An 82,707-nucleotide genomic window follows, 5' to 3' on the forward strand; every position below is an offset into this window, starting at 1 on the left:
TCTGCTCCGTGCCGGCCGCAGGTGTGAGTCAATCCGCCCGGACGAGCGTCTCGGCCAGCGTCCCCAGCCCCGCGCGGTCCACCCCGTCGGGCAGCAGCGGCAACTCGGTCAGGGGCAGCCCCAGCTCCACCAGGTCACCCCGGAGGGAGTCCTCCAGCTCACGGCGTACCCGCTGGTCGCGCGCCTCCTCGGCGAGGCCCGACACGGTCCGGGCGTCGGTGGGCAGGCCGGCGGCGGCCAACCCCCGCTTCAGCTCGGCCGCGGTCACCGCGCGACCGGCCGGCACCGGCGGGCGGACGCCGTTGACGATCACCCGCCCGGCCGGGAACCCGAGCTGGGCCAGCTCGGCGACCGCGTCGAGCGTCTCCTGGACCGGCATCTCCTCCAGCAGCGTCACCACGTGCACGGCCGTCATCGGCGAGCGGAGCAGCGCGGAGACCCCCTCGCTCTGGGTCTTGATCGGGCCGACCTTGGCCAGCCGGGCGGTCTCCGCCGTGACGTTGAGGAAGCGGGCGATCCGCCCCGTCGGTGGGGCGTCCAGCACCACCGCGTCGTACGTCCGGCGCGATCCGCTGGTGCGCGTGGTCGCCTCCTTCACCTTGCCGGTGAGCAGCACGTCCCGCAGGCCCGGGGCGATCGTGGTGGCGAAGTCGATCGCACCGAGCTTGCGCAGCGCCCGGCCGGCCGCGCCGAGCTTGTAGAACATGTCCAGGTATTCGAGGAGCGCCTCCTCGGCGTCGACCGCCAGCGCCCGCACCTCACCGCCGCCGGGGGCGTCGGCGAGGTGCCGCTCCTCGTACGGCAGCGGGTCGGTGTCGAAGAGCTGCGCGATGCCCTGCCGGCCCTCCACCTCGACCAGCAGGGTGCGCCGGCCGCCGGTGGCCAGCCCGAGGGCCAGCGCGGCGGCCACGCTCGTCTTTCCCGTGCCGCCCTTGCCGGTCACCACGTGCAGGCGGGCCGGCCATCTGCCGGCGGACTCGGCCGGCTGCTCACTCGCTGCCNGTCTTCCGCACCACGGTGAAACGCAGCTCCTGGTCGGCGACCTTCTCGTCGGCGGTGGTCATGGTGACCCTGGTGGAGACCGTGGCCCGGTCCCCGGTCTGGTTGTCGACCGTCGGGTTGGTCCAGCGGAACCGGGGGTTCTGGTACTGCCCGGCGTACTTCTGCACCTCGGTCACCTTGGCGGCGATCTTCTCCTCGTCGCGGGCCGCGGAGCAGACGAACGTGGCCGCCTTCTCGACGTTCCGCTCCTGGTAGACGGCCTTGAGGAAGCCGTCCACCGCGACCTGGGGCTCCTTCGCGCCCCGGCCGTCCTCGCTGTTGCGCAGGGCGAGGAACGCGGCCGTGCCGCCGCCACCGCAAAGCAGGACGGCCGCGGCCAGCACGATCGAGGCGATCAGCAGGGTGGGACGCTTACGTGGCAGCCCTCCGGGCGGGTACGGCGGATGGCCGGGCGGCGGCGTCGCCCCCGGCGGCTGGACGGCCCCGGGCGGCTGGACGGGACCGGACGGCGGCATGGCCATGCCGGGTGCCGGGTGCGGGTTCGGGTCGCCGGGCATGCCGGTGGCGCCACCGGCGGGCGGTTGGGTCATCTGTGTCCCCCGGGTTGCGGCGTACCCGTCGCCGCCCCAGGCGACGGACACGGGGTCGAGGTGGCGGGCGAGCGACGACGCGCACCCAGTCCGGAAGGGTATCGGTCGGCGGGCCGGTTGCCAGCCCCGCACGGACGGGTACCGAGCGCAAAACCGCCGTCGCCTTCCGGACCAGTCTTGTGTCAAATATGTGACTCAACGTAACCAGTCGTGCGCGTCCCGTTGTCGGAACGGGTGCCGAATCCTTACGTTCGTCGCGACGCGGTGGCCGGACCGGGGGATCCCGAGCCGCACGACGGTGTTTGTGAGCAGGTACGACGCCCGGAGGCAGCGGATGCGCGACGCGGAGAACATTCCCCGAGCTCAATTTCCCCCCGGCGACCGGGTCAGACGGCCCGGCGACGCCGACGGTCCCGGCGCCGGCACGCCGTTCAACGAGCGGTCGTACCGGCCGGCGGCCGAGGTGGTCCGCACACTGGTCCGGCCCGGCGGTCGGGGCCGGGACGACGACGAACCCGGCTACGTCATCCACCTGCCGGTGCGGGTGCCCGACCTGGCGGCGGCCGTGGCGCTCGCCGGCATCGTGGCCACGTCGCTGGGCTTCCTGGCCGAACTGGACGCGGGCGAGACGACGGTCTCCACCGCCGACGACCAGAACAACCGGCACCGCGTCTTCTGCGACCTGCTGCTGCCCGACCGCAGTCGCTGCCCGCAGCGCTACGAGCACCAGGGGGCGTGCGGCGAGCCGCCCGCGCCGGAGCAGCGTCCCGCGTCCGGCTGAGGGCGGCGGACCGTAGGCTGTGCCTGACCGAAGTCCAAGTCAGGCAAGGGAGCCCTCCTCCGATGCAGAAGTGGGAATACGCCACGGTGCCGCTGCTGGTCCACGCGACCAAGCAGATCCTCGACAACTGGGGCGAGGACGGTTGGGAGCTGGTCTCCGTGGTGCCCGGCCCCAACCCGGAGCAGCTCGTCGCGTACCTGAAGCGCCCGAAGGGCTGACCTTATGAGCAACGGACCGCACGCGAAGCTCGCCGAACTCGGTCTCGAACTGCCCGAGGTGGTGCCGCCGGTGGCCAGCTACGTGCCGGCCGTCCAGTCGGGGCAGCACGTCTACGTCTCCGGTCAGCTCCCGATGGCCGACGGCAAGCTGCTCGCCACCGGCAAGGTCGGCAGCGGTGTCTCCGCCGAGCAGGCCAAGGACCTGGCGCAACGGTGCGCGTTGAACGCGCTCGCCGCGATCGACGCGCTGGTCGGGCTGGAGAACGTGGTCAAGATCGTGAAGCTGACCGGCTTCGTGGCCAGCGCACCGGGCTTCACCGGTCAGCCCGGCGTGATCAACGGTGCCTCCGACCTGTTCGGCACCGTGTTCGGGGAGGCCGGTCGGCACGCCCGCAGCGCCGTCGGCGTCGCCGAGCTCCCCCTCGACGCCCCCGTCGAGGTCGAGGTCATCGCCGAGGTCGCCTGACGCTCCGTTGCCGCGATCTTGCAGATTCCGCCCCGGCACAAGCCCCGAACGAGGACAAACCCGGGGCCGGAACTGCAAGATCGCGGGGAGTGGGGCGGGGGGTCGTACGATCGCTGCCATGGGTGGGCGTGTGGGCGGGGTCGCGGGGGCGCTCGCGGAGGGACTGCCGGGGTGGGTTTCGGTGCTGCTTGCGCCCAACCCGGGGGTGATGACGCTCGACGGAACGAATACCTGGGTGCTGCGGGCCGGGCCGGACGCGCCGGCCGTGGTGGTCGACCCGGGGCCGGCCGACGAGGGGCACCTGGCCGCGATCACCGCCCACGGGCCGGTCGGGCTGGTGCTGATCACGCACGGGCACCCGGACCACACCGAGGGCGCGCCCCGACTGCGGGAGCTGCTCGGCGGCACGCCGGTGCTCGCCGCCGACCCGGCGCACACCGCCGGCGGCGCGCCGCTCACCGCCGACAGCGCGTTCGACGTGGGCCTCGACATCCGGCTGCTGCCCACCCCCGGGCACACCGCCGACTCGGTCTGCTTCCTCGTCGAGCACGACGACGAGCGGGTCGTGCTGACCGGCGACACCATCCTCGGCCGGGGCACCACGGTGGTCGCCCACCCGGACGGGCACCTCGGGGACTACCTGTCGAGCCTGGAACTGCTCTCGACGTACCGTGGGGTCCGGGCGCTGCCGGGACACGGCCCGGCGCTGGCCGACTGCGGTGTGGCGGCGGAGTCCTACCTGGCCCACCGGCGGGCCCGGCTCGACCAGGTGCGCGCCGCGGTGGCCGCGGGCGCCACCACCGCGCCCGAGGTGGTCGCCGTGGTCTACGCCGACGTGGACCGGTCGCTGTGGTGGGCCGCCGAATGGTCGGTGCGCGCCCAACTCGAATACCTCGGGGTGGAGCAGCCGTGACCTGCCCGGTGTGCGGGACCGTCGCCGTGCCCGGCGCGCGGTTCTGCCACAACTGCGGCGCGGCGCTGCCGGCCGCCGCCACGCTGCCCGCCGCCGAACGCCGGGTCGTCACCGTGCTCTTCGGCGACCTGTCCGACTTCACCTCCTGGTCGGAGGACCTGGACCCGGAACGGGTCGGCGCGGTCACCGACCGGGTGCTGGCCGCCCTTGCCGGCGCGGTCAAGACGTTCGGCGGGCACGTCGACAAGCTCACCGGCGACGGGATCATGGCGGTCTTCGGTGCGCCGGTGGCGCACGAGGACGACGCCGAACGGGCGGTCCGGGCGGCGCTGTCCATGCAGCGGGCCGTCCGCCGGGTGCTCGACGACGAGCGGGGCGGCGGAGCGCCACTGGGACTGCGGGTCGGGCTCAACACCGGCGACGTCATCGCCGGCATCCAGGCGGCGATCGAATACACCGTCATCGGCGACACGGTGAACACCGCGGCCCGGTTCTCCGACGCCGCCGCCGTCGGTGCCGTCTACGCGGGCGCCCGGACCTCCGCCGCGACCCGGCACGTAGCCTCCTGGCGGGCGCTGCGACCACTGCGGCTCAAGGGCAAGCGCGAGCCGGTCGAGGCGTACGAGCTGCTGGGTCTGCTGGACGCGCCGGGCACCCGGTCGGGTCTCGGCGACGAGGCGCCCTTCGTGGGCCGGGAGACCGAGATCGGGCGGGTCGCCGGTCGGCTCGCCGAGGTGATCGACCGGGGTGAGCCCCGGGTGCTGCTGATGACCGCCGAGGCGGGCATCGGCAAGTCCCGGTTCGCCGCCGAGGTGGAACGCCTCGCCGCCGGCTACGACGTCGGCCCCGGCCGGTACGCGGCGCACACCGGTGCCCGGGTGCTCTCGGTCCGCTGCGCCGCGTTCGGCGAGCGGCGCCGGCTGGCCCCCCTGGCCGACCTGGTCCGGGCGGCGGTCGGCCTGCCCGGCGACGCGGCGACCGCGCTCACCCGGCCGGCCGTCGAGGAGCGGCTGCGCCGGCTCGGCCAGCGCCTCGCCCGGCTGCCCGGCGACCCGCCCCCGATTGCCGTCGACCAGCTCCTGGCCCTGCTCGGGTACGCCGAGCTGCCGCCCACCACGGAGAGCGGCGAGTGGAGCGCGGCCACCGGCCCGCCGGACGCCGATGCCGTGCCGAACGCGGTCGCGGACCTGCTCAGCGCGCTCGCCGGCGAGGCGCCGCTGGTGATCGTGGTGGACGACCTGCACGACGCCACCGCCGAGACGGTCAAGGCGCTCGCGCTGACCCTCAACCGGCTCGTCGGGCCGGTGCTGGTGCTGCTGCTCGGCCGCCCCGAACTGGTCCGGACCGCCGGCGCGCTGACCCGGCTCGCGGACGCCGAGGTGCACGCGTTGCCGCCGCTGCGCGGCGCGGACGCCTCCCGGCTGCTCACCAGCTACCTGGCCGGTGGCCGCCTGCCGCAGGCCGACGCGGACCGGTTGCTCGCCACCGCCCAGGGCAACGCGTTCTACCTGGCCGAACTCGTCACCCTGCTGATGGAGCGCGGGGCACTCACCGCCGGGCCGGGGCGCGACGCGGACGTCGGGTGGCGGCTCGCCCCCGGCTCGCTGGGCAGCCGGCTGCTCTCCCGGGACCTGGCCGCGGTGCTCGCGGCGCGCATCGACGCGCTGCCGCCGGACGCCCGCTCCGTGCTGCGCGACGCCGCGGTGGTCGGCGACACCGTGCCCGAGGGCGCGCTGGAGGCGCTGCGCGAACAGCGGGTCGGGCGGGACGGCCGGCCCGCCGCGGTGGCCGCGGTCGAGTGGGACAGGGCCGTCGAGGAACTGCTGCAACGCCGCATGCTGCACCGCACCCGCACCGGGTTCGCCTTCGCCACGCCGCTGATGCGCGAGGCCGCGTACGCCGGGGTGAGCAAGGCCGAACTGGCCGATCGGCACGCCGCGCTGGCCCGCTGGGCCGCGCCGGAGAGCGTCGGCGGGACGGGCACCCCGAGGGGCGCGTTCACCGAGGCGGCCCGGGACGACTTCGTCGCCGGGCACGTCGAGTGGGCGACCCGGCTCGCCGACGCGGTGAAGCTCCGTCCGGACGCGCCGGCCCGGGCGGTCGCCGGCCTGGGCGTGGCCGCGCTGGGCCGGGCCGCCCGCCGCTCGCTGCGCCTCGGGGAGCCGGCGCTGGCCGTCGAGTACGCCGAACGCATCGCCGACCTGGCCCGGGACGGGGTGCCCCCGGCCGACCGGGTGGTGCACGCCCGGGCGCTGCTCCAGATCGGCCGCCCGGCCGACGCGCTCGCCTCCGCCGAGAAGATCGCCGCGAACGCCGGCGAACCGGCCACCCGGATCGCCGCGCTGCTGCTGGCCGGGCAGGCCCAGCAGACCTTGGGCGACGTCGAGCGGGCCGAGCGCAGCTACTCCGAGGCGTTGCAGGTGGCCACCGACGCCGGTCTGCCGACCCTGCGGGGCTCGGCCATGCGCCGGCTCGGCATGGCCGACTTCGTCGCCGGCCGACTCGGGCAGGCGAGCAGCCGGCTGGCCGCCTCCTACCAGGTCAGCCTGGCCGCGAAGGATCCGCGCGGGCAGGCGTGGTCGTTGCAGAACCTGGCCTGGGTCACCACCACCCGGGGTGACTTCGCCGGCACCGATGCGGTGCTCGGCCGGGCCGCCCGGCTCTTCGCCGAACTGAAGGACCCGTACGGCCGGGCCTGGTTGCGCGGCACCACCGCGTTCGCCCGGCTGCTCGCCGGCCGGTTACGGGAGGCGCGCCGACTGGCCCGGATCTTCCTGCCGTTCGGGGAGCGGGTCGGCGAGGCGTGGGCGGTGGGCACGCTGCGCGCGGTCGAGGCGTACGCCGCCGCCGAACTGGGTGACCTGGCCGAGGCGGACCGGGCGGCGCGTCGGGCGTACCGGGACTTCGCCGAGGTGGGAGACGACTGGGGGCAGGGCTTCGCGCTGGTGGTACGCGGCGTGGTGGCGCGCGGGCTGGGCGAGCCGGAACACGCCGCCGACCTGTTCGGCGACGCGCTCGCGTACGCCGCCCGCACCACGCACCCGCTGCTCACCGGCATGGCCGGCACGCTGCGCGGCTTCGTCGCGCTGGACATGGGCGACTGCGAGACCGCCGAACGGGAGGCCCGGTCGGTGCTGACCACCGTGGAACCGCACAACCCGCAGGCGCCCGCCCAGGTCGCGCCGCGGGTGCTGCTCGCCATGGCCCGGGTCGCCGCCGGCGACCCGGGGACCGCGGTGGGGCTGCTCGCCCCGGTGGCCACCGGCGCGGCCGACGCGCCGTCGCTGCTGTTCTCCCGCCGGCAGACGATGGCCCGGTACGCCGGCGCGCTGCTCGCCCACGGCCAGCGTGAACAGGCGTTGGACTGGGCGCAGCGGGCGCTCGCCGCCCCGGCCGAGGACGTCCGCAGCCAGGTGGTGTCGCGGCTGGTGCTGGCCGAGGCGCTGGCCGCCGGTGGCCGCCCGGCGGAGGCGCTGAGCAGCGCCGAGGAGGCGGTACGCCTCGCGTACGCCACCGAGCAGCGCAGCGAGCGGGCCGCCGCGGACGCGCTGCGGGTGCGGCTCGCCGCCGGCTGATCACCCCTGTTCTGCCGGTTTCGGGGATGTGCTCCGCCGTTGGGCCGGTTAGCGTGGTGCGGCCGGCGCGTATCGCCGGAGGAGCTTCCTGGGGAGGAACGATGAGGCTGCCGCGCTCCGGCGCCGGCTGGACGATCGCGGTCTTCGGGCTCCTGGCGTTGCTGCTCGGCGCACTGGGTCTGATCTGGCCGGAGACGCAGCTACGCCTGCTCGGCTTCGAGGTGCCGGCCGAGCGCGCCCCGGGCGACTACACCGGCACGTTCCTCACCGCCTCCTCGATGGCCTCGTTCAACATGGGGGTCTACTACCTGCTCGCCGTCGCCACCGAGTGGCGGCCGTTCTACCGGTTCACGGTCTGGTTCCGGCTGGTCACGTTCACCGTGTTCACCATCGCGGTGCTCTCCGACGTGGCACCGGACCGGTTCTTCGCAGTCGCCGTGTGGGAGGGCCTCGGTGCGGTCGCGACCGCCGCCGGCCTGTGGTGGGACGCCCGCCGAGCTGCGCAACCGACCGGGTCGGACGGGTCCGTCCCGGTGCCGGCCTCCGACGCGGCGCGCTGACCGCCCGGCACCGTTGGGTATTTTCGAGCCGTGACCGACACCCCGCCCGGCGCCGTCCGGCTGCCCATCGTGCCCGGTCTGACCGATCTGGAGGTCTTCGCCCGGGGTGGTTACGCCACCGTCTACCGGGCCACCCAGATCTCGGTCGGCCGCGAGGTGGCGGTCAAGGTCGAGAACCGGACGCTGGACAGCGAACGCGACCAGGCCCGTTTCCTGCGTGAGGCCCGCGCGGCCGGGCGGATGTCGTCACACCCGCACGTGGTCGACCTCTTCGACGTCGGGGTCACCGTCGACCAGCACCCCTACCTCATCATGGAGCTCTGCGACGGCTCGTACGCGGAGCGGATGCGCACCTCGCCGTTGGACGCGCTGGAGACCCGCGACCTCGGCGTGAAGATCGCCGACGCGTTGGCACACTCGCACGCGGCCGGCGTCCTGCACCGCGACGTCAAACCGGCCAACATCCTGCACTCCGAGTTCAACTCGGCGGTCCTGGCCGACTTCGGCCTGGCGGTGCTGGCGGAGGCGCGCGACGCCTCCGTCACGCTGGAGGTGCTCACCCCCGCGTACGCGCCACCGGAGATGTTCAGCCACAGCCCGCCCAGCCCGGCCGTCGACGTCTACGCGCTCTGCGCCACCCTCTACGCGGTGATGCACGGCCGCCCGCCGCGCTGGCAGTCCGAGCGCAATCCGAGCCTGGTCACCGTGCTGGAGATGTTCCAAAAGCCGATCCCCGGCCTGCCCGGGGTGCCCGACGAGTTGATCGACGTACTCCGCCTGGGCATGTCCAACGACCCGGGCGAGCGACCCTCCGCGGTCGAGCTGCGTGGCCTGCTCGCCGCGCTCCCGCTCGACCCCGGCGCCCCGGTGGGCGGCATGCCGTTCGTGCCTCCGGTCGGCGGCCCGGGCGGCACCGGCCGCACCGGCGGGCCGAGCCCGCGGCCGCCCNGGAGCCGCCGGTGGCCGAGGCGCTGGTTCCTCGGCGGGGCCGGGGTGCTCGCGCTGGCCGCCTCGGCCGCCGGTGGCGCCTGGATGGCCGGTGGTCAGCCGCCACCGGTGTCCCCGACCACGGTGGCCACCGGCACGGTCGAGGCCGGGGCGACACCGCAGCCCGGGTGCGCGTCCGCCGACGTCCGGCTCCCGGCCGGTGCCCGCTGCGCGCCCGAGTTGGAGTGCTACGGCCCGGTACGCCTGCGCCGCGAGCGCGCCGAGGCGAGCCGGGTGCCGTGCGACGGCCAGCACACCTGGGAGACCTACGCCGCGGGTGACCTGCCGGCCGGGCTCACCGGTGCGCGGCACGACGCCGTCGCGGTCGACCCGGCCGTCCGTAAGGTCTGCAACGTCGCCACGTTCCGGCTGGTCAGCGGCGTCACCTCGGCGAGCGGGTGGAACCTGGAGGTGCTGCCGCCGGGCGCCGCCGAGCCGGGCGGCACCTACCGCTGCCTGGCCGGGCGGGGCGTGAACGGGCTCGCCAGCCCCACCCTCACCGGTCACTGACCCCGTTCACCGGGCCCCGCTGCCGCACCGCCCTCGGGTCGAGCGTGTCCAACGTGTCGGCGTCCACCACGCCGGCCGGGCGCAGGTCGCGCACCGCCCGGGGGTCGAGTGCCTCCAACGTGTCCGCGTCGACCGGATGACCTCCCGGGGCGCGCAGGTTCCGCACCGCCCGCGGGTCGATGGTCGCCAGCGTGTCGGCGTCCGCTCCGTACCCGGGAGCGGGGACCGGCCAGTCCTCGGCCGGCGCGGGGGCGCCGCCGACGGACTGCCGGGCGGCGGTGACCGTCACCGCGGCGATCATGCCGAGCACGACGCAGACCATGACCAGCACGACCGACAGGATGCCGGGCGGTCGCCACATCGCCAGCGTCGCCACCGCCGCCACCGTCGCCACGCACGCGACGACGGCCTTCGCCCGCGCATCGGGCTTCCGGAACGAACTCACCCGACAAGCATGGCCCAGCGCGTCGGCCTGTCAACCGTCGGCCCGGGACGGTTTCCCGTCAACCGGTCTCCACATCGGAGATCCGAAAAGTGTCGATCGAGAAAACTTCGTTACATCACCGGATCTTTTCACCTTTGCCGGCTCCCTCGGCCGTCGCCGATCCCTAGAGTGGGTCGGCACGCCGACGGACCCCCCGGGGNGCCGACCGCTACCCTGGGTGCTCCGCCGTCGTGTCCACGAACGAGGTGCCCGATGTCCGAGGTGTTCTCCCGTCGCCGGCTCCGTTCCCTCGCCACCACGCTGGCCGTGGCGCTGATGCTGACGCTGGCCGCCGCGGCCGGCTGTGACAACCACCGGGAACCCCCGCTGCCCTCGGTCCTCGACAAGCTGCACGAGTCCCACGTCGACGGCCAGGCGAAACTCAAGATCGGGGTGTCCGAGACCGAGCCGCTGATGGGCGAGCTGCGCAACGGCGTGCACGTCGGCTTCGACGTCGAGATCGCCCGCTACATCGCCACGTCGCTCGGCTTCGGAGGCGAGCAGCGCATCCAGTGGGTCGCGCTCGCCACCGAGGAACGCATCCCCGCGCTCCAGAGCGGCACCGTCGACATGGTGGTGTCCAGCTTCTCCATGACCGAGGAACGCGAGAAGCTCGTCCGGTTCGCCGGGCCGTACCTCGTGACGCAGCAGGAGGCGATGGTGCCGACGCGGCTGCGCGACCAGGTCCGCACCATCGAGGACCTGCGCCGGCCGGGACTGAAGGTCTGCACCAGCGGCGGCTCCACCACCGAGGCGGAACTGGAGAAGCACCAGGTCCAGACGTACGTGGTGAAGACGGTGGGCGACTGCGTGCAGGGCATCCGCAAGGGGCGCTACGACGTGGTCAGCTCCGACGAGACCATCCTGGCCGGCTACCGCTCCCAGTACCCGACCGAGTTCGAGATCGTCGACCTGCCGTTCGGCACCAGCGAACTGCTCGGCGTCGGGGTGCCGATCGGTGACCCGGCGCTGCGCGACCTCGTCGCGTTCTTCCTGCAGAAGAGTTACCTGGAGGGGCGGGCCCGGGGCAGCAGCCCCTGGCTGAGCGCGTACAACCGGACGATCGGGCCGTGGCTCAAGCCGGACCCGGACAAGTCCCAGCCCCAGCCGCTGGACGTGCCGAAGCTGGTCGACTTCGACGACAAGGCACCCCGGTGACGACCGCACCGGCGGCCCCGCCGGACAGCACCCCGGCGGGCAGCACCCCGGCGGTCCGGACCGGGCCGCCGCCGGCCGACCCGGCCGAGCGCCGGGCGCGGGCCACCCAGTCCTTCTGGACCGCGGTGGTCGGCGTGCCGGCGGTCTTCTCGGTGCTCCGGCTCGGCGTCGAGGCGGGCGGCGAGTTGCAGACCACGCTGCTGCTGGTGTCCAACGTGGGCACGGTGAACCTGCTCGCCGGTTTCCTGACCACCGCCGCCGCGCTGCTCTCCACCGCCCTGGTCGCGGTCTTCGCACTCGGCGCGGTGCTGCGGGTCAGCGTGGAGCGGATGCCACCGGGAATCCGCCGGCCGCTCTTCGCCCGCTGGGTGGACATCACACCCGCCTGGTTCGCCGTGGCCAGCTTCCTGCTCGCGCTGGTCACCTGGCGGCTGCTCTACCTGCCGCTGCTGCTGCCGGCGTTCGTGGCCGCGTTCCAGCTCGACCCGGGCCGGCTGCACGAGAAACGGGTGCCGCGCATCCTGCTGCTCGCCGTCGGCTTCGCCGGATACCTCTGGCTGCTCGGTCCCACCGTGCTCGACGCCGGCCGGCAGGGGGAGGTGCTCGCCGTGGTGCTGCTGGTCGTACCCCCGGTGCTGGCCCTGTTCGTGACCGGGCCGCTGCCGGCGGCGGTGACCCGACCGCTCGCCTCGGTCACCGAGGCGGCGGTGCTGGCCATGCTGGTCTGGGCCGCGCTGCCGGTGATCAGCACGCCGGTGCTGCCGCTGACCGTGACCACCGTCGAGTCGGCGCCCGGCGTCACCGAGGACATCCGCGGCCACGTCGTCACGGTGGACGACGTCAGCATGGTGCTGCTCCAGGAACGCGGCGGCGTCCGCTACGTGCCGGTCGACCAGGTACGCGCGCAGGTGCTCTGCCCGAGCGAGGAGGAGCTGCCCCGGCGGCAGCTACGGGTGCGCGACTTCCACGTCGAGGACTCGTTGCTGGAGGGGCTCGGCCGCCGGGTCCGCCCGGTCTACCGCATCGACGCCGCCTGCCGCACCGTCACCTGACTCACGCGAGGCCGGCGGCTCAGTAGGACTTGTCCTGGTGCAGGACATGTTGGGCGACGAAGTTGAGGATCATCTCGCGGCTGACCGGGGCGATCCGGCCGGCCCGCACCGCGCCGAGCAGCGTCGCCACGCCGTACTCGGTGGTCATGCCGGCACCCCCGAGCGCCTGGACGGCGGTGTCGACGGCGAGCGCGGCGGCCTCGCCGGCCGCGTACTTGGCCATGTTGCCGGAGACGCCCGCCTCCAGGTCGCGTCCGGCGTCGTAGAGCGTGGCCGCCTTGTAGATCATCAGTCGGGCCAGCTCCACCTGCACGGCCGCGTGCGCGAGCGGGTGCGCCACGCCCTGGTGCGAGCCGATCGACCGCCCGCCCCACACCTTGCGGGTGGCGGTGTAGGCGGACGCCTTCTCGATCGCGTACCGGCCGGTGCCGGCACTCATCGCGGCGACCGTGATGCGCTCCGGGTTGAGCCCGGCGAACAGCGCCGGCAGCCCGGCGTCGAGCGACTGGCCGACCAGCGCGTCGGCGGGCAGGCGGACGTCGTCGAGGTAGAGCAGGAACTGGTTCTCCGGGGACACGATCTCCATTTCCAGTCTGGATTTCTCCAGGCCGGGCGCGTCGGTCGGCACGATGAACAACGCCGGCTTCAGCTTCCCGGTGTCCTCGGTCCGGGCCACCACCAGGATGTGCCCGGCCTCGTCCACGCCGGAGATGTAGACCTTGCGGCCGGTGAGCAGCCAGTCGTCGCCGTCGCGGCGGGCCACCGTGCCGAGGCGGTGGAAGTTCGAGCCCGCGTCCGGCTCGGTGATCGCGAAGACGATCTTCTGGGAGCCGTCGGCGAGGCCGGGCAGGTGCCGTTTGCGCTGCTCCTCCGTACCGTGCTTGTTGATCACCGTGGCGGCGATGGCGGGGGAGACCACGAGCAGCAGCAGCGGGCAGCCCGCCGCGGCCAGTTCCTCGCAGACCAGCGCCAGTTCGGTGATGCCGCCGCCCCCGCCGCCGTACTCGGTGGGGATGTTGACGCCGAGGTAGCCCAGCCGGCCGGCCTCGTGCCACAGCTCGGTGGTGTGCTCTCCGGCCTTGGCCTTGCGCACGAAGTAGTCGTGGCCGTACTTGCGGCCCAACGCGCGTACGGCGTCGCGGAGCTGGTCCTGCTCTTCGGTGAGGTCGACGTTCATCGCGGGTCCTCCTCGGGGTCCACCACGGCCAGCACGGCACCCGTCTCCACCTGACCGCCGGGCGCGACCGGCAGCTTCGCCACCACGCCGTCGGCCGGGGCGAGCACGGGGTGTTCGAGCTTCATCGCTTCCAGCGTCAGCAGCAGGTCACCGGCGGCGACCCGCTGACCGACCTCGACATGCACCCGGGTCACCGCGCCGGGCAGCGGCGCGAGCAGCGACCCGGCCGCCGGCTCCACCGTGGGCAGGGGCAGCCGCGGCAGCTCGGTGAGGCTCGCCGCCCCGTCCGGGCCGTCCACGAAGACCGACGACCCCACCCGGTGTACGCGGAACGCGCGCCGCACCCCGTCGACGTCGAGCACCACCCGATCCGGCGCGGCGCTCACCAGCTCCACCGGTGGGGTGTCGGTGTTAAGCGGGGCCCCCGCCTCTACCGAATCCGTTAAGCGGGGCCCCCGCCTTTCCCACTCGGCGAGTGCGCCGGTGCGGGTGAGGCGGTAGCGGATCTCGATGTCGGTGAAGCGGGTGACCTGCGGGACGGCGGGCACGTTGCGCCAGCCGGACGGCAGCCCGGCCAGCACCGGCGCGGCGGCCCGGCGCGCGGCCGCACCCGCCAGCGCCGCCGCGAGCGCGACCACCGGGAGCTGGTCGGCGGGCAGCAGTGGGGTGAAGACCTCGGGGTGCCGGTCCAGGAAGCCGGTGTCCACGTCGGCGGCGGCGAACTCCGGGCTGCGCAACACCCGGACCAGCAGGTCCCGGTTGGTGGCCACGCCGTGCAGCTCGGCCCGGGCCAGCGCGCCGGCCAGGGCGCGGGCCGCCTCGGCACGGGTGGGCGCCCAGGTCACCAGCTTGGCCAGCATCGAGTCGTAGTGCACGCTCACCGTCGAGCCGTCCACCACGCCGGAGTCCAGGCGCAGCCCGCGCGTCGGCCCGAACTCGGCGTCGACGCCGGGGATCGCGAACCGGTGCAGCGTGCCGGTGGCCGGACGGAAGCCCTCGGCCGGTTCCTCGGCGCAGAGGCGCACCTCGATGGCGTGCCCGTCGGCGGGCGGTGTGGTGGTGACCGGCAGCGGCTCGCCCTCGGCGACCAGCAGTTGCAGCCGGACCAGGTCCAGGCCGGTGGTCAGCTCGGTGACCGGGTGTTCCACCTGGAGGCGGGTGTTCATCTCCAGGAAGTGGACCTGCCCGTCCGGTGCGAGCAGGAACTCCACCGTGCCGGCGCCCACGTAGTCGACCGCCCGCCCGGCCGCCACCGCCGCCTCGTGCAGCCGCATCCGCACCCCGTCGGGGAGCACGCCGGGCGCCTCCTCGACGATCTTCTGGTGGCGGCGCTGGATCGAGCAGTCACGCACCCCGAGCGCCACCACCGTGCCGTGGGTGTCACCGAAGATCTGCACCTCGACGTGCCGACCGCGCTCGACGTACCGCTCGATGAAGACCGTGCCGTCACCGAACGCCGCCGCCGCCTCGCGGCGCGCGCCCGCGACGGCCTCGGCCAGCCCGGCCGCGTCGCGGACGACCCGCATGCCCCGGCCGCCGCCGCCCGCGGCGGCCTTCACCAGCACCGGGAAGTCGGTGACCTGGTCGGCGTCGGTCCAGGTCGGCAGCATCGGCACGCCCGCGTCGGCGAGCAGCGCCTTGGCGGCCATCTTGTCGCCCATCGCGGCGATCGCCTTGGCCGGCGGCCCGACCCAGGTCAGACCGGCGTCGGTCACCGCGGCGGCGAACTCGGCGTTCTCGGCGAGGAAGCCGTAGCCGGGGTGGACGGCGTCCGCGCCGGAGCGCCGGGCCGCGTCGAGGATCGCCCCGATGCGCAGGTACGTCTCGGCCGGCGCGTTCCCCGGCAGCCGGACCGCCCGGTCGGCCTCGGCCACGAACGGCGCGTCGGCGTCCGCGTCGGAGTGCACGGCCACGGTCTGCACGCCGAGCGCCCGGCAGGTGGCGAAGACCCGGCGGGCGATCTCCCCCCGGTTGGCCACGAGAAGCGTGTTGATCATAGCCCTGCCCTCACATCCGGAAGACGCCGAAACCGTCGGCGCCCTTCACCGGTCCGTTGTGGATCGCCGACAGGCACAGCCCGAGGACGGTACGGGTGTCGCGGGGGTCGATCACCCCGTCGTCGTAGAGCCTCCCGGAGAGGAACAGCGCCCCGGACTGCGACTCGATCTGCTGCTCGACCATCATCCGCATGGCGGCGTCGGAGTCCTCGTCGTAGTCCCGTCCCCGGGCGGCGGCCGCCTGCCGGGCCACGATCGACAGCACACCGGCGAGCTGCGCCGGCCCCATCACCGCCGACTTCGCGTTCGGCCAGGTGAACAGGAACCTCGGCTCGTACGCCCGGCCGCACATGCCGTAGTTGCCGGCGCCGTAGGAGGCGCCCAGGTTCACCGTCAGGTGCGGCACGGTCGAGTTCGACACCGCGTTGATCATCAGCGCGCCGTGCTTGATGATGCCGCGCTGCTCGTACTCGGTGCCGACCATGTAACCGGTGGTGTTCTGGAGGAAGACCAGCGGCGTGTCGGCCGCGTTGGCGAGCTGGATGAACTGGGTCGCCTTCTGCGCCTCCTCGCTGAACAGCACCCCCCGGGCGTTCGCCAGCACGCCCACCGGCCAGCCGTGCAGCTCGCCCCAACCGGTGACCAGGGCGGTGCCGTAGGCGGGCTTGAACTCGTCGAACGCGCTGTCGTCCAACACCCGGACCAGCACCTCGCGCGGGTCGAACGGCACCTTCAGGTCGGCGCTGGCGATGCCGAGCAGCTCCTCCGGGTCGTACCGGGGTGGTCGGGGGGACCGGGTGCGCGGTGGCGGGCCCTGCTTGCGCCAGTTGAGCCGGCGGACGCACTGCCGGGCCAGCCGGATGCCGTCCCGCTCGTCCTCGGCGAGGAAGTCGGCGAGACCCGACGTCGAGGCGTGCATCGCCGCCCCGCCCAGCGACTCGTCGTCGGTGACCTCGCCGGTCGCCATCCGCACCAGCGGCGGCCCGGCCAGGTAGACCTGCGACCGGTCCCGGATCATGATGGTGAAGTTCGACATGCCGGGCACGTACGCGCCGCCGGCGGTGGCGTTGCCGAACACCACGCTGACCGTGGGGATCTTCGCCGCGGAGAGCCGGGTCAGGTCGCGGAACACCCGCCCGCCGGGAATGAAGATCTCCGCCTGGCTGGGCAGGTCCGCGCCGGCGGACTCGACCAGGTTCACCATCGGCAGCCGGTTGGCCAACGCGATCTCGCCTGCCCGGCGGGTCTTCGCCAGCGACCACGGGTTGACCGCGCCGCCCCGTACCGTCGGGTCGTTCGCCACGACCAGGCACTCCACGCCCTCGACCACGCCGATGCCGGTCACGGTGCTCGCACCCACCGGGAAGTCCGTGCCGTACGCGGCCACCGGCGACAGCTCCAGGAACGGGCTGTCCGGGTCCAGCAGCAGCTCGATGCGTTCCCGGGGGAGCAGCTTGCCGCGCCCGTGGTGCCGGGTCACGTACTTCTCGCCGCCGCCGGCCCGCGCCTGGTCCAGCGCCGCCTCCAGCTCGGCAAGGCGCTCCAGCAGCGCCTCCCGGTTGGCCTGGAACACGGCGGAGGTGGTGTCGAGGGTGCTCTGGAGGACAGTCACAGGCCCATGCCCTTCGCGATGATCTCGTTCATGATCTCGGTGGTGCCGCCGCCGATGCCGAGGATGCGGGCGTCCCGGTAGTGCCGCTCCACCTCGGCGTCGCGCAGGTAGCCGAAGCCGCCGTGCAGTTGCAGCGCGGCGTCGACGACGTGGTCGCAGGCGGCCACCGCCACGTTCTTCGCCATCGCCACCTCGGTCACCACCGGCTGCTTCGCGGCCACCCGCTCGGCCACCTCGTGCACGTACACGCGGGCCGCCTCGGCGCGGGTGTGCATCTCGGCCAGCCGGTGCCGGACGAGCTGCCGACCGGCGAGCGGGCGGCCGAACGTGGACCGGTCCCGGCACCACCGCACCGCCAGGTCGACACAGCGCTGGGCGGTCGCGTACGCCTGCGTGGCCAGCGACAGCCGCTCGGTGGCGAACTGCTGCATGATGGCGAGGAACGCGGTGTCCTCCGGGCCGACCCGGTTCGCCACCGGCACCCGGACGTCGGTGAAGGACAGCTCGGCGGTGTCCGAGCAGTGCCAGCCCAGTTTCTCCAGCCGCCGGCCCACGGTGAACCCGGGCGTGCCCTTGTCGATCACCAGCAGGCTCAGCGAGCCCGAGCCGGGGAAGTCGGTGCAGACCGCGGTGGTCACGAAGTCCGCCCGGACGCCGCTGGTGACGTACGTCTTCGAGCCGTTCACCACGTAGTGGTCGCCGTCGCGTACCGCGCAGGTGCGGATGGCGGCCACGTCGGAGCCGCCGTCCGGTTCGGTGATCGCCAGCGCGCCGATCATGGTCCCGGCCAGGGTCGNGCGATGCCGTGCGTGAACAGCGCCGCGACCAGCCCGGACGAGCCGCCCGAGCGGATGATCTCCTCGGTGACCACGATCGAGTCGAGCAGGTCGCCCCCGCTGCCGCCGACCGACTCGGGGAAGCCGATGCCGAGCAGGCCGAGCTTCGCGGCGGTCCCGTGCAGCGACCGGGGGACCTCGCCGGCCCGCTCCCAGTCGGCCAGGTGCGGCAGCACCTCCCGGGTGACGAAGGCGCGGGTCAGCTCGCGGAGCTGCCGGCGCTCGGGGGTGTCGACGATGGTCATGCGGGCACCTCCGCCGGCAGGTCGACCACCCGCGCGCGGAGCAGCTCGCCGAGCGCCTTGGCCTGCGGGTCGAACCGGGTGGACGCGGCCACACCCGGCCCGAGCAGCCCTCGGATCACGAAGTTGACCGCGCGCAGGTTCGGCAGCTCGTGGCGCTCCACGGTCAACGTCGCGGTCTCCGGCAGCAGGTCCGCCAGTCGTTCGACGGTGAGCCAGGTGCGCAGCCAGGGCCAGGTGGCGTCCGTACGGGCCCAGACGCCCAGGTTGGCGTCGCCGCCCTTGTCGCCCGAGCGCGCCCCCACCACCTCACCCAGCGCCCCCCGCCGGGTGGGATGCAAGGCGGGGCCCCCGCTTAACGCATTCGGTAGAGGCGGGGGCCCCGCCAATCGCCTCGTGACGGGCGGCGGCGGGATCGGTACGCGCTCGCCGGAGGGGAGCACCGCCGTGTGCGACACCGCGTCCTGCGGGACGGTGTCGGCGGTGAACACGCCGTACGGCGTCGCGTCGCCGGGCAGCGTGGTCAACGTGCAGCCCGGGTAGGAGGCGAGCGCCAGCTCCACCGCGGCGGCCGAGAACGCGCGCCCGGCCCGCGCCTTGTCGCCGTCACGCAGGTGTACGTGCAGCAGCGCGCTCGCCGCCTCGGTGTCGCCGACGTCCGGGTGGTCGGTGCGGGCCAGCGTGAACTCCAGCCCCGCCGGGCCGACTGCCGCCTCGACCTGGCCCCGGACCAGGGCTGCCTTGGCCGGGATGTCCAGCCCGCACAGCACGAACGTCATCGAGTTGCGGAAGCCGCCCAGGTTGTTGACGCCCACCTTGAGCGTGGCCGGCGGCGGCGTGCCGCGCACCCCGGACACCCGGACCCGGTCCGGACCGGCCTGCTCCAGCCGTACCGTGTCCAGCCGGGCCACCACGTCCGGCCCGAGGTAGTCCGGCCCACCGACCTCGTACAGCAGTTGCGCGGTGACCGTCTCGACGGTGACCGCGCCGCCGGTGCCGGGGTGCTTGGTGAGCACGGACGAGCCGTCCGGGTGCAGCTCGGCGATCGGGAAGCCGGGCCGGTGGCCGCCGTCGGGCAGTTCGGTGAAGAAGCTGAAGTTGCCGCCGGTGACCTGCGCCCCGCACTCGATCAGGTGCCCGGCCACCGTCGCCCCGGCCAGCGCGTCGAGGTCGTCCCGGGTCCAGCCGAAGCGGGCGATCGCCGGCCCGACCGTCAGCGACGCGTCGGTGACCCGCCCGGTGACCACCACGTCCGCGCCCGCGTCGAGGCAGGCGGCGATCCCGAACGCACCCAGGTACGCGTTCGCGGTCAGCGCGTCCGGCCGCGGGAGCGCGTCGCCCTCGACGTACCCGACCCGCACGTCGAGGCCGAGCCGCGCGGCGAGTGACCGGACGGCGTCGGCCAGGCCGGCCGGGTTCAGGCCGCCGGCGTTGGTGACCAGCGTGACCCCGCGCTCCAGCGCGGTGCCGAGCACGCCCTCCAGTTGCCGCAGGAACGTCTTCGCGTAGCCGAGTGAAGGGTCGCGCATCCGGTCCCGACCGAGGATCAGCATGGTCAGCTCGGCCAGGTAGTCGCCGGTCAGCACGTCCAGCTCACCGCCGTCGAGCATCTCCCGCCAGGCGACGAAGCGGTCGCCGTAGAAGCCGGACGCGTTGCCGACCCGCAGCGCGCTCATGCCGGCCCGCCGCGTCCGGCCGGCTCCCGCTTGCCGCCGGGCGGCCCGGCGAACGCCTGGGCCACGTCCAGCCACTCGTCGGCGACCGGCCCGGCGGCGACCAGGGCCAGGTCGGACCGGTGCCGGCGCTGCGTCACCAACAGGCAGAAGTCGAGCGCCGGGCCGGTCACCCGGTCGGCCGCTTCCGCCGGCCCGAAGCCCCAGACGTCACCGCCCGTGGGCGCGGTCAGCTCCACCCGCACCGGCGCCGTGGGCACCGCACGGCCGTGGGCCGCGAAGCCGTGCCCGAGGGTACGGAAGCCGAGGTGCGCGACGTGCCGCAGCCGCCCGGTCGGGGTACGCCGGACGTCGAGCGCCTCGGCCACGTCCTCCCCGTGCGCCCAGGTCTCCATGAGCCGGGCGGTGGCCATCGAGGCGGGCGACATGCTCGTGCCGTACCAGGGCATCTTCCGCCCGGGCGGGACGGCGGCGAGCGCCCCGGCGAGCGCCGACCGGCCGGCCCNGGAAGGCCCGGGTGCCGTCCTCGACCAGGCGGGACGGGTCCGGCGCGGCGGTGATCGAGGCGAAGAACGCCGACTCGTCGGTGGCCGCCAGGTGCGCGACGTGGTCGGTCCAGGCCAGGTGCGCGATCTGGTGGGCGACCGTCCAGCCCTCGGCCGGTGTCGGCCGGTCCCATTCCGCCGGTGGCAGCTCCGTGACGAGCGCGTCGAGCTGCTCAGACTCGGCGGCCAGGTCCGCGAGCAGTGCTGTCAGGTCGACCATGGTGCCTCCGGGCGGGGGATCAGTGCCGTGCGCCCTCCGGCGAGAGCAGCGCGGCGAGCTGGCGCTTCCAGGTGTGCAGCAGGGCGACGCGGCGGGTCGAGTCGTCGCTGAGCAGGTTGGCCACTCCGAGGCCGCGCAGCAGGTCGAGCGTGGCCTGCACGGCCTCGCGTACGCCGGGTCGGCGCTCGTCCACGCCGAGCAGCTCGACCGTGAGCCGGTGCATCTCACGGCCGACCCGGGCCTCCAGCGGGACCAGCGCGTCGCGCAGTTCGGCGTCGGTGCGGGCGGCCACCCACAGCTCCAACGCGGCGACGAAGAGCGGGCCGGTGAACGCGGCGGCGAGCAGGTCGACGACCCCGTCGAGCCGGTCCGGCCCGGCGGGCAGGGCCGCCGCCTCGGTGCGCAGCTCCGCCGCCCGGCGCTCGGTCAGGTGGGTGACGGCGGCGGTGACCAGCGCCGCCCTGGTCGGGTAGTGGTGCAGTTGGGCGCCCCGGGAGACGCCGGCCCGGGTCGCCACCACCGTCGTGGTGGTGCCGGACCAGCCGTGCTCGACCAGGCACTCGACGGTCGCCTCCAGCAGCCGGGCCTGGGTGGCGCGGCTGCGTTGCTGCTGGGGGACGCGCACCGACCCAGCCTGCCGCCCCCAAAACAAACAGTCAAGCCTGACTTTTTGTAAGGAGGGGGACCTGCTTAACGCATTCGGTAGAGGAAGGGGCCCCGCTTAACACCCGTCAGCGTCAGCGGCCGTCGCGGGGCGCGAAGACGGTCAGCGCGTCGACGTCGGAGTGGCGGGAGCGGACGTACTCGTCGGCCCAGGCCGCCGCGTCGGGGAAGGCGGACCCGGCGGCGATCCGGGCGCACGCGACGTCCACGTCGAACGCCGTCCGGCGCAATTGCACGCCCGGACCGAGCAGGGCCCACCAGGCGCCCGCGCCCCCGTACGGCATGCCGACGCTGCCCGGGTTGACCACCAGGCGGCGGTCGACCAGCCGGGCGAACGGCATGTGGGTGTGCCCGCAGACGACGGTGGCGACCTCGGCGGGGAGGCCGGCGAAGACCTCGGCCCAGCGGTCCAGCCGCGAGTCGACCAGCACGACCTCCTCGTCGTCGCGGGGCGTCGCGTGGCAGAACAGCACCTGGCCGAGACCGGCGACCCGCAGCGTGACGTGTGGCGGCAGCGCGGCCAGTCGGGCCACCTGGTCGTCGCGGAGCTGCCCGGCGGCCCAGTTCGAGACCTCGATCGGCGACGGCTTTCCGGCCCGCGCCTCGACCAGCTCCCGGTCGGCGTTCCCGCCGACCCAGCGGGCGCGGTCACCGAGCGCGGCCAACCGGTCCAGCACCTCGACCGGCTGCGGGCCGGCCGCGAGGTCACCGGTGAGCACGATCAGGTCGGCGGCGGCCACGTCCGGCTCGGCCAGGACGGCCTCCAGCGCCGGCAGCACACCGTGGATGTCGGAGAGGACGGCGACACGTTCGAGCATCGCCCCAGCCTGCGCGGCCCGCGCCGCCGGTGCCAGGAATTCTGCGCTCGGCAGACGGCAGCCCGCTGGTCGGCCCGAGGACTGCGGGGCGGTACCGGAACGGACCGGCCCGGCCGCACAGGGGCGGTCCGGGCCGGGACGGATCGGTGCCGGGAAAAGCCCGGCGAGAGGTCGTCAGACGCGCGCGCGGCGGGCCAGGCGCTCCGGGTCGAGGATGATGATGCTCTTGCCGTCCAGTCGCAGCCAGCCGCGCGAGGCGAAGTCGGCGAGCGCCTTGTTGACGGTCTCCCGGGAGGCGCCGACGAGCTGCGCGATCTCCTCCTGGGTGAGGTCGTGGGTCACCCGCAGCACGCCGCCGTCGCGGGTGCCGAACCGGCCGGCCATCTGGAGCAGGTTCTTGGCGACCCGGCCCGGGACGTCGGTGAAGATCAGGTCGGCCAGCGAGTCGTTGGTCCGGCGCAGCCGGCGGGCCAGCACCCGCAGCAACTGCTCGGCGATCTCGGGACGGTTGTTCAGCCACGGGCGCAGGGCCTGCTTGCGCAGCCGGACCAGTCGGGTGTCGGTGACCGCCGTGGCCGTCGCCGTACGCGGGCCGGGGTCGAAGAGGGACAGCTCGCCCACCATGTCCGACGGGCCCATCACGGCGATCAGGTTCTGCCGGCCGTCCGCCGCGCGGCGACCCACCTTGATCTTGCCGGACAGCAGGATGTAGAGGCTGTCGCCGGGCTCGCCCTCGTTGAAGACGACCTCGCCCTTGCGGACCTCGATCGTCTCCATCTCCTTGGCGAGCGCCTCGGCAGCCTCCGGGTCGACCCCCTGGAAGATCCCGCTGCGGGCCAGTACCTCGTCCATCGCGCACCTCCGCCTGCGCGTGCCGTCCGTCGGCCCGGGTCCGCCGTCCGCTGATCCCTCGCGCGCCGCCAGTCTAGGCGCACATGAGCAGGAATCAGAGGTGCACCCCTGGATCCCGCCCTCCGGCCCGCACCGACGTCACCCCCTCCCACCTGTGATCGTAGGGTGACCGGCGTGCTGGGTGAGCCGTTCCTGACCAGCCGGCGGGAGGCCGGTTGGGACATTCCGCTGCTGATCTGGCGGGCCGAAGTGCCGCTGCTGGCGGTCGGCTCCGCCCCGCTCGGCGGGGGGATCGGCGTGCGCCGGTGGGTGGTGAACGCGACCGTGCCGATGTCGTACGACCGGGACGACCCCGCCGCCCACCTGGCCGAACTGGCCCGCGACCATGACCTGGACGGTCCCGGGGTCGGGCTGTTGACCGGCGTGGACGTGACCGAGGTGGTGCGCCGGGCCGACGGTGGCGTCCGGGTCTGGGCGACCGTCGGGCTGGGCACCCCGGTGTGGGCCGCCGCGCCCGCGCCCGAGGTGCCGGCCCAGCGCGTCGGCACGGTCAACATCGTCGGGTACGTGCCCGCCCGGCTCTCCGACGCCGCCCTGGTCAACGCGGTGGCCACGGCCACCGAGGCGAAGGCGCAGGCGATCTGGGAGCTGGGGTTGCCGGCCACCGGCACCGCCACCGACGCGGTGACCGTGCTCTGCCCGGCCGACGGCGAGCCGGCCCCCTACGGCGGCCCCCGCTCCACCTGGGGCGCCCCGCTGGCCCGGGCCGTGCACGCCGCCGTGCGGGCCGGTGGCGTCGACACCGTCGTACCCTGGTCCGACCGGCGGGCGGGCTGACGTGGGCCGCCGGGTATTCCGACCGATCGGCCCTCGTCGCGACGATCGCCGGACGGTAGCGTCGCCGACGATGTACGCTCCCGCCCCCTCTGTGCCCCGTTCCCGCCGCACCGCCGGTCCCGCGCCGCGCCGCGCCGTCCGCGGCCCGCGACTCGCCGCGCTCGCCGCGCTCGCCGCCGTCCTGTTCGCCGCCGGTTGCGGGGACTCCGGCGGCGGCGACGGCCCGCTCTGGCAGTCCGGGCAGGGTGGCGGAGCGACCAGCTCGGCGGAGCCCCCTACGGGCGAGCAGCCGTCAGGGTCCGGTGACGCGACCGGGCCGTCGATCTCGCTGACCGCGACCGGTGACGTGATCATGGGGAACGCCCCGGACCGGCTGCCCCCCAACGGCGGCAAGGGCTTCTTCGACGACGTCAAGTCGGCGCTCAAGGGCGACCTGGTGATGGGCAACCTGGAGGAACCGCTCACCGACGACACGGGCGCCGGCAAGTGCGGCCCGGCGCCGAAGAACTGCTACCAGTTCCGGGCGCCGCCCGCTTACGCGGCACACCTGCGCTCGGCCGGGTTCCAGCTGCTCAACCAGGCCAACAACCATGGCAACGACTACGGTCAGCAGGGCTACGAGAACACGCAGTCCGCGCTGGAGGCGCACGGGCTCAAGCACACGGGTGCGCCGGGCGAGATCACCGTGCTCGACGTCAAGGGCGTCAAGGTCGCTGTGGTGGGCTTCTCGTCGTACCCCTGGTCGAACAGCCTCATCGACACCGACGCCGCCAAGCAGGTCATCGAGATGGCCAAGGGGCAGGCCCAGCTCGTGGTGGTGCAGGTGCACATGGGCGCCGAGGGGGCCGACCGCACCCGGGTGAAGCCGGGCACCGAGATGTACGTCGGCGAGAACCGGGGCGACCCGATGCGCTTCTCCCGGGCGGTCATCGACGCCGGCGCCGACCTGGTGATCGGGCACGGCCCGCATGTGCTGCGGGGGATGGAGTTCTACCAGGGCCGGCTGATCGCCTACAGCCTGGGCAACTTCGCCGGTGGCGGCAAGTCGCTGAACAGCGCCGGCCGGCTCGGGTGGGGCGGCGTGCTCAAGGTGTCGCTCACCGCCGAGGGTCGCTTCGTCGGCGGCACGTTCACCTCGACCGTCATGAACGGCGTCGGCCGGCCGTCGGTCGACCAGCAGGACCGTGGTCTCGGGCTGGTCCGCGAGGTGACCGGCGCGGACTTCCCGAAGACCGGCGCGAAGATCGACGCGGCTGGCAAGATCAGCGCGCCGGCGGGTGGCTGAGCACACGCCGCCCGCGTCGACCCGTCGCAGCGTCGGCCCCGCGACGTAGGCTGGCCGGCGTGACCACGCGCTCCCCCGAGACCGATCTCGGCCGTACGCGTCGCGCCCGCCGCATCGGCCGGGTGCTGACCGAGACCCACCCCGACGCGCACTGTGAGCTCGACCATGCCAACGCCCTGGAGCTGGCCGTCGCCACGATCCTGTCCGCCCAGTGCACCGACAAGAAGGTCAACGAGGTCACACCGAAGCTCTTCGCCCGCTACCGCAGCGCCGCCGACTACGCCGGGGCGGACCGCGCCGAGCTGGAGGAGCTGATCCGGCCGACCGGGTTCTACCGCAACAAGACCAGCTCACTGATCAACCTGGGCCGGGCGCTCTGCGAGCGGTACGACGGCGAGGTGCCCGGCAAGCTGGCCGACCTGGTCACCCTGCCGGGGATCGGGCGCAAGACGGCGAACGTCATCCTCGGCAACGCGTTCGACGTCCCCGGCATCACCGTCGACACCCACTTCCAGCGGCTGGTGCAGCGGTGGCAGCTGACCACCGAGACCGACCCGGTCAAGATCGAGCACGCGATCGGCGCGCTCTTCCCCCGGCGCGACTGGACCATGCTGTCGCACCGGATCATCTTCCACGGCCGTCGGGTCTGCCACGCCCGCAAGCCGGCCTGCGGCGCGTGCACGCTGGCGAAGCTCTGCCCCGCCTACGGCACCGGGCCGACCGAGCCGGCCGCCGCGGCCAAACTGCTGAAGGGCCCCCGCGCACGGGACCTGGCGGCGGCCGTCGGCCTCGACCCCGACCTGGTGCCGCAGCAGGCGACCGTGGCGGACGTGCCGTGACCCGCCGGCTCGCGTACCTGCTCGTTCCGCTGCTGCTGGCGGCGGCGGGGTGCACCGCGGCCACCGAGGAGCCGCCCGGCCCGCCACCGGCCACCCGGGCCGAACGCCCGTCGCCGTTCGCCGACTGCGCCCCGCTGACCGTCGCGCCGGCCTCGGCCGCGCCCGCACCCGGCGACACCACCGGCGACCCGCTGCCCGACCTGGCGCTCAACTGCTTCACCGGCGGCGCGCCGGTGAAGCTGCGCGACGTCAGGGGCCCGGCCGTGATCAACGTGTGGGCGTCCTGGTGCGGGCCGTGCCGCAAGGAGCTGCCCGCCTTCCAGCGGCTCAGCGAGCGGGCCGACGGCCGGTTCCAGGTGATCGGCGTGAACAGCCGGGACAGCCGCGGCGGCGCGCAGTCCCTCGGCGAGGACTTCGGCGTCGGCTTTCCGATGCTGGTCGACCAGGGCAACGCGTTCGAACGCGCGCTCGAACGCAACGCGTTCCCGCTGACCGTGCTGGTCGACTCCGACGGCCGGATCCGGCACGTCGAGGGCACCGGCGCGCTGGACGACGCCCGCCTCGCGGCGCTCGTCCGAGCCCACCTCGGGGTTCGGGTATGACCCGACGGCCACCGGCATGGCTCGACCCGCTGCTGGGCCGGCTCGGCACCGCGCGGGCGGAGGACTTCACCCGCCTCACNGGCCGGGAGAGCGCGGTGCTGGTGCTGCTCGGCGAGGACCCCGGCGTCGGGCCGGACATGCTGGTCCTCCAGCGCGCCGCCACGCTGCGCAACCACGCCGGTCAGCCGGCCTTTCCCGGCGGCGCCGCCGATCCGGAGGACGCCGACGCCCGCGCCACCGCGCTGCGCGAGGCGAACGAGGAGGTCGGCCTCGACCCGGGCAGCGTCACCGTGCTCGCCGAGCTGCCCCGGCTCTGGATCCCGGTCAGCGACTTCGTGGTCACCCCGGTGCTCGCCTGGTGGCACGACCCGCACCCGGTGCACCCCCGCGAGCCGGCCGAGGTCGCGCACGTCGCCCGGCTGCCGGTCGCCGAGCTGGTCGACCCGGAGAACCGCATGCGGGTACGCCATCCCAGCGGCTGGACCGGCCCGGCCTTCTCGGTGCGCGGCATGCTGGTGTGGGGCTTCACGGCCGGCGTGATCGACCGGCTGCTGGAGCTGGGCGGCTGGGCCCGGCCCTGGCCGCGCTCCCGGGTGGTGGAGCTGCCGCCGGTCGGCGCCGCACCCGCCCCGTCGGCCGGCACCGACGCCGCCGACGAGAGCCCGGTGCGCTGATCACCCGGGCGCATTCTCAGGTCACGTTCAGCGAGCGCTGAGCCGCCCGTGAGCGCGCTGCCCGTACCCTTGGGGCGTGTCCGCCGTGGATCTCGTACTGCTCCTGCTCATGCTCGTGTTCGCGATCAGCGGATACCGCCAGGGCTTCGTCATCGGCGCGCTGTCGTTCTCCGGCTTCTTCCTGGGCGCGTTGCTCGGCCTCCAGGTCGGCCCGCTGATCGCCCAGCAGTTCGTGTCGAGCGGCACCCGGGTGCTGATCTCCCTGGTGGCGATCTTCGGGCTCGCCGTGCTGGGGCAGGCGTTGGCCGGCTGGCTCGGCTCCAACCTGCGCGCGGCCATCACCGGCCCGGCCGGCAAGAAGATCGACGACGTGGGCGGCGCGTTCATCTCGGTCATCGCGGTCATGCTGGTGGCCTGGCTGGTCGCGGTGCCGCTCGGCTCCTCGTCGGTGCCCTGGCTGGCCGCCTCCGTCAAGAACAGCGCGCTGCTCACCGTGGTGGACCGGGTGCTGCCCGACCGGGCCCAGGAACTCTCCACCGCCCTGCGGGACACCGTCGACACCAACGGGTTCCCCGACGTGTTCAACGGGCTGAACCGCACGACCGCCCGGCAGGTGTCCCCGCCCGACCCGGCGCTGGCCAACTCGCAGGTGGTGCAGAACAGCAGGCGGTCCGTGGTGAAGGTGCTCGGCTCCGCGCCGAGCTGCTCCCGCCGCATCGAGGGCTCCGGCTTCGTCTACGCCGACGACCGGGTGATGACCAACGCGCACGTGGTGGCCGGCACCCGCTCGGTCGCGGTGGAGCTGCGCGGCGAACGCTACGACGGCGAGGTGGTGGTCTACGACCCGGCACGGGACCTGGCCGTGCTGTACGTCCCCGGGCTGCCCGGGCCGTCACTGCGCTTCGCCGCCGGGGCCGCCGCCAGCGGCGCCGACGCGATCGTGCTCGGCTTCCCCCTGGACGGCCCGTACGATGCCCGCCCGGCCCGGGTGCGTGACGTCGACCGGATCACCGGGCCGGACATCTACTCGGCCGGTGACGTGACGCGGGAGATCTACACCATCCGGGCGCTGGTGCGCAGCGGCAACTCCGGCGGCCCGCTGGTCTCCTCGAACGGGCTGGTGCTCGGCGTGATCTTCGCGGCGGCCGCGGACGACCCGAACACCGGTTTCGCGGTGACCGCGGCCGAGGCGCGGTCGACGGCGCTGGCCGGCGCGGAGCGTACCCGGGGAGTGGCCACCGGCGACTGCACCTGAGCCGGCCGACGCCGGCCGCCCGGCGCGGCGGTCAGCCGCCCGCCGGAGCGGCCGCCGGCGCCACGTCGTCGCCCGGTCGGCTCAGCGGTAGCTTCGTCCGGCCCCAGGTGAGCGTGCGGTCGAGCACCGCCCGCGCCATGATCGCCACGCAGGTGCAGCCGTTGAGGAACGAGGCCACCACGTCGCTCGGGTGGTGCATGCCCCGGTACATCCGGGTCAGCGCCACGCCCAGCGGCACCAGCACCAGCAACGCCCACCAGGTGGCCTTGGCCGGGGTGCTGCGCGCCCGCAGCGCCAGCAGCAGGGCGAGACCGACGTAGAGCGCGGTCGCCGCCGACGTGTGCCCGGAGGGGAAACTCGACGTCGGCGGGGAGGCGTCCATACGCTCCACCATCGGGCGGTTCCGGTCGATCACCATGGTGGTGAAGAGGAAGATCAGCGCCTGCGCGCTGACCGCCGCGCAGAGGAAGAGCGGCTCCCGCCAGCGGTGCAGCACCAGCCGCAGCACGAGCGCCGCCAGCACGGTCACCACGACGATCATCTGGGTGCTGGCCAACGTGCTGAAGACCAGCGACACGTCGTTCCACCCCGCCGTCCGGTCGCCCGCCAGCTCGCGGTTGACCGCGTCCTCCACGGTGAACGGCCAGGTGTGCGCGAGCACGCGGGTGACCAGGAGACCCAGCCCCACCATGAGGGCGAAGAGAAGGACCAGCGGCAGCAGTACGCGCCGGGCGATCCGGACCACGACATCGGACATGAACCGCCCTTTACCCCGTCGGGCACGGCGTTACGCGCGTCTATCCATCCACCCCGGATCGGCCACCTCGGGCTCGACCCCCTCCCGCAGCGGGTTGGCCGGTCGGCGGCCGGTTCCGGTCCGCCAGGTGGCGAAACCGGCCGCGGTGGCCGCGACCACGGCACCGCCGAGCACCCATCCGCCCACTACGTCGCTGGTCCAGTGCACGCCCAGCGCGACCCGGCTGAGCCCGGTCACCACCGTGATCAGCGCCGCGGCGGTCCACAGTGCGACCCGTCGCGGGCGACTGTCCCGGGCGAACGGCAGGAAGACCAGCAGCAGCACCCCCGAGGCCAGTGCCGCGGTCAGCGCGTGCCCGGACGGGAAGGAGTAACCGGCCGCCCGTGCCACCGGTTCGAGCAGGTCCGGCCGGTCCCGGCCGACCAGCAGCTTGAGCAGCGCGCCGAGCAGTCCGCCGACCACCATCGTGGTGACCACCCAGATCGCCAGTCGCGGCGCACCACGCCGCACCAGCCAGACCACCACGACCGCGGCGGCCACCCGCAGCGGGCCGGGCCCCAGGACGTGGGTCCAGACGGTCATCACGTCGACCCAGGCCGGGTGGGCCAGGGCGTAGCCGTGGAACGCATCCGTGACCGACGCGTCCAGCCGCAGCAACGGTGGCCAGGCACCCAGCACCAGCAACGCGAGCAGGGCGAACGGCACCAGCACCAGGAAGGCCGCGGCGGCGGCCAGGGTGAGCCGGAGACCCAGCGAACGGTCGGGGTCGAGGCGGCGGCTCCGCCAGGACCGCTCGCGTTCGGCTGTCGTATCCGTGACGTTCATGTGTCGTTCACTACCCAGGTCGTGGCGTGGGCAGACCGGTCCCGTGACGGGCCCGGGTCGTCGCCGGTCAGTGGCGGGACCGCCGGAAGCGGCGCACCATCAGCGCGGTGCCGGTGACCAGGGCGACGAGCAGCGCCAGCCCCGTCCACAGCCGCTCGGGCGCGGAGACGTCGGCCTGGCCAGCCGGCCGAGCCGACCACCCGGTCGACTGCGGACGGCCGAACGCGTCGCCGCCCTGCCGCGCCGCCGCGGCCCGGGTGTCCCGCTCCGCGCCGGGTGCGGGCCCGAAGCCCACCACCCCGGGAGCGGTGTTGTCGTCGAGCGGGTTGCGCCCCACCGGTGCCACGTCGGCGGTGAGCGCCGCCACCGGATCGACCATGCCGTAGCCGAACCGGTCGTCCCGGCCGGTCGGGCCCAGATCGCGGGCGGTGCTGATCAGCCGGTTGACCACGTCGCCGGCCGGCATCCGCGGGTAGCGGGCCCGGACCAGGGCCGCCGTCGCCGCGACCAGCGGCGCGGCGAAGCTCGTCCCCTGCACCCGCCAGTAGCCACCCGGGGAGCGGGCCCCGTACAGCGCGGTGGCCGGCGCGCTGAGGATGGTCTCGTGGCCGGTGATCGAACCGGACCACAGGTTCTCGCTGTTGCGTTCCAGCCCGGTGACCGCCAGCACGCCCGGCTCCCGGGCCGGGTACCAGACGTCGGTGGTGGTCGAGGTGGCCAGGTTGCCGGTGCAGGCGACCACCACCACGTCCCGCGCGAAGGCGTAGTCGAGGGCCGCGGCCAGGGCCGGGCTGTCGCCACTGCCGCCCAGGGACAGGTTGACCACCCGGGCGCCGTTGTCGACCGCCCAACGCACGGCCTTCGCGATGATCAGGGCGTCGTCGTACCGGTTCTCCGCGTCCAGCACCCGGACCGGGAGGATCTTCGCGTCCGGGGCCAGCCCCACCACGCCACGCCCGTCGTCCGCCCGTCCGGCGATCAGCCCGGCGACCGTGGTGCCGTGACCGACCGGGTCCGGCTCGCGCGCCCCACCCGGCTCGACCAGATCGAGGCCGGGCAACACCTGCCCGGCGAGGTCGGGATGGGACGCGTCCACCCCGGAGTCGATCACCGCGACCACCACGCCGCGCCCGGTCGAGGTCCGCCAAGCGGTCTTCGCCCGCAGTTCCTTCAACTGCCACTGCTCGTCGCGGACCAGGTCGACGCGGAACGTGCCCGTCGGAGCCGACCAGAACGGTTCCCGGGCGGCGACGGAGGCGGCCCGCGCCGGCGGCGCCAGCGGACCGGCGGTGACGGCCAGCGCCGCCGCGGCGGCGAGCACCGCCCGCCCGGCGAGACGCCGGGACGGCACACCGGGAAGACCCCGCCGATCCCTGGTCACATTCCCCAGCCATTCCGTCGCGTCAGACACATGCTGCTCGGAGATTACCGGTTGTCCCGTCCGTCACGGGGCAACTCGACGAGTGTGGTCACCCGGGCGGAAGATGAGCCAACTGCACCAGCCGGACGCCCTCGCGGCGGGTGACCAGGCGGGCCCGGCCGGCGGGCAGCGGACCGGCCTTCACCTGACCGACGAGCGGCCCCTCCTCCGGGCCGCCCGACATCACCAGCCCGGCCGTCGACAACTCCCGCAACCGCTGGATGATCGGCTCGTACGCGGTCCGGCCCGCGCCGCCGGAGCGCCGGGCCAGCACCAGGTGCAGCCCGACGTCCCGGGCGTGCGGGAGGTGCTCCTCCAACGCGCGCAACGGGTTGGTCGGCCCACCGGCCACCAGGTCGTAGTCGTCCACCAGCACGAACAGCTCCGGCCCGGTCCACCACGACCGGGTACGCAACTCGGCCGGGGTCACCTCCGGGCCGGGCTGCCGCCCCTGGAGATAACCGGCCGCCGACTCGATCAACTCGGTGGTGTGCGGCGCGGCCGTGCCGTACCCGATCAGGTGTGCGCTCTCGATCGTGCCCATCAGGCTGCGCCGGTAGTCGACCAGGATCACCCGGGCCTGCTCCGGGGTGAACCGGCGGACGATCGAGGTGGCCAACGCGCGAAGGAACGAGGACTTGCCGCACTCCGCGTCGCCGAAGACCACGAAGTNATCGGAAACGCCAGCCCACTGGTCGCGGTCTGGTCCACCTCGGCGTACGGCAGCACCGGCGGGAGCAGCCGCACCCGGGGCGCCACCGGACCCGCCCAGCCGCCGGCCACCGCCTTGACCAGGTCGCCGGTCTCCGTGCCCACGGTGGAGAACCGGGGCTCGGCGGTGAGGAAGTGCAACCCACCGGCGGTGATCCCGCGCCCCGGCCGCTCCTCCGGCACGGTCGCCGCCAGCGCCCGCTTCACCACCACCGAGTCGGCCGGGTCGCCGAGGCGCAACTCCAGTCGGGAACCGAACAGGTCGCGGATCGCCGGCCGGAAGTCCGACCAGCGCAGCGCGCTCGCCACCACGTGCACCCCGTACGCCAGCCCCCGGGTGGCCAACTCGGTGACCAGCGGCTCCAGGTCCTCGTACTCGCCGCGCAGCGTGTTCCAACCGTCGACCACCAGGAACACGTCGCCGAACGGATCGGCGTCGGCGGGGCCGGCCGCCGGTGTCGCGGCCCGNCACCCCCGACTCGGCGAAGCGCCGCTCCCGCTCGGCGAGTAGGCCGGCGACCTCGCCGACGGTACGGCGCACGGCGGTGCCGTCGGTCCGACCGCTGACGCCGCCGACGTGCGGCAGGTCCCGCAGCGCGCCGAGCGTCCCGCCACCGAAGTCGAGGCAGTAGACCTGCACCTCGACCGGGGTGTGGGTGAGCGCCAGCGCGCAGACCAGCGTGCGCAGCAGGCCGGACCGGCCGCTGCGGGTGGTGCCGACCACCGCGACGTGCCCGGCCGCGCCGTCCAGGGCCAGCCAGAGCAGGTCCCGCCGCTGCTCGAACGGCTTGTCCACCACCGCCACCGGCACCTGCAACGCGCCGTGCAGCTCCGGGTTGGCCACGGTCAGCCCACGCGCCGCATCGGCGCCGACCGGGCCGAGCAGCTCGTCCAGGGCGGGCGAGACGTCCAGCGGGGGCAGCCACACCTGGTGCGCCGGCGGGCCCTGCCCGGCCAGCCGGTCGACCAGCAGGTCGAGCAGCGTCTCACCGCTCTCCTCGTCGGCCGGAAGGGCGGCCGGCGCGGCCGGCACGGGCACCCGGTGGGTGGAGAACGCGAGCACGCGCGGGTTGCCGCCGCCGGACGCGCCCGCTCGGCCGGACCGGCGACGGACCGCCCCGGACACGTACGCGGCCTTGAACCGGACCAGCGGGTCGGTGCCGGAACGCAGGTAGCCGTGCCCGGGGGAGCGGGGCAGCTCGTGCGCGTCCGGCACGCCGAGCACGGTGCGGGACTCCAGCGCCGAGAACGTGCGCAACCCGATCCGGTACGACAGGTGCGTGTCCAGTCCGCGCAGCCGACCCTCCTCCAGCCGCTGGCTGGCCAGCAGCAGGTGCACCCCCAGCGACCGGCCCAGCCGGCCGATCTGCACGAAGAGGTCGATGAAGTCGGGCTTGGCGGAGAGCAGCTCGGAGAACTCGTCGCAGATCAGCAGCAGCGACGGCAGCGGGGCCAGCGGACTGCCGGCCGCGCGGGCCCGCTCGTAGTCGCGCACGCTGGCGAAGGTGCCGGCCCGACGCAGCAGCTCCTGGCGGCGCATCAGCTCCCCGTTGATCGCGTCGACCATCCGGTCGACCAGGGACAGCGCGTCGGCCAGGTTGGTGATCACGGCGGCGGTGTGCGGCAGCCGCGCGAACGGCGCGAAGGTGGCCCCGCCCTTGAAGTCGACCAGCACGAAGTTGAGCTGCTCCGAGCTGTGCGTGGCGGCCAGACCGAGCACCAGCGTACGGAGCAGCTCCGACTTGCCCGAGCCGGTGGCGCCGATCAGCAGCCCGTGCGGGCCCATGCCGTCCAGCACCGACTCCTTCAGGTCGAGGTCGACCGCTCCGCCGTCGGCGCCCACCCCGATCGGCACCCGCAGCCGGTCCCGGGCGGCGCGGGGCGCCCAGCCCTGCTCCGCGGTGAAACCCGCCGGGTCGCCGAGACCGAGCAGCTCCGGCAGGCCCGGCTCGGCGCCGGGCGGCGCGTCCGGCCCGCGTACCGGGCCGGCCANCCGACGCCAGCGCGTCGGCGGTGCCCACCTCGGCGGGCCCCTCGACGGAGTGCGAGTGCAGCCGGCCGTCGACCAGGTCGAGCAGCAGGGCGTACCGGTCGAGCAGCCGGGGCGGCGGAGTGTCCAGGTCGAGCAGGGTGACCGCGTCGATGCCGCCGTCGCCGGCCAGGTCGGCGGCCCCGGTCAGGTCGCCCCCGTCGAGCACCACCACCACATGCGGCCCGTCGGTGGCCGCGCCGTGCGGACTGAACCGGGACCGGCTGCCGAGCACGTCGTCGAGGAGTCGTTCCAGGTCGGCGGCGGAGCTGGTGACCAGGCGCACCGGGCCGAGCGCGTCGGTGCGCGTCGGATGGTGGGCGTGCGGCAGCCACTTCACCCATTCCCACCGCTCCCGGCGCTCCGGCCCGGCGCAGACCGCGATCAGCAGTTCGTCCGGCGCGTGGAAGACGGCGAGCTGGATGAGCACCGCCCGGGCCAGCGCCTGGGCGGCGGGCGAGCCGGTGCCGCGTACCGCGCCGGCCGGGCCGCGGACGAAGACCCGGGCAAAGCTGCGCAACGACAGCGCCACCGGCAGGTCCGGCACCACCGAGTACGCGTCCAGGAAGCGCCGCAGCGCCCCGGCGGTCATCGGCTCCAGCTCCTCCAGCGGCCGGGTGAGCGGCGGGACCAGCGGGGTGGCGAGTGTCTGCGGCCCGACGCCGACCCGGACCACGGCGAAGTCCGGGTCGCCGGGTCGGCGCTCCCAGACCCGGTGGCTGTCCACCGTGGACCAGAGCCGGGCCGGTTCCGGGTGGCGGTAGGAGAGCCCGGACCGCTGGGCGGCGGCGGTCTGCCGGACCCGGCGGCGCAGCGTGGCCAGGTGCCGCAGATATTCCCGACGGGCGGCCATCAACTCGGACTTCTTCGGGCCGGCGGTGCCCCAGGTCGTCACCAGCATCGCCAGCGAGGAGAGCCCGAACATGCCCCCCACCGCGTACGAGTAGGGCCCGCCGCCCCGGCCGAACGACATCGCCATGGCCACCGTCCCGCCGACCATCGGCAGCACCAGCAGCGCCTGCTGCCAGCGCCCGCCGGCCGCGGTGGGGATCTCCGGCGGCGCCTCGACGGGCAGCTCGCCGGCCGGGATCTCCGGGGCCGGTCGGCGCGGCGGCCGCTTGATGACGACAGTGGACACGACCCGCCTCCCATGGCTCTCGGTAACCCGAGCCTGGCTCATCGTAGGTAAAGTCCTCTCGTCCGTCAGCCCACCGTTATGGAGATACGTCGATGACAAGCGGGCTCGCCCGGGTCACGATCAGCGCGCCCCGGCGACGGGTCGACGTGGCCCTGCCGGAGCAGGTCCCCCTGGCCGAGCTGCTGCCCGAGGTGCTCCGGCACGCCGGCGAAGGGCTGGCCGACGACGGCGAACGGCACGGCGGGTGGGTGCTGCGGCGCACCGACGGCGCGGTCCTGGCCACCGCCCAGGCGCTGCTGCCGCAGGGGGTCCGCGACGGTGAGGTGCTGCACCTCGTGCCGGCCCGCGCCGAGTGGCCCGAGCTGGAGTACGACGACGTGGTCGAGGCGATCGTCGACGGGGCCCGTCGCCGGGGCGCCGCCTGGTCGGCCGGGGCGACCCGGGTCGCCGCGTTGGCCGGCGCCGGCGTGCCGCTGGCCGTCGGGCTGGTCGCCGTCCTGTCCGCCGGCCCCGGGCAACGCGCGTGGCCGGTCGCCGCGGCGGTCGCCGTGATCCTGGTGCTCGCCGCAACCGCGGCCTCCCGGGCGTACGGGGACGGGCCGGTCGGCGCCACCCTCGGCGGGTACGCGCTGCCCTGGGCGGCGGCGGCCGGCGCGCTCGCGGTCGGCTCCGGCGATCCGGTCGGCCCGATCGCCGGCCTGCGGTGGGTCGGCGCCCCCGAACTCCTCGTCGGCTCGCTGGCGTTGCTGCTGGCGGCGGTGCTCGGCCTGCTCGGCGTGGCCAGCCGGTCCCGGGTCTTCGTGGCCGGCGTGACCGTCGGCCTGACCGGCGCGGCGGCCGCACTCGGCGCGTGGCCGCTGGACCCGGCCGGTACGGCGGCCCTGCTGCTCGCCGTCGGCGTGTTCGCGCTCGGTGGGCTGCCGTTGCTGGCCATCCGGGCCGGCCGGCTGCCGCTGCCGCCGCTCGCCCTGCCCACCCCCGCCGGGCTCCGGGACCTGCCCGACCGGGGGCGGGTGCACGCGGCCGTGGCCCGCGCCGAGGAGGCGCTGACCGGCATGCTGCTCGGGCACGCGGTGCTGGCCGCCGGTGCCGCCACGGTGCTCGTCGTCGCCGGTGGGGCCGCCGGACGGCTGCTGGTGGCCGTCGTCTCCGGGGTGCTGCTGCTGCGCTCCCGGCTCTTCGTGGCGGTACGGCACCGGGTGCCGGCGGTCACCGCTGGGCTGGCCGGGTTCGCCCTGCTCGGCGTGGTGCTCGCGGACCGGGCCGGGTCGGGCGGGCGGCTCGCGCTGGCCGTCGGCGGGCTCGGGCTGGCCCTGACGGCGGTCACCGCCGGTGCCACGTACGCCCGCCGGCCGGTCTCCCCGTACCTCGGACGGCTGGCCGACCTGACCGACACCGCGCTGGTGGTCGCGGTGGTCCCGGTGGCCTGCGCGGTGCTCGGCCTCTACGACCGGGCCCGCGACCTGCTCACCTGAACACGGCGAGGCCCGGGTCGCGTCGGCGACCCGGGCCCGGACGTCTCACCGTCAGTGCAGCGTCTCGCCGCGCTCCGCGGCCTCCTTGGCCCGACGGTACGACGCGACGATCTCCGCCTCCGCCTCGACCCGGCCCACCCAGGTGGCGCCCTCGACCGACTTGCCCGGCTCCAGGTCCTTGTAGACCTCGAAGAAGTGCTGGATCTCCAGTCGGTCGAATTCGCCCAGGTGGTGGATGTCGCGCAGGTGCTCCTGGCGCGGGTCCTCGTAGGGGACGCAGAGGACCTTGTCGTCGCCGCCCTTCTCGTCGGTCATCCGGAACATGCCGATGGTGCGGCAGCGGATCAGGCAGCCCGGGAACGTGGGCTCGGGCACCAGCACCAGCGCGTCCAGCGGGTCGCCGTCCTCGCCCAGGGTGCCCTCGATGAAGCCGTAGTCGGCCGGATACTGCGTGGAGGTGAAGAGGGTGCGGTCCAGCCGGATCCGGCCGGTCGCGTGGTCCACCTCGTACTTGTTGCGGTGACCCTTGGGGATCTCAACCGTGACGTCGAAATCCATGTTCCACGCTCCCTCGTCTGCCCACGCTGGCCAACGGAAACCAGCGGTCCGCCGCCCGCACGGGAGGAACGCCCCCCGCCGGCTCCGACCGCCGCATAGTGTTCGGACCGAAGTAGTGTCGCCCAGAGTGATTTCGAGCGGGGAGGAGGGGGCCGTGGGGAGGGAAGATTCACACTACCGCCCCGGGAGGGTTGACGGTCGTCCGTCCGCCGGATCCGGTTCCGGTTCCGGCGGTGCCACCGGGCGGGTGTCGGTCCCCGGTGCCAACCTCACCCACCGCCCGGGCATCGGCTCGGCCCCGCCCGGCCACACCGACGGCCGGGCGGCCCCGGGGAACTGGCCCGCCCCGATCCCGGTGAGCCCGCCGATGCCGCCGGCCGGCGTGACCCAGCCGCCGGCCTCCCCGCCGCCCCCCGCCCCGCCGCGTCGCCGGGGCCGGCTGCTCGCCGCGCTCGCCGGCGTGCTGGTGCTGGCCCTGGCCGTGGCCGGGCTGGCGGTGCTCCGTCCCGGCCCGGTCGCCGGCTGGCTGGGCAGCGAGGGCAGCAATCCCGGTGCCGCCGCCGCGCCGCCCGAGCCCGACCCGCCGGCGGTGCTCGCCGGCCCGGACGGCAACGCCCCGCTGCCGACCGAAGCCGGGATCCGCGCCGTCCTGGATCCGCTGGTGCGCGCCGCCGCGCTCGGCGACCGGGTGCACATGTCGGTGGCGGACGTGGCCACCGGCCAGGCGCTCTACGGCAGCGGGCCGGACACGCCCACCGTGCCCGCCTCGGTGACCAAGCTGGCCACCGGCGTCGCCGTGCTCGCGGCGCGCGGCCCGGCGTACCGGATTCCCACCCGGGCGGTGGCCGGCGCGAACCCGGGCGAGGTGGTCCTCGTCGGCGGCGGCGATCCCACCCTCGCCGTCGGCAAGGACGGCTTCTACCCGGGCGCGGCCCGGCTGGACGACCTGGCCGCCCAGGTACGCGGCGCGCTCGGTGGCACCGCACCGACCCGGGTGATCGTCGACTCGTCGCTGTTCAGCGGGCCGGCCTTCGAGCCGGGTTGGGACGCCGACATCCCCACCGGTGGGTTCGGCGCGGCGATCACCGCGCTGATGACCGACGGCGCCCGGAAGAACCCGGCCCAGGCGCGGCGTACCGCCGAGGAGACCAACCACGCCGCCGAGCGGGTCCCCCAGCCCGACCTCACCGCGGGCCGGCAGTTCGCGAAGCTCCTCGGGCTCACCGGGAGCGCCGCCCAGGTGACGAGGGGTGCCGCGCCGGCCGCCGGCGCGTCCGGGGCCGGTGCCTCCACGCCCGGCACCGAGCTGGGCAAGGTCGAGTCGCTACCGGTGATCCGGCTGGTCGACATCATGATCAGCGACAGCGACAACGTGATCGCCGAGGCGATGGCCCGCCAGGTGGCGCTGGCCAAGGGCAAGCCCGGGTCCTTCGCCGGTGGCGCGGCGGCCACCGACGAGGTGCTCGCCGGGCTCGGGCTGCCGGCCGAGGAGATCAGCCTCGCCGACGGCAGCGGCCTGTCCCGCACCAACCGGATCAGCCCGTCGCTGCTCACCGACCTGGTCACGCTCGCCGGGAACGGCAGCCACCCCGAGTTGGCCGCGATCTTCGGCGGCCTGCCGGTCGGCGGCTGGTCCGGCACGCTGGACGAGCGTTACCGCGTGGCGGCGACCCGGGCCGGCGCCGGTGTGGTCCGCGCCAAGACCGGCACGCTGAGCGGGGTGAACGCCATCGCCGGCACGGTGACCACCGCCGACGGCCGGCTGCTCACGTTCGCCGTGCTGACCGACCGGACCCAGGGCTCGCTGGACGACACCCGGCAGGCGCTCGACCGGATCACCTCCGCGCTGGCCGGCTGCGGCTGCCGCTGACCGACCGACGTCGATCGCCGGCGCGAGCCCGGGTAGGGGTGTCGCGGCGCGGGTACGGTGGGTTCATGGCGCAGTTCGTGGATTGGGATCTGGCCACCGCGACGGCGGGGGCGTTGAGCAAGTCGGGCCCCCGGGTGTCGTACGCCGAAGCCACCGAGGTGGTGAGCGACCTGCGCCGGCTGACCGAGGAGGCGGCCGGCCACGTCGCCGACTACACCGGTCTGCGGCCCCAGGTGGCCTACCCGCCGGTCCGCGTGGTCGACCGTCGCGACTGGGCGGCGGCCAACATCGCCGGGCTGCGTGAGGTCGTCAGCCCGCTGGTCGAGCGCCTCTCCGGGGACAAGCGGCCGGGCGCCCTCACCGAGGCGATCGGCTCGCGGCTCACCGGTGTGCAGNCGCCGGCGACCCCGGGCAACTGCTGCTGGTGGCCCCGAACATCGTCGAGGTCGAACGGAAGCTCGGCGCCGACCCGCGTGACTTCCGGATCTGGGTGTGCCTGCACGAGGTCACCCACCGGACCCAGTTCACCGCCGTGCCGTGGATGCGGGCGTACTTCCTCGGTGAGGTGCAGGCGTTCGTGGACGCCTCGCAGGGCGGCGAGCACCTGCTGGAGCGGCTGCGCCGCGGCGTGGCCACGCTCTCCGACGCGGTCAAGGACCCGGAGAGCCGGGCCAGCGTGCTCGACATCGTGCAGACCCCCGCGCAGCGCGCCGTGCTGGACCGGCTGACCGCGCTGATGACCCTGCTGGAGGGGCACGCCGAGTTCGTGATGGACGGCGTCGGCCCGCAGGTCGTCCCCAGCGTCGGGTCGATCCGGGCGGCGTTCAACCGCCGCCGGGAGTCCGGCAACCCGGTGGAGAAGGCGATCCGGCGGTTGCTCGGCGTCGAGGTCAAGATGCGCCAGTACGCCGAGGGCCGCAAGTTCGTGCACGGTGTGGTGGACCGGGTGGGCATGGCCGGCTTCAACAAGATCTTCTCCAGCCCGCTCACCCTGCCCCGGCTCGACGAGCTGGGCGACCCGGACGCCTGGGTGTCCCGCGTGCACGGGCCGGCCGGTGCCACCCCGGCCGCCGGCTGACCCGCCCGCGCCGGCCGTAGGGGCTGGTCGGGCCGCGGCGTCGACCAGCGGTCCGGCGCCGTCCGTCGCCGCCATCCGGCTCGCCGTACGCCGGCTGCTGACCGACCTGCCCACGGGCGGGCCGGTGCTGGTGGCCTGCTCCGGCGGGGCCGACTCGCTGGCGCTCGCCGCCGCCACCGCCTTCGTGGCACCCCGGCTCGGCCGCCCCGCCGGACTGGTGACCGTCGACCACGGCCTGCAACCCGGTTCGGCCGAGCGGGCCGACGGGGTCGCCGGCTGGGCCCGGCTGGCCGGGCTCGACCCGGTCGAGGTGGTTCCGGTCCGGGTGCACGGACGGCCCGGCGGCCCCGAGTCGGCCGCCCGTCAGGCCCGCTACGAGGCGTTGGTGGCGGTCGCCCGGCGGCACGACGCGGCCGGGGTGCTGCTCGGGCACACCCGGGACGACCAGGCCGAGACCGTGCTGCTCGCGCTCGCCCGGGGCGCCGGCCCGCGTGGCCTGTCCGGCATGCCGCAGCGGCGCGACCTGGACGGGGTGCCGCTGCTGCGCCCGCTGCTCGACGTCGGGCGGGCGGACACCCGGGCCGCGTGCGAGGCGCTCGGCCTCGACCCGTGGGCGGACCCGCACAACACCGACCCCGCGTACGCCCGCGCCCGGGTCCGGGCCGAGGCGCTGCCGGCGCTGGTCGAGGCGCTCGGGCCGGGCGTGGTGGCGAACCTGGCCCGGACCGCCCGCCTGCTCGCGGCCGACACCGCCGCGCTCGACGCGTCGGCCGACGCCGCGCTCGCCGAGGTGCGGGCGACCGGCGGTGGGCTCTCGGTCGACGGGCTGGCCGCGCTGCCGACCGCGGTGCGCACCCGGGTGCTGCACGCCTGGGCGCGCGAGCTGGGCGCCGCGCCGGCCGCCCTGTCCCACCGGCATGTGGCGGCCCTGGACGCCCTGGTCACCGCCTGGCACGGGCAGGGGCCGGTGCACCTGCCCGGCGGTCGTCCGGTACGCCGGTCAGCCGACCGCCTGGTCGGCTGACCGGAGCGGGCGCCTGGCTTCGCCAGGTCGGTGACGTGGTCGGGTCCGGGCTGTGTTGATCACACCCTTTCGGCGAGCTGGCGGGAGGGTGGCGCTCGGTCAGGCGTCGGCGCGTTCGCGGAAGGTGGCCCGGTAGGCCTGCGGCGTGGTGCCGACCCGGCGGGTGAAGTGGTGCCGCAGCGCCGCCGCGTCACCGAAGCCGGCCTGGTCGGCGACGCTCTCGACGGTGAGCCGGGTGTCCTCCAGCAACCGCCGGGCCAGCAGCACCCGCTGGTTGGTCAGCCAGTCGTGCGGCGTGGTGCCGGTCTCGGCCCGGAACCGGCGGGCGAACGTGCGGGAGGCCATGCCGGCCCGGGCGGCCAACTCGTCCACCGTGACGGTGCGGCCTAGATGACCCATCATCCACTCCAGCACCGGTTCGAGCGTGGGCGCCTCCGGGGCCCGGGGGATCGGCGCCTCGATGTACTGGGCCTGGCCGCCGTCCCGGTGCGGCGGTACCACCATCCGCCGGGCCAGCCGGGTGGCCACCGCCGAGCCGTGCTCCTGGCGTACCAGGTGCAGGCAGGCATCGATGCCGGCGGCGGTGCCGGCGCTGGTGAGCAGCCGGCCGTCCTGGACATAGAGCGAGTTGCACCGGACCCGGGCCGCCGGGTGGCGCTGCTGGAGGTCGTCGACGTACCGCCAGTGGGTGGTGCAGTCGCGCCCGTCGAGCAGCCCCGCCTCGCCCAGCACGAACGCGCCGGCGCAGACGCTGAGCACCCAGGCACCCCGGTCGGCGGCGCGGCGTAGCGCGGCCAGCACCGGCTCGGGCACCGGGGCTCCGTCGGCGTGCGCGGGCACCGCCACCAAATCGACGTCCGCCAGCGGAGCCAGGTCGGCGGTCGGGGTGACCAGGAAGCCGGAGCGGCTGCGTACCGGGCCGCCGTCGACGGTGCAGAGGTCGAACCGGTAGCTGGGGAAGCCGTCGGCGGTGCGGTCGGTGCCGAACACCTCGGCGAGCACACCGAGTTCGAACGCGGCGACCTCGGGCAGGGCGATGACGGCGACCGAGCGGAGCATGTGACGAGGGTAACCCGAGAACTGGCAGGAAATCGATGACCGGTGGCAATCCTGCCACTGTCCGGACCGGACGGCGGGCCGCAGACTTGGTGGTGTCCGGTGCGCACCGGCGGCGAAAACCCTCCGAACCAGGTGAAAGCGAGCGCCGCCATGACCGTTCTGTTGTTCCTGCTCTTCCTGCTCCTCCTCGTCGGCTCCAGCGCCCTCGGGCTCACCGCCGACACCCGCGACTCGGCCGACTGGAAGCCGACCGACGGCGGGCGTCGCTGGCACTCCCGTCCCTGCTGAGGTGATTCGTTCCGTTCGCGCCGTAGATTTCCGGCGGGACCGCGCCAAAAAGGGGCGGCCCCGCCGACGTCGGCCATCCGGCGTACGGCAGGCTAGGAGCATGGCTGACGGCTCCTGGTACGACGCCGACATCGACCACGTGATCATTTCCGAGGCGCAGATCCGCGAGAAGACCGCGGAACTGGCCAAGCAGGTCTCCGCGGACTACGCCCACGTCGACGACGGTCTGCTGCTCGTCTGCGTGCTCAAGGGCGCGGTCATGTTCATGGCCGACTTCGCCCGGGCGCTGGGCCGCCAGGGCCCGCCCGCCGAGCTGGACTTCATGGCCATCTCCTCGTACGGCCAGGGCACCACCTCCTCCGGCGTGGTCCGCATCCTCAAGGACCTGGACCGGGACATCGCCGGCCGGCACGTGGTGGTCGTCGAGGACATCGTCGACTCCGGCCTGACCCTCTCCTGGCTGCTGCGCTACCTGGAGTCGCGCTCCGCGGCCAGCGTCGAGGTGGTGGCGCTGTTCCGCAAGCCGGACGCGGTGAAGGTGCAGGTCCCGGTCAAGTACGTCGGCTTCGACATCCCGACCGAGTTCGTGGTGGGCTACGGTCTCGACTTCGGCGAGCGCTACCGCGAGCTGCCCTACGTCGGGGTGCTCAAGCCCGAGGTCTACGCGCGCGCCTGAGGCCCCGCGGGGTCGCCCGTCAGCGTACGTTCAGCGGGCTCTCAGCCTTTCGGTCTACGGTAGGGGCCGGTGACGTGGAGGCACCCTCCGCGCCGACCCTTCGAGCCGCCTGACCGTGCGGCCCGCGGGGTGGGTGACGGAGCTCCCCGGCCACGCCGGTGCAAGACCCTGGTTCGCCGTACGCGTAGGTGTGGGACCCGAAAGCTCCGACGTCGAATGTGCGCGACTGCGGGGCTCGCAAGCTCACTCCTCGCGCGCATCGAGAAGTCGAATGTGCGCGACTGCGGGGCTCGCAAGCTCACTCCTCGCGCGCACGGTGTACCGTCGAATGACCGTGGGTACGGTAGTTCGCGTACCCCGGGGGTCGGGCCGGCCCGCACGGCGGCCCCGGCCGCCGCCCGAGGCGGCGACACCATTCAGACGGTCAGGACGTCGATCAGGAGGATGCGGGCGTCTCGGCGCCCGACGACAGCATGGAACGTACGCGTTTCTTCCGCCGACCGGTGGTCTGGATCATCCTGGTCATCCTCGGCGCCGTTGTGCTCAGTCAACTGTTCACCGCTGGTCCCAGCTACCACCGGGTGGACACGTCCGTGGCGCTCGATCAGCTCAACAAGGGTGGCGTCGAGAAGGTCGTCTTCCAGGACAAGGAGCAGACGCTCCAGCTCGACCTGAGGGACAAGGCCAAGTTCGGCGACACCAACACCGACAAGATCGAGGCGCAGTTCCCCTACGAGGTCGGCGGCCAGGTCTGGAACCAGGTACGCGAGGCCGAGGCGGCGGACCGGATCACCGGCCCGGTCGACACCGAGGTGTCGTCGGACAGCATCTGGGTCAGCCTGCTGGTCAACCTGCTCCCCATCGCGCTGCTCGTGCTCCTGCTGCTGTTCTTCATGTCGCAGATGCAGGGTGGCGGCTCGCGGGTGCTCAACTTCGGCAAGTCCAAGGCGAAGATGATCACCAAGGACACGCCGAAGACCACCTTCGCGGACGTGGCGGGGGCGGACGAGGCCGTCGAGGAACTGCACGAGATCAAGGACTTCCTGCAGAACCCGGCGAAGTACCAGGCCCTGGGCGCCAAGATCCCGAAGGGCGTGCTGCTGTTCGGCCCGCCCGGTACCGGTAAGACGCTGCTGGCCCGCGCCGTGGCCGGCGAGGCCGGCGTGCCGTTCTACTCGATCTCGGGTTCCGACTTCGTGGAGATGTTCGTCGGTGTCGGCGCCAGCCGGGTCCGTGACCTCTTCGAGCAGGCCAAGTCGAACGCGCCGGCGATCGTCTTCGTGGACGAGATCGACGCGGTCGGCCGGCACCGTGGCGCCGGCATGGGCGGCGGCCACGACGAGCGGGAGCAGACGCTCAACCAGCTCCTGGTCGAGATGGACGGCTTCGACACCAAGGGCGGCGTCATCCTGATCGCCGCCACCAACCGGCCGGACATTCTCGACCCCGCGCTGCTGCGTCCGGGCCGGTTCGACCGGCAGATCCCGGTCGACGCCCCCGACATGGAGGGCCGCAAGGCCATCCTGCGGGTGCACGCCAAGGGCAAGCCGTTCACGCCCGACGTCGACCTCGACGCAGTCGCCCGGCGTACCCCCGGTTTCTCCGGCGCCGACCTGGCCAACGTGATCAACGAGTCCGCTCTGCTCACCGCGCGCAAGGAGCAGCGGGCGATCAGCAACGACTCGCTCGAGGAGTCGATCGACCGGGTCATCGCCGGGCCGCAGCGTCGGACCCGGGTGATGAGCGACCAGGAGAAGAAGATCACCGCGTACCACGAGGGTGGGCACGCGCTGGTCGCCTGGGCGCTGCCGCACGCCGCGCCGGTGCACAAGGTGACCATCCTGTCCCGTGGCCGCTCGCTGGGGCACACGCTGGTCCTCCCCACCGAGGACAAGTACACCCAGACCCGCGCCGAGATGATCGACACGCTGGCGTACGCGCTGGGCGGCCGGGCGGCCGAGGAACTCGTGTTCCACGAGCCGACCACCGGCGCCGGCAACGACATCGAGAAGGCCACCCAGCTGGCCCGCGCGATGATCACCCAGTACGGCATGAGCTCCAAGCTCGGCGCGATCAAGTACGGCACCAGCGGTGACGAGCCGTTCCTCGGCCGCAACATGGGGCACGAGCGGGACTACTCCGACACCGTCGCCGCCGAGATCGACGGCGAGATGCGCGCCTTGATCGAGCTGGCGCACGACGAGGCCTGGGAGATCCTGGTGGAGTACCGGGACGTCCTGGACAACATGGTCCTGGAGCTGATGGAGAAGGAAACTCTCTCCACCGCCGACATGGCCCGCATCTGCGCCCGGGTGGTCAAGCGCCCGCCGATGGCGCCGTACCACGGCTTCGGCAAGCGCCAGCCCTCGACCGAGCCGCCCGTGCTCACGCCGGCCGAGAAGGACGCGCTGCAGAAGCAGGCCACGGCCGACGGCATCTCGGTCGGCGGGGCCAGCAACAACTCGGACGGTACGCACTGAGCAGCGACCCGACGGCCGGCTCCCCTGACCGGGAGCCGGCCGTTTCCGCGACCGAGCCCGACGGTGACGACGCGCTCGACTACGTGGCCGCGCGCCTGATCAGTGGCAAGCTGACCGGCGGCCCGGTGGAGGAGAGCGTCGACCTACCCCGGATCGAGAAGGCGGTCCGGGAGATCCTCATCGCGGTCGGCGAGAACCCCGACCGGGACGGCCTGCGGGAGACACCGGCCCGGGTCGCCCGTGCCTACGCCGAACTCTTCGCCGGTCTGCGGGTCGACCCGGCGCAGGTGCTGCGCACCACGTTCGAGGCCAACCACGAGGAACTGGTGCTCGTCCGGGACATCGACGTGATGAGCCTCTGCGAACACCACCTGCTGCCGTTCCGGGGCAGCGCGCACATCGGTTACATCCCCGGGCCGGACGGCCGGATCACCGGCCTGTCCAAGCTGGCCCGGCTGGTCGAGGTGTTCGCCCGGCGACCGCAGGTGCAGGAGCGGCTCACCTCGCAGATCGCCGACCTGCTGATGTCCAGCCTCGTCCCGCGCGGCGTCATCGTGGTGCTCGAATGCGAGCACATGTGCATGGCGATGCGCGGCATTCAGAAGTCCGGCGCCAAGACCATCACCTCGGCGGTCCGCGGCGGCCTCCAGAACGACGCCAAGTCCCGGGCCGAGGCGATGGCTCTGATCATGGCCCGCTGACCGCAATCCTCCCCGCCCGGAAGGCGCGGTACCCGACCTCAGCCGGACAGCATGGCCAGCAGCAGGCCGGCGGCGGTGAGGACCGCCGGGATCAGGCAGACCAACGCGCCGAACCGAGGCGTACGGTCCACCCGGTCGGCGGGGCGCGGACGGAAGAACCGCCCCACCGCGAGCCAGCCCAGCATGAACGCGACCGCCGGCAGCGGCAGCCCCACCACCAGCGCCAGCATGGTCACCGGACCGGCCCCGGCGACGGCGTGCAGGCCGAGTTGCAGCAGCGGCACCACGAGCGCCAGCGGCCCGTACACCAGCAGGTTGCGCGGCCGGGCCGGCCACCGGGCGAGCTGGGGCAGGCCCCGCGCGGCCAGGGTGTCGTCCGCCGCGTCCGCCCAGGCCCCGGCGGAGCGCAGGGCCGCCAGCACGGCCGTGGGTCCGCCCGCCATCGACCGGGCCGCCTCGGTCACCTCCGGCGGCGTCGGCGCCAGGGCGATGGCCGGTACGCCCAACTCGCGTAGCCGGGACTGCTGGGGCGCCAGCCGCTCACGTACCGCGGTCAGCTCCTCCCGGGCCGCCGCGACCGAACGGGCCTGCTCCCCGGCGGCGGTCGCCGCCGACCGGCGTACCCCGTCGAGCTGTCGCGCGGCCGCCACGTACTCCGCCCAGGCCGACTCGGCGGGGTCCACCAGGACGGTCGAATCGGCCGCCCGGGGGCCGGGCACCGACGTGCCGGTCTCGCTCATCCCGTGGCCTCCCGGTCATCGCCGAACGGCACGAACACCGTGCCCTGCTCCTCCGGGCCGTCCCAGAGCACCGCGCGGCCGGGCCGCGGCCGCCACCACACCGGCCGGTCGAACAGCCGCTCCAACCGGCCGCCCGGCACGTCGGTGACCGCCACGGCGGTGAGCTTGTCCAGCTCGCCCTCCGGGCCGGGCAGCCCGGCCAGCGGAGCCGACGTACGCCACCAGCCGAGCAGATGCCGACCGGCGGGCGGCCCCTCCATCAGTGCCGACCGCAGCAGTTCGGGCGGCAACTCGCCGGCGTCCGGCACGTCCAACCCGAACACCACCAGGTAGCCCGGATCGTCCGACTCCATGGCCGCCCGCAACCCGGCGGCGTCGACAATCTCCACCCGGTGCCGCCCGGCCAGCTCGGCGGCGAGCACACCGGCCAGCTCGGCCGACCCGTTCGCCAGCGGCGCCAGCACGAACCGTCCCGGGCCCGGATGCGCCGCCGCCGCGCTGCGGACCGCGGTGACCAGCAGCCGCTCGGCCTCCTCGTCCCGGCCCAGCACGGCCAGGTTGCGTCCGGCGGCCGGCCCGAGCGGCACGGCCACCGTGGTGCGGCCGACGTCCACCGCCCGGCCGAGCAACGCGGCCGGAGCGTGGGCCCGGCCGGCGAGCGCAGCCCGGTACCGCGGGTCGTNGGCCGCGCGGACCAGAGCCGCCGCCGCAGGTCGGCGAGGACCTGCGGATCCTCGTACGGGTCCGGGAAGCGGATCATCCGCTCGTGCCCCCGGGTCGCGCCACGCGGGCCGCCCAGCCCGCCGGCCGTGTTCACCACCGCGCTGCCCACCGGCAGGCCGGCCGCCGAGTCGTTGGTCGGCTCCAGCACCGCGGAACCGCCGGGCAACGCCACCCGGACCGGGAACTGGCCGAGCAACGGGTCACGGGGGCCGCCGATGCCCAGGTCGCCCTCGCCGGCCAGCACCAGGTGGATCCCGTACGACCGGGCGGTGCGGGCCAGCGCGTCCAGCCGGGCCAGCAGGTCGGTGGCGAGCCGGTCCTGGTCGCGCAGCAGCAGCGGAAAGTTGTCGATCACGCAGACGATCCGGGGCAGCCGCTGATGCTGGCGCAACTCGGCGTAGCGCTGCCCGCCGGCCCGCCGGGACGCCTCCTCGCGGCGGCGCAACTCCGTCTCCAGCTCGCCGAAGAGGGCCGCCACGTACTCCCGGTCGGCGGCCATCGCGGCGGCGCGGACCTGCGGCACCCAGCACCGGTCCCGTTCGGTCTGCAGGAACTCCACGAAGGACTCGCCGTCGCCGAGGTCGGCCAGGTAGAGCGCCAGCTCGTCCGGGCCGTACCGGGCGGCCAGCCCGAACAGCGCATCGGTGAGGAACGCCGACCGGCCGGCCCGGGACCGGCCGCTGACCAGCCAGTGCGGGGTCAGCTCGGCGAAGCCCAGGCTGACCGGGCGGCCGGCGGCGTCGCCGACCGTGGTGCTGAGCCCGTCGGCCGAGCCGGCCGTCCAGAGCCCCTCGGACGGCAGCAGGTCACCCAGGGCGAGCCGGGAACCGTCCTCGACCTGCCGGGCCAGCCGCCGGCACACCTCGGCCACCAACTCGACGGGCGGGTCGTCGTCCAGGAACACCGGCGAGTTCAACCCGCCCGGCGGTTCCGCGCCCGGGCTGCTGAACCCCGCTGCCGGCGGGTCACCGACCAACGCGTACGCGGTGCGAACCACCAGCGGGGTGGCCCGGGGCAGCGGGTCGACGCCCGGCCAGCCGGCCACCACCAGGTGCAGCCCGGCCCGCGGCCCCCGGTCGGCCAGGTCGGTGAGCCGGCCCAGGTCGGCCGGGGTCGTGCCGTCGGGCAGCGCGGCCACCACGAGCAGCAGCGTACGGTCGTGCCCGCGCTGCCGGGCCGCCCCGGCGGCCACCCACTGCTCCGCCTCCGCCAGCACCGTCCGCAGCCCGGCGACGTCCGTGGTGGGCGGCGGCAGCAGACCGGCGTCGGCGAGCGCCGCATACCCGGCGAAGGTGTCGCCCGGCCCGCCGTCGACCACCCGGGCCAGCAGCGCACCCGCCGGCGTCGCCGCGAAGAGACGCAGCAGCAGGGCCCGCAGCAACCCGGCCACCCGGGGATCCGCCGCGTCGGCGTCGACGCTGAGGTGACCGGTGCCGAACAGCGGCACCAGCGCGGGAAAGCGGGCGTCGTCCAATGGCGAGGCGGCACCGACCCGGACCCGGGCCGGCGGCCCGTCACCCGGAGGCGTTTCCGCCGCCAGCTCCTCCAGCGCCGCGCCGGCCCAACCGGGCGCCGCCCGCTCGGCCGCCGCCCGCAGGCGCTCGGCCAACTCGTACTGCCGGTGGTGGTCGGCGGGCGCGGGCCGGATCTCGTCCAGGATGCCCGCCGCCGCGGTCGCCGCGGCCTCGGCCCGGCGGTGCAGCGCGGCAGCCCGGCCGGCGCGTGCCTTCGGAGTCGCCACCGCGTCCACCTCTCTTCCCGAGGCCGACATCTTCCCCCCGAGCTGTGACGGTAACCCAGCCGGCAGCCCTCCACCGGGATGTCGGTCGGCGCGGTGAGCGGCACGCCGGTGAGCAGCCTCACCGAACCGCCGGTCGGCATCCGCCCGGCGGTTCGCCACGATCCGCCAGTTCTGAGGCATTGGGTACGCGGCCCGCAGCCGCTAGCCTCAGGAGGTGGAATCAGTGCAGCCCCCCGCCGGTTCCCAGGTCTCCCGCGTACCGGCGCAGCGGACCCCGCCGGAGCAGGTGGCGCCCCCCGCGCCGGCTCCGGTTCCGGCACGACCTCGACGTCCGCTGCGCACCGCGCTCACGATCGTCGCGGGGGTGCTGGCGTTGCTCTGCACCGGGGGCGCGGTGGTCGGGTTCGTGGTGTACGACCGGGCGACAGCCCCAGACCGCAGCGCCCCGGACGTCGTGGTGGACAACTACCTCCGGGCTCTCCTTGTGGACCGCAACGACACAAGGGCGCAGGAATTCACCTGTGCGTCCGAGGCTGATCTCGACGCGATCCGTAGGCTTCGTGCCGAAGTGGAGCAACGCGAGGCCAACTTCGACGNTCGGTGACTACGACATTGACTATTTCGAGCACAGCAGATGGACGGGCTCGAAGCAGTCGCCGAGAAGACTGGCAGTTCCGTGTGGTTGAGCGGGATAGCTGGCGAGTTTGCGGTAGCAACAAGATCAGTTAGTGGCGGTCACTCCAGCCAGAGCAGGTGGACCGGCACTTCCAGGGTGGTCGGGGCCTGACCGCGCCACGCCCAGCGGTACCACTCCAGCTCAGGGGCCACCCGAACGCAGATGTCGCCCTCCGCGCCTGAGTAGGTCTCGGTGACCGCGCGCAGGTCGCGCCGCTCGGCGCCGCCGTCCACATGCACCACGCGTCGTCCGGTCACCGCGTCCGCCTCGAACACGGGCGTGGGCGGCCGGCGGGTGGGTACGTCGAGCGAGACCAGCCGGATGCCCGACCCGGACGGACCGGCGGACGGCCGGCGATCGCCGACGGTCTCCACCCAGACCCGTTCCACCGGCACCAGCGGCGCGAACACCTCCACCTGCTCGGACTCGGCCCGATACCACTCGTGTTCCGGGATCACCGGCACATAGGTTCGGCTGCCCTGCACCACCCGCTCGTCGGCCCGCAGGTCGCCGCGCCAGCCGAGCCCGGGCAGGCCGACCAGCACCCGGCGACCGCGCAGCTCGGCGCCGGCGGTGGCGGCGACGATCTCGACCGGCCGAGGCGGCAGCGGGGCCCAGTCGGGGCGGTCCGCGAACGGGTCGGGCAACGGATTGCTCATGCGCGAGGCCTCACCCGGTCTCACCGAGGGGCGCGCCCCGCTCGCGCATGAACGGCACCGGGTTCGTGGCGCCGCTGCTGTACCGGTCGCCGTTGCGGTGCACCTCGAAGTGCAGGTGCGGGCCGGACGAGTTGCCGCTGGTGCCGGAGAGCCCGATCACCTCACCGGCCGTGACCTCCTGGCCCGGCCGGACGCGGGGGCGCTCGATCATGTGGCAGTACCGGGTGATGAACCCACCGGCGTGCAGGATGTCAACGAACCAGCCGCAACCGCCCTTGTTCGGCCAGCCGTCCCGGTCGCAGTCCCGCCGGCCCGCGAAGTCAGGGTCGCAGCGGGCGACCAGCACCCGGCCCGCCGACGCCGCGTGGATCGGGGTGCGCTTCTCCGCGGCCAGGTCCACGCCCTGGTGGCTCCTGCGGGCCGCGGTGCGGAATCCGGAGACCACCCCGCCGGGCAGCGGCGCGGTCCACCCGGAAGCGGCGATCCGGGCCCCGGCGGCGGCGTCGCAGACGGCCTTGCCGGCGATCTCCACGGTCCGGGCGGCTCCGCCGGCGAGGGCGTCGACGATCCGTCCGGCCAACTCCTCGTGCTTGGCGTAGGCGTCGGGGAACGCGCTGACCTGGACCCGTTGCGCCACCACCGTGAGCGGCCGCCGCTGCCAGTTCGGCACCTTGGCCATCTTCTGGTAGAACTTGCGAGCCGCGTACGAGGGCGTCATCCGCTGCTGGACGCTGCCCCAGCCGGGCCGCTGCTGGAACAGGCCCAGCGAATCGTGGTCCGCACCGACCCCTTCGTGCGGCAGGGCCAGCGACGCCGGCACGGTGCTGTTCGCCAGGTTGCGCAGCGCGGACTCCTGCATCGCCGTGGCCAGCGCGATCACCCAGCCGCGGGCGGGCAGCTTCATCTCCTGGCCGGTCTTGATGATGGCGGCGGCGTTGCGGAGTTGGCCCTCGCCGTACTCGGCGAAGTGCGGCAGGTCGCCGGTGAGCTCCACCCGGTAGGTGGGGTCGCAGCTCAGGCTGGCGAGCTTCGGGTCCTTCGGGTCGTCGTCCAGTTCGGCGAGGAGAAAAGCGCCGGCGCCGCCGACGCAGCAGAACAGGGTGAGTACGACGGTGACCGCGGTGGCCAGCACGCCCACCCGCAGCTTACGCCGGACCGCTCCGGGTCCCTCCGGCCCGGCGCTCACGGCCGCTCCCAGTCGACCGCGTCCACCAACCACGGTCCATCCGCCGCGACCAGGTCGAGCCGGAGTGTGCCGTTGTCCAGCGGCACCCGCGCCTCCACGTAGGACTCGGTGCGCGGGCGGAGCGCGGGCGGCCCGGTCGACCGCCGCGCGGGCACGGTCTCCGGGTCCGCGCCGGTCATCTTCTCCACCAGCGCGGGGGTGGAGAGCGGACGCAGCCGCGCCTGCCAGGCGTCGCCGGTGCTGCCCGGCCCGGTCAGCCACGCCGTGGTGAACCGGCCGGCGACCTGCTCCGGGGTGGGCTCGCCCGGTCGGACCCTCGGCGCGACCGCGGTCGGTGGGCTGGCCAGCACCCCGTCGTCCCCGGCCTCCGGATCGACCGAGGCGATCGGCTGGGTGGGACGGGTGGTCACGGCGGTGGTCGGTTCGGTGGGCCCGGAGACCAGCCGGGCCCCGCCGATCACCCCGAAGACCAGGACGGCGATCACCAACGCGACACCGAGTCGGGACCGCAGCACCCGGGTGAAGAGGAACTCCAACGCCCGCCGCACGGATGTCACCTGGCCTCGGAGCGGACCCGCGGCGCAGGTCGGGCCGGTGCGGCTGGGCGGTCCGCGGAGTCCGGCCGGTAGACCGCGTAGGAGGGGACCTCCTCCGGCACGTCCGGCTCGGTCCAGGTGGACGGTGCGCGGCGTGGCCGGGGCGCGGTGGTGGGATGGCTGTTGCGACGCTCGACCGGGGGTGCCTCGTCCGACCGTTCCCGTCCGTCCGGCCGTTCCCGCTCGATCGCGGTGGCGGTGTGCGCCGGATCCTCGTGTCGGGCCTCGGGCCGGAGGCTGCGCTGCTCGGCCGCGACGACGCGCCGCCGGCCGAGCGCCGGCTCGTTGGTGCCACCTGGCTCGGCGACGTCGAGCCGGGCGGCGACCCGCATGTCCCGGAAGAACCGCCGGTGCCAGGAGCCGGCCGAACTGACCGCCTCGCTGCTGTCCTTGCCGCCGAGCTGGGTGATCCGCCGGTACGGGCGGAGCAGGAGCCAGCCCACCACCCCGCAGAGCCAGACCAGGACCACCTGGAGCCAGCCGGGCAGGCTGGTCGTGTTCATGATCAGGTCGACGGCGAAGAGGTAGATGGCCGCGCCGGTGCCGAAGATGGCGACGTTGAACACGGCCGCCACGACGGCGTTCCCCAGCCGCCGGAGCCCGGCGCTGGCCGGGCGCAGCAGGCCCACCGTGCCGAGGATCGGCGCCGCGATCACCGCCCAGCGGAAGATCAGGAAGCCGAGGAGCACCAGCAGCGACGCGGTCAGGTCGAACATGGCGAAGAGGAGCGAGGCCAGCACCGCGATGAAGCCGGCCCCGACGCGGTCCATGTCCCGGACGCCCTGGAGGTACTCGTACGCCTCCGGGTCCTCCGACTTGATCTGGTCGGCCACCCGGGCCCACTGCTGCTGCTTGCCCTTGATCGTTGCCTCGCGGGTCGCCGGGTTCTGGCGGAGCTTCTCCGCCTCTTCCCAGGTCAGCGCCTTGGCGTCGTAGAGTGCCGGGCCGTACTTCTTGGCCGTCTCGCTGTCCGCCGAGCCGAGCACACCGCGTAGCCAGTTGCGGTAGAGCATGGTCTCGGTGGCGGTGTCGCTGGCTCGTACGGCGGGCGGGCGATGATCCTTGCAGGCCTCCGGATTCGGGTCGTCGCATTGGCCGGGAGGGGTGTCCTTTGCGGCGGGGCCGACCGCGTCGTGCACCACGCCCAGCGTGGTGATCAGGGTGCTGTCGGCGATGTTCGCGGACTTGACCGGCCAGGCGGCCAGTGCGGTCACCGCCACCATCACCAGGACCGCCCAGCCGGCCGTGGTCAGCGCGTTGCTCATGTCCGACTGGCGGGAGCGCCAGAGCAGGTAGAGACCGACCACGCAGATCGTGATGATGCCGAAGACGCTGAACACCTTCTGGTAGACCGCCTTGGTGGCCTGCTCCACCAGCGGATCGGCCCAGCGCCACATGGTCTGCGGGTCCCAGGCGCGCTCGCGCAGCGCGTTGGACGCCCCGATGATCGAGTCGGCGACCATGAACTCGACGTTGGCCATCATCGTGGTGACGCGATAGTCCGGGTGCAGCACCGAGGAGGCGCACCCACCGTCCACGTCGTACGTGACGTAGCTGTAGCCGGCGTACCCGTAGTCGCTGTACAGGCCCTTCGGACCGGGCTCCTTGGCGGAGTCGGGCCGGGACGCGAACCAACCGGCCAGGCCCGAGTCCGGCGCCGCCGGCACCGGTGGCTTGCGGCACTCGATCTGGTCCTCGCTGACCGCCTGGAGCCGGCCCACGCAGGCCCGGAAGTCGGCCTGCCACTCCTTGGTGCTGCACAGCTCGGCCCGCGCCTGCGTGACCGGAGCGGCCGCGTACGCGGGTGTGCCGCCCCCGATCACCGGCCAGGAGATCGTGGCCCCGGCCAGTACGCCGAGCGCGAGCAGGAGCGCTGCGATTCGTGCCCGGGCCCTCGCCATGTCACGCCTCCAGATCAGCCAGGACGGTCGGCAGTATCCCGGCGGCCTGGGCGACCGCGGCGGGGGTGGTGTCCAGGTGTTCCAGCAGCCCGTCGACGTACGACACGTCGACGCGGACCTTCTGCACGCGGCCGTCGACGTCGCGCATGACGAACTCGCGGAAGCCGAGCCGGGAGGCCGACCCGCTGTCGGCCTGGGAGAGCGAGGCGAGGGTGGCCTCGTATCCGTCGTCGACCGGCACGCGCAGCAGGCGTAACGCCTCGGAGGCGATCTCGCTGTCCTCGGCGATGCGGCCGACGAAGACGGTGGAGACCAGGTTCTGCACGTCGAGGCCGAGGATGTCCTTCGGGTTCTGCGAGGCGACCAGCGCGGCCAGGTTCCACTTCCGGGAGTCGCGGGCGAGCCGGACCAGGAACGACCGGCCGGAGCGCCACCCCTCCATGAAGTGCGCCTCGTCCAGGCCGACGAGCTTCCGGGAGGCCATCGAGCCGCCGTAGCAGCGGCGGACCGCCAGCCGGTGCGCGGTGTGCAGCATCGGCAGGGCCAGCGCCTCCTCGGCGGACCAGTACTCGCGCTCGATCTTGAGGTCGGGCAGCCGTAGCCCGGCCATGGTGATCACGGTGAGCGCGGCGTCGGCGCCGAGCAGCCCTTCCGGTGGCCGGCCGAAGAAGAGCATGGCCAGTGGCATCTCGGCGGTGTCGAGCAGCAGGTTCGCCAGCTCACGGCCGGAGTCGTCGTCGAGCCCCTGAAGGCAGGTGACCACGTCGTCCAGGGTGGAGGTCTCCTCGGCCGGCACCTGGCGCACCGCGTGCCGGAACAGCGTGGCGGTGGACGCTTCCCGGGCCACCTGCGGCGGCACCAGCATCATGCAGATGTCCTGCACCAGCATCCGGCGTTCGGCCCGGGCGTTGGAGACGGCGATCTCGAACTCCCGGTCGCCGGCCGCCCCGGCGCCGAACTCGCTGCGCAGCGGCGTGGGGATCAGCGCGTACGGCGCCAGGGTGCCCTGCTCGGAGCCGGTCAGGTTGAGCACCCGCGAGTACGGCGCCAGCTCGGGCATGGCGCAGAGCCGGGCCAGCGGGCCGGACGGGTCGAGCAGCGTCACCTGCACGCCGCGTCGCGCGGCCAGGTAGCCGAGCGCGCCGAGCAGCGTGGACTTGCCGCCGCCCGGCTCGGCGACGAAGACGGCGAGGCCGGAGCGCTCGCGTACCTCCATCGGGAAGTGCAGGTCGAGGAAGACCGGGCGGCGGCAGGTGCCGGCGGTCCGGCCGATCAGGTCGCCGCGCCGGTCGCCGACGGTGGACGCGGCCTGGGGCAGCGCGGCGGCGAGCAGGTTGACCGGCATCCGCCGGACGTAGCCGGTGTTGGCGATCGGTTCGCCGGGGATGAACTCGCGGGCCAGCCAGTCCTGGTTCTTCGGGTGCTGGAGCGAGATCCGCAGTTCCCGGGAGTAGAGCTGGATGAGCCGGCGGGCCCGTTCCAGGCACTCCTCGCGGGTGCGGCCACCGACGGCGATCCGGTGCCAGCCGTGCGCGCGGGCCGAGTCGACCGGCAGCCCGGTGGTCATCTCGTCGCCGATCACCAGCGCCCGCTTGGCCAGGCGTTCCAGTTCGGGCGGCGCGTCGATGCCGTGCTCGGCGTAGTCGAGCTGTTGGGAGCGGATCATCCGGAGTCGGTGTTCGAGGTTCCGGAAGGAGTCGTTGGGGCCGAGGATGTCGACCCGGGTGGACAGCTCCATCGGCCACGGCAGCCGCTCGTGGAAGTGCAGCCAGGGTTCGTGCCGCTCGGGGATCTCCAGCGGTTCCATCCGGCCGACCGCGAGCACGGCGACGTGCCGTTCCTCGCCGGTCATCCGGTTGACCAGCTTGACCGTCGAGCCGTACGGCGTGCGGTAGCGCTCGACCTGTTCGGTCATGGCGAGCAGGTCGCCGCGTTCCCACCGGCCGTTGGTGACCGGGGAGAGCACGCCGGGCGGCGCCATGCACAGCGCCACCGAGCGGTAGAGCAGCCACTCCAGCTCGGGCGCGGTGACCCGGCGGCCGCGCATGCCGAACGCGCCGAGCACCTCGTCGAACTGCTCGACGGTGCGGCCCAGCCGGCGGCGCTCGCCGTCGGCGGTGCCCCGCCCGAACGTCCGCAACAGGCGTTCGGTGAGCGAGTCGCCGAGCGACCGGCGGGCGAAGGTGACGCCGAGGTAGGTCTGGCCCTCGGCGTGGTTCACCGCCATCAGGTGCCGCTGGGCGGCGACCAGGTGGTCGGCCCAACCGGTGGTGCCAGACACGTCGGGCAGCGGGGCGGCGGTGTGCGCGTCGATGGTGCGGGCCCACTCGTCGGCCGGGAAGGGCCGGGTGGTGCGGCGCAGGTGCAGCCGGAACCCGGCCAGGCCGGCGTACTGCTCGGAGATCGCCGAGAGCAGCGCCTCGCGTTCCGCGTCCGGGCGGAACGCCCAGCGCACCTCGGGCAGCCAGTACCAGGCGGTGACCGTGTTGGGGGTGAAGGTGAGGTGACCGGCGATCTCGGTGATGGCCAGCTCGACCGACGGGTCCCGATCACCGAACTTGATCTTCGGGGCGCGGACCCGGACCGGCTTGGTCGGCTTGTCCCGGCGGTCGGCGGAGCGCTGCCGGGGCGGCGTCACCTCCCGGTGGGCCGGACGGCCGACCTCCCGGGCCGGCGCGGATGCCACCGGGCGCGGATCCGGCAGGTCGTGGCCCGGCTCCGGCCGGTCGACGCGGGGCGCGGGGTGGAGGGTCTCGGTGCGTGCCGGCGGCGGGGTGGCGGCAGGCTCACGGACCGGCTCGGGCTCGGCGGGGGGCCGGAGGGCGGGGAGCCGGTCACCGGCCTGCTGGGGCACCCGGTTGCGAGGCGCCGTGGGTGGCGGTTCGAGCGCGGGCGGTTCCACGGGCTCGGGCACGGCGTGCGCGGGCGTCGGGTGGGGCCGTCCCACGGCGCGTACGCCCGGTGTGCGTTCCCGGGCCGGTGGCGTCGGCTCGGCCGGTGGTGCCGGGTCGACCGGGGCGGTGTGCTGGTGCGGAATCGGCAGGGCGTCCCGGCCGACACCGCGACGGGGTGGGGCCACCACGGGCTCCACCGGTGGGGTGGGCGGGGTTGACCCGGCGGGGCGGCGGACCCGGGGCTGCGCGCCGCCGAACAGGTCGAGGAAGGGAGAGTCGATGTCGCCGTCGGGGCGTACCGGCTCGCGTGGTTCCCCGCCGCGTGGGGCGAGCGGGCGCGGCGGTTGGAAGACGCCCACCCGGCCGTGACCGGGACTGGTGACGAGTGCCGGGTCCAGCACGACCTCGTCCAGATCCTGGTCCGGCGGGTAGTCGAACGATCGCGCACGGTTACCGGGTGGGACGGCCGGACGCCCGGCCGGGGAACCCGGCGTGGAAGAGCGACTCATGCGACCGCCTCACCCGCGTCGTTCGCCTGCGCGATCGGTGTACGCCCGGTCATGCCAGTTCCTCCCGGATCCTGATCCGGCTCGCCACGAGGCGCGGGTCCCGCAGCTCGGCGGCCGGCTCCCGGGTGCGTCGCCAGTCGGTCAGCGCGGTCCGGATGACCATGCGCGCCGGCCGGTCCGGGTCGACGTACCGGAAGATGAACGAGGTCGTCACGATGGCGAGCGAGATCTCCCAGGCGGGGAAGAGCTCGACCTGCAGCGTGAACAACCAGTGGATGAACACGTAGAGGGGTACGAGCAGCATGAACAGGCCGTACTGGGCGTACGGCAGGTGGACGGGCAGGGTGTATCCGGGCGGCCCCAGGTAGACGAGGCGAGCCCGGTAGATGTCGTCGTCGGTGCGCAGCCGCATCGTCGCCCAACGCCCTACTCGAAGATGAGGTTGATCAGGTAGTCGCCGACGAAGAAGAGTGTGGCCGCGCCGGCGATGAAGGCCAGCCCGATGATGGCGATGGCCGAGCTGGTGAGGACCTTGGAGATCTCACCCCGGCTGGCCCGGCCGATGAAGATCACTCCGAGGACGGCGAGCAGGATCGGCGCGACCTTGCTGGCGAAGAAGGAGACGACGTTGTCGGTGTCGATGCCCTTCGGGGCCGGCTCGGCGAGTGGAGTCGACGCCAGGGTGTGGAGCGCGTGGTCGACGGCGGTCGACGCCGTTGCCATGAGCTCGGTGGCGATCACTGGAAACCTCCCCAAAGGTCGCGGCCGGCGGTGCCGCGGTGGTGCAGTTGGTCGAGCCTGGCGGGATGTGCTCGGCGGATCCGGCGTCGTTGACGCTGAGTCCGTCAACCACCACGTAGCGTGGTGAAGTTTGGGCGAATTCGTCCCGCTTCGGCCCTCCCTCCACGCTTCGCCATCTCGATGCTGGGCAATTCCAAAGCGTACGGGCCGGCCACCTTTGCGACAAGCCGCGAAGAGTCGACCCCGAACAACCCGGACGACCGATCGTACACCTGTTCCAATGTGCACGTCAGGGCCGTGAGGTTCCGGCTTGCCCGGTGGCCGGAAGCCCTGCCGGCGAACGGTACTGTCGGGTCCGTGACCGATCTGGTACGGGCGGAGGACCCGGTGGTGATGGGCGTCCTCAACGTCACGCCCGACTCCTTCTCCGACGGCGGCAGATACGCCGATCTGGACGCCGCCGTCGCACACGGGGTGCGACTGCGCGTCGCCGGTGCGGACCTGGTCGACGTCGGTGGCGAGTCCACCCGGCCCGGTGCCGACCGGGTCGACGCGGAGACCGAGACCGCCCGCGTGCTGCCGGTGGTCCGCGAGCTGCGCGCCGCCGGCATCCCGGTCAGCATCGACACCAGCCGGGCCCGGGTCGCCGAGGCCGTGCTCGCCGCCGGCGCGGACGTGGTCAACGACGTCTCCGGCGGCCTCGCCGACCCGGACATGGCGCGGGTGGTCCGCGACGCCGGTTGCCCCTGGGTGCTCATGCACTGGCGGGGCCATTCCCGCCAGATGCGTGACCTGGCCGCCTACACCGACGTGGTGGCCGACGTCCGGGCCGAGCTGACCCAGCGGGTCGACGCCGCGCTCGCCGCCGGCGTCGCCGCCGACCGGATCATCGTCGACCCGGGGCTCGGCTTCGCCAAGACCGCCGCGCACAACTGGGAACTCAGCGCGCGCCTGCCCGAACTGGTCGAGCTGGGCTTCCCGCTGTTGTTCGGCGCCAGCCGCAAGTCCTACCTGGGCCGGCTGCTCGCCGACCCGGCCGGCGATCCCCGCCCCACCGACGGGCGGGCGGCCGCGACGGTCGCGACCAGCGTGCTGGCCGTGGCCGCCGGCGCGTGGGGGGTACGCGTGCACGACGTCCGGGGCACCGCCGACGCGCTCGCCGTCTGGCGGGCCACCGGCAGCCCGCGGTTGGTGGCGGCGACCGGCCGCGCCGACGCCCGGAACGGGGGACCGCGATGACCGACCGGATCGAGCTGACCGGCCTGCGTGCGCACGGCCGGCACGGCGTCTACGACTTCGAGCGCGTCCAGGGGCAGGAGTTCGTGGTCGACGCGGTGCTCGAACTCGACCTGGGCCCGGCCGCCCGCTCGGACGAGGTGACCGACACCGTGCACTACGGCGAGCTGGCCGAGGGGCTGGTCGCGGTGATCACCGGCGAGCCGGTGAACCTGATCGAGACGCTCGCCGACCGGCTGCTCGCGATCTGCCTGGCCGCGCCGCGGGTCACCGCCGCGACGGTGACCGTGCACAAGCCGGAGGCCCCGATCCCGCACGCTTTCCGGGACGTGGCCGTCACCCTGCGGCGTACCCGGTGACCCGGGCCGTGCTGTCGATCGGCAGCAACCTGGGCGACCGGCTCGGCCACCTGCGCGGCGCGGTGGCGGCGCTCGGCGAGCGGGTGCTGCTGGTCTCCGGCGTCTACGAGACTCCACCGTGGGGAGACGCGGCGCAGCCCGCGTACCTGAACGCGGTGGTGATGGTCGCGGACCCGGCGGCGACGCCGGGTGACTGGCTGGCGCGGGCCCGGGCCGCGGAGGCGGCGGCCGGGCGCGTCCGCGACCCGGCCCGGCGGTACGGGCCGCGCACGCTGGACGTGGACGTGGTCGCGGTCTGGGACCCCGCCGGGCAGCCGGTGCTCAGCGACGACCCGGAGCTGACCCTGCCGCACCCCCGCGCCCACCTGCGCGCCTTCGTGCTGCGACCGTGGATCGACATCGAGCCGCACGGCCGGCTGCCCGGCCACGGCTGGCTGACCGATCTGCTCAACGCCGAACCGCTGGCCGCCGACGCCCTGGAACTGAGCCCGCGACCGGATCTGACGCTAGAGTCGGACGCATGAGCACGGCCAGGTCCCCGCAGGATCCCCACCGCTTCCGGATGGGTCCGACCCGGGTTTCCACGCTGGTGGTGGCCGGTCTGGCCGCCGCCGCGGTGGCCTGGCTGCTGATCAGCGGCTTCTACTACGACTTCGCCCCCGACCTGCCCTGGCTGCCGGTGATCACGCTGGCCGGGCTGGCGGTGCTGGAGGCCTACGCGGCGCTCAACACCCGGAGCCGGATCGAGCGGCGCCCCGGCCGGGAGCCGGTGAATCCGCTGCTGGTCGCCCGGTTCGTGGTGCTCGCCAAGGCGTCCGCGCTGGCCGGGGCCATCTTCGCCGGCTTCTACGCCGGGCTCACCGGCTGGCTCCTCGTGGAGCGGACCAACGCCGCGGTCGGCGACCGTCCCGCCGCGGTGGCCGGGCTGGTCGCTTCGCTGGCCCTGGTCGCGGCGGCGCTCTGGCTGGAGCGCTCGTGCCGGGTGCCCGAGCAGGAGGACGACGAGGACCGCGAGCCGGGCGATCGGGAGACGCCGCGCGGGCGCCGCTGAGCGGAGGCTTTCCCCCACCTCCGCCCGCCGGTACCGTCCCTGACGACCGGAGAGCGACGGCCGCCACCGGTCCGCCCGCGGAGTGGGCCGGACGCGGCCACCTGGGAGGCGCGGGCCAATGGGGTACGACGAGTCGGGCCGGACGACGCCACCGGAGACGTCGTCGGGCGTACCCGCCGCCGTGCTGGAGAACGTCTTCGACGACCCGTCCCACGGCGAGCCCGGCCGGGACCGGATCGCGGTGCACGTGGTCTGGGAGTTCCTGCTGCTGGCCGGGCTGGTCACGGTCACCTGGGCGCTCTGGCGGGAGGACGCGGACGCGTTGCGCGGCGAAGCGCTGAAGGCGCTGCTCGTCGACGTGGCCGGACTGGGTCTGCTCACGCTGGCCGCCGGTCTCAGCCTGCGGGCCGCGGCGGTCAACCTGGCGATCGGTCCGGTCGCGCTGGCCGCCGCGTTCCACTTCGCCGAGCAGGGCGACCGGGACATGCGCGAGGCGCTGCTCCCGGCCCTGGCGGTGGCGGCGGTCGCCGGGCTGGCACTCGCCCTGGCCGTGGTGGTGCTGCACGTACCGGGCTGGGCCGCGAGCCTGGCCGGTGCGGCCGGCGTGATCGTCCACCTGGAGCAGCGGACCGCCCCGGTCGCGGTGCAGGGCGACTACGATCCGCGGCGCAGCGCGCTCTACCTCTTCGTCGGCTTCGCCGCGGTGGCCGTCCTCGGTGGCCTCTTCGGCGCGATCAAACCGGTGCGCCGGCTGATCGGACGCTTCCGTCCGGTCGCCGACCCCGCCCGGCGACGCGGCGCGGTGGCGGCCACGGTGACCGGGCTGGCGCTCGTCGGCTCCACGGTCCTCGCGATGCTCGGCGGGTTGCTGATCGCCGCGAACGGGGACGGCCCGGTCCAGCCCGGCACCGGGCTGGACTGGACGGTGCTGGCGGTCGGCACGGTGCTGCTCGGCGGCACCAGCGCGTACGGCCGGCGCGGCGGCGTCTTCGGCGCCCTGCTCGCGGTCTGCCTGGTGATGGTGTTCCTGGCCTGGACCGTGGCGCACGAGTGGACGGTGAGCCGCTGGGCGGTGGGCGGGGTCGCCCTCGGCGCGGGGCTGGTGGTCACCCGGCTGGTCGAGACGTTCGGCCGACCTCGCCCGAGCACGCCCGGCGCGGGCACGCCCGGTCCGCTCCGGCCGGTCGGCGACGGCACGATCAGCGCCGGCTGGGCGATGACCCCGGCGCCCGAGCCGGCCGACACCTGGCCGTCGGTGCTGCCGACCCGTAACACCGACACGCCGGTGGACGCCTGGGAGGCGCCGCGCTGGCAGAACGAGCCGCGACGCTGGGACGCCGACGACCGCTGACGGCGGCCGGCGACGTCGCGTCCGGCGGGCCGGAGCTGATCTCGCCGGTTAGGCTCGGCGACATGACGGAGACTCCTGCCCCCGGCGGCCGTACCTTCGACGAACTCGACAAGCTCTCCACCGAGGAGCTGCGCGAGCAGGCGTTCCACCTGGCCCGGGAGCGTCACGACGTGGGGTTCTTCTGGTCGGTGCTGCGGCACCTGCCGAACGCCGACGAGGCCGCCGCCCTGGACGGCGCCCCGAACTCCATCGGGCCGACCCTGGACGAGGCCAACGCGCTGTGGCGCGAGCTGACCGGGCACGGTTACGAGGAGTCCGCGCCGCTGCTGCGCGCCGCCTTCATCGACTACCTGATGAAGCACTGACCCGGTGACCGCCCGCCGACCGACGGCGGTCGCGCGGCTACGCAGGTTTGCCCGGCGCGGCGGCCCGGGAACTGACCGTTCCATGGCCCTCACCAACCGCCCCCGCACCGTCCCCCGGTACGGCACGGCCGCCGGTACCGGCACGCTCGCCGCGTTCCTCCTCGTCGCGGTCGGCGGCAGTCCGATGTACGTCGGCTGGGCGCAGGAGCACACCGACCCGACCGGAGCCGGCGGCTGGTTCCTGCGGCTGCTGGCCTGGCCGGCCTGGCGGTGGCACGCCGACGAGGGCATGTTCGCCACCAATTTGCGGGCGATCCTGCTGATCGTGCTCGCCGCGGCGCTGCTCTACCTGCTGCCCGGTCCGCAGGTCGACCGGGTGGCGGCCTCGGGCAGCCAGTTCCTCTCCGGCTGGGGCGCGTACGCCCTGGCCGCCGGCCTGACCGCGTTGCTCGCCACCCTCCTCGGGCCGCACGGCACGCTCTTCGCCGCCTTCCAGGCCACGAGCACCGGCGTCACGTACGGCTTCTTCGCCGGCTGGATCGTCGGCCTGGCGAGCCTGGGCGGTCGGGCCTGACCCCGGTCGGCTCGGGTGGGCCTCAGTCCACCGCGCCCAGGGTCAGCACCCGGGTCCGGGCGAGCAGCCCGACCGGACGGCCCTCCTCGGTGACCACCGCGTGCTCGGCGCCGGAGGTGAGCAGCGCGCCCAGCGCGTCGTAGGCCGAGCCGCCGAGCGGCACGGTGGGCAGGCCGGTCGCGTCGTCGGCCGGCAGCGGGTCGAGCACCGCGCGGGTCACCGGGGTGACCGCCAGCCGCCGGATGCCCCGGTCGGCGCCGACGAACTCGCGGACGAACTCCGAGGCGGGCGAGCCCAGAAGCGCGGCGGGGCGGTCGTACTGCTGCAGGACGCCGCCCTCGGAGAGCACCGCGATCCGGTCGCCCAGCCGCACCGCCTCGTCGAGGTCGTGGGTGACCAGCACGATGGTCTTGCGAACCTCGGCCTGCAACCGCAGGAACTCCTCCTGCAACCGGGTCCGGACGATCGGGTCGACGGCTGAGAACGGCTCGTCCATCAGCAGCACCACCGGGTCGGCGGCGAGAGCGCGGGCGACCCCCACCCGCTGCCGCTGACCGCCGGACAGCTCCTGCGGGTAGCGCTTGCCGAACTGCGCCGGATCGAGGCCGACCAGCTCCAGCAGCTCGCCCACCCGGGCCCGGGTCCGCTCCCGCGACCAGCCCAGCAACCCCGGCACGGTGGCCACGTTGGCGGCGACGGTCTGGTGCGGGAAGAGGCCGACGTTCTGGATCACGTACCCGATGCGGCGGCGCAACGTCACCGGGTCGACCCGGGTTACGTCGTCGTCGCCGAGCAGGATCCGCCCGCCGGTCGGCTCGATCAGGCGGTTGACCATGCGCAGCACGGTGGACTTTCCGCAGCCGGACGGGCCGATCAGCACCACCAGCTCGCCGGCTGTGACCTCCAGGCTCAGCTCGCGGACCGCCTCGGTGCCGTCCGGGTAGCGCTTGCTGATGCGCTCCAGAGTGATCGAGGCGGCGCCGTGACCGACGGTGGCCCCCGGGGTAACGTCCACGTGTGCTCCTCCACCTGAGCTACCGGGCTGCCCCGGGTAATCCGTGGTTCTCCTGGCAGTACGTGCGGGACAACTCTGACACCATCCTCGCCGCGCTGCGGGAGCACACCTGGCTGACCGCCCGGGCCGTGCTGATCGCCGCGTTGGTGGCGCTGCCGCTCGCGGTGGCAGCGTACTGGTTCCGGTCGCTGTCCGCGTCCATCCTGGCGCTGACCGGGGTGCTCTACACGATCCCGTCGCTGGCGCTGTTCGCGTTCCTCGCGCCCTACCTCGGCATCGGCGCGGTGACCGTGCTCACAGTGGTGGTGCTGTACGCGTTGCTGGTCATCGTGCGCAACGCGTTGGCCGGCCTGAACCAGGTGCCGCCCGAGGTGCGGGAGGCCGCCGAGGGCATGGGGTACGGCCGCTGGGGCCGGCTGTTCCGGATCGAGCTGCCGCTGGCGCTGCCCGGCATCCTCACCGGCCTGAGGCTGGCGACCGTGTCGACGGTCGCCCTGGTCACGGTGGGAGTGGTGGTCGGCCGGGGTGGGCTCGGTCAGCTCATCTTCGCGGGCTTCCAGAACAACTTCTACAAGGCGCAGATCATGACCGGCACGGTGCTCTGCGTGCTGCTGGCGCTGGTGCTCGACCTGGTCCTGGCCGGGGTGGGCCGGCTGCTCACTCCTTGGCTGCGCGGGCGGGTCCGGTGAGCGCGAGGAGTGCAGCGCAGCGGAGCCCCGCAGTCGCGAGCGGAAGGTGGGCGCGGTGAGCGCGAGGAGTGCAGCGCAGCGGGGCCCCGCAGTCGCGAGCGGAAGGCAGGCTCAATGAACCCGGTGCAGCAGGCCGTGGTCTGGCTGAACGATCCCCTGAACTGGACCAACTCCGGCGGCGTGCTGGACCGGCTGGGCGAGCACCTGAGCATGTCCGCCCTGGCGGTGCTGCTCGGCTGCCTGGTGGCCTGGCCGATCGGCCTCTGGCTCGGGCACACCGGCCGGGGCGGCGGCCTGGTGCTGCTGGTCTCCAACGTCACCCTGGCGATCCCCACCCTGGCCCTGCTCACCATCCTGCCGTTGACCTTCCTCGGATTCGGCCGATCGTCCGTGGTGGTGGCGCTCGCGGTCTTCGCGGTGCCGCCGCTGCTCGCGAACGCGTACACCGGGGTGCGGCAGGCCGATCCGGAGGCCCGGGACGCCGCGCGCGGCATGGGGCTCTCCGGCGGGCAGGTGCTGCGGCGGGTGGAGTTGCCGCTCGCGGTGCCCTACCTGGCGGCCGGGTTCCGGACCGCGACCGTGCAGGTGGTGGCCACCGCCGCGCTGGCCTCCTTCGTCAACGGCGGTGGCCTGGGCCAGATCATCCGGGCCGGCTTCGGCTTGGACATCGCGGCTGGCGGCGGCCAGATCGTCGCCGGCGGTGTCCTGGTGGCCGGCCTGGCGCTGCTGGTCGAGGGCATGCTCGCGGTGGTGGAGCGGCTGGTCACGCCGCGCCCGCTGCGCCGCGTCCGGCGGCGGGCGAACCGCCGCGCGACCGCGGCCACCGCGGGCGGCTGATCCGTCCCCGGGCGGGCTCCGGCCGCGCGGGTGTGACGACGGTCACGCCCATGGGTGGCCCGAGGGTGACGATCGGATGACGAAACCCGCTCCGGATTTGTCGGTCGGGTCGTCCAGGATGTTGGGTGAACTCGCGGGCGCCAACCGGATGCCCGTCGGACACGCGGCCGGCCCGAGGGGGTCGCGCCGGGACACGGAAGGCGGGCAACTGATGCGCGCTCGTTCACGGCTGGCTGCGGGGGCCTTCGGCGCCCTCGCCGCGGCGAGTCTTCTCACCGGCTGCGGTGACGCCGGCTCGTCCGGCACCGACGCCCCGGAGGCGGGCGCTTCGGGGGCGGGCTGCGCCCCCGTCGCGGGTGACCAGTTGGTCGTCCTCACCGACGACAAGAAGTTGCAGAACACCGACAACGTCCTCCCCGCGATCAACGCCAAGGCGGCCACCCCGCCGCTGGTTGCCGCTCTGGACAAGGTCTCCGCGGCGCTCGACACCCCCAAGCTGATCCAGCTCAACCGGTCGGTCGACGTCGACCGGAAGACGCCTCAGGTGGCGGCGCAGGAGTTCGCCGAGGCCAACGGCGTGACCGGCGGGATCGGGAAGGGGCCGGGCGGCCAGGTGACGGTCGGCGCGGGCAACTTCAGCGAGAGCCAGACCGTGGCCGAGCTCTACAAGATCGCGCTCACCGCGGCCGGCTACCAGGTCAAGGTGCAGACCATCGGCAATCGCGAGCTCTACGAACCGGCCCTGGAGAAGGGGCAGATCCAGGTCGTCCCGGAGTACGCGGCCACCATGGCCGAATTCCTCAACACCAAGGCCAACGGCAAGGACGCGCAGCCGGTCTCCTCGCCGGAGCTGGCGAAGACGGTCTCGGCCCTGCAGGCCGAGGGTGACAAGGTCGGCCTGAAGTTCGGCCAGCCGTCGCAGGCGCAGGACCAGAACGCCTTCGCGGTCACCAAGGCGTTCGCGGAGAAGTACGCCGTGTCCACGCTCTCCGACCTGGCCGCCAAGTGCTCCGGTCAGGCCACCGTGCTGGCCGGTCCCCCGGAGTGCCCGCAACGGCCGAAGTGCCAGGCCGGTCTCGTCGAGATCTACGACTTCAAGGCCGGTTCGTTCAGCTCGCTGGACGCGGGTGGCCCGCAGACCAAGAACGCGCTGAAGACCGGTTCGGCCAGCGTCGGCCTGGTCTTCTCCTCCGACGCGGCGCTCGCCACGAGCTGACCCGTCGCCACCGGCCGGCCGCACCGGCCGGCCGGTGGCGGTGCGTACGGGCACGCGGGTCACCGAGGCGGGCATCCGACCGTGCCGACCCGTTCCCCTGCGGTGGAACTCTCGGTAGTCTGCTCACCCATGCCAGCCTCGGTCACTTCCGCCGACAAGCGCACCCCGACGCCGCTGACCGTCCTGTTCTGGGGCGGGGTCGGGTTGGCGCCCCTGGCGGCGCTGATTCTGCTGGTGGCGGACGGCAACGGCACGCTCCGGTTCGGTGCGGTGCTGGCGATCCTGGCCGTGGTGCTGATCGGCCTTTCCATCGCGCTGCGGGCCGAGAGCGGCGCCGCCGACGCCTCGTCGGAAGAGCTGCGCGAGGAGTTGGCGCAGCTGCGCCAGGAGTTGCGCGTCGAGATCGTGGCCGCCGCGCAGCGCGGCAATCAGGCGCTCGACCAGGCCCAGCGGGCAGAGAAGGCGGCTGCCGCCGTACGTCACCGGCTCGACGCCGCGGCCGCGGGCCTGGCCNGGCCGTGGCGGACGAGGAACGTCCGGGTGGACGGGCCCGGGTGCCGGTGGCCGGTGCGTACGAGCGGGTCCACCGACCGGCTGATCATGCGGCGGTACGGGCGCAGCCGACCGGCCATGACGAGGACGAGCCGAGCGGGTCGACGGGTGGCCGTCACGGGGCCGACCTGCCTCCGGCGGCCCGCCACGACAGCGAGCGACCCGGGTACGCCGACGAGGGCCGGGAGCGGCGTGCCCCGCACCTGGACCGCGACCGGGAGCGGCGTGACCCGCACGACGCCGCTCGCGACCGGTCCGGCGGCCATGGCACGGAGCGGGGTGCCGCCGGTGCCCACGGGTCGGCGCGGGTGCCCGAGTCGGGGGCCCGGCCGGTCGGGGTGGTCCACCACACCGAGACGGTGCACGTCACCACCCGGCACACCATCGTGGACGGTGGTGGCGATCCGGCCGGCCCCCGGTACGGCGGGTTCGCCGGCCGCTGGTCGCCCCCCGTGGAGGAACGGCCGCGGGGTGCGGAAGCGGCCGAGTACCGCGGCGCGGGACGCCACGAGCCGGGCCGGGACGAGCACGCGCGGTCCGGTTGGTCCGGTGCGGACGAGGACGGCTGGTCCGGTAGCCCACGGTCCGGTCTTGGCGCGGAGCGGGCGTGGCCCGACCCCCGGGACGAGGCTGAGGGCTTGCGGCCGGGTGCGCCGGGCGACGGGTCGTCCTGGGGCGGCGACGGGCGCGAGCATCCGTGGGCGGGTGTCGGCCGGGCCGCCGGTGGGGAGCAGGGTTGGGCGTCGCGCGAGGTGGACGACGGCTGGTCGTCGCATTCCGGAGGGGAGGCGGGCGAACGGCGGTCCTGGCCCGGTTCGGGGACCGAGCGTGTGGCCGGCACTCGTTCCCGGCCGGCGGGGCCGGGCCACCACGACGGCCCGGCAAACCGGCGCGACGCACCGGCACGCCTGGTGCCGGGCACCTGGACCGTGCAACCGGACGCCGACCTCCGGCCGGAGGAGCGTCCGGCACCGTCCTGGCGGCGCCCGGCCGAGCAGTACGGCCGCACTGAGCAGCCCGGCGAGGCGGACCAGTACGGCCGCGCGGACCAGTACGGCGGCATTGAGCAGCCCGGCGGGGCGGACCAGTACGGCCGGGCGGACCAGCACGGCCGCGCCGAGCAGTACGGTCGGGCGACGCCGGTCGGGCAGCATGGTCGCGCGGCGGTGCCGGTTGAGCCGGACGGTGACCAGTGGTCCGAGCTGCGCACCGGCAGTCGGTGGGCGGCGGTCCGCGACGACGGGCGGGGCCGGGAGCTGCGGATCGGTGAGCGGCGGGCGGCGGTGCACGCCGACGACGGCGGCACCGAGTACCGGGTCGAGGACCGGTGGGCCTCGGTTCGCGGTCCGGCGCGGCAGGATCCGTCACCCGGCGAGGGCTGGCCGGAGGAGCGGCAGGCCGCGTTGCCGGCCGGCGGGGTGCCGGTGCCGGACGAGTGGCGGCCGCCGGCCCAGCGCAGCGGCCAGCCGGAGTGGCGTCAGGCCGAGCCGGAGCGGCGGCAACCACGACCGGAGTGGCGGCAGCCGCAGTCGGAATGGCGGCAACCACAACCGGAGTGGCGGCAGCCGCAGTCGGAGCGGCGCGGGCCGGAACCCGGCGACCGCGACCGACCGCCCCGGGACGCCGGGAACCGCTGGCCCTGACCGGCCGGGCGGTCCGGCGTCACTTGTCGATGTCGCCGACCACGAAGAACATCGAGCCGAGGATGGCGATGAGGTCCGGCACCAGGCACCCGGGCAGCAGCGTCGACAGCGCCTGCACGTTCGCGTACGAGGCGGTGCGCAGCTTGAGCCGCCACGGCGTCTTCTCGCCCCGGGACACGAGGTAGTAGCCGTTGATGCCGAGCGGGTTCTCGGTCCACGCGTACGTGTGCCCCTCGGGCGCCTTGACCACCTTGGGCAGCCGGGTGTTCACCGGGCCGGAGATGCGGTCCACCCGGTCCAGGCACTGCTCGGCGAGGTCGAGTGAGACGTACACCTGGTCGAGCAGCACCTCGAACCGGGCGTGGCAGTCCCCGGCGGTCTTCGTCACCACCGGCACGTCGAGCTGGTCATAAGCCAGGTAGGGCTCGTCGCGGCGCAGGTCGAGGTCGAGCCCGGAGGCCCGGCCGACCGGCCCGGACGCGCCGAACGCGGCGGCGTCGGCGGCGGAGAGCACGCCGACGCCGACGGTGCGGGCCAGGAAGATCTCGTTGCGCCGGATCAGGTTGTCCAGGTCGGGCATGCGGCGGCGTACCTCGCCGATGGCGGCGCGGGCCCGGCCGGTCCAGCCGGCCGGCACCTCCTCCTTCAGGCCGCCCACCCGGTTGAACATGTAGTGGATCCGGCCGCCGGAGACCTCCTCCATCACCGCCTGGATGGTCTCCCGTTCCCGGAACGCGTAGAACATCGGCGTGATCGCGCCGATCTCCAGCGGGTAGGAGCCGAGGAACATCAGGTGGTTGAGCACCCGGTTCAGCTCGGCCAGCGCCATCCGCAGCCAGGTCGCGCGCTCGGGCACCTCCATGCCCATCAGCCGTTCGACCGCGAGCACCACGCCCAGCTCGTTGGAGAACGCGGACAGCCAGTCGTGCCGGTTGGCCAGCACGATGATCTGCCGGTAGTCGCGTACCTCGAAGAGCTTCTCCGCGCCCCGGTGCATGTAGCCGACGATCGGCTCGGCGGCGACCACCCGCTCCCCGTCGAGCACCAGGCGCAGCCGCAGCACGCCGTGCGTCGACGGGTGCTGCGGCCCGATGTTGAGCACCATGTCGGTGCCGAGCTGCTCACCGCCGGCCCCGGTGCCGACGGTCAGCTCGCGGAGGTCACCGGCGTCCGTGGTCATGCCCGTCATCGTGCCACGGGCGGGTCGAGGGCGACGCCGACCGGCTGCCACAGCCACAGGTGCCCGCCGAGGCCGGCCGGGTCGGTCAGCTCGGCCACCGCCGACGCCGCGGCCAGCCCCCGCAGGTAGCCGGCCGGGTCCCGACCGGCCAGGCTCAGCGGCGGTCGTCCGCCGTCGGCCCCGAGCGCCCGCAGCGCCTCCCGCTGCGAGACCAGGGTGTACGCACACCTGGCGACCCGCTCACCGGCGGAGGCGACCGAGTCCATGGCGACGTGCGCGGTCACGTCGCACGACCCGTCCGGCACCGGCGCCACCTGCCGCCCGTCCCGGTACCCGGTCAACGTCCCGTCCACCGGCCGCGCCTGGCGCAGATGCCCGTAGTCCACGGCCAGCGCCAGCCCTCGCTCGACCCGTCCCACCGCCCCCGCCCACGCCCGATCCCGCTCCCGCCCCACCTCGACCCGCCCCCCACCCCACCCCACCCCGACACCCCCNNNGCGCCCGACGCCAACTCCTTGATCAACGGGTTGGGGGTGGGCTGGGGGAGGGGCCACCAGCGGGTCAGCCAGGTGGTGTCGGCGGTGGAGAGTTCCGGGCCCGGGATCTCGTGGCCGGTGGTGGGGTCGATCAGGACGTAGCGCCAGCCCGTGGGGGTCATGGTGGCCACGTCGAGGGGGACGTTGTCCAGCCACTCGGTGGCCAGCAGCAGGCCGGTGACCGCCTCGGGAATCTCGGCCCGCCAGTCGATCTCCGGGGGCAGGTCGTCGGGACGGGCGGCCCGTTCGACCGCCACCGGGTGGAGTCGCGCGACCAGGTCGGGTGTGGCCTGCGCCAGCAGCGCGCGCAGCAGTTCGCCCCGACCGGCGCCCACGTCGACGACGTCCAGCCGGGCGGGCCGGCTCAGCGCCTCGTCCAGCGCGACGAGTTGCCGCACCAGGCAGCCGGCGAAGACCGGCGAGGCGTGCACGCTGGTGCGGAAGTGCGCGGCGGGGCCGGGGCCGGCGACGAAGAAGCCGTCCGGCCCGTAGAGCGCCCGTTCCATCGCGTCGCGCCAGCGCAGAGCGGGGTTCCCGGAGGTCACCGTGCCGACCCTAGCGGGCGGTCGGTGAAGGTTTTCACACCTTCTTGGTCCGGGTCGGTCACCCCGGCGCATACTTGCCATCGACCGGTACCCCCTTCGAGGACTGGATCGCTGCCATGAGCGCACCGCTGCGCCCGCGGGCCCATCGCGCCCCGCTCGCCTTCCCCCGTACCCTCACCGTCGGCGTGCTCGGCACCGGCCGGGTCGGCGCCGTGCTCGGCGCGTCCCTCGCCGCCGCCGGCCACCGGGTGGTCGCGGCATCCGGTTCGTCCGGCGCGTCGCGGGCCCGGCTGGCGTTGCTGCTGCCGCACACGCCGCACCGACCCGCGACCGACGTGGCGCGCGCCGCCACCGACCTGCTGATCGTCGCGGTTCCCGACGACGCGCTGGCCGGTGTGGTCGCCGACCTGGCCGCGAGCGGCGCGCTGCGCCCCGGCCAAGTGGTGGCGCACACGTCCGGCGCGCACGGGCTGGCCGTGCTGGCCCCGGCCGCCGAGGTCGGTGCCCGGCCGCTGGCGCTGCACCCGGCGATGACCTTCACCGGTACGCCGGACGACCTGTCCCGCCTGGCCGGCAGCTCCTACGGGGTGACCGCCCCGGCCGAGCTGCGCCCGTTCGCCGCCCGCCTGGTGGCCGACCTGGGCGGGGTGCCGGAGTGGGTGGGTGAGGTCGATCGGCCGCTCTACCATGCGGCGCTCGCGCACGGTGCCAACCACTTGGTGACCCTGGTCAACGACGCGGCCGACCGGCTGCGTGACGCCGGGGTGGACCGGCCGGAGAAGGTGCTCGCCCCGCTGCTGCGGGCCGCGCTGGAGAACGCGCTGCGGCTGGGCGACGACGCGCTGACCGGCCCGGTCTCCCGGGGCGACGCGGGGACCGTACGCCGGCACCTGGACCGGCTGGCCCGGACCGCGCCGGAATCCGTGCCGGCGTACCTGGCCCTGGCGCGACGGACGGCGGACCGCGCGGTCGCGGCGGGCCGGTTGCGCCCGGCGGACGCCGCGGCGCTGCGGGACGTGCTGGACGGGATGGAGGTTGCGGCGTGAGCGCGAGGAGTGCAGCGCAGCGGAGCCCCGCAGTCGCGAACGGAAGGCGGGCGCGGTGAGCGCGAGGAGTGCAGCGCGGCGGAGCCCCGCAGTCGCGAGCGGAAGGTGGGCGTGGTGAGCGCGAGGAGTGAGCCGGTCTTGCGAGCCCCGCAGTCGCGAACGGAAGGAGGTGCCTTCTGATGACCGAGGTGCTGCACACACGCAAGGAGCTGGCGGCGGCCCGGGAGGCGCTGACCGGCACGGTCGGCGTGGTGATGACCATGGGCGCGCTGCACGACGGGCACGAGACGCTGCTGCGGGCCGCCCGGGAGCGGGCCGACCACGTCGTGGTGACCGTGTTCGTGAACCCGCTCCAGTTCGGCCCGAACGAGGACTTCGACCGCTACCCACGCACCCTCGACGCGGACCTGGAGATCTGCCGGCGGGCCGGGGTGGACCTGGTCTTTGCGCCCTCGGTGACCGAGATGTACCCGGCGGGGCAGCCGGTGGTGCGGCTCGACCCGGGTCCGCTCGGCGCGGACCTGGAGGGGCTGAGTCGCCCCGGCTTCTTCCACGGCGTGCTCACCGTGGTGCTGAAGCTGCTCCAGCTCACCCGCCCCGACCTGGCCTTCTTCGGTGAGAAGGACTACCAGCAGCTCACCCTGGTCCGTCGGATGGTCAGTGACCTGGACGTGCCCACCGAGATCGTCGGCGTGCCGACTGTGCGGGAGCCGGACGGTCTGGCGCTGTCCAGCCGCAACCGGTACCTCTCCGCCGAGGAGCGGCGGGCCGCGTTGAGCCTCTCCGCCGCGCTGCGCGCCGGTGTCGCGGCGGCCGAGCGGGGCGACGACGCGGGCGCGGTGCTGGCCGCCGCGCACCGGGCCTTCGACTCGCCGGGCGCCCGCCTCGACTATCTGGTGCTCACCGACACCGACCTGGAGCCCGGTCCGGTCGGTGGGCCGGCCCGGCTGCTGATCGCCGCCTGGGTCGGTGCCACCCGGCTGATCGACAACGTGGCGATCCACCTCGCGCCGCGTCCCTGACCCCACCACGAATGCGGAAAGGCACCCCGATGCTCCGGACCATGCTCAAGTCGAAGATCCACCGGGCCACGGTGACCCAGGCCGACCTGCACTATGTGGGCTCGGTGACGGTCGACGAGGACCTGCTCGACGCGGCTGACCTGCTCCCCGGCGAGCAGGTCGCGATCGTGGACGTCACCAACGGGGCCCGACTGGAGACGTACGTGATCCCGGGCCGGCGGGGCAGCGGCGTGATCGGCATCAACGGTGCCGCCGCGCACCTGGTGCACCCCGGTGACCTGGTCATCCTCATCTCGTACGGGCAGATGGACGACGCCGAGGCACGCGCGTACCGCCCGAGGGTGGTGCACGTCGACGCCGACAACCGCATCGTCGACCTGACCGCCGACCCCACCACCGCCGCCCCCGGCACCGCCGGCACCCCCGTCCCGAACCCCCTGGCCGCCGCCCTGAACTGACCGCCCCTCCCCCTCCCTTCCCCCTCTCCCGCGATCTTGCGGTTTCGGCCCCTTGAATGTCTTGTTCGTCCTTTTTGTCGGGGCGATAAGTGCAAGATCGACGGTTGGGGTGGGCGGGGTGGAGAGGGGTAGGGGGAGCGCGGGCTGTCACCGGAAGGTCATTTTCGGCTACCCTGGGCGGGCCGTCGGAATCGACGGTCGTCGGGCTGGGGGAGGCGCGATGGGCCGTGCGATGCGCAGTCTCGTCGCCGCGGGAGTCGCGGCGGTGCTGCTGGCCGGGTGTGCCTCGTCGGGCGGGCTGGACGGGGACATCGGCGACGACTGGGGCGCCCTGCCGCCGGCCGGCCCGTTCACGCCGGCAGCCGAGGTCTGCCAGGTCGCCGACTTCACGCCGACCGTGAGCCTGGCCGCGTACGCGCCGGTGGGCTGCGACGTGCCGCACCGGGTGGAGACGGTGCACGTCGGGGCGTTCACCGCCGACCGGGCCGCCCCGCCAGCGCTCGACTCCCCCGAGTTGCGTACCGCGTTCGCCGAGTGCGACGTGCGGGCCCGAGGCTTCGTCGGCGACGACTGGCGGGCCGGGCGACTCCGGCTGGCCGTGGCGCTGCCCACCGGCACCGGATGGACGGCCGGCGCACGCTGGTTCCGGTGCGACCTGACCGAGCTGAACACGGTCGAGGCGGCGGCCACCGTGGTGACCCGGACGAGCAGCCTGCGCGACGCGCTCAAGGCACCGTCCCGCCTCCGCCTGGGCTGCCAGCGCACCGGGCAGGACCGGCGCCGGGTGCAGACGCTCGCCCCGGTCGACTGCGCGGTGCGACACGATGCCGAGTTCGCCGGCGTCTGGGCGGCGCCGGACCGCCCGTACCCGAAGAAGCCGGCGGACTGGGCCCCGCTCTACGCCGGCTGCTACGCCGTGGTCGCGCGCTGGGCCGGGGTGCCCGCCGACTCGACGTTGCGCTACCGCAGCGGCGTGGTGGTCCGTCCGCCCGGTGCCGGGCGCTGGGCGGTCGGCGACCGGGGAGTGCGCTGCTACCTGTGGCTGAGCGACCGCACGGTGACCGCCTCGCTGAAGGGTGCCGGGCCGGGCAAGCTGCCGGTCCGGACGAGGTAGCCGGAACCACTCGTCCCGCCCCCGCCACCCGGGACGAGGACGCTTCGGGTTGACTGTGCCCATGGACCTACCCACCGTCGACCTGCCGGCGTTGCCCCGGCTGCTCGCCGCGCCCGCGCCCGGTTGGGTGGAGACCACCGACGTGATCGTCGTCGGTTCCGGGGTCGCCGGGCTGACCGCCGCGCTGCACCTGCGCGAGGCCGGCCTGCACGTCACCGTCGTCACCAAGGTCGACATCGACGAGGGTTCGACCCGTTGGGCGCAGGGCGGCATCGCCGCGGTACTCGACCCGGCGGACAGCCCGGACGCGCACGCGTACGACACCGAGGTGGCCGGCGTCGGCCTCTGCGACCCGGCGGCGGTCCGGGCGTTGGTGCAGGAGGGCCCGGTCCGGCTGCGCGAGCTGATGCGGATCGGGGCGGAGTTCGACCGCAACCCGGACGGCTCGCTGATGCTCACCCGGGAGGGCGGCCACCGGGCCGACCGCATCGTGCACGCCGGTGGTGACGCCACCGGCGCGGAGGTGCAGCGCGCGCTGCACGCGGCGGTACGACGGGACCCCTGGATCCGGCTGGTCGAGCACGCCCTGGTGCTGGACCTGCTGCGCGCCCCCGGCGACGGCCCGGACGGGCTCGGCCCGGCCTGCGGGATCACGCTGCATGTGCTCGGCGAGGGCAGCGAGGACGGCGTCGGCGCGATCCTCGGCCGCGCGGTGGTGCTGGCCACCGGCGGGATGGGGCAGATCTTCGCGGCCACCACCAACCCGGCGGTCTCCACCGGCGACGGGGTCGCGCTGGCGTTGCGCGCCGGCGCGGCCGTCACCGACCTGGAGTTCGTCCAGTTCCATCCGACCGCGCTGATCGTGCCGGCCGGCGGCCCGGGCGCCGGGCTCGCGCAGCAGCCCCTGGTCTCCGAGGCACTGCGGGGCGAGGGCGCCCATCTGGTCGACGGCGACGGCAAGCGGTTCATGGTCGGCCAGCACGAGCTGGCCGAGCTGGCCCCCCGGGACGTGGTGGCCAAGGGCATCCACCGGGTGCTGCTCGCCTCCGGCGCCGATCACGTCTTCCTGGACGCCCGGCACCTGGGCGGCGAGTTCCTGACCCGGCGGTTCCCGACCATCGTGGCGTCCTGCCTGGCCATCGGGGTGGACCCGGCGACCGACCTGATCCCGGTCGCGCCGGCCGCCCACTACGCCTCCGGCGGCGTCCGGACCGACCTGCACGGCCGCACCTCCATCCCCGGCCTGTACGCCTGCGGCGAGGTGGCCTGCACCGGCGTGCACGGCGCCAACCGGCTGGCCAGCAACTCCCTGCTGGAGGGCCTGGTCTTCTCCCGTCGGATCGCCGAGGACATCGCCGCCGGGTTGCCCGAGCAGGCCCGGCCGGCGGAGACCGGCGCCTGGGTGGGCGGGGCGGGTTGGCTGGTGCCGGCGGCGGGCACGCCGGAGCTGCAACGGGCGATGACCCGGGGCGCGGGCGTACTCCGCTCCGCGCCGACGCTGGCCGCCACCGCCGCCGTCCTCACCGGGCTGGGATCGGCACGGGGCGTGCCGCGTACCGCCGACTGGGAGGCGACGAACCTGGTCACCGTGGCGTCGACGCTGGTCGCCGCCGCGTACGCCCGGCAGGAGACCCGGGGTTGCCACTGGCGGGAGGACTTCCCGACGGCCGACGACCGGTGGCTGGGCCACCTGGTGGCCGGGGTGGGCACGGACGGACGGCTGGTCGAGCGTTGGGTGGGCGCGAGGAGTGAGCCGACGCCGCGAGCCCCGCAGGCGGGAACAAAGGAGCAGACTTCATGATCGAGTCGACGGCGCGGGCGCTGCGGGACGGCGGCCTGGACCCGGAGCGGGTGCGGCAGATCGTCGTCGACGCGCTCGCCGAGGACCTGGGGCCGGACTTCCTCGACGTCACCAGCGTCGCCACCATCCCGGTCGAGCAGCGGGACACCGCCGACCTGGTGGCGCGCGAGGACGGGGTGGTGGCCGGGCTGCCGGTGGCCGCCGCGGTGTTCGAGCTGGTGGGCGACGTGACCGGCGCGGGGCGTACGGTCGAGGTGTCGTTGGTGGCCCACGACGGGCAGCGGGTGGCGCGCGGCGACGTGCTGGCCACCGTGACCGGGCCGACCCGGCTGCTGCTCACCGCCGAGCGGACGGCGCTCAACCTGGTGTCCCGGATGTCCGGGGTGGCGACCCACACCCGGGCCTGGGCGGACGCGCTGGCCGGCACGAAGGCGATGGTGCTCGACACCCGCAAGACCACGNGCGGATGGGCCTGCACGACGTCGCCATGATCAAGGACAACCACAAGGTGGCCGCGGGCGGGATCGCGGCAGCGTTCCGCCGGGTCCGGGAGGCGTTCCCGGACGTGCCCGTGCAGGTCGAGGTGGACACGCTCGCCGAGGCGGTGGAGGCGGTCGAGGCCGGGGCGGGCTTCCTGCTGTTGGACAACATGACCCCGGCGCAGTTACGCGAGGTCGTCGCGGTGGTGGGCGACCGGGCGGAGCTGGAGGCGACCGGCGGGCTGACCCTGCCGGTGGCGGCCGAGTACGGCGCGACCGGCGTCGACTTCCTCTCCGTCGGCGCGCTCACCCACTCGTCGCCGATCCTCGACATCGCCCTCGACCTACGCGACAGGTGACGGTCTAGGCTGCCGCTGTGCTGCTCTGCATCGACATCGGAAACACCAACACCGTGCTGGCGACCTTCGACGGTGACCGGCTGGTGCACTCGTGGCGGATCAAGACCGACGCCCGTTCCACCGCCGACGAGCTGGGCCTGATGTTCCGTGGGCTGCTGGCCGGTGACGCCGTGGAGATCACCGGGGTGGCGGCCTGCTCGACCGTGCCGGCCGCGCTGCGCTCGCTGCGCACCATGCTGGACCGCTACTACGCCGACCTGCCCAGCGTGATCGTCGAGCCCGGGGTCCGCACCGGGGTGCAGCTCGCCATCGACAACCCGAAGGAGGTGGGCGCGGACCGGGTGGTGAACACGCTGGCCGCGTACACGCTCTACGGGGGGCCGTCGATCGTGGTGGACTTCGGCACCACCACCAACTTCGACGTGATCAGCGGTCGGGGCGAGTTCCTCGGCGGGGCGTTCGCGCCGGGCATCGAGATCTCCTTCGACGCGCTGGCCGCCCGCGCCGCGCAGCTGCGGAAGGTGGAGGCGACCCGGCCGCGCTCGGTCATCGGCAAGAACACCGTGGAGTGCCTCCAGTCGGGTCTCTACTTCGGCTTCGCCGGCCAGGTGGACCGGATCGTCGAGCGGATGTCCGAGGAACTGGGCGAGGTGAAGGCGGTGATCGCCACCGGCGGCCTGGCCTCACTGGTGGTGGGGGAGTGCCGCACCATCACCCACCAGGAGCCGATGATCACCCTGATCGGCCTGCGAATGGTCTACGACCGCAACACGTGAAGGAAGGGCACCTTCTTAACGCCTCAGGTATAGGAAGGGGCCCCGCTTAACATCGGCGGGCCCGGAGCACGACCGTGCGGTACGGCAGCTCGACGGTGGCCCGGCCGGCCAGGTCGGGGTGGGTGGCGAACAGCTCCGTCAGCCCGCCGTCGACCCGCGCCCGATCGTCCGGGTCCGCGGTTAACCAGTAGGAGCGGGTGTGCAGCATGGCCACCAGCTCGTCCGGCGTCAGCGTGGTGACGTGCGCGAACTCGCCCACCTCGACCGGGGTGAAGGCGGGACCGAAGTCGGCGTACCGGTCGGTCACGTCGCCTGCGCCGTAGCCGAGATGGGCGATCCGGGTCAGTTCCGCCACCCAGCCGACTTCCTCGTCCCGGACGTTCCAGATCGGGGCGAACGTGCCGCCGGGACGCAGCACCCGGGCGGCCTCGGCGTGCGCCCGGTTCCGGTCGAACCAGTGGTAGGCCTGCCCGGCCAGCACCGCGTCCGCCGCGTCGTCCGGCACCGGCACCGACTCGGCGCTGCCGGCCAGCGCCGTCGTCCCCGGCGTGGCGACCGCCAGTTGCGCCCGCATCCCCGGATCCGGTTCGACGGGTACGACGTGGTGCCCGAGCCCTGACAGGCCCCGGGTGAGGATGCCGGTGCCGGCGCCGAGGTCCACCACCCGGGCCGGAGTCGGCAGCCCATCGAGCGCCCAGCGCAGCGCCGCCTCCGGGTAGCGAGGGCGGAACCGGTCGTACTCTGCGGCGGCGCTGCCGAACGAGAGCGCCGCAGTGGGGTCGGTCATGGCGGGCAGGTTATCCCGTAACGGTCGGCTCGCCGCTTGAGTACGCTCTTGGGCTGACCCCGACGATGTTCCCAAGGCCTGAGGAAGCGTGCCGTGACCGAGCAGAACGCCCTGCCCACTGACCCCGCCGACGACCTTCCCGAGCAGATGAAGGTCCGCCGGGAGAAGCGGGACCGGATGCTCGCCGAGGGCGTCGAGCCGTACCCGGTCGGTTTTCCCCGGACCACCACGCTGGCGCGACTCCGCGAGCGTTACGCCGACCTGCCCACCGACACCGCCACCGGCGACCGGGTGTCGGTCACCGGGCGGGTGATCTTCGTCCGTAACACCGGCAAGCTCTGCTTCGCCACCTTGCGCGACGGCGACGGCACCGAACTCCAGGCGATGCTCTCGCTGGACCGGGTCGGGGCGGACCGGTTGGCGGACTGGAAGCGCCTGGTGGATCTCGGCGACCACGTCGGGGTGACCGGTGAGGTGATCACCAGCCGGCGCGGCGAGCTTTCGGTGCTGGCCGACGAGTGGGCGGTCACCGCGAAGGCGTTGCGCCCGCTGCCGGTGGCGCACAAGCCGCTGAGCGAGGAGTCCCGGGTCCGCCAGCGCTACGTGGACCTGGTGGTCCGCCCGCAGGCCCGGCAGATGGTACGCACCCGCGCCACCGCGGTCCGCAGCCTACGGGACACCCTGCACGGGCAGGACTTCATCGAGGTCGAGACCCCGATGCTCCAGTTGCTGCACGGCGGTGCCGCTGCCCGCCCATTCGTGACCCACAGCAATGCGCTCGACACCGATCTGTATCTGCGAATCGCACCGGAACTGTTTCTCAAGCGCGCCGTCGTCGGTGGCGTCGATCGTGTCTTCGAGATCAACCGCAACTTCCGTAATGAGGGCATCGACTCGACGCACTCGCCGGAGTTTGCGATGCTGGAGGCCTACCAGGCGTACGGCGACTACGACACGATGGCCGAGCTGACCCGAAATCTCGTGCAGCAGGCCGCTGTCGCGGTCGCCGGCTCGACCGTGGTGACCCACGCCGACGGGCGTGAGTTCGACCTGGGCGGTGAGTGGCGTTCGGTGACGCTGTTCGGTGTTCTTTCCGAAGCGCTCGGTGAGGAGGTCACCGTCCGCACCGAAAGGTCACGCCTGGTCGAGTACGCGGACAAGGTCGGTCTCTCCGTCGACCCGAAGTGGGGGCCGGGCAAGCTGGCCGAGGAGTTGTTCGAGGAACTGGTGGTGCCGTCCCTGGAGGCGCCCACGTTCGTTCGGGACTATCCGGAGGAGACCAGTCCGCTCACCCGCGCGCACCGCAGCGAGCCGGGCCTGGCCGAGAAGTGGGACCTCTACGTGCTGGGATTCGAGCTGGGCACCGCGTACTCCGAGCTGGTCGACCCGGTCGTGCAGCGGGAGCGGCTGGTGGCGCAGGCGCAGCTCGCGGCGCGTGGCGACGACGAGGCCATGCGACTCGACGAGGACTTTCTCCGGGCGATGGAGTACGGAATGCCGCCGGCCGGTGGTATGGGAATGGGAATCGACCGGCTTCTCATGGCGCTGACCGGCCTGGGAATTCGGGAAACCATCCTCTTCCCCTTGGTCCGGCCCGAGTAGACCGGCCCAAAGCTTCTCCGGCTCGTTACCCCGTCCTATTGACGGGGCAAGCATCGGGCGGGTTATCGTGCTCTCAGTATTCGCAGGAGCGCAACCCTGCTCGAAAGGAATGTGGGACGTGGCCAAGCAGATCATTCACAAGCTGGTCGATGACCTGGACGGCGGGGACGCTGACGAGACTGTCAAGTTCGCGCTCGACGGGGTGCAGTACGAGATCGACCTCTCGGCCTCCAACGCTGAGAAATTGCGCGACGTATTCGCGCAGTACATCGCGCACGGCACGAAGGTCGGCCGCGGTGGAGTCGTCGTCGGCGGCCGGGCTGCTCGTGGCCGGGGCGGCGCGACCGCCGACCGGGAGCAGAACCGGGCCATCCGGGACTGGGCCAAGAAGGCGGGCAAGGACATCTCCGACCGGGGCCGGATCCCGCAGGAGATCGTGGACGAGTTCCACTCGAAGGCGGGGCACTGACGCCACCTCGCTACGAGCGACACGACGCCGGACCGGGTGCCTGTGCCTCCGGGCCGGCGTCGTCGTCTCCGCCCACCCGTGCCGGATGTCCGGTTCGGGGGCGGGCCCGGCCGGGATGAGGCCGCCGGGCGGGAAGAATCCGGCTCCCGGAGCAGTTGTCCACAGGCGGTGGAGAGTCCGTCCACAGGCTGTGGATGACCGGGACGGGTGTGTTCACCCCCGTCCGAGCCCCTCGACCGGGCCGTCTGCCGGTGGTCGAATTTCGCTCTGCGCGTACAGGCAGGGGTTCCGGAACACCTCCTGAGCGTGGACGGTTGGCAGAAACGACGTCGGAACGGTCATCCACGGGGTCGCACGACCTCAGCGGAGACGCTCCGCGGCGATAGAGTAAGGAGGCACGGACGCCCGTCCCGGACGTCCGCGCACCGGCCCCGCCGAGATCTGACCATCAAGGCGCACGGCATGTGAGGAGCACGAGGGCATGTTCGAGCGGTTCACCGACCGAGCGCGACGGGTTGTCGTCCTGGCCCAAGAAGAGGCCCGGATGCTCAACCACAACTACATCGGTACGGAGCACATCCTGCTGGNCGAGGGTGTCGCGGCGAAGGCCCTGGAGAGCCTCGGCATCTCCCTCGAGGGCGTCCGCCAGCAGGTTGAGGAGATCATCGGTCAGGGCCAGCAGGCGCCGAGCGGGCACATCCCGTTCACGCCGCGGGCCAAGAAGGTGCTGGAGCTGTCGCTGCGCGAGGCGCTGCAGCTCGGCCACA

General features: G+C 74.1%; 70 protein-coding genes and 8 pseudogenes. 45 read left to right on the plus strand and 33 right to left on the minus strand.

Annotation, left to right across the window (positions count from 1 at the left end; all coding sequences use genetic code 11):
- Positions 1-28 precede the first annotated feature (28 nt).
- Entirely contained in the window at positions 29-952 is a 924-nt protein-coding gene (locus B1205_RS23460; protein ID WP_089157575.1) for an ArsA-related P-loop ATPase, read from the minus strand.
- Between the two features lie 37 nt (positions 953-989).
- Complete coding sequence (locus B1205_RS23465) at positions 990-1,592, minus strand: Rv0361 family membrane protein (protein ID WP_089157576.1); 603 nt, start codon at positions 1,590-1,592, stop codon at positions 990-992.
- 334 nt (positions 1,593-1,926) lie between these two features.
- Between B1205_RS23465 and B1205_RS23470 the strand changes: the two genes are divergently transcribed.
- The 7 genes from B1205_RS23470 (at position 1,927) to B1205_RS23500 (ending at position 9,602) form a co-directional block, all read left to right on the plus strand.
- Positions 1,927-2,373 (plus strand): hypothetical protein, encoded by a 447-nt coding sequence (locus B1205_RS23470; RefSeq protein ID WP_089157577.1) that lies wholly within the window; start codon positions 1,927-1,929, stop codon positions 2,371-2,373.
- Positions 2,374-2,435: 62 nt separating this feature from the next.
- The gene (locus B1205_RS23475; protein ID WP_013289021.1) at positions 2,436-2,591 is read left to right on the plus strand and encodes a DUF4177 domain-containing protein; all 156 of its coding nucleotides are present in this window, start codon (positions 2,436-2,438) and stop codon (positions 2,589-2,591) included.
- Between the two features lie 4 nt (positions 2,592-2,595).
- Positions 2,596-3,057, plus strand: coding sequence for a RidA family protein (locus B1205_RS23480; RefSeq protein ID WP_089157578.1), 462 nt, complete (start codon positions 2,596-2,598; stop codon positions 3,055-3,057).
- A gap of 118 nt (positions 3,058-3,175) precedes the next feature.
- The gene (locus B1205_RS23485) at positions 3,176-3,970 is read left to right on the plus strand and encodes an MBL fold metallo-hydrolase (protein ID WP_089157579.1); all 795 of its coding nucleotides are present in this window, start codon (positions 3,176-3,178) and stop codon (positions 3,968-3,970) included.
- Positions 3,967-7,545 carry an adenylate/guanylate cyclase domain-containing protein gene (locus B1205_RS23490; protein WP_089157580.1) on the plus strand — a complete coding sequence of 1,193 codons (3,579 nt, stop codon included), beginning with the start codon at positions 3,967-3,969 and terminating at the stop codon, positions 7,543-7,545. Before B1205_RS23485 ends, B1205_RS23490 begins: the two co-directional genes overlap by 4 nt.
- 101 nt (positions 7,546-7,646) lie before the next feature.
- Positions 7,647-8,105, plus strand: a complete 459-nt coding sequence (locus tag B1205_RS23495) for a hypothetical protein (protein ID WP_089157581.1) — start codon at positions 7,647-7,649, stop codon at positions 8,103-8,105.
- Between the two features lie 30 nt (positions 8,106-8,135).
- Positions 8,136-9,602, plus strand: coding sequence for a serine/threonine-protein kinase (locus B1205_RS23500; protein WP_089157582.1), 1,467 nt, complete (start codon positions 8,136-8,138; stop codon positions 9,600-9,602).
- Here the strand turns inward: B1205_RS23500 and B1205_RS23505 are convergent.
- Complete coding sequence (locus tag B1205_RS23505; protein ID WP_089157583.1) at positions 9,589-10,047, minus strand: hypothetical protein; 459 nt, start codon at positions 10,045-10,047, stop codon at positions 9,589-9,591. The two genes, B1205_RS23500 and B1205_RS23505, sit on opposite strands and share 14 nt — an antisense overlap.
- Positions 10,048-10,299: 252 nt before the next feature.
- On the opposite strand from B1205_RS23505, the gene B1205_RS23510 reads away from it, so the two are divergent.
- A complete protein-coding gene (locus B1205_RS23510; RefSeq protein WP_089157584.1) occupies positions 10,300-11,244 on the plus strand; it encodes a transporter substrate-binding domain-containing protein in 945 nt (314 codons plus the stop codon).
- Positions 11,241-12,296: a hypothetical protein gene (locus B1205_RS30020; protein WP_089157585.1), complete on the plus strand. Its 1,056-nt coding sequence runs from the start codon at positions 11,241-11,243 to the stop codon at positions 12,294-12,296. The genes B1205_RS23510 and B1205_RS30020 overlap by 4 nt, the downstream gene beginning before the upstream one ends.
- A gap of 19 nt (positions 12,297-12,315) precedes the next feature.
- Here the strand turns inward: B1205_RS30020 and B1205_RS23520 are convergent, their stop codons facing one another.
- From B1205_RS23520 to B1205_RS23560, 10 genes and pseudogenes are all read right to left on the minus strand, one after another.
- Entirely contained in the window at positions 12,316-13,473 is a 1,158-nt protein-coding gene (locus B1205_RS23520; RefSeq protein WP_089157586.1) for an acyl-CoA dehydrogenase family protein, read from the minus strand.
- Complete coding sequence (locus B1205_RS32800) at positions 13,470-15,470, minus strand: ATP-binding protein (RefSeq protein ID WP_089157587.1); 2,001 nt, start codon at positions 15,468-15,470, stop codon at positions 13,470-13,472. Before B1205_RS32800 ends, B1205_RS23520 begins: the two co-directional genes overlap by 4 nt.
- Positions 15,471-15,480: 10 nt before the next feature.
- Positions 15,481-17,082 carry an acyl-CoA carboxylase subunit beta gene (locus tag B1205_RS23530; protein ID WP_089157588.1) on the minus strand — a complete coding sequence of 534 codons (1,602 nt, stop codon included), beginning with the start codon at positions 17,080-17,082 and terminating at the stop codon, positions 15,481-15,483.
- A pseudogene (locus tag B1205_RS23535) lies at positions 17,079-18,163 on the minus strand (acyl-CoA dehydrogenase family protein). Before B1205_RS23535 ends, B1205_RS23530 begins: the two are co-directional and overlap by 4 nt.
- Positions 18,160-19,836, minus strand: coding sequence for an acyclic terpene utilization AtuA family protein (locus B1205_RS23540; RefSeq protein WP_089157589.1), 1,677 nt, complete (start codon positions 19,834-19,836; stop codon positions 18,160-18,162). The pseudogene B1205_RS23535 and the gene B1205_RS23540 overlap by 4 nt, the downstream one beginning before the upstream one ends.
- The gene (locus tag B1205_RS33140; RefSeq protein WP_369597312.1) at positions 19,833-20,282 is read right to left on the minus strand and encodes a maleylpyruvate isomerase family mycothiol-dependent enzyme; all 450 of its coding nucleotides are present in this window, start codon (positions 20,280-20,282) and stop codon (positions 19,833-19,835) included. The genes B1205_RS23540 and B1205_RS33140 overlap by 4 nt, the downstream gene beginning before the upstream one ends.
- A pseudogene (locus B1205_RS33145) lies at positions 20,256-20,598 on the minus strand (maleylpyruvate isomerase N-terminal domain-containing protein); the annotation flags it as partial. The gene B1205_RS33140 and the pseudogene B1205_RS33145, both read right to left, overlap by 27 nt.
- A 19-nt stretch (positions 20,599-20,617) precedes the next feature.
- Entirely contained in the window at positions 20,618-21,223 is a 606-nt protein-coding gene (locus tag B1205_RS23550) for a TetR/AcrR family transcriptional regulator (protein ID WP_089157590.1), read from the minus strand.
- A 112-nt stretch (positions 21,224-21,335) separates the two neighbouring features.
- A complete protein-coding gene (locus tag B1205_RS23555) occupies positions 21,336-22,079 on the minus strand; it encodes a metallophosphoesterase family protein (RefSeq protein ID WP_089157591.1) in 744 nt (247 codons plus the stop codon).
- Between the two features lie 174 nt (positions 22,080-22,253).
- On the minus strand, positions 22,254-22,931 hold the full coding sequence (locus B1205_RS23560; RefSeq protein WP_007073398.1) for a Crp/Fnr family transcriptional regulator: 678 nt from the start codon (positions 22,929-22,931) through the stop codon (positions 22,254-22,256).
- Positions 22,932-23,105: 174 nt separating this feature from the next.
- Between B1205_RS23560 and B1205_RS23565 the strand changes: the two genes are divergently transcribed.
- From B1205_RS23565 to B1205_RS23590, 6 genes are all read left to right on the plus strand, one after another.
- Positions 23,106-23,768, plus strand: coding sequence for an adenosylcobinamide amidohydrolase (locus B1205_RS23565; protein WP_089157644.1), 663 nt, complete (start codon positions 23,106-23,108; stop codon positions 23,766-23,768).
- 70 nt (positions 23,769-23,838) lie between these two features.
- The gene (locus B1205_RS23570; protein ID WP_089157592.1) at positions 23,839-25,053 is read left to right on the plus strand and encodes a CapA family protein; all 1,215 of its coding nucleotides are present in this window, start codon (positions 23,839-23,841) and stop codon (positions 25,051-25,053) included.
- Between the two features lie 59 nt (positions 25,054-25,112).
- Positions 25,113-25,892, plus strand: coding sequence for an endonuclease III (nth, locus tag B1205_RS23575; RefSeq protein ID WP_089157593.1), 780 nt, complete (start codon positions 25,113-25,115; stop codon positions 25,890-25,892).
- Positions 25,889-26,494, plus strand: a complete 606-nt coding sequence (locus tag B1205_RS23580; protein ID WP_089157594.1) for a TlpA family protein disulfide reductase — start codon at positions 25,889-25,891, stop codon at positions 26,492-26,494. The genes nth and B1205_RS23580 overlap by 4 nt, the downstream gene beginning before the upstream one ends.
- The gene (locus B1205_RS23585; RefSeq protein WP_089157595.1) at positions 26,491-27,168 is read left to right on the plus strand and encodes an NUDIX hydrolase; all 678 of its coding nucleotides are present in this window, start codon (positions 26,491-26,493) and stop codon (positions 27,166-27,168) included. Before B1205_RS23580 ends, B1205_RS23585 begins: the two co-directional genes overlap by 4 nt.
- A 76-nt stretch (positions 27,169-27,244) precedes the next feature.
- The gene (locus tag B1205_RS23590) at positions 27,245-28,423 is read left to right on the plus strand and encodes a MarP family serine protease (protein ID WP_089157596.1); all 1,179 of its coding nucleotides are present in this window, start codon (positions 27,245-27,247) and stop codon (positions 28,421-28,423) included.
- Positions 28,424-28,454: 31 nt separating this feature from the next.
- On the opposite strand, the gene B1205_RS23595 is transcribed toward B1205_RS23590, so the two are convergent.
- The 4 genes and pseudogenes from B1205_RS23595 to eccCa form a co-directional block, all read right to left on the minus strand.
- Positions 28,455-29,180 carry a phosphatase PAP2 family protein gene (locus B1205_RS23595; protein ID WP_089157597.1) on the minus strand — a complete coding sequence of 242 codons (726 nt, stop codon included), beginning with the start codon at positions 29,178-29,180 and terminating at the stop codon, positions 28,455-28,457.
- Between the two features lie 30 nt (positions 29,181-29,210).
- Complete coding sequence (locus B1205_RS23600) at positions 29,211-30,005, minus strand: phosphatase PAP2 family protein (RefSeq protein ID WP_089157598.1); 795 nt, start codon at positions 30,003-30,005, stop codon at positions 29,211-29,213.
- Positions 30,006-30,072: 67 nt separating this feature from the next.
- Positions 30,073-31,386, minus strand: coding sequence for a type VII secretion-associated serine protease mycosin (gene mycP, locus B1205_RS23605; RefSeq protein WP_089157599.1), 1,314 nt, complete (start codon positions 31,384-31,386; stop codon positions 30,073-30,075).
- Positions 31,387-31,474: 88 nt separating this feature from the next.
- A pseudogene (gene eccCa / locus B1205_RS23610) lies at positions 31,475-35,303 on the minus strand (type VII secretion protein EccCa).
- A 92-nt stretch (positions 35,304-35,395) separates the two neighbouring features.
- On the opposite strand from eccCa, the gene eccD reads away from it, so the two are divergent.
- Positions 35,396-36,778, plus strand: a complete 1,383-nt coding sequence (gene eccD, locus B1205_RS23615) for a type VII secretion integral membrane protein EccD (RefSeq protein WP_089157600.1) — start codon at positions 35,396-35,398, stop codon at positions 36,776-36,778.
- Between the two features lie 51 nt (positions 36,779-36,829).
- Here eccD and B1205_RS23620 read toward each other — a convergent pair whose 3' ends face one another.
- Positions 36,830-37,336: an inorganic diphosphatase gene (locus B1205_RS23620; protein ID WP_089157601.1), complete on the minus strand. Its 507-nt coding sequence runs from the start codon at positions 37,334-37,336 to the stop codon at positions 36,830-36,832.
- Between the two features lie 367 nt (positions 37,337-37,703).
- On the opposite strand from B1205_RS23620, the gene dacB reads away from it, so the two are divergent.
- The 3 genes and pseudogenes from dacB (at position 37,704) to tilS (ending at position 41,308) form a co-directional block, all read left to right on the plus strand.
- Positions 37,704-39,206 (plus strand): D-alanyl-D-alanine carboxypeptidase/D-alanyl-D-alanine endopeptidase, encoded by a 1,503-nt coding sequence (gene dacB, locus B1205_RS23625; protein ID WP_176308765.1) that lies wholly within the window; start codon positions 37,704-37,706, stop codon positions 39,204-39,206.
- A 65-nt stretch (positions 39,207-39,271) separates the two neighbouring features.
- A pseudogene (locus B1205_RS23630) lies at positions 39,272-40,284 on the plus strand (zinc-dependent metalloprotease).
- Positions 40,285-40,357: 73 nt separating this feature from the next.
- Positions 40,358-41,308 carry a tRNA lysidine(34) synthetase TilS gene (gene tilS, locus B1205_RS23635; protein ID WP_089157645.1) on the plus strand — a complete coding sequence of 317 codons (951 nt, stop codon included), beginning with the start codon at positions 40,358-40,360 and terminating at the stop codon, positions 41,306-41,308.
- 99 nt (positions 41,309-41,407) lie between these two features.
- On the opposite strand, the gene B1205_RS23640 is transcribed toward tilS, so the two are convergent.
- Positions 41,408-42,367: a GlxA family transcriptional regulator gene (locus B1205_RS23640; RefSeq protein ID WP_089157603.1), complete on the minus strand. Its 960-nt coding sequence runs from the start codon at positions 42,365-42,367 to the stop codon at positions 41,408-41,410.
- A 150-nt stretch (positions 42,368-42,517) separates the two neighbouring features.
- Between B1205_RS23640 and B1205_RS30025 the strand changes: the two genes are divergently transcribed.
- The 4 genes from B1205_RS30025 to folE all read left to right on the plus strand — a co-directional run bounded on the left by B1205_RS30025 (position 42,518) and on the right by folE (position 46,512).
- A complete protein-coding gene (locus B1205_RS30025) occupies positions 42,518-42,655 on the plus strand; it encodes a hypothetical protein (protein WP_176308761.1) in 138 nt (45 codons plus the stop codon).
- Positions 42,656-42,755: 100 nt separating this feature from the next.
- A complete protein-coding gene (gene hpt, locus B1205_RS23645; RefSeq protein WP_089157604.1) occupies positions 42,756-43,331 on the plus strand; it encodes a hypoxanthine phosphoribosyltransferase in 576 nt (191 codons plus the stop codon).
- A 473-nt stretch (positions 43,332-43,804) separates the two neighbouring features.
- Positions 43,805-45,811, plus strand: coding sequence for an ATP-dependent zinc metalloprotease FtsH (gene ftsH, locus B1205_RS23650; RefSeq protein WP_089157605.1), 2,007 nt, complete (start codon positions 43,805-43,807; stop codon positions 45,809-45,811).
- An 83-nt stretch (positions 45,812-45,894) separates the two neighbouring features.
- Entirely contained in the window at positions 45,895-46,512 is a 618-nt protein-coding gene (gene folE / locus B1205_RS23655) for a GTP cyclohydrolase I FolE (protein WP_089157606.1), read from the plus strand.
- A gap of 38 nt (positions 46,513-46,550) precedes the next feature.
- On the opposite strand, the gene B1205_RS23660 is transcribed toward folE, so the two are convergent.
- Together B1205_RS23660 and B1205_RS23665 are read right to left on the minus strand one after the other, a co-directional pair.
- Positions 46,551-47,252: a hypothetical protein gene (locus tag B1205_RS23660; protein ID WP_089157607.1), complete on the minus strand. Its 702-nt coding sequence runs from the start codon at positions 47,250-47,252 to the stop codon at positions 46,551-46,553.
- Positions 47,249-49,725 (minus strand): annotated as a pseudogene (locus B1205_RS23665) (FtsK/SpoIIIE domain-containing protein). Before B1205_RS23665 ends, B1205_RS23660 begins: the two are co-directional and overlap by 4 nt.
- Positions 49,726-49,939: 214 nt before the next feature.
- Between B1205_RS23665 and B1205_RS23670 the strand changes: the two are divergent.
- Positions 49,940-50,445: pseudogene (locus B1205_RS23670) on the plus strand (hypothetical protein).
- A 6-nt stretch (positions 50,446-50,451) separates the two neighbouring features.
- Here B1205_RS23670 and B1205_RS23675 read toward each other — a convergent pair.
- The 7 genes from B1205_RS23675 to B1205_RS23705 are packed head-to-tail and all read right to left on the minus strand — an operon-like array spanning position 50,452 to position 58,878.
- Entirely contained in the window at positions 50,452-51,051 is a 600-nt protein-coding gene (locus B1205_RS23675; RefSeq protein WP_089157608.1) for a hypothetical protein, read from the minus strand.
- Positions 51,052-51,061: 10 nt separating this feature from the next.
- On the minus strand, positions 51,062-52,237 hold the full coding sequence (locus B1205_RS23680) for a M23 family metallopeptidase (RefSeq protein WP_089157609.1): 1,176 nt from the start codon (positions 52,235-52,237) through the stop codon (positions 51,062-51,064).
- Positions 52,234-52,794, minus strand: a complete 561-nt coding sequence (locus tag B1205_RS23685) for a hypothetical protein (protein WP_089157610.1) — start codon at positions 52,792-52,794, stop codon at positions 52,234-52,236. The genes B1205_RS23680 and B1205_RS23685 overlap by 4 nt, the downstream gene beginning before the upstream one ends.
- Positions 52,791-54,734 (minus strand): hypothetical protein, encoded by a 1,944-nt coding sequence (locus B1205_RS23690; RefSeq protein WP_089157611.1) that lies wholly within the window; start codon positions 54,732-54,734, stop codon positions 52,791-52,793. Before B1205_RS23690 ends, B1205_RS23685 begins: the two co-directional genes overlap by 4 nt.
- A gap of 1 nt (position 54,735) precedes the next feature.
- Entirely contained in the window at positions 54,736-58,137 is a 3,402-nt protein-coding gene (locus tag B1205_RS23695) for an ATP-binding protein (protein WP_089157612.1), read from the minus strand.
- A 49-nt stretch (positions 58,138-58,186) separates the two neighbouring features.
- Positions 58,187-58,549: a hypothetical protein gene (locus tag B1205_RS23700; RefSeq protein ID WP_089157613.1), complete on the minus strand. Its 363-nt coding sequence runs from the start codon at positions 58,547-58,549 to the stop codon at positions 58,187-58,189.
- A 14-nt stretch (positions 58,550-58,563) separates the two neighbouring features.
- Positions 58,564-58,878, minus strand: a complete 315-nt coding sequence (locus tag B1205_RS23705; protein ID WP_089157614.1) for a hypothetical protein — start codon at positions 58,876-58,878, stop codon at positions 58,564-58,566.
- 357 nt (positions 58,879-59,235) lie between these two features.
- Here B1205_RS23705 and folP point away from each other — a divergent pair, with 357 nt between their 5' ends.
- From folP to B1205_RS23740, 7 genes are all read left to right on the plus strand, one after another.
- Positions 59,236-60,117, plus strand: coding sequence for a dihydropteroate synthase (folP, locus tag B1205_RS23710; protein WP_089157615.1), 882 nt, complete (start codon positions 59,236-59,238; stop codon positions 60,115-60,117).
- Positions 60,114-60,473 (plus strand): dihydroneopterin aldolase, encoded by a 360-nt coding sequence (folB, locus tag B1205_RS23715; RefSeq protein WP_089157616.1) that lies wholly within the window; start codon positions 60,114-60,116, stop codon positions 60,471-60,473. The genes folP and folB overlap by 4 nt, the downstream gene beginning before the upstream one ends.
- The gene (gene folK / locus B1205_RS23720) at positions 60,470-60,997 is read left to right on the plus strand and encodes a 2-amino-4-hydroxy-6-hydroxymethyldihydropteridine diphosphokinase (protein WP_089157617.1); all 528 of its coding nucleotides are present in this window, start codon (positions 60,470-60,472) and stop codon (positions 60,995-60,997) included. The genes folB and folK overlap by 4 nt, the downstream gene beginning before the upstream one ends.
- The gene (locus B1205_RS23725) at positions 60,994-61,524 is read left to right on the plus strand and encodes a DUF3180 domain-containing protein (RefSeq protein WP_089157618.1); all 531 of its coding nucleotides are present in this window, start codon (positions 60,994-60,996) and stop codon (positions 61,522-61,524) included. Before folK ends, B1205_RS23725 begins: the two co-directional genes overlap by 4 nt.
- A gap of 118 nt (positions 61,525-61,642) precedes the next feature.
- Positions 61,643-62,875, plus strand: a complete 1,233-nt coding sequence (locus B1205_RS23730; protein WP_089157619.1) for an ABC transporter permease — start codon at positions 61,643-61,645, stop codon at positions 62,873-62,875.
- A 62-nt stretch (positions 62,876-62,937) separates the two neighbouring features.
- Positions 62,938-63,240 carry a hypothetical protein gene (locus B1205_RS23735; protein WP_089157620.1) on the plus strand — a complete coding sequence of 101 codons (303 nt, stop codon included), beginning with the start codon at positions 62,938-62,940 and terminating at the stop codon, positions 63,238-63,240.
- Positions 63,241-63,322: 82 nt separating this feature from the next.
- On the plus strand, positions 63,323-63,814 hold the full coding sequence (locus tag B1205_RS23740; protein WP_089157621.1) for a hypothetical protein: 492 nt from the start codon (positions 63,323-63,325) through the stop codon (positions 63,812-63,814).
- Positions 63,815-63,836: 22 nt separating this feature from the next.
- On the opposite strand, the gene B1205_RS23745 is transcribed toward B1205_RS23740, so the two are convergent.
- Positions 63,837-64,829 carry an ABC transporter ATP-binding protein gene (locus tag B1205_RS23745; RefSeq protein WP_089157622.1) on the minus strand — a complete coding sequence of 331 codons (993 nt, stop codon included), beginning with the start codon at positions 64,827-64,829 and terminating at the stop codon, positions 63,837-63,839.
- 2 nt (positions 64,830-64,831) lie between these two features.
- Here B1205_RS23745 and B1205_RS23750 point away from each other — a divergent pair, with 2 nt between their 5' ends.
- The 3 genes from B1205_RS23750 to B1205_RS23760 all read left to right on the plus strand — a co-directional run bounded on the left by B1205_RS23750 (position 64,832) and on the right by B1205_RS23760 (position 67,571).
- A complete protein-coding gene (locus B1205_RS23750; protein WP_089157623.1) occupies positions 64,832-65,518 on the plus strand; it encodes an ABC transporter permease in 687 nt (228 codons plus the stop codon).
- Positions 65,519-65,632: 114 nt separating this feature from the next.
- Positions 65,633-66,355 carry an ABC transporter permease gene (locus B1205_RS23755; RefSeq protein ID WP_089157624.1) on the plus strand — a complete coding sequence of 241 codons (723 nt, stop codon included), beginning with the start codon at positions 65,633-65,635 and terminating at the stop codon, positions 66,353-66,355.
- 211 nt (positions 66,356-66,566) lie between these two features.
- A complete protein-coding gene (locus tag B1205_RS23760; protein WP_089157625.1) occupies positions 66,567-67,571 on the plus strand; it encodes a glycine betaine ABC transporter substrate-binding protein in 1,005 nt (334 codons plus the stop codon).
- A 123-nt stretch (positions 67,572-67,694) separates the two neighbouring features.
- Here B1205_RS23760 and B1205_RS32240 read toward each other — a convergent pair whose 3' ends face one another.
- Positions 67,695-68,054 (minus strand): hypothetical protein, encoded by a 360-nt coding sequence (locus tag B1205_RS32240; RefSeq protein ID WP_254910152.1) that lies wholly within the window; start codon positions 68,052-68,054, stop codon positions 67,695-67,697.
- A gap of 35 nt (positions 68,055-68,089) precedes the next feature.
- On the opposite strand from B1205_RS32240, the gene B1205_RS23765 reads away from it, so the two are divergent.
- Complete coding sequence (locus B1205_RS23765) at positions 68,090-69,766, plus strand: hypothetical protein (protein WP_254910153.1); 1,677 nt, start codon at positions 68,090-68,092, stop codon at positions 69,764-69,766.
- 19 nt (positions 69,767-69,785) lie between these two features.
- Here B1205_RS23765 and B1205_RS23770 read toward each other — a convergent pair whose 3' ends face one another.
- Positions 69,786-70,955, minus strand: a complete 1,170-nt coding sequence (locus B1205_RS23770) for an NADH-quinone oxidoreductase subunit D (protein ID WP_176308762.1) — start codon at positions 70,953-70,955, stop codon at positions 69,786-69,788.
- Positions 70,952-71,988, minus strand: a pseudogene (locus tag B1205_RS23775) (SAM-dependent methyltransferase). The gene B1205_RS23770 and the pseudogene B1205_RS23775 overlap by 4 nt, the downstream one beginning before the upstream one ends.
- A 155-nt stretch (positions 71,989-72,143) precedes the next feature.
- Here B1205_RS23775 and B1205_RS23780 point away from each other — a divergent pair.
- The 7 genes and pseudogenes from B1205_RS23780 to B1205_RS23810 all read left to right on the plus strand — a co-directional run bounded on the left by B1205_RS23780 (position 72,144) and on the right by B1205_RS23810 (position 79,082).
- A complete protein-coding gene (locus tag B1205_RS23780; protein WP_089157627.1) occupies positions 72,144-73,073 on the plus strand; it encodes a Rossmann-like and DUF2520 domain-containing protein in 930 nt (309 codons plus the stop codon).
- 179 nt (positions 73,074-73,252) lie between these two features.
- The gene (gene panC / locus B1205_RS23785) at positions 73,253-74,095 is read left to right on the plus strand and encodes a pantoate--beta-alanine ligase (protein WP_089157628.1); all 843 of its coding nucleotides are present in this window, start codon (positions 73,253-73,255) and stop codon (positions 74,093-74,095) included.
- Between the two features lie 29 nt (positions 74,096-74,124).
- Positions 74,125-74,553 (plus strand): aspartate 1-decarboxylase, encoded by a 429-nt coding sequence (gene panD / locus B1205_RS23790; RefSeq protein WP_089157629.1) that lies wholly within the window; start codon positions 74,125-74,127, stop codon positions 74,551-74,553.
- A 220-nt stretch (positions 74,554-74,773) separates the two neighbouring features.
- Positions 74,774-75,667 carry a septum formation family protein gene (locus B1205_RS23795; protein WP_089157630.1) on the plus strand — a complete coding sequence of 298 codons (894 nt, stop codon included), beginning with the start codon at positions 74,774-74,776 and terminating at the stop codon, positions 75,665-75,667.
- Positions 75,668-75,728: 61 nt separating this feature from the next.
- The gene (locus B1205_RS23800) at positions 75,729-77,468 is read left to right on the plus strand and encodes an L-aspartate oxidase (RefSeq protein WP_089157631.1); all 1,740 of its coding nucleotides are present in this window, start codon (positions 75,729-75,731) and stop codon (positions 77,466-77,468) included.
- Positions 77,465-78,306, plus strand: a pseudogene (gene nadC, locus B1205_RS23805) (carboxylating nicotinate-nucleotide diphosphorylase). Before B1205_RS23800 ends, nadC begins: the two are co-directional and overlap by 4 nt.
- A gap of 17 nt (positions 78,307-78,323) precedes the next feature.
- Positions 78,324-79,082, plus strand: coding sequence for a type III pantothenate kinase (locus B1205_RS23810; protein WP_089157632.1), 759 nt, complete (start codon positions 78,324-78,326; stop codon positions 79,080-79,082).
- A gap of 46 nt (positions 79,083-79,128) precedes the next feature.
- Here the strand turns inward: B1205_RS23810 and B1205_RS23815 are convergent, their stop codons facing one another.
- Positions 79,129-79,869 carry a class I SAM-dependent methyltransferase gene (locus tag B1205_RS23815; RefSeq protein WP_089157633.1) on the minus strand — a complete coding sequence of 247 codons (741 nt, stop codon included), beginning with the start codon at positions 79,867-79,869 and terminating at the stop codon, positions 79,129-79,131.
- Positions 79,870-79,962: 93 nt separating this feature from the next.
- Here B1205_RS23815 and lysS point away from each other — a divergent pair, with 93 nt between their 5' ends.
- The 3 genes from lysS to B1205_RS23830 all read left to right on the plus strand — a co-directional run.
- The gene (lysS, locus tag B1205_RS23820; RefSeq protein ID WP_089157634.1) at positions 79,963-81,471 is read left to right on the plus strand and encodes a lysine--tRNA ligase; all 1,509 of its coding nucleotides are present in this window, start codon (positions 79,963-79,965) and stop codon (positions 81,469-81,471) included.
- Between the two features lie 118 nt (positions 81,472-81,589).
- The gene (locus B1205_RS23825) at positions 81,590-81,940 is read left to right on the plus strand and encodes a histone-like nucleoid-structuring protein Lsr2 (RefSeq protein ID WP_303395035.1); all 351 of its coding nucleotides are present in this window, start codon (positions 81,590-81,592) and stop codon (positions 81,938-81,940) included.
- 481 nt (positions 81,941-82,421) lie between these two features.
- On the plus strand, positions 82,422-82,707 hold a 286-nt coding region (locus tag B1205_RS23830), incomplete at its 3' end, for a Clp protease N-terminal domain-containing protein (protein WP_303395036.1).

Source organism: Micromonospora sp. NBS 11-29, from assembly GCF_002140155.1.
Lineage (GTDB): Bacteria > Actinomycetota > Actinomycetes > Mycobacteriales > Micromonosporaceae > Micromonospora.

Excerpts from the sequence above, each read along its gene's own strand:
- B1205_RS23495 (WP_089157581.1), top strand. The coding sequence starts at position 7,647 with ATGAGGCTGCCGCGCTCCGGCGCCGGCTGGACGATCGCGGTCTTCGGG.
- B1205_RS23620 (WP_089157601.1), bottom strand. The coding sequence starts at position 37,336 with ATGGATTTCGACGTCACGGTTGAGATCCCCAAGGGTCACCGCAACAAG.
- eccD (WP_089157600.1), top strand. The coding sequence starts at position 35,396 with ATGACAAGCGGGCTCGCCCGGGTCACGATCAGCGCGCCCCGGCGACGG.
- B1205_RS23800 (WP_089157631.1), top strand. The coding sequence starts at position 75,729 with ATGGACCTACCCACCGTCGACCTGCCGGCGTTGCCCCGGCTGCTCGCC.
- panD (WP_089157629.1), top strand. The coding sequence starts at position 74,125 with ATGCTCCGGACCATGCTCAAGTCGAAGATCCACCGGGCCACGGTGACC.
- B1205_RS23690 (WP_089157611.1), bottom strand. The coding sequence starts at position 54,734 with ATGGCGAGGGCCCGGGCACGAATCGCAGCGCTCCTGCTCGCGCTCGGC.
- B1205_RS23695 (WP_089157612.1), bottom strand. The coding sequence starts at position 58,137 with ATGAGTCGCTCTTCCACGCCGGGTTCCCCGGCCGGGCGTCCGGCCGTC.
- B1205_RS23675 (WP_089157608.1), bottom strand. The coding sequence starts at position 51,051 with ATGAGCAATCCGTTGCCCGACCCGTTCGCGGACCGCCCCGACTGGGCC.
- B1205_RS23560 (WP_007073398.1), bottom strand. The coding sequence starts at position 22,931 with ATGGACGAGGTACTGGCCCGCAGCGGGATCTTCCAGGGGGTCGACCCG.
- B1205_RS23740 (WP_089157621.1), top strand. The coding sequence starts at position 63,323 with ATGGCCCTCACCAACCGCCCCCGCACCGTCCCCCGGTACGGCACGGCC.
- B1205_RS23760 (WP_089157625.1), top strand. The coding sequence starts at position 66,567 with ATGCGCGCTCGTTCACGGCTGGCTGCGGGGGCCTTCGGCGCCCTCGCC.
- B1205_RS23600 (WP_089157598.1), bottom strand. The coding sequence starts at position 30,005 with ATGAACGTCACGGATACGACAGCCGAACGCGAGCGGTCCTGGCGGAGC.
- B1205_RS23480 (WP_089157578.1), top strand. The coding sequence starts at position 2,596 with ATGAGCAACGGACCGCACGCGAAGCTCGCCGAACTCGGTCTCGAACTG.
- B1205_RS32800 (WP_089157587.1), bottom strand. The coding sequence starts at position 15,470 with ATGATCAACACGCTTCTCGTGGCCAACCGGGGGGAGATCGCCCGCCGG.
- B1205_RS23510 (WP_089157584.1), top strand. The coding sequence starts at position 10,300 with ATGTCCGAGGTGTTCTCCCGTCGCCGGCTCCGTTCCCTCGCCACCACG.
- hpt (WP_089157604.1), top strand. The coding sequence starts at position 42,756 with ATGGCTGACGGCTCCTGGTACGACGCCGACATCGACCACGTGATCATT.
- B1205_RS23780 (WP_089157627.1), top strand. The coding sequence starts at position 72,144 with ATGAGCGCACCGCTGCGCCCGCGGGCCCATCGCGCCCCGCTCGCCTTC.
- B1205_RS23795 (WP_089157630.1), top strand. The coding sequence starts at position 74,774 with ATGGGCCGTGCGATGCGCAGTCTCGTCGCCGCGGGAGTCGCGGCGGTG.
- B1205_RS23755 (WP_089157624.1), top strand. The coding sequence starts at position 65,633 with ATGAACCCGGTGCAGCAGGCCGTGGTCTGGCTGAACGATCCCCTGAAC.
- B1205_RS23640 (WP_089157603.1), bottom strand. The coding sequence starts at position 42,367 with ATGCTCCGCTCGGTCGCCGTCATCGCCCTGCCCGAGGTCGCCGCGTTC.
- B1205_RS23595 (WP_089157597.1), bottom strand. The coding sequence starts at position 29,180 with ATGTCCGATGTCGTGGTCCGGATCGCCCGGCGCGTACTGCTGCCGCTG.
- B1205_RS23520 (WP_089157586.1), bottom strand. The coding sequence starts at position 13,473 with ATGAACGTCGACCTCACCGAAGAGCAGGACCAGCTCCGCGACGCCGTA.
- ftsH (WP_089157605.1), top strand. The coding sequence starts at position 43,805 with ATGGAACGTACGCGTTTCTTCCGCCGACCGGTGGTCTGGATCATCCTG.
- dacB (WP_176308765.1), top strand. The coding sequence starts at position 37,704 with ATGCCGCCGGCCGGCGTGACCCAGCCGCCGGCCTCCCCGCCGCCCCCC.
- B1205_RS23815 (WP_089157633.1), bottom strand. The coding sequence starts at position 79,869 with ATGACCGACCCCACTGCGGCGCTCTCGTTCGGCAGCGCCGCCGCAGAG.
- folB (WP_089157616.1), top strand. The coding sequence starts at position 60,114 with ATGACCGACCGGATCGAGCTGACCGGCCTGCGTGCGCACGGCCGGCAC.
- B1205_RS23725 (WP_089157618.1), top strand. The coding sequence starts at position 60,994 with ATGAGCACGGCCAGGTCCCCGCAGGATCCCCACCGCTTCCGGATGGGT.
- B1205_RS33140 (WP_369597312.1), bottom strand. The coding sequence starts at position 20,282 with ATGCCCTGGTACGGCACGAGCATGTCGCCCGCCTCGATGGCCACCGCC.
- B1205_RS23470 (WP_089157577.1), top strand. The coding sequence starts at position 1,927 with ATGCGCGACGCGGAGAACATTCCCCGAGCTCAATTTCCCCCCGGCGAC.
- panC (WP_089157628.1), top strand. The coding sequence starts at position 73,253 with ATGACCGAGGTGCTGCACACACGCAAGGAGCTGGCGGCGGCCCGGGAG.
- B1205_RS23735 (WP_089157620.1), top strand. The coding sequence starts at position 62,938 with ATGACGGAGACTCCTGCCCCCGGCGGCCGTACCTTCGACGAACTCGAC.
- B1205_RS23700 (WP_089157613.1), bottom strand. The coding sequence starts at position 58,549 with ATGCGGCTGCGCACCGACGACGACATCTACCGGGCTCGCCTCGTCTAC.
- B1205_RS30025 (WP_176308761.1), top strand. The coding sequence starts at position 42,518 with ATGACCGTTCTGTTGTTCCTGCTCTTCCTGCTCCTCCTCGTCGGCTCC.
- B1205_RS23485 (WP_089157579.1), top strand. The coding sequence starts at position 3,176 with ATGGGTGGGCGTGTGGGCGGGGTCGCGGGGGCGCTCGCGGAGGGACTG.
- B1205_RS23555 (WP_089157591.1), bottom strand. The coding sequence starts at position 22,079 with ATGCTCGAACGTGTCGCCGTCCTCTCCGACATCCACGGTGTGCTGCCG.
- B1205_RS23570 (WP_089157592.1), top strand. The coding sequence starts at position 23,839 with ATGTACGCTCCCGCCCCCTCTGTGCCCCGTTCCCGCCGCACCGCCGGT.
- B1205_RS23475 (WP_013289021.1), top strand. The coding sequence starts at position 2,436 with ATGCAGAAGTGGGAATACGCCACGGTGCCGCTGCTGGTCCACGCGACC.
- B1205_RS23540 (WP_089157589.1), bottom strand. The coding sequence starts at position 19,836 with ATGAGCGCGCTGCGGGTCGGCAACGCGTCCGGCTTCTACGGCGACCGC.
- B1205_RS23730 (WP_089157619.1), top strand. The coding sequence starts at position 61,643 with ATGGGGTACGACGAGTCGGGCCGGACGACGCCACCGGAGACGTCGTCG.
- B1205_RS23770 (WP_176308762.1), bottom strand. The coding sequence starts at position 70,955 with ATGACGGGCATGACCACGGACGCCGGTGACCTCCGCGAGCTGACCGTC.
- B1205_RS23660 (WP_089157607.1), bottom strand. The coding sequence starts at position 47,252 with ATGAGCGAGACCGGCACGTCGGTGCCCGGCCCCCGGGCGGCCGATTCG.